Annotated in this window: 85 protein-coding genes and 2 pseudogenes (1 of these 87 cut by a window edge); 46 read left to right on the top strand and 41 right to left on the bottom strand. The window is 72.1% G+C overall.

Annotated elements, in window-relative coordinates; genetic code table 11:
* Positions 1-118: 118 nt before the first annotated feature.
* The 3 genes from ACFYZR_RS27715 to ACFYZR_RS27705 form a co-directional block, all read right to left on the bottom strand.
* Entirely contained in the window at positions 119-586 is a 468-nt protein-coding gene (locus ACFYZR_RS27715; protein ID WP_391914930.1) for a GNAT family N-acetyltransferase, read from the bottom strand.
* A gap of 105 nt (positions 587-691) precedes the next feature.
* On the bottom strand, positions 692-1,348 hold the full coding sequence (locus tag ACFYZR_RS27710) for a class I SAM-dependent methyltransferase (protein WP_391914928.1): 657 nt from the start codon (positions 1,346-1,348) through the stop codon (positions 692-694).
* Positions 1,349-1,515: 167 nt separating this feature from the next.
* Positions 1,516-1,950 (bottom strand): hypothetical protein, encoded by a 435-nt coding sequence (locus ACFYZR_RS27705; protein ID WP_391914926.1) that lies wholly within the window; start codon positions 1,948-1,950, stop codon positions 1,516-1,518.
* 1,071 nt (positions 1,951-3,021) lie between these two features.
* On the opposite strand from ACFYZR_RS27705, the gene ACFYZR_RS27700 reads away from it, so the two are divergent.
* From ACFYZR_RS27700 to ACFYZR_RS27690, 3 genes are read left to right on the top strand one after another with little or no spacing between them, the layout of a single operon-like run.
* On the top strand, positions 3,022-3,453 hold the full coding sequence (locus ACFYZR_RS27700) for a hypothetical protein (RefSeq protein WP_391914924.1): 432 nt from the start codon (positions 3,022-3,024) through the stop codon (positions 3,451-3,453).
* Positions 3,437-3,961 (top strand): DUF6879 family protein, encoded by a 525-nt coding sequence (locus ACFYZR_RS27695; RefSeq protein WP_391914922.1) that lies wholly within the window; start codon positions 3,437-3,439, stop codon positions 3,959-3,961. Before ACFYZR_RS27700 ends, ACFYZR_RS27695 begins: the two co-directional genes overlap by 17 nt.
* 7 nt (positions 3,962-3,968) lie before the next feature.
* Complete coding sequence (locus ACFYZR_RS27690; RefSeq protein WP_391914920.1) at positions 3,969-4,808, top strand: helix-turn-helix domain-containing protein; 840 nt, start codon at positions 3,969-3,971, stop codon at positions 4,806-4,808.
* 179 nt (positions 4,809-4,987) lie between these two features.
* Here the strand turns inward: ACFYZR_RS27690 and ACFYZR_RS27685 are convergent.
* Positions 4,988-5,458 (bottom strand): annotated as a pseudogene (locus ACFYZR_RS27685) (helix-hairpin-helix domain-containing protein); the annotation flags it as partial.
* Positions 5,442-5,630, bottom strand: a complete 189-nt coding sequence (locus ACFYZR_RS27680) for a hypothetical protein (protein WP_391914918.1) — start codon at positions 5,628-5,630, stop codon at positions 5,442-5,444. The pseudogene ACFYZR_RS27685 and the gene ACFYZR_RS27680, both read right to left, overlap by 17 nt.
* 180 nt (positions 5,631-5,810) lie before the next feature.
* Between ACFYZR_RS27680 and ACFYZR_RS27675 the strand changes: the two genes are divergently transcribed.
* On the top strand, positions 5,811-6,569 hold the full coding sequence (locus ACFYZR_RS27675; protein ID WP_391914916.1) for a polysaccharide deacetylase family protein: 759 nt from the start codon (positions 5,811-5,813) through the stop codon (positions 6,567-6,569).
* Positions 6,570-6,691: 122 nt separating this feature from the next.
* Complete coding sequence (locus ACFYZR_RS27670) at positions 6,692-7,276, top strand: hypothetical protein (protein ID WP_391914914.1); 585 nt, start codon at positions 6,692-6,694, stop codon at positions 7,274-7,276.
* 29 nt (positions 7,277-7,305) lie between these two features.
* On the opposite strand, the gene ACFYZR_RS27665 is transcribed toward ACFYZR_RS27670, so the two are convergent.
* The gene (locus tag ACFYZR_RS27665; RefSeq protein WP_391914912.1) at positions 7,306-8,520 is read right to left on the bottom strand and encodes a serine hydrolase domain-containing protein; all 1,215 of its coding nucleotides are present in this window, start codon (positions 8,518-8,520) and stop codon (positions 7,306-7,308) included.
* A gap of 185 nt (positions 8,521-8,705) precedes the next feature.
* On the opposite strand from ACFYZR_RS27665, the gene ACFYZR_RS27660 reads away from it, so the two are divergent.
* The 4 genes from ACFYZR_RS27660 (at position 8,706) to ACFYZR_RS27645 (ending at position 11,648) form a co-directional block, all read left to right on the top strand.
* Positions 8,706-9,854 (top strand): hypothetical protein, encoded by a 1,149-nt coding sequence (locus tag ACFYZR_RS27660; protein ID WP_391914910.1) that lies wholly within the window; start codon positions 8,706-8,708, stop codon positions 9,852-9,854.
* A gap of 70 nt (positions 9,855-9,924) precedes the next feature.
* Positions 9,925-10,695, top strand: a complete 771-nt coding sequence (locus tag ACFYZR_RS27655; protein WP_391914908.1) for a MerR family transcriptional regulator — start codon at positions 9,925-9,927, stop codon at positions 10,693-10,695.
* Positions 10,696-10,789: 94 nt separating this feature from the next.
* Positions 10,790-10,981 carry a hypothetical protein gene (locus tag ACFYZR_RS27650; protein WP_391914906.1) on the top strand — a complete coding sequence of 64 codons (192 nt, stop codon included), beginning with the start codon at positions 10,790-10,792 and terminating at the stop codon, positions 10,979-10,981.
* 190 nt (positions 10,982-11,171) lie between these two features.
* Positions 11,172-11,648, top strand: a complete 477-nt coding sequence (locus ACFYZR_RS27645) for a hypothetical protein (RefSeq protein ID WP_391914904.1) — start codon at positions 11,172-11,174, stop codon at positions 11,646-11,648.
* 112 nt (positions 11,649-11,760) lie between these two features.
* On the opposite strand, the gene ACFYZR_RS27640 is transcribed toward ACFYZR_RS27645, so the two are convergent.
* Positions 11,761-12,573, bottom strand: coding sequence for a hypothetical protein (locus ACFYZR_RS27640; RefSeq protein ID WP_391914902.1), 813 nt, complete (start codon positions 12,571-12,573; stop codon positions 11,761-11,763).
* Between the two features lie 186 nt (positions 12,574-12,759).
* Here ACFYZR_RS27640 and ACFYZR_RS27635 point away from each other — a divergent pair, with 186 nt between their 5' ends.
* The gene (locus tag ACFYZR_RS27635) at positions 12,760-13,473 is read left to right on the top strand and encodes a VIT family protein (RefSeq protein WP_391914900.1); all 714 of its coding nucleotides are present in this window, start codon (positions 12,760-12,762) and stop codon (positions 13,471-13,473) included.
* 69 nt (positions 13,474-13,542) lie between these two features.
* Here ACFYZR_RS27635 and ACFYZR_RS27630 read toward each other — a convergent pair whose 3' ends face one another.
* Positions 13,543-14,412: an LLM class flavin-dependent oxidoreductase gene (locus ACFYZR_RS27630; RefSeq protein WP_391914898.1), complete on the bottom strand. Its 870-nt coding sequence runs from the start codon at positions 14,410-14,412 to the stop codon at positions 13,543-13,545.
* Positions 14,413-14,612: 200 nt separating this feature from the next.
* Between ACFYZR_RS27630 and ACFYZR_RS27625 the strand changes: the two genes are divergently transcribed.
* Positions 14,613-15,638 (top strand): methyltransferase, encoded by a 1,026-nt coding sequence (locus tag ACFYZR_RS27625; protein WP_391914896.1) that lies wholly within the window; start codon positions 14,613-14,615, stop codon positions 15,636-15,638.
* A 64-nt stretch (positions 15,639-15,702) separates the two neighbouring features.
* Here ACFYZR_RS27625 and ACFYZR_RS27620 read toward each other — a convergent pair whose 3' ends face one another.
* Positions 15,703-17,283 carry an FAD-binding oxidoreductase gene (locus ACFYZR_RS27620; protein ID WP_391914942.1) on the bottom strand — a complete coding sequence of 527 codons (1,581 nt, stop codon included), beginning with the start codon at positions 17,281-17,283 and terminating at the stop codon, positions 15,703-15,705.
* A 146-nt stretch (positions 17,284-17,429) separates the two neighbouring features.
* Between ACFYZR_RS27620 and ACFYZR_RS27615 the strand changes: the two genes are divergently transcribed.
* Positions 17,430-18,137 (top strand): ribonuclease H, encoded by a 708-nt coding sequence (locus tag ACFYZR_RS27615; protein ID WP_391914894.1) that lies wholly within the window; start codon positions 17,430-17,432, stop codon positions 18,135-18,137.
* A 56-nt stretch (positions 18,138-18,193) separates the two neighbouring features.
* Here the strand turns inward: ACFYZR_RS27615 and ACFYZR_RS27610 are convergent, their stop codons facing one another.
* Positions 18,194-19,816, bottom strand: coding sequence for an ADP-ribosyltransferase domain-containing protein (locus ACFYZR_RS27610; protein ID WP_391914892.1), 1,623 nt, complete (start codon positions 19,814-19,816; stop codon positions 18,194-18,196).
* Positions 19,817-20,018: 202 nt separating this feature from the next.
* Here ACFYZR_RS27610 and ACFYZR_RS27605 point away from each other — a divergent pair, with 202 nt between their 5' ends.
* The gene (locus tag ACFYZR_RS27605; protein ID WP_391914890.1) at positions 20,019-20,696 is read left to right on the top strand and encodes a macro domain-containing protein; all 678 of its coding nucleotides are present in this window, start codon (positions 20,019-20,021) and stop codon (positions 20,694-20,696) included.
* Positions 20,697-20,712: 16 nt separating this feature from the next.
* On the opposite strand, the gene ACFYZR_RS27600 is transcribed toward ACFYZR_RS27605, so the two are convergent.
* Entirely contained in the window at positions 20,713-21,072 is a 360-nt protein-coding gene (locus tag ACFYZR_RS27600; RefSeq protein WP_391914888.1) for a winged helix-turn-helix transcriptional regulator, read from the bottom strand.
* A 140-nt stretch (positions 21,073-21,212) separates the two neighbouring features.
* On the opposite strand from ACFYZR_RS27600, the gene ACFYZR_RS27595 reads away from it, so the two are divergent.
* Positions 21,213-22,121: an NAD(P)-dependent oxidoreductase gene (locus tag ACFYZR_RS27595; protein WP_391914886.1), complete on the top strand. Its 909-nt coding sequence runs from the start codon at positions 21,213-21,215 to the stop codon at positions 22,119-22,121.
* Positions 22,122-22,161: 40 nt separating this feature from the next.
* On the opposite strand, the gene ACFYZR_RS27590 is transcribed toward ACFYZR_RS27595, so the two are convergent.
* On the bottom strand, positions 22,162-22,692 hold the full coding sequence (locus ACFYZR_RS27590; RefSeq protein ID WP_391914884.1) for a GNAT family N-acetyltransferase: 531 nt from the start codon (positions 22,690-22,692) through the stop codon (positions 22,162-22,164).
* A gap of 159 nt (positions 22,693-22,851) precedes the next feature.
* Between ACFYZR_RS27590 and ACFYZR_RS27585 the strand changes: the two genes are divergently transcribed.
* The 3 genes from ACFYZR_RS27585 to ACFYZR_RS27575 all read left to right on the top strand — a co-directional run bounded on the left by ACFYZR_RS27585 (position 22,852) and on the right by ACFYZR_RS27575 (position 25,686).
* Positions 22,852-24,027: a serine hydrolase domain-containing protein gene (locus tag ACFYZR_RS27585; RefSeq protein ID WP_391914882.1), complete on the top strand. Its 1,176-nt coding sequence runs from the start codon at positions 22,852-22,854 to the stop codon at positions 24,025-24,027.
* 83 nt (positions 24,028-24,110) lie between these two features.
* On the top strand, positions 24,111-25,370 hold the full coding sequence (locus ACFYZR_RS27580) for a hypothetical protein (RefSeq protein WP_391914880.1): 1,260 nt from the start codon (positions 24,111-24,113) through the stop codon (positions 25,368-25,370).
* A gap of 82 nt (positions 25,371-25,452) precedes the next feature.
* Complete coding sequence (locus ACFYZR_RS27575; RefSeq protein ID WP_391914878.1) at positions 25,453-25,686, top strand: hypothetical protein; 234 nt, start codon at positions 25,453-25,455, stop codon at positions 25,684-25,686.
* A gap of 84 nt (positions 25,687-25,770) precedes the next feature.
* On the opposite strand, the gene ACFYZR_RS27570 is transcribed toward ACFYZR_RS27575, so the two are convergent.
* From ACFYZR_RS27570 to ACFYZR_RS27560, 3 genes are all read right to left on the bottom strand, one after another.
* Positions 25,771-26,268 carry a hypothetical protein gene (locus tag ACFYZR_RS27570; RefSeq protein ID WP_391914876.1) on the bottom strand — a complete coding sequence of 166 codons (498 nt, stop codon included), beginning with the start codon at positions 26,266-26,268 and terminating at the stop codon, positions 25,771-25,773.
* Positions 26,269-26,505: 237 nt separating this feature from the next.
* A complete protein-coding gene (locus ACFYZR_RS27565; RefSeq protein WP_391914874.1) occupies positions 26,506-28,119 on the bottom strand; it encodes a serine/threonine-protein kinase in 1,614 nt (537 codons plus the stop codon).
* Between the two features lie 102 nt (positions 28,120-28,221).
* Positions 28,222-28,863: a class I SAM-dependent DNA methyltransferase gene (locus tag ACFYZR_RS27560; RefSeq protein WP_391914940.1), complete on the bottom strand. Its 642-nt coding sequence runs from the start codon at positions 28,861-28,863 to the stop codon at positions 28,222-28,224.
* Between the two features lie 236 nt (positions 28,864-29,099).
* Between ACFYZR_RS27560 and ACFYZR_RS27555 the strand changes: the two genes are divergently transcribed.
* From ACFYZR_RS27555 to ACFYZR_RS27545, 3 genes are all read left to right on the top strand, one after another.
* The gene (locus tag ACFYZR_RS27555) at positions 29,100-31,979 is read left to right on the top strand and encodes a LuxR C-terminal-related transcriptional regulator (RefSeq protein WP_391914872.1); all 2,880 of its coding nucleotides are present in this window, start codon (positions 29,100-29,102) and stop codon (positions 31,977-31,979) included.
* 254 nt (positions 31,980-32,233) lie between these two features.
* Complete coding sequence (locus tag ACFYZR_RS27550) at positions 32,234-32,863, top strand: RICIN domain-containing protein (protein ID WP_391914870.1); 630 nt, start codon at positions 32,234-32,236, stop codon at positions 32,861-32,863.
* Positions 32,864-32,947: 84 nt separating this feature from the next.
* A complete protein-coding gene (locus ACFYZR_RS27545) occupies positions 32,948-33,811 on the top strand; it encodes a ribosome-inactivating family protein (RefSeq protein ID WP_391914868.1) in 864 nt (287 codons plus the stop codon).
* 56 nt (positions 33,812-33,867) lie between these two features.
* On the opposite strand, the gene ACFYZR_RS27540 is transcribed toward ACFYZR_RS27545, so the two are convergent.
* Positions 33,868-35,148 (bottom strand): MFS transporter, encoded by a 1,281-nt coding sequence (locus ACFYZR_RS27540; protein ID WP_391914866.1) that lies wholly within the window; start codon positions 35,146-35,148, stop codon positions 33,868-33,870.
* A 101-nt stretch (positions 35,149-35,249) separates the two neighbouring features.
* Here ACFYZR_RS27540 and ACFYZR_RS27535 point away from each other — a divergent pair, with 101 nt between their 5' ends.
* The 3 genes from ACFYZR_RS27535 to ACFYZR_RS27525 all read left to right on the top strand — a co-directional run bounded on the left by ACFYZR_RS27535 (position 35,250) and on the right by ACFYZR_RS27525 (position 38,399).
* Positions 35,250-35,714 carry a winged helix-turn-helix transcriptional regulator gene (locus ACFYZR_RS27535; protein ID WP_391914864.1) on the top strand — a complete coding sequence of 155 codons (465 nt, stop codon included), beginning with the start codon at positions 35,250-35,252 and terminating at the stop codon, positions 35,712-35,714.
* 157 nt (positions 35,715-35,871) lie between these two features.
* The gene (locus ACFYZR_RS27530) at positions 35,872-36,333 is read left to right on the top strand and encodes a hypothetical protein (RefSeq protein WP_391914862.1); all 462 of its coding nucleotides are present in this window, start codon (positions 35,872-35,874) and stop codon (positions 36,331-36,333) included.
* Positions 36,334-36,395: 62 nt separating this feature from the next.
* Positions 36,396-38,399, top strand: coding sequence for an NACHT domain-containing protein (locus ACFYZR_RS27525; protein WP_391914860.1), 2,004 nt, complete (start codon positions 36,396-36,398; stop codon positions 38,397-38,399).
* Positions 38,400-38,475: 76 nt separating this feature from the next.
* On the opposite strand, the gene ACFYZR_RS27520 is transcribed toward ACFYZR_RS27525, so the two are convergent.
* Positions 38,476-39,411, bottom strand: coding sequence for a hypothetical protein (locus ACFYZR_RS27520; RefSeq protein WP_391914858.1), 936 nt, complete (start codon positions 39,409-39,411; stop codon positions 38,476-38,478).
* A gap of 311 nt (positions 39,412-39,722) precedes the next feature.
* On the opposite strand from ACFYZR_RS27520, the gene ACFYZR_RS27515 reads away from it, so the two are divergent.
* Positions 39,723-40,097, top strand: coding sequence for an RICIN domain-containing protein (locus ACFYZR_RS27515; RefSeq protein WP_391914856.1), 375 nt, complete (start codon positions 39,723-39,725; stop codon positions 40,095-40,097).
* A gap of 594 nt (positions 40,098-40,691) precedes the next feature.
* Here the strand turns inward: ACFYZR_RS27515 and ACFYZR_RS27510 are convergent.
* The 5 genes from ACFYZR_RS27510 to ACFYZR_RS27490 form a co-directional block, all read right to left on the bottom strand.
* Positions 40,692-41,084 carry a nuclear transport factor 2 family protein gene (locus tag ACFYZR_RS27510; RefSeq protein ID WP_391914854.1) on the bottom strand — a complete coding sequence of 131 codons (393 nt, stop codon included), beginning with the start codon at positions 41,082-41,084 and terminating at the stop codon, positions 40,692-40,694.
* A 527-nt stretch (positions 41,085-41,611) separates the two neighbouring features.
* Positions 41,612-42,070 carry a lasso peptide biosynthesis B2 protein gene (locus ACFYZR_RS27505; protein WP_391914852.1) on the bottom strand — a complete coding sequence of 153 codons (459 nt, stop codon included), beginning with the start codon at positions 42,068-42,070 and terminating at the stop codon, positions 41,612-41,614.
* A complete protein-coding gene (locus ACFYZR_RS27500) occupies positions 42,067-42,333 on the bottom strand; it encodes a lasso peptide biosynthesis PqqD family chaperone (RefSeq protein WP_391914850.1) in 267 nt (88 codons plus the stop codon). Before ACFYZR_RS27500 ends, ACFYZR_RS27505 begins: the two co-directional genes overlap by 4 nt.
* Positions 42,330-44,162: an asparagine synthase-related protein gene (locus ACFYZR_RS27495; protein WP_391914848.1), complete on the bottom strand. Its 1,833-nt coding sequence runs from the start codon at positions 44,160-44,162 to the stop codon at positions 42,330-42,332. The genes ACFYZR_RS27500 and ACFYZR_RS27495 overlap by 4 nt, the downstream gene beginning before the upstream one ends.
* Complete coding sequence (locus ACFYZR_RS27490; protein WP_391914846.1) at positions 44,159-44,302, bottom strand: lasso RiPP family leader peptide-containing protein; 144 nt, start codon at positions 44,300-44,302, stop codon at positions 44,159-44,161. Before ACFYZR_RS27490 ends, ACFYZR_RS27495 begins: the two co-directional genes overlap by 4 nt.
* Before the next feature lie 432 nt (positions 44,303-44,734).
* On the opposite strand from ACFYZR_RS27490, the gene ACFYZR_RS27485 reads away from it, so the two are divergent.
* From ACFYZR_RS27485 to ACFYZR_RS27470, 4 genes are all read left to right on the top strand, one after another.
* The gene (locus ACFYZR_RS27485; RefSeq protein WP_391914844.1) at positions 44,735-45,298 is read left to right on the top strand and encodes an RICIN domain-containing protein; all 564 of its coding nucleotides are present in this window, start codon (positions 44,735-44,737) and stop codon (positions 45,296-45,298) included.
* A 262-nt stretch (positions 45,299-45,560) separates the two neighbouring features.
* Positions 45,561-46,448, top strand: coding sequence for an MBL fold metallo-hydrolase (locus ACFYZR_RS27480; RefSeq protein WP_391914842.1), 888 nt, complete (start codon positions 45,561-45,563; stop codon positions 46,446-46,448).
* A gap of 135 nt (positions 46,449-46,583) precedes the next feature.
* Positions 46,584-46,967, top strand: a complete 384-nt coding sequence (locus ACFYZR_RS27475) for a hypothetical protein (RefSeq protein WP_391914840.1) — start codon at positions 46,584-46,586, stop codon at positions 46,965-46,967.
* Positions 46,968-47,050: 83 nt separating this feature from the next.
* Entirely contained in the window at positions 47,051-47,212 is a 162-nt protein-coding gene (locus ACFYZR_RS27470) for a hypothetical protein (RefSeq protein ID WP_391914838.1), read from the top strand.
* A 381-nt stretch (positions 47,213-47,593) separates the two neighbouring features.
* Here the strand turns inward: ACFYZR_RS27470 and ACFYZR_RS27465 are convergent, their stop codons facing one another.
* The 6 genes from ACFYZR_RS27465 to ACFYZR_RS27440 form a co-directional block, all read right to left on the bottom strand.
* A complete protein-coding gene (locus tag ACFYZR_RS27465) occupies positions 47,594-47,722 on the bottom strand; it encodes a hypothetical protein (protein ID WP_391914836.1) in 129 nt (42 codons plus the stop codon).
* Positions 47,723-47,727: 5 nt separating this feature from the next.
* Positions 47,728-50,370, bottom strand: a complete 2,643-nt coding sequence (lanL, locus tag ACFYZR_RS27460; RefSeq protein WP_391914834.1) for a class IV lanthionine synthetase LanL — start codon at positions 50,368-50,370, stop codon at positions 47,728-47,730.
* Positions 50,371-50,911: 541 nt separating this feature from the next.
* A complete protein-coding gene (lanL, locus tag ACFYZR_RS27455; protein WP_391914832.1) occupies positions 50,912-53,707 on the bottom strand; it encodes a class IV lanthionine synthetase LanL in 2,796 nt (931 codons plus the stop codon).
* Between the two features lie 167 nt (positions 53,708-53,874).
* On the bottom strand, positions 53,875-54,195 hold the full coding sequence (locus ACFYZR_RS27450; RefSeq protein WP_391914830.1) for a hypothetical protein: 321 nt from the start codon (positions 54,193-54,195) through the stop codon (positions 53,875-53,877).
* Positions 54,196-54,472: 277 nt separating this feature from the next.
* The gene (locus tag ACFYZR_RS27445; protein WP_391914828.1) at positions 54,473-54,886 is read right to left on the bottom strand and encodes a hypothetical protein; all 414 of its coding nucleotides are present in this window, start codon (positions 54,884-54,886) and stop codon (positions 54,473-54,475) included.
* A 501-nt stretch (positions 54,887-55,387) separates the two neighbouring features.
* Positions 55,388-55,573 (bottom strand): hypothetical protein, encoded by a 186-nt coding sequence (locus ACFYZR_RS27440; protein WP_391914826.1) that lies wholly within the window; start codon positions 55,571-55,573, stop codon positions 55,388-55,390.
* Positions 55,574-55,776: 203 nt separating this feature from the next.
* On the opposite strand from ACFYZR_RS27440, the gene ACFYZR_RS27435 reads away from it, so the two are divergent.
* Complete coding sequence (locus tag ACFYZR_RS27435) at positions 55,777-56,358, top strand: hypothetical protein (protein ID WP_391914824.1); 582 nt, start codon at positions 55,777-55,779, stop codon at positions 56,356-56,358.
* A gap of 77 nt (positions 56,359-56,435) precedes the next feature.
* On the opposite strand, the gene ACFYZR_RS27430 is transcribed toward ACFYZR_RS27435, so the two are convergent.
* The 3 genes from ACFYZR_RS27430 to ACFYZR_RS27420 all read right to left on the bottom strand — a co-directional run bounded on the left by ACFYZR_RS27430 (position 56,436) and on the right by ACFYZR_RS27420 (position 58,091).
* On the bottom strand, positions 56,436-57,161 hold the full coding sequence (locus ACFYZR_RS27430; RefSeq protein ID WP_391914822.1) for an alpha/beta fold hydrolase: 726 nt from the start codon (positions 57,159-57,161) through the stop codon (positions 56,436-56,438).
* 202 nt (positions 57,162-57,363) lie between these two features.
* Positions 57,364-57,513 carry a hypothetical protein gene (locus ACFYZR_RS27425; RefSeq protein ID WP_391914820.1) on the bottom strand — a complete coding sequence of 50 codons (150 nt, stop codon included), beginning with the start codon at positions 57,511-57,513 and terminating at the stop codon, positions 57,364-57,366.
* 92 nt (positions 57,514-57,605) lie between these two features.
* A complete protein-coding gene (locus ACFYZR_RS27420; protein ID WP_391914818.1) occupies positions 57,606-58,091 on the bottom strand; it encodes a GNAT family N-acetyltransferase in 486 nt (161 codons plus the stop codon).
* Between the two features lie 200 nt (positions 58,092-58,291).
* Between ACFYZR_RS27420 and ACFYZR_RS27415 the strand changes: the two are divergent.
* A pseudogene (locus tag ACFYZR_RS27415) lies at positions 58,292-58,432 on the top strand (transposase); the annotation flags it as partial.
* Between the two features lie 43 nt (positions 58,433-58,475).
* Here ACFYZR_RS27415 and ACFYZR_RS27410 read toward each other — a convergent pair.
* The 3 genes from ACFYZR_RS27410 to ACFYZR_RS27400 all read right to left on the bottom strand — a co-directional run bounded on the left by ACFYZR_RS27410 (position 58,476) and on the right by ACFYZR_RS27400 (position 61,716).
* On the bottom strand, positions 58,476-60,011 hold the full coding sequence (locus tag ACFYZR_RS27410; protein WP_391914816.1) for an alpha/beta fold hydrolase: 1,536 nt from the start codon (positions 60,009-60,011) through the stop codon (positions 58,476-58,478).
* 175 nt (positions 60,012-60,186) lie between these two features.
* Positions 60,187-60,924, bottom strand: a complete 738-nt coding sequence (locus ACFYZR_RS27405; protein WP_391914814.1) for a hypothetical protein — start codon at positions 60,922-60,924, stop codon at positions 60,187-60,189.
* Positions 60,925-61,047: 123 nt separating this feature from the next.
* Positions 61,048-61,716, bottom strand: coding sequence for a hypothetical protein (locus ACFYZR_RS27400; RefSeq protein ID WP_391914812.1), 669 nt, complete (start codon positions 61,714-61,716; stop codon positions 61,048-61,050).
* Positions 61,717-61,852: 136 nt separating this feature from the next.
* Between ACFYZR_RS27400 and ACFYZR_RS27395 the strand changes: the two genes are divergently transcribed.
* The 4 genes from ACFYZR_RS27395 to ACFYZR_RS27380 all read left to right on the top strand — a co-directional run bounded on the left by ACFYZR_RS27395 (position 61,853) and on the right by ACFYZR_RS27380 (position 65,584).
* Complete coding sequence (locus ACFYZR_RS27395; protein ID WP_391914810.1) at positions 61,853-62,530, top strand: response regulator transcription factor; 678 nt, start codon at positions 61,853-61,855, stop codon at positions 62,528-62,530.
* Positions 62,523-64,097, top strand: coding sequence for an ATP-binding protein (locus tag ACFYZR_RS27390; RefSeq protein ID WP_391914808.1), 1,575 nt, complete (start codon positions 62,523-62,525; stop codon positions 64,095-64,097). The genes ACFYZR_RS27395 and ACFYZR_RS27390 overlap by 8 nt, the downstream gene beginning before the upstream one ends.
* A 99-nt stretch (positions 64,098-64,196) precedes the next feature.
* The gene (locus tag ACFYZR_RS27385) at positions 64,197-64,496 is read left to right on the top strand and encodes a hypothetical protein (protein ID WP_391914806.1); all 300 of its coding nucleotides are present in this window, start codon (positions 64,197-64,199) and stop codon (positions 64,494-64,496) included.
* 11 nt (positions 64,497-64,507) lie between these two features.
* Positions 64,508-65,584 carry a UbiA prenyltransferase family protein gene (locus ACFYZR_RS27380; RefSeq protein WP_391914804.1) on the top strand — a complete coding sequence of 359 codons (1,077 nt, stop codon included), beginning with the start codon at positions 64,508-64,510 and terminating at the stop codon, positions 65,582-65,584.
* Positions 65,585-66,550: 966 nt separating this feature from the next.
* On the opposite strand, the gene ACFYZR_RS27375 is transcribed toward ACFYZR_RS27380, so the two are convergent.
* Positions 66,551-67,210, bottom strand: a complete 660-nt coding sequence (locus ACFYZR_RS27375) for a rhomboid family intramembrane serine protease (RefSeq protein WP_391914802.1) — start codon at positions 67,208-67,210, stop codon at positions 66,551-66,553.
* Between the two features lie 214 nt (positions 67,211-67,424).
* On the opposite strand from ACFYZR_RS27375, the gene ACFYZR_RS27370 reads away from it, so the two are divergent.
* Together ACFYZR_RS27370 and ACFYZR_RS27365 are read left to right on the top strand one after the other, a co-directional pair.
* Complete coding sequence (locus ACFYZR_RS27370; protein WP_391914938.1) at positions 67,425-68,372, top strand: ISL3 family transposase; 948 nt, start codon at positions 67,425-67,427, stop codon at positions 68,370-68,372.
* Complete coding sequence (locus tag ACFYZR_RS27365; protein WP_391914800.1) at positions 68,308-68,973, top strand: transposase; 666 nt, start codon at positions 68,308-68,310, stop codon at positions 68,971-68,973. Before ACFYZR_RS27370 ends, ACFYZR_RS27365 begins: the two co-directional genes overlap by 65 nt.
* 159 nt (positions 68,974-69,132) lie before the next feature.
* Here ACFYZR_RS27365 and ACFYZR_RS27360 read toward each other — a convergent pair whose 3' ends face one another.
* From ACFYZR_RS27360 to ACFYZR_RS27350, 3 genes are all read right to left on the bottom strand, one after another.
* Positions 69,133-69,990, bottom strand: a complete 858-nt coding sequence (locus ACFYZR_RS27360) for a maleylpyruvate isomerase family mycothiol-dependent enzyme (RefSeq protein WP_391914798.1) — start codon at positions 69,988-69,990, stop codon at positions 69,133-69,135.
* 127 nt (positions 69,991-70,117) lie between these two features.
* The gene (locus ACFYZR_RS27355; RefSeq protein ID WP_391914936.1) at positions 70,118-70,873 is read right to left on the bottom strand and encodes an ArsR/SmtB family transcription factor; all 756 of its coding nucleotides are present in this window, start codon (positions 70,871-70,873) and stop codon (positions 70,118-70,120) included.
* A 178-nt stretch (positions 70,874-71,051) separates the two neighbouring features.
* On the bottom strand, positions 71,052-71,606 hold the full coding sequence (locus ACFYZR_RS27350) for a hypothetical protein (RefSeq protein ID WP_391914796.1): 555 nt from the start codon (positions 71,604-71,606) through the stop codon (positions 71,052-71,054).
* Positions 71,607-72,410: 804 nt separating this feature from the next.
* Here ACFYZR_RS27350 and ACFYZR_RS27345 point away from each other — a divergent pair.
* Positions 72,411-72,818 carry a hypothetical protein gene (locus tag ACFYZR_RS27345; protein ID WP_391914794.1) on the top strand — a complete coding sequence of 136 codons (408 nt, stop codon included), beginning with the start codon at positions 72,411-72,413 and terminating at the stop codon, positions 72,816-72,818.
* An 897-nt stretch (positions 72,819-73,715) separates the two neighbouring features.
* On the opposite strand, the gene ACFYZR_RS27340 is transcribed toward ACFYZR_RS27345, so the two are convergent.
* Positions 73,716-74,171: a hypothetical protein gene (locus ACFYZR_RS27340; protein ID WP_391914792.1), complete on the bottom strand. Its 456-nt coding sequence runs from the start codon at positions 74,169-74,171 to the stop codon at positions 73,716-73,718.
* Between the two features lie 313 nt (positions 74,172-74,484).
* Here ACFYZR_RS27340 and ACFYZR_RS27335 point away from each other — a divergent pair, with 313 nt between their 5' ends.
* Positions 74,485-75,216, top strand: a complete 732-nt coding sequence (locus ACFYZR_RS27335; protein ID WP_391914790.1) for a DJ-1/PfpI family protein — start codon at positions 74,485-74,487, stop codon at positions 75,214-75,216.
* Positions 75,217-75,363: 147 nt separating this feature from the next.
* Here the strand turns inward: ACFYZR_RS27335 and ACFYZR_RS27330 are convergent, their stop codons facing one another.
* On the bottom strand, positions 75,364-75,762 hold the full coding sequence (locus ACFYZR_RS27330) for a hypothetical protein (protein WP_391914788.1): 399 nt from the start codon (positions 75,760-75,762) through the stop codon (positions 75,364-75,366).
* A 263-nt stretch (positions 75,763-76,025) separates the two neighbouring features.
* Between ACFYZR_RS27330 and pqqA the strand changes: the two genes are divergently transcribed.
* From pqqA to pqqB, 5 genes are read left to right on the top strand one after another with little or no spacing between them, the layout of a single operon-like run.
* Entirely contained in the window at positions 76,026-76,196 is a 171-nt protein-coding gene (pqqA, locus tag ACFYZR_RS27325) for a pyrroloquinoline quinone precursor peptide PqqA (protein ID WP_391914786.1), read from the top strand.
* 40 nt (positions 76,197-76,236) lie between these two features.
* Positions 76,237-76,950, top strand: coding sequence for a pyrroloquinoline-quinone synthase PqqC (gene pqqC, locus ACFYZR_RS27320; protein ID WP_391914784.1), 714 nt, complete (start codon positions 76,237-76,239; stop codon positions 76,948-76,950).
* Positions 76,947-77,219, top strand: a complete 273-nt coding sequence (gene pqqD / locus ACFYZR_RS27315) for a pyrroloquinoline quinone biosynthesis peptide chaperone PqqD (protein WP_391914782.1) — start codon at positions 76,947-76,949, stop codon at positions 77,217-77,219. Before pqqC ends, pqqD begins: the two co-directional genes overlap by 4 nt.
* Positions 77,212-78,273 carry a pyrroloquinoline quinone biosynthesis protein PqqE gene (gene pqqE, locus ACFYZR_RS27310; protein ID WP_391914780.1) on the top strand — a complete coding sequence of 354 codons (1,062 nt, stop codon included), beginning with the start codon at positions 77,212-77,214 and terminating at the stop codon, positions 78,271-78,273. The genes pqqD and pqqE overlap by 8 nt, the downstream gene beginning before the upstream one ends.
* On the top strand, positions 78,270-79,181 hold the full coding sequence (gene pqqB / locus ACFYZR_RS27305) for a pyrroloquinoline quinone biosynthesis protein PqqB (RefSeq protein WP_391914778.1): 912 nt from the start codon (positions 78,270-78,272) through the stop codon (positions 79,179-79,181). Before pqqE ends, pqqB begins: the two co-directional genes overlap by 4 nt.
* Before the next feature lie 19 nt (positions 79,182-79,200).
* Here pqqB and ACFYZR_RS27300 read toward each other — a convergent pair whose 3' ends face one another.
* The gene (locus ACFYZR_RS27300) at positions 79,201-79,947 is read right to left on the bottom strand and encodes an AAA family ATPase (RefSeq protein WP_391914776.1); all 747 of its coding nucleotides are present in this window, start codon (positions 79,945-79,947) and stop codon (positions 79,201-79,203) included.
* A gap of 236 nt (positions 79,948-80,183) precedes the next feature.
* On the opposite strand from ACFYZR_RS27300, the gene ACFYZR_RS27295 reads away from it, so the two are divergent.
* The 3 genes from ACFYZR_RS27295 to ACFYZR_RS27285 form a co-directional block, all read left to right on the top strand.
* Positions 80,184-81,221 carry a GDP-mannose 4,6-dehydratase gene (locus ACFYZR_RS27295; RefSeq protein WP_391914774.1) on the top strand — a complete coding sequence of 346 codons (1,038 nt, stop codon included), beginning with the start codon at positions 80,184-80,186 and terminating at the stop codon, positions 81,219-81,221.
* 284 nt (positions 81,222-81,505) lie between these two features.
* Positions 81,506-110,131, top strand: coding sequence for a type I polyketide synthase (locus ACFYZR_RS27290; RefSeq protein WP_391914772.1), 28,626 nt, complete (start codon positions 81,506-81,508; stop codon positions 110,129-110,131).
* Positions 110,128-114,087, top strand: partial view of an SDR family NAD(P)-dependent oxidoreductase gene (locus ACFYZR_RS27285; protein ID WP_391914934.1) — the 5' end (the start) only. It continues 6,555 nt past the right edge of the window; only the first 3,960 of its 10,515 coding nucleotides appear in the window; its start codon is at positions 110,128-110,130; its stop codon lies beyond the right edge, outside the window. The genes ACFYZR_RS27290 and ACFYZR_RS27285 overlap by 4 nt, the downstream gene beginning before the upstream one ends.

Below are 114,087 nucleotides of genomic sequence, written 5' to 3'. Positions count from 1 at the left end.
CTGCTCCGACGAACAACTCCCCTGGTCCTTCCTCACCCACACCGGACTGACCATCCACCCCCAACAACCACAGAACTAACGAAAACCTCAGTAGGGACCATGCTCCGCACCCCCTTCCCTATGCGTGCCGTGACCCGGCGGCGTCGTTCCTTTCATGCAGCAGTTCGAACCCTTGCGTCTCGTTGTACCTCACGAGTCCGGGGAAGTGGCAGCCGCGCCGAACCCACTGCTTACCCTGTTGCGCGGCTCGGTCCACGGCCCACAACCCCATCACGGTGCCGGGCTTCTTCTCCCGGTACGCCGGGTCGGTGACCGACGTGTACAGGTAGTGGGCCGGCTCGCTCAGCTCGACCTCAATCCATCCCCACGGCGGGGTGTGCTCCTGCACGGTGGTGCACCCAATGACCTTTCCGCCCTCAGCGAGGACCCATACGTCCCCGTCGCGATTCTCCGCTTGTCGTGCGAGGTCGGCGGCGTTCTCCCGCCAGCTCGGCAGGCCGCGTTCCTCCAGCCAGGCTGAGCGGGCGAGGATCGTCGTCTCGACGGCGGGGACGTCGGCGGCGGTGGCCGGGCGCATGGCGAACATGTCTCTCCTGTTCTTGGCGTCACGGGAGAAAGGCTTGGGCAGCGGGAAGTGGCCCGTAGGCCGCTCCGGGCCCTTGCTACCGGAGACGGAGCGGCCTGAGGAAGGTCAGACGATCCTCGCCGTCACGATCAGAGTCCCTAGGTTCTCAGGGTCGGGGGCCTCCAGAACCCGGGCCTCCACGTCCAGGAAGCCATGATGCATGAGGATGCCCTTCCACATCTCTGCGGAGTACGCCCACCGCTGCACCGGAAGGATCTTGCCGTTGAAGCCGTTGCCGTACATCCCTTGCGCGCCGTAGCAGCCGTCGACGGCCGGTGCTTGGGAGAAGACGAGGACGCCGTGCGGACTGAGTCGTTCACGGATGGCGGGCAGGAGCCGGCGGGGGTCGGTGAACCAGAAGGCTCCCCAGATCGAGTAGATCGCGTCGTACGTCTCGTCCGTGGTCCTGAGGTGGTCCACGGCCTCCCGAAGGAGGAAGCGGGCACCGGTGAGGTCACCCCAGCGCTCGCCGGCGGTCCTGATCTGCACAGGCGACAGGTCCAGGCCCGTTGCGTCGATGCCCTTACGCGCCAGGTAGGCCACGGTGTCACCGCACCCGCAGCCCAGCTCCAGCGTCTTCTCCGGCTGGCAGAGCAGTTCCTCGGCGGGGCCGTGGTGGTCGTACTGCGTCCAGCCGAACCCCTTCTCGATGGAGACCTCCACCGGGCCGATCTTCTCGACGGCTCCGGCCGCGTAGCGGTCCCAGTAACTCTCAACGCTCATGCAGCAACGTTCCTTGGTGGCTTGTTGGTGAGCATCCGTACCGTCAGGCTCCGACGGTCACACGCTACTCCCGGGCCTTACCGAGGGGTGGGGGTTCTGCGGCCTTCCCTCGAACGAGAACCGGCGACACCCTCAGGGTGCCGCCGGTCTTCACGCGGTCGTACTACTCAGTGGCAGCTCGTCCCCTGCGTGCAAGGCGAGCAGGTGGAGGCGTCGCGCTCCCACAGCGGCCAGTCCACCTCGAATCCGTGCCGCTCGACCACGGCCGCCGTCCTCATGACGGTGCCGTCGGCTTTGCGCTCGATCTCGGGGATGTGGTGGAGGAACTGCCCCTTGTTGTACTTGTTGCAGAATTCGGCGTAGTTCGCCGTGCCGAGGATGAGCGCGTGGACTGCCGTGTCCACCAGCTCTCCGCAGCCGAGCTCCAGACCCTCGCCCATGGTCTCCATGGCGGTGATCAGGTAGGCGACAGCCTGGCCGAGGAGACGGCCGGCCATCACGGTGTCCATGAGGTTGTCGCGGACCAGGAGCTTGATCTCGCGGTCCCAGACGTCCTCACCCAGCAGTTCCTTCGGATCGCGTACCGCTACTGCTGTACCCATGCGGGCACCTCCAGCTAGAACCGATCTTGCGGAACCCTCCCCGTCCGACGGATGCGGCGTTGTCGGAACCGACGACGAACGGGGAGGGGCCTTGCCCCGCTCCCGGCCTGCTCGACCTGGCCAGGGTGCGCCGACCGGGGCGGGAGTCACGGGGCCGGCGCAGGCGCGCCGACGAGATGGCGGTGCAGGGTGGATGCCCCGGCAGCCGGCTGAGTGGCTGTCGACGAAGCAGGGCGGCCGCCGATGTCGAGGGCAGCTACACCGAGCGCGTGGTGGTCGGGGAACCGACGGGCACCGCAGCGGCAGATGATGAGGCCGTCCGTGGTCGTGCAACGCTCGGGCGGGTGCGGGCAGCGCACGGTGCCGTGCGGCGCCCTTTGGGGTACCGGAGGACTCGGCGGAAGGCCGCCGGGGACCTCGGCGGTAGTGCGGGGGGTGCGGGGATCGCCGAGTGGTGGTTCGTGGGGCTCTCGCAAGGGGGGCCGCTGTCAGGGAAACGAATGGGGCCGACGCCCGCAACGTGTAAGCGCGACCGGCACGGAGCTCGGCCAACACGTGTTCGTGGTGGTCATGGTCGGCTACCCAAGCCCTTAACGACTGGGTGACGTCCGGCCACGCCGCGGGAAGGCCGACGCGGAGCGCCGCGAGCCGGTGAGGATCCCCGGTGCGGGGTCGAGCTCCTGGGCGGCTCGACCAGCGTGCCACTGTAACCAGCGCAGCGTCAGGCGCGGCGTCGTCGTGGGTTCGGCTGCGAGCGTCATGGCCTCGGGCTCGTCGAACCTGGCGGCCTGCAACTCGCACCAGCATGAGGACCCCGTCGCATCCCGATGCCGCGTCGTGGACAAGTGACCGGACGGGCGGCAACCCCAGACTCTTGATGCTGTCCGGAGTAGCCGACTCCAGCGACACCCTTCTGTGCACCAGCAGCCACCCCGCAACCTGCTGTCTCTGTTAGCCTCCGCCACCCGTGCACTCATCCGCGCCTCGGCAGGTGCCGGTTGAATGTGCTGCGGCTCCGCTTCCCACTCCCGTCCGCCGGCCGGCGGACGGAGCTGGTAGCGGGGGCCGACGTTGTCCATCGCGATGCCGATGCGCTCGGCCCGGACGTCGAGCACCACGTTCCTCGGCAAGAACAGCACCCCTGGGGACAGCCCCACCCTGTACGCCACCGACCAGGACAGCTACGTCGTCCAGGGATGGAAGATCTATGGGAACGACCTGCTGATGCAGCTCGACGTGCCCACCGGCCACACGGCCGTGGAGGTTCCGCCCGAGTTGTTCGAGCACCTGGTCAACGACGGCCTGCCATCAGGCAAGATCAAGCGCTTCGAGGCACCCATCATGCTGGTGACCGAGCAGGGGACGTGCGTCCTTGAGGGACCTGCTATGACGGACGCCGAAGCTCTCGGCCAGATGCGCATGCCCGACTACGAGACCTGCATCGAGGTCCCCAAGTCCTCGATCACGGCCCTACTGGAGGAGAACAGTGGACCTGATCACTAGCGCCGAGCGCGACAAGCTCTTCGAGAGCTTCGAGCGCGACGCCTTCCACCTCGAACTACGGGACGACTACGGCTCTCCGGTCGAGGACACCCCGTACACGCGCTGGCAGCGCGGGGAATCCGACGACTACGCATGGCTCGACCCGTGGATGACGCTCATGAAGCGGGTGACGGGCGGGGGCAGGACGGTGCGCCGGGTCCGGGTCATCAGCGAGCCGCACTCGCAGTACGTCCGGTGGGAGCATTCTTTGACCCGGCTGAACATCGAGGCCGGCGAGGACATCCGGTGGCTGCCCCGGCACCGGGTGCCCGACGGGATCACGTTCCCGGTGGCCGGCAACGACTGGTGGCTGTACGACGACCGCTTGTTGGCGGTCGGCCACTTCAGCGAGGACGGCCGCGTCCTCGGTTCCGAACTCATCGACGCCCCAGCCACGGTCTCTGAGTGCATCAAGATCCGCGATGCTCTCTGGTCCGTGGCCATCCCGCACGGCGAGTACCAGCCCTGATCCACCAGTGAGTAACAGAGCACAGGAAGCGCGGGAGGCCCTGGGTGCCCGGCTGCGAGGATTCCGTAAGGACGCGGGGTTCGCCAGCGGCCGGGCATTCGCCGCGGTAACCGGGTGGCAGGAGTCCAAGGTCTCCCGCATCGAGAACGGGCGGCAGAACGCCAGCGAAGACGACATCCGGCTCTGGTGCCAGAAGACCCACACCGAAGACCAGGTCGACGATCTCATCGCCACAGTTCGGCATATCGAGGAACTATGGCTTGAGTGGCGGCGTCAGCTACAGGGTGGCGCGGAGCAACGACAGCGCAAGGCGCTCCCTGTATATGCGAAGACCAGGGTTTTTCGGATCTTCCACCCCACGGTGGTCTGGGGCACCCTCCAGACGGCCGAGTACGCCGCCGCCACCTTCCAACAGGTTATCAACTACTATGAGATCCCTGACGACACGGACGCTGCGGTGGCAAAGAGGATGGAACGCCAGCAATACCTCTACCAGGGCGACCGTATATTCAACGTTCTTCTCTCCGAGCAAGCGCTTTACACCAACATCGGCGGGAGAGACGTAATGCGGGGCCAGCTTGATCGCCTTCTTGTCGTCATGAGGCTGCCCCGCCTCAGCCTGGGGTTCATCCCTCGTGACGCAGTGATGCACCTCTGGCCTGGTAACTCCTTCTCGATGTTCGACGACAAGCTTGTACTCATCGAGACCTACTCGGCAGAGTTCTCCGTAACCCAGCCCCGAGAAGTCGCCTTGTACGCAAAAGCCTTCGACCTCCTGAAGCAATCCGCGGTGTACGGCGAGCGCGCCAAGGCACTCATCACCAGGGCTCTTGGCCACTTGGACTAGCCCCCGAGGTAGTGCCGCAAGACGGGCCGACGATGGGCGAGCACAGCGCTACCTCGGGACGGGGGGCAGTGCCGACGGGTCGCCGGTCACCCACTCCGACGTGAATGGTCTGTAGCGGTTGTCCTCGCCCTGGAGCCGGTGAAGTACAGCAGCCCGGCCCCCCAGGAGCCGGGCGGCAGGACGGAGCCGCCGGCCTTCTGCATGAGGGCGATGCCGTGGAGGATGTTCTCCTCGGTCCGGGGCCCGAAGCCCTTGAGGTCGCGCAGCTTCTCGTCGTGGATGGCGTCGAGGAGTTGCTCCACGGAGGAGACGCCCAGCTCCTCGTAGAGCGTCATGGCCTTCCTGGGGCCCAGCGTCGGGACGGCGATGAGCTCGCGGACCCCGGGCAGGATCGCCGCCCTGGTCTCCTCCAGCGCCGGGATGCGGCCGGTGTTCAGGTACTCCAGGACCTTGTCGGCGATGGACTTGCCCACGTTCGGGATCTCCCGCGGGCCCTCGGCGTCAAGGGTGGAGATGTCGGTGGGGAAACCGCCGATCGCACGGGCGGCCTTCTCGTAGGCACGTGCCTTGAAGGCGTCGCCACCGGTGATCGAGACGAGATCGGCGTACTCCTGGAGCAGTGCCTCGACCTCGTCATTGGGCCGGGCCATAGGTCAAGCGTGCCACCGGGGCGGTGCCGCGCAACCGGGTCCCCGGCCGCGCGGGCGCGGGGAGCCGGCACGCGGTGGTGGTGGGGGTGCCGCTGTCGGTGACCCCGGGCGAGCCGGGCAGGAGGCCGAGCACGGCGGCGGTGCCAAGGGTCATGACAGGGGTGCGGCGCATGAAGTACCTCTTATCCGGTCATCGGCTTGGACGTACGGGGTCTGCCCCCGGGGCTGTGACGGCACGCGCCGTATCGCCCGTACGGGGGAAGGAGAAACGATCTCTCGGCACGGCGTACGAGCGGATTCCACCGGATCGCATGAGATCGTCCCGGGTTTCCCGCGCGGGAGGAGTACGTGGATGTCCAGGTCCCGTCGTCGGCTGCTGCCGCTCGCGGCCGCGGTGCTGCTGCTGGCCCCGTCGGCGCCGGGGGCGGCAAGGGAGCCCGGTCCCGGTTCCGTCTCCGGGCGGCCGGGGTGTGGCGGGACGGCGCTCCGGCGCGTCCCCACGGAGCGGAAGGTCATCGCGCTGACCTTCAACGCGGCGTGGAACGAGGACGGCATCGTCCGGGTCCTGGCCGTGCTCCGGAAGGAGCGGGTACCGGCCATGTTCTTCCTGACGGGGGACTTCGCCGACCGCCACCCGAGGGCGGCCCGCGCGCTGGCCGCCCACCACCCCGTGGGCAGCCACTCCTACAGCCACCCGCGCTTCCCCGGGCTGTCCTTCCGCGAGGAGCGCCGGGAGGCCGACCTGGCCGCGCGGGCCATCCGCCGGGCCACGGGCCGTACGCCCGTGGCCTTCCGTTTCCCGTACGGCGAGTTCACCGGGCAGAACGTCCGTGACGTCAACGCCCTGGGATATCCCGTCGTCGAGTGGGTGGACGACACGGCGGGCTGGCGCGGCCCGGACGGGGGCGTGACGGTGGACATGGTCGTCCGGCGGGCGGAGCGGGCGTTCTCACCGGGGGCGATCATCCAGATGCACGTGGGCTCCACGGACGCGCGCCACTCCGTGCTGGACGCCGACGCCCTGCCGCGGATCATCGCCTCCGCCCGCGCCCACGGCTACGGCTTCGCCGGCCTGGGACGGCTCGTACGGCGATGCCGCGTGCGCGGCTGAGACGCCGGGCTGAGACGCCGGGCTGAGACGCCTGGCTATGACGTCCGGCCCGGGCAGGCCCACCGGTGGCCCGGCCGCATGCGCGGGATGAGACTTGAAGCACTCGACGGAAGGAGCGGACCATGGCCGAGATACGGATGCCGCAGGCCATCAACATGGACCTCGGCGACCACGCTCCTTACGACCCGGGTTTCCCGCCGAAGGCCATCGCGCACATCACGGCGGACATCAAGACCACGGCGGACAATCCGAAGGACCTTGTTCCCTTCACCAGTCTCCAAGGTTTCTTCACCCACGACGGGAAGGAAAAGGCGCCGCACATCCTCTGGGACCCGTTCGCCGGCGCCTTCGCCCAGTTCTTCCCCGCGACGTCCCGGAGCAGGGCGGTGCACGACCTGGCGGGCGGTACGCGGACCGACCGCGCGGGAAAGGTCGTCATCCAGATCGAGGCGCTGTTCTTCCCGTTCTGTCGCGTCAACGGCAAGGTCTTCCGGCGACTGGTCGACACCCCGTGCAAAGGGTGGCGGGAACTGAACGCATGGGTGCGTTCCTGGGAGGTTCCGGATACCTGGCCCATGGGGCACCCCGTGGATTTCACCTCCAATCGCTCCGAGACCGTGTGGGAGACCCAGGGCGGCTGGTACGCGCACGCGCAGGTACCCGAGAACACCCATGTGGATCCCGGGTCCTGGCCGGACTTCGCGTAACAGCCGCGCCGCGCCTCGTACGCGGAGCGCTAGCTCGTCCTCCCGCAGAACTCGGCCTCCGCCAGGGCGAGCGTGTCGAAGGGCACCCCGAGGGCGTTGCCGCCGAACGCGGCCGTGTGCGAGGCGTCCCGGACGCTGCTCACCTGGGAGACCGCCCCCTGGATCCCGCCGTCGTGCCCCCACACCGTCACCCCGCAGGACAGCTGCCGCGCGGCGATGCCCAGGCCGTACCGCGCCGCCGGGCGCAGCCCGGTGTCCACCGTCGTCAGCATCTCCGCGAGCTGGCGGGCGGGCAGGAGCCGGCCGCGCAGCAGCGCCCGGTAGAAGGTGTTGAGGTCGCCGACGGTGGAGATCATCTCGCCGGCGGCCCAGGCCTCCGTCGGGTTGATGTCGGTGACGTCGTGGAACGGTGTCCCCGGCTCGTCCGGGAAGCGGATGTAGCCGCGTCCGCCGGGCCGGGGGAGGGCGGCCGACCGGCCGGGTACGGAGGTGGCGCGCAGGCCCAGGGGCCGCAGGACGCGGTCGCGGATCTCCCGGCCGTAGGGGTGGCCGGTGACCTTCTCGATGACCATTCCGGCCAGCACGTAGTTGGTGTTGGAGTAGCTCCAGCCCTTGCCGGGGGCGAAGACCGGCGGATGGGACACGGCCGTGCGCACCAACTGCCGGGGCGTGTAGGTGTCGAAGCGGTGGTGGAGGAAGTCCCGTTCGAAGAGCCGTTTGTGGAGGGCGGGGTCCGCCGCGTAGTCGAAGATCCCGCTGGTGTGGTCGAGGAGCTCGCGGAGGGTGATGGCGCGCCCGTCGTTGCCGTGGCCGCGCACCACGCCCGGGAGCCGGCGCTCCACGGTGTCCGTGAGCCGGAGCCGGTGCTCGGCCTCCAGTTGCAGCATCACGGTGGCGACGAACGTCTTGGTGTTGCTGCCGATCCGGAACCGGTCGCGCGCCCGCGGCGCCCGTGGCCGCCCGAGGTCGGCCGTCCCCGCGGCCCCGTCCCAGACGCGGCGCCCGTCGAGCCCCTCGCGCGCCTGGCCGACGACGCCGGGCATCCCGGCCCGTACGAGCGTCTCCATGGCCGCCCGGGTCCGCTCGTGCGCACGGCCGTCCGGCGGCACGGACGACGGCGTGGAGGGCGGCGTGGAGGACGGGGTGCCGGCCGACAGGGCACCGGACGCGCCGGACGCGCCGCCGAGCAGCGCCACGGCGGTGAGCAGGGACAGCAGAACGCTGCGGACGGTGCGCTTCGTCATGACTCTTCGCTACCGCAGAGCACGATCCGCTCATCGGACGAGCGGAGCAAGTCATCCGTACGGGTAGGAAGCCTCCGCACGGGTAGGCGCACGGCACCCGTGCACCGGGTGGACCCGCTCGATTGGCCGTTCGGCCATGCCTCTGGTGAGCTGGAAGACACCCCGCAGGCCCGAGGAGGACCTTGATGGACATCGGCGAGCTGACCGACGAGACGCTCCGCGACCTGCGCCGTGAGCGCCCGTACCCGGCCGTTTCAGTGCTCCTGCCGACCACGCGGCGCGCCGGCACCAGCACCCAGGACCAGGTCCGGCTGCGCAACACGGTCACGGAGGCCAAACGACGACTCGCCGAGGACCCGAGGGTCACCCGGAACGCCCGGGTGGACGTCGAGGCGCAGATCGACGCCGCCGTCAAGGAGGTGGACCTCGCCCACGCCGACGAGGGCCTGCTCATCCTGGCCGCCCCGGGCGAGCACCAGGTGTGGTACCTGCCCCGCGCCGTGCCGCAGCGCGTGGTGGTCTCGGACACCTTCCTCACCCGCAACCTGGTCGCGGCCCGGCTCACCGAGGAGCCGTACTGGGTGCTGGTGCTCTCCGAGGCCGAGACCCGGCTGTGGGACGGCGCGGGGGACCACCTCGTCGAGACCATCGGGAGCGGCTTCCCCGTCCGCCCCTCCCTCCCCGACCACGAGGACGCCCTGCCCGGCGCGAACTTCGACAAGGTCGGCAACCACTCCCTGACCGCGCGCGGGGAGGCCCACGTGGAGCGCGAACGCCAGTACGCGCGTACGGTCGTCGGCGCTCTCATGCCCGTACTGGACCGCGAACCCCGGCCGTTGTACGTCGTCGGGCTGCGCGAGCAGATCGCCCTCCTCGAGAAGCTCTGCCCCAGGCCCGACGCGATCACCGCCCGCATCGAGCAGGGCGGCGCGATCGGCCTGTCCGCGCACGCGCTGGCCGAGGTGCTGCGCCCGGCGTTCGAGGAGCGCCGCGCCGCACGGCAGGGGGAGGTGCTGCGCCGCCTCAGCGACGCGCGGGGCCAGAAGCGCTTCACCTCCGGGCTGGACGAGATCTGGCAGACCGTCCGCCAGGGCCGGGTGGCGCTCCTCGCGGTCGAGGACCACTACCAGATCACCGCCCGCGTCGACGGCAACGGCGGCCACCCGGTGCGCCTGGAGGAGCCCACCGAGCCGCTGACGGCGGATCCCGCCATCCGCGAGGACGTCGTCGACGAGATCGTCGAGGCGGCACTGAACAACGGCGCGGACGTCGAGTTCGTCCGGGACGACACGCTCGCGGAGGAGGACCGGCTGGCCGCGGTGCTGCGGTACTGAGCGTTCTGCCTTCGGGGCGCCGGCCGTTCCGACTTGAACCTCACGTCGCGTGAGGATGCATCGTTGTCCCATGACCGCTTCCACGACCTGGAAGGTCGGTCCGCTCGCCGAGGCCAGCGGACTGACCGTCCGGACACTGCACCACTGGGACACCATCGGCCTGCTCAGCCCCTCCCGGCGCACCGCCGGAGGGCACAGGGAGTACACCGAGGACGACCTCGTCCGGCTCTACCAGGTGCTCGCCCTGCGCGGTCTGGGGCTGGGCCTGGAGACCATCGCCGTCTGCCTCGACGCCGGGGTGGACCCCGCGCGACTGGTCCGGGACCACCTGGCCGGGGTGGAGGCGTCCATCGCCGCGCTCGACGTCCTGCGGCAGCGGCTGCGCGGCCTCGGCGACAGACTGGCGGCCGACCAGTACCCGACGACCGGCATGCTGCTCGACGCCCTCCACGCCATCGGCGGCACCGGCCCGGAGGGCGAGCGCACGCTGCGCCGTCACCTGGACGACGATCAGATGCGGGTTCTGCAGACGCGCGCCGCCGCCCTGGGGCCTGCGACGCACTACCTGCTGGAGGTCGAATGGCCGGAGCTCTACCGCCGTGCCGATCGGCTCCGTAGGGCCGGGACCCTTCCCACCGATCCGAAGGTCCGGCGCCTGGTGGCGCGGATGGACGAGCTGAGCACGCTGTTCTCCGGCGGCGACGCGGGGATCTCCACCGGTGTGCGGGACGCGTGGCGTGACGACCCGGCCGCGATGTCCGGCGCCCCGGACGCCCCGGCCGACGACTGGCGGGAACTGGCCGACTACCTGGACGCGGCCCGCCGCGACCCGGCCACGTGAAGGGTCCCGTCATCGGCTGCACGCCGTCCGTCACCCCGCTGATTCCCCCATCGCTGTCCTCTCCCGCTGTCCCCTCCGCCGAAGGAGCCCGGCCATGAGCCACCGCCGTACCCGTATCCGCCTCGCGCTGTTCGCGATATTCCCCACCGCGCTGACCGTTGCGCTCCTCGCCCTCCTGGCGGCGTTCGGCGCGGTTCCCGGCGAGGTCCTCCTGGCCTTGCCGGTGGCGCTCGCCGTGCAGGCGGTTGTGAACTATGTGCGCTCGGGCTCGCTGTACCGAGGCTGATTCCGCCGCCGCGCCTGGTTTTCGCCGGGTGACGGCTCGTTAAACACTCAATCCTTGGCCAAAGACCAGTGCGAACTCGTCATGGGCGAACGGAGTGGTTCTGCGCGGCCGGGGAAGCTGCGAGAGTCCGTCTTCGGCCCCCTCACCTGGGGGCATCGGTGGAAGAACGACTCGACGAAGGGACCCTTTCGTGGGGAAGAAGACCGCCACAACACTCGCGGCCGCCGCACTGATGGCCATCACTCTCACGGGCCAGGCGAGCGCGGCCGCTCCCGGCCACACCTCCTCGGCGAACGGCACGACCGGCGCGACCGCGGCGAGCGGCGCTAGAACCATGGCGAGCCAGGTTCTCTACGCTCCGTTCGTCCTTGAGAGAGGCCAGTCGGTGACGTCCGACACCGCCCAGCTGGTCATGCAGTCCGACGGCAACCTCGTCGTCTACGACGAGTTCGGCCGGGCCCGCTGGGACTCCAAGACCGTCAACAGCGGCTGGCGGGCGGTGTTCCAGGAGGACGGCAACTTCGTGGTCTACACCCGCTCGGGCAAGGCCGTCTGGAACTCGGGCACCGCCGGTCACCCCGGGTCCCGCCTGGCCGTCCAGGACGACGGGAATGTCGTGATCTACGACGGCAGCCAGGCGATCTGGAACACCCGCACGGCTCACTGACGACAGCGGTCGACGACATCGGTGGGTGATGTCGATCGACGGCATCGATCGACGGCATCGATCGACGGCATGGATCCGGCGTCCGGCGGTCGCCTCGCGGCCGCCGGACGTGTCACACCGCCCGACGCAGATGGTTCCGGGCGAGCACGGTCATGACCGTCTGGGTCTTCGACGCCTGCCGCGGGGCGGGCCGCAGACCCCGCTCCAGCACGGTGCGTTCCAGCAGTTCCTGGGCGCTCGGGGCATCGGCGTGCGGGGCGCGCAGGGACAGTTCGAGGAAGCACGGGCCGTCGTCGCCGACACTCCAGAACTCGGCGGTGAGCGGCCGGTCCAGGTCCGGGCGGGAGGGCTTCCACCGGACGGCGCCGACCGGGCCGAGGGCCACGGCGTCCCGCAGCCCGTCGTCGGTGACCCCGGCGTACGCCAGCAGATCGCGCTGGTCGGGGGTGAGCGGCGGCGGCCAGGGGACGGCCCCGTTCCTCTCGCCGGCGACGGGCGCCTCGAAGTTCCCGTCGACCTTGAGCGAGGCCGACCAGACGCGGTCGCTGCCGCTCCAGTCCTCCTCCACCTTGAACTCCCATCCCTTCCCGCCGCGGTTCTCGCGCCATTTCGCGGGCAGCGCGGCAGGGTCGCACGGCCGGAGTTTCGCCGTGAGGTCGCTCTTGTTGCCCTTGCCGTTCTTGTCGTCCTTGCCGTCCCTGTCCGGGCCGTCCCTGTCCGGAGTGCGCAGCCGGATGATGGCCCCGGCCTCCGCCAGCGGAAGGCGGATGCCGTCGCCGTCCTCCCGCGGGGCATCCCAGAAGTAGATGCTGAGGTGTTTCCCGTTCCCGGGTTCCAGCCCCAGGGACCGGAGCGCGTCCTCCGCCGTCCCACCGGCAAGAATGATCTTGATTTCGGCCTCGGCGTTCCTGAACGTATCCGCCATGTCACCTTTTATGACACAGAGGGAGTGTGCGCGCCAACTGGCTGACATCCATGGGTCATTAGGGGTTCATCATTGCCGCCGAACGGCCGAACGGCCGATCGGCCGCCTTCCGGCGCGCCGCGCACCGGCCCGGCCGGGCCCGGCGGGATCCTTGCCCCGTGAGTGATGTCCGGTGAGTGATGCCCCGTGAGCGATCAGGACTCGCCGCACCACGGAGGGCCCGTCCAGGCCACCGAGGGGCGGCTCAACTGGCTGCGCGCCGCGGTCCTCGGCGCCAACGACGGGGTGGTGTCCACCGCCGGCCTCGTCGTCGGCATCGCCGGCGCGACCGAGGAGCGGGGCACCCTGCTGACCGCCGGAATGGCGGGACTGCTGGCCGGTTCGCTCTCGATGGCCGCGGGCGAGTACGTGTCGGTCTGCGCCCAGCGCGACGCGCAGCGGGCCGCGCTGGAGCTGGAGGAGAAGGAGCTGCGCGAGCACCCCCGGGCCGGGTTCGCGGCACTGACCGCCGCGCTGGAGCGGCGCGGCCTGAGCCATGGCGTGGCCGACGCCGCCGCCCGGGAACTCAGCAGGAACGACGCGTTGCGGGCGCACGCGCGCGTGGAGCTCGGCATCGACCCGGACGACCTCACCAACCCCTGGGCCGCGGCCGTGGCCAGCTTCCTCTCCTTCACCGCCGGTGCTCTGCTGCCCCTGCTGCTGATCGTCCTGCCGCCGGCCGACCGGCGGCTGCCGGTGACGGTCGTCTCCGTCCTCGCCGCGCTCGTCGCCACCGGCTGGGCCGGCGCCCGGCTCGGCGGCGCCACCGTCCGCCCGGCAGTGCTGCGCAATGTGATCGGTGGGGCGCTGGCCATGGCGGTGACCTATGGGGTCGGCACACTGCTGGGTTCGACCGTCTGACGCGGCAGGCAGCAGAACGCGTCAGGCGGCTGTCGGGTCGGAGCCGGGAAGGGTCAGAGTCGGGAAGGGTCAGAGTCGGGGCGGTCCCTGTTCGGTGCGGCGGAGGACCGTGTCGAGGTGGGAGAGGCGCGGGTCGCGGATGGGGAGCCGTTCGTCCCACCAGGTGGCGCCCGCGTCGAGGAGGGGCCCGATGACGTCCCGCGCGGCGGCCGTGTCGTTCGCGGGGGACACACCTCCGACGACCACCTCGAAGGGCGCGTCACGGCGCTCGTCGGGCCGGTGCCGGCGGACGTAGGCCACCAGGTCGCGCAGCTCGTCCACCGGAGGGGTGCTGCCGTGCCCCGCCGAATCGAACAGGGGCACCGCGCCGTCCCAGCGGGCCGCGCGCCGCATGGGCCTGCGGTGCGGCCAGTACCCGGCGATCCACACCGGCGGGCGCGGGCGTTGCACGGGCGGTGGCAGCAGCGCCACGTCGTCCGCGTGGAAGTGCCGGCCGTGGTGGGTGACCGGCTCACCGGTCCAGTACCGCTCCAGGAGGCCCAGCCCCTCGTCCAGGCGCTCGGCGAGCAGGACTTCGTCGGTGGGCTCGCCGAAGCTGCCGTACTCGTCCTCCACCGGCCCGCCCAGGCCCGCCGCGAAGATCACCCGGCCGCCGCTGATCCGGTCCAGCGTGGCGACCTGCCGTGCCAGTTGGTGCGGCCGCCGCCGGGGCACCGGCGTGACCAGCGTGCCCAGCCCGATACGCGTGGTGGCCAGCGCCGCCGCCGTGAGCAGCATCCACGGGTCGCCGACGGGGCGGGGGGAGCCCTTGTGATGGACGATGTGATCCCACAGGAACACTCCGTCCCACCCCGCCTCCTCGGCGGCCACGGCCAGGGTCGCGACATTCCTGGCGTCGGCGAAGTCGCCGAAGTTGGGTACGTTCACCGAGAACCGCATCCTGGCATCGTGGGCCCGGTCCAGGTCTCCCCGCAACACGGGCGTCCCGAAGTCGTCGGCCGGACCTCGTCGTTGAAATGGGCACGAAGTGGCGTGAGATGCCCTGGCGGCCGAGCGGGCGGCACGGCCATCGTGGTGTCGTACGGCCCGGCATATGCCGACCGGCCGGCACTTCGGAACCGTTTCTGGAGGCAGCCCCGATGGATCACACCACCCCATCCGCCCCCGATCCGCACGTCGCACACCTCACCGACTACGCGCTGAGCTATCTCCACTCCGCCGCGCTGCGCACGGCGGCAAGCATCGGCGTGGCCGACCACCTCGCCGACGGCCCCCGCGGCGCGGGCGAGCTCGCCGCGCTCACGGGCGCCTCCGAAGGGCATCTGCGCCGGATCCTGCGGCTGCTCGCCACCAGGGACGTCTTCCGCGAGGACGACAAGGGCGCCTTCCACCTCACGCCCCTGGCCGAACGCCTGCGCTCCGACACCCCGTCCTCGTTACGCGAGGCCGTTCTCATGGCCACGGACGATTCCTTCACGCGGCCCGCCGCGCGGCTCGAGGACACCGTGCGCACCGGACGCTCCGTCTTCGACGAGATCTACGGCGCCCCCTTCTTCGAGTACCTGTCCCGCGATCCCGGTGCGGGCGAGGCGTTCGACCGGGGCATGGCCAGCGTCTCCAGCGGCGAGGACGACGGGGTCGCCGCCGCGTACGCCTTCCCCGCGAAGGGCACCGTCGTCGACGTCGGCGGCGGACGCGGCGGGCTGCTCCGCCGGGCGCTGGTGCGCAACCCGGGGCTCACGGGCGTCCTGTACGACCGGGACGCCGTGCTGCGCGGGCACTCGCTCGACGTGCCCGAGCTGGCCGGGCGCTGGGAGGTCCGGCCCGGTGACTTCTTCACCTCGGTCCCGGCCGGTGCCGACGTCTACCTCCTCAAGCGGATCCTGCACGACTGGCCCGACGAGGACTGTGTCCGCATCCTGCGCACGTGCCGCGCCGGGATGACCGCCGACAGCCGGCTGCTCGCCGTCGACGCCGTCATCCCGCAGGACAACGCCCCGCACCCGGGGAAGATCCTCGACGTGCTGATGATGACCACGCTGAACGGTCAGGAGCGCGGTGAGGAGGAGTTCCGCCGGCTGTTCGCCGAGGCGGGGCTGCGGCTGGTACGCGTAGTGCCGACGGGGACGGCGGTGTCGATCGTCGAGGCGGCCGTGGCGGCCTGACGCGACGCGCCGGCCGGGCCCCGCGGTGTGTGCGCCGATGTGCGCCGCGGGGCCCGGCCGGGAGTCACAGCGCCTGAGGGAAGTCGAAGACGCGCCGCGGGTCGTACTGCCGCTTCAGCTTCGCCAGCCGGTCCGCCGCGTCCCCGTAGTAGGCCTTGCGCCAGTCCGTCAGGCTCGGGTCGGTGTAGTTCTGGTAGGCGGCGCCCGAGGCGTGGCGGCGCATCGCCGTGTGCGCCTCTTCCAGCCAGGTGGTCTGCGCGGTGCCGGGACCGCCCGCCGCCCATGACGTCAGGTACTGGGCCAGCATGCGCGAGCGCCGGTGCACGAAGGCCGTGTCCAGAGGATCGACGCGGTTGACCGCGCCGCCCAGGGCCGTCAGCTGCACCGAGGCACCGCCGCCCTTGACCCCGCGCCCGAAGCGCTCCAGCTGGTCGAGCAGCGTCCGGACGCCCGCGTCGTCGAGCGAGCGGTCGAAGAAGTCCGAGCGCGCCGCGTACGTCTCGCGCTCCAGCTGCCCGGAGGACGCACGGCCGGGCGTGGCGCCCGGGAGGTGACACTGCTCGGTGGACTTGTCGCCGCAGCCGGCGTACGCGCGGACCGTGTCGAGATAGGAGTGGCGGCGCAGCCGGACGGTACCGATGCCGTCACTGCCACCGCTCGCCTTGGCCACCTTGCCGATCAGCTCGTCGTAGGCGTTCTCCAGGTCCCCGTACGAGCCGATCGAGAACGCGGCGACGGATATCCGGGGAGTGCCGCCCGCCGCGGCCGACAGATCGCAGGCGGACCAGATCTCGTCCGGCCTGCTCGGTCCCCACTCCTGCCACGCCCGCACGACGGCCGCGGCCTTGGACCACGGGAAGGAGACATATCCCGTCACTCCCTCGCCGACGGCACGGGTGCGGAAGCGGAGCTCGGTGACGACGCCGAAGTTGCCGTTGCCCGCGCCGCGCAGGGCCCAGAACAGGTCGGCGTCGCGGGTGGCGTCGCAGTCGACGGTCTTGCCGTCGGCGGTGACGAGAGTGGCGCCGGTGAGGTTGTCGCAGGTCAGACCGTACGCACGGGAGAGGACGCCATGTCCGCCGCCCAGGGTGAGCCCGGAGATCCCGACGGTGGGGCAGGACCCCGCCGGGATGGTCACGCCGTGCGCGGCCAGGTCCGTATAGACGTCGATGAGCTTGGCTCCGGCGCCGATGACGGCGCTGGACGCGGACGGCGTGCGGACGCTCTTGAGCCGTGAGACGTCGATGACGAGCCGGCCGTTGCCGCTGGACCAGCCCGCGTAGCTGTGGCCGCCGTTGCGGATGGAGACGGGTATGGAGAAACGGCGCGCGAAGGCCAGGGCCTCGGTGATGTCCGGGGTGCCGGCGACGTAGACGATCGCGGCCGGGCGCAGGGCGTCGAAGCGGGTGTTGTAGAGCTGACGGGCAGCGGTGTAGTCGGCGTCGCCGGGGCGTACGAGGCCGCCGGTGAGGCCCTTGCCGAGGGCGGTCCAGTCGCTTTCCGCAACCCTGGCCGCTTTGGACGCGCCCCACGCCTCGCTGGCCCTCTTCGTGTCGGCGCTCGCCGCGCCGGTCGCCGCCGTGGCGCCCCAGGCGGCTGCCGCCGCCAGTCCGGTACCCGATGCCAGGAGTGTGCGCCTGTTGATGGCCATGCCGATCCCTGCCCCTTTGGTGCGTGTGCGTGTGCTTTGACGCGCATTGCCGAGTCCCCGTTGATCAAACAGATGTGTCAGTGGGGGCAGGTGGTTCCGGCCGTGAGCGACCGATGGCGAACGGCTGGCACCATGGTGGGATGCACGAACAGATCACCGCCGCGTGTGACGGCGCGTCGAAGGGAAACCCCGGCCCCGCCGCCTGGGCATGGGTCGTCGGGGACGCCACCGGCGAGGTACACCGCTGGCAGGCCGGACCGCTGGGCACCGCGACGAACAACGTCGCCGAACTCACCGCGCTTCAGGAACTGTTGGAGTCCACCGACCCGGCCGTCCCTCTGCAGGTGAGGATGGACTCCCAGTACGCGATGAAAGCCGTGACGACGTGGCTGCCGGGCTGGAAGAGAAAGGGGTGGAAGACGGCGTCCGGCACCCCGGTGGCCAACCAGGCGCTCGTGATGCGGATCGACGAGCTGCTGACCGGCCGCACCGTCGAGTTCGTGTACGTACCGGCCCACCAGGTCGACGGCGACCCCCTCAACGCCGTCGCCGACGCGGCCGCGAGCCACACCGCCCGTACCCAGCGGGAGGCGGGCACCTCCTTCGGCTCCGCCCTGCCGGAACCGGAGGCCGGGGCCGTGGCCGGGCCCCGGGCCGGCGGCCGCGCCCGGAAGCCCGCTTCGGAGCCGGGGACGCGGCGACCGTCGGGCGGGGGGACGAGGGGATCGCTCAAGGCGAGGTTCCCCGGGCGCTGCCGCTGCGGGAAGCCGTACGCGAAGGGCGAGACGATCGCGAAGAACCCCGACGGCTGGGGGCACCTCGCCTGCGCCACGACCGCGACCGGCTGACGGAGCCGGCTGACGGGGCCGGCTGATGCGACCGGCTGGCGGGGCCGGCCCCCTGGTCAGGACACGAGGGTCTGCTCCTCCAGCTCGGTCAGCCTCACGGTGCACAGGCCGCCGCGCTCCGTCTTCACGTCCGTCACCTTGAGCTGCGTGCCCGGCGCGAGGATGAATTCCTCCTCGCCCGTGAACGCGGAGAAGTTCTGGATGCCCACGGCCCGGGCGGGGGTCACCTCGAAGAGCGTCCGCTTGCCGCTGCTCCCGAGGAACGCCCGCGCCACACCGAGCTCGGACGTGCACGAGGAGACGCCCCACCAGGTGACGGTCCGGCCGACCGGGTACTGCGCGCGCAGGTCCAGCGACACCCCGCGCCACAGCGGTTCCGTGCGGGCGGGAAGCCCCGACACCGCGGAGAACAGCAGTCGCAAGTACGGGAGGTAAGGGATGAGCCTGCTCCGGTCCGGGGCGCGCAGAATGGCGTTGATCTCCCGGTAGAACGCGGACTCGCAGGTGTAGAGGTAGAGAGCGGCGATCGCGTCGGCGGACAGACCGCCGGCGCCCGCCGCTTCGTCCGCCCGCCTCTTGCCGAAGTCGTGCGACAGCTCGACATGCCGGCCGAGACCGGACAGCAGCTCGGCGACCGGGGCGACGGCCTCCCGGAACCCCATCAGCGGGGTGTCGAAGACACCGGTGATCGCGGGGAGGGCCAGACCCTCGTCCTTGACGCCGGCGAGCCGCTCCAGATACAGCTGGTGCAGCTCCATGGTGGACGCGATGAACGCCCCCATGCGTTCGGCGACGCCGCCGTCCGCCCCGCCGGCCTCCACCGCGGCGTCGTTCCACCCCTTGCCCGGCAACCAGTCGATCTGATCCATGCCCAGCGACGCGAGGGCGTCGTTCACCACTCCGAAGTGGTCGCCTTCGCAGAAGATGTCGCCCTGTGCCGCGGGGTTGGCGTGGTCGATGTGCCGGACCTCGACCTCGGGGTACTTCTCCTGGAGCTTGAGGACGATCTTCTTCAGGTTGCGCGCGTGCGCGCCCCACCACGCGAAGACGACACCTCGGTCCTCCTCGTCGGCGTTCTGCTTGGCCTTGAGGATCTCCTCGACGATCCGCTCGGCGACCGGACGCCAGAACACGGTGTGCCGGTCGGCTCCCCGCGCCTCGGCGCTGCTGGCGGTGAGCGCCGCGTTCAGCAACAGCACACCCTGGGTGAGCATCGCCTGGAACCACTCCGGCGGCTGGACGGTGTCCTGCTCCTTCAAAAGCGCGCGGATATCGGCGATCGGGGTCTTCTTGGGTATGCCGTGCTTCCACATCGCCGCCGCCTTGATGATGCAGCGGATACTGACGACCCGTCCGAACTGACTGTCCTTCCAGTCGTGGAAGGTGTTGTCGAACATGGCGATGCCGGTGGCGCTCTCCGGCCGCGGATAGGGGTTCTGGCCGAAGACGACGACCTTCCATTTGTGCGGCGGATTGGGCTTGAGTGCCTGGAAGGTCAATTCACGGACGGGGACGACCTCCGGGCCACGGCCCGGGCCGATGAAGGCGGCCGCGTCCGGCTGTGCCTCGATCACCGGCCTCAGCAGCGGAAGCCACGGTTCACCGCCGCCCTCGAAGAGCTCGGCGAGGGCCAGCGGGTCGTTCGGGCCGGGCGTGGCGGGGGAGGGGGCATCGCTCATGGTGCTGGGACTCCGGTGTTCGTGGGAGTCCGACGGATGGCAGGCGGACCCCACAGCTGTGCGGGACACCACTGTTATACCGAGGGGGTCCGACAACGGCGCCCGAGACGGAACGGCCTTGTCAGTGGGGCGCGGTAGCGTCGTGAACGACCGAGGCCCGCGTCACCGAGGGCCGATTCCCCGATCGGAGTGGAGCATGACCATGGACCGTACGCAGTCGCCGCTGAAGGTGGTGCTGACCGACATCAACGCGTCGGTGGTGGAAGCGTGGCGGGCGGCCTTCGCCGACACCCCCGGCATCGAGATCCGCGAGGGCTCGATCCTTGACGAGAAGGTCGACGCCTGGGTGACCCCGACCAACTCCCGGGGCCGGATGGACGGCGGGGTCGACGCGGCCATCAAGCGATACCTCGGCGCGGGCATCCAGCTGCGCGTGCAGCGGGCGATCCGCGACCGGTTCGCGGGAAGCCTGCCGGTGGGGAGCGCGGTGTGCGTGCCATCCGGGGCGGTCGACCCGAAGTTCCTGATATCGACGCCGACGATGGAGCATTCGGAACAGAATGTGAGCGAGACCCTGAACGTGGCCCTGGCGTGCGCCGCCGCGTTCCAGGCGATACACCGGCAGAACACGGAGGCGCCGGGCAGTATCGCGTCGGTGGCGCTGGTCGGCATGGGCGCCCAGACCGGCCGCGTGCCGGCGCGGGTCTGCGCGAACCTCATGTGGACGGGCCACACGCTGTTCCACGACTACCACTTCGAGGACTACGACGAGCTGCGCGCCACGATCCTCGCGCAGCTCGACGACATCGAGAACGCCCCCGTCGAGGAGCGCGTACGCATCACGCCGCCCGCTGACCGGCGCCCCCGCTCCCGCGGCTGACCGGGCTCCCGGCGCCCTACGTCTCCGGCTCGGACCGGGCCGTGCCGAGCCGCGAGGCTATACGTTCCATGTTGGCCGATCCCCAGTCGCCCAGTGGCATGAGGGCGTCGAGAAGCGACGAACCGAACTCGGTCAAGGAGTACTCCACCTTCGGCGGCACCTGGTGGAATTCCTCGCGGTGCACCAACTGACTCGCTTCCATCTCCTTGAGCTGGCTGATCAGGACGCGCTCGCTGATGCCGTCGATCGCGCGCCGCAGCTGTCCGAAGCGCAGTGGGCCGTCGCTGTGGAGCGCCCAAAGGATCAGCATTTTCCACTTGCCGCCGACGACGGCGAGGGCGGCGTCGAACCCGCAGGTGAAGGTCCGCTTCTTCATCAGCACTCCCACTCCCACTGACCTGGATGTATGTACCCGTCAAAATAGTCGGTACTTGAGGAAATGTCTGCGTGGGCCGGAGCATGGAGGGGCAACGGGCCGCAGGTCCGTAACCGTCCATGAGCAGACTGGAGTTGAGCATGCTTGCGAACGACCGCCGTACGCCGGTGACCGTCATCGGCCTGGGCGCGATGGGTACGGCACTGGCCGAGGCGTTCATCGGGGCGGGGCACCCGACGACCGTGTGGAACCGGAGCGCGGAGAAGGCCGCACCGCTGGTCGCCAGGGGAGCGCGCCACGCTGTCACGGTGGAGGAGGCGGTGGCCGCCGGCCCGCTGGTCATCGCCTGTCTGACCACGTACGACGCCACGCGCGAGGCCCTGGAACCGGCCTCAGCCGCCCTGGCCGGGCGCGCGTTGGTCACCCTCAACTCCGGGGCACCGGAAGACGCTCGCCGCATGGCGACCTGGGCGGGGACACGAGGAGCACGGTTCCTGGACGGCGCGGTCAAGAATGTGCCTCCGGCCGTCGGCAGACCCGACACCCTTCTGTACTACGGCGGCGACAGGACCGTGTTCGACACGTACGAGGCCACACTGCGGGTGCTGGGCGGGGACACCGTCCACCTCGGCGACGAGCCGGACCTCGCCGCCCTCTACGAGCAGGCCGTGGGTGGGCTCCTGCTGCCGGCGCTCCTCGGCTTCTTCCAAGGAGCCGCGCTGGTCACCGCACGCGGTCTGAAGGCCGGCACGTTGGTGCGGTACACCGTCAAGTGGCTGGAGATGATCGCCGCCGAACTCCCGGCCATGGCAGATGAGATCGACAGCGCCGACTACACCCGGCCCCGCGCGACGGTCGGGATATTCCACCAGGGAGCCGGCAACGTACCCCGGCTCGGTCAGGAGGCCGGCATCGATGTGTCCTGGCACACGCCGATGCGCGCGCTGCTCGAACGGGCCGTCGCCGCCGGCCACCGCGACCACAGCATCTCGGCACTCGTCGAGGTCCTCCGGAGGCCGGAGCAAGAGCTCGCCCAGGCCGGAGGGTGATCGAGGCCGCTCCCGGAACCGGGGTGCCTTGCCCGCGCCGTCAGCCGACCTGCCGGGCCAGGACCTGTCCCAGCCAGGAGTCGGACAGAAAACGGACGGTGGGAGTGAAACCGTTGCGCTCGTAGAACGCGACCAGCTCGCCCCCGCCGCCCGCCCAGCAGTCGACCCGCAGCAACGCGACACCGGCCCGCCGGGTCTCCTCGACGGCATGGGCCAGCAGCGCCGCCCCGATGCCCAGGCCGGCGTACCGCCGGTCGGAGACCAGCAGCCGGACGTACCGCTCGGGCTCCCCGGCCGGTGCGATCGGCATCTGCGGGCTGGGCCCGGAGTCCAGCACCATGGCTCCGACGGGTGTTCCGTCCAGCTCCGCGATGTAGGGGGCGTTCTCGGTCACGTACCGCTCGACCCGCGCCACCCCGCCGGGCTTGCGCGAATACGGTGTCGTGCCCCACTGCTCGGTGTTGCCGCGATCGTTCATCCAGGCCACCGCGGAGTCGAGCATGTCCAGAATGGCCGCCGCGTCGGTCGGGCCACCCGGTCTGATCCGTATGTCATGTGTGGTGTCGTTCACGGCGAAAGCTTAAGCAGCGCGTGGTGCGCGCTGAGCCGTGCCGGGGGTTAGCCCTACTCGGGCCGGGAGGGTAGCAGGATCGTCGTGGGCCGCCGCGTCCGGAAGTGTGGGGTCCGGCGCGTATCGCCGGTTTCCCCATCATTCCGTAGGAGTCGACTCATGCGTGAGCAGGCATGGAACACGTCACTTTCGTCCAGGCGGCGGGGCGGTGGTGGCCGGCGCAGAGCCGTGCCGGCCGCGGTCGCGGCCGCGGTGGCCGTCGGCGTGATGGCGACGGGTGCCCTGGCCCCGTCCGCGGCATCCGCCGCCACCAGGCCGGACACCGTCCAGCAGAGCCTCAACGCGCTGGTGAAGGCCGACGGCCTGCCCGCCGCGCTGGCGGGCGTCAAGGACCGCGACGGCCGCACCCGCAACTACACCGCCGGAGTCGGTGACCTGGCCACCGGCGCGAAGGTGCCCGTCGACGGTCAGGTGCGGATCGGCAGCAACACCAAGACGTTCACCGCCGTGGTCGTGCTGCAACTGATCGGCGAAGGAAAGATCGGCCTCGACGAGCCGGTCGACACCTACCTCCCCGGCCTCGTACGCGGAGAGGGAATCGACGGACGGCACATCACCGTCCGCCAGCTCCTCCAGCAGACCAGCGGACTCCCCAACTACACCAAGTACGACCTCCAGCCCCGCTACTACGAGCCCCGCGACCTCCTCGACATCGCTCTCCAGCACAAGGCCGACTTCGCCCCCGGGACGAAATGGGCGTACAGCAACACGAACTACCTGCTGGCCGGCCTGATCATCCAGAAGGTCACCGGCCACACCCTCGCGACGGAGCTGGACCAGCGCATCGTCAAGCGCGTCGGGCTGCGCCACACCTACCTCCCCGCCCCCGGTGACGCGACCATCCGCGAACCCCATCCCAAGGGGTACTACCGGGAGTCGGCGGGCGGACCACTGCGCGACGTCACGGAAACGGAACCCTCCTGGGCCTGGGCGGCGGGCGGGATGATCTCCACCAACTCCGACCTCAACCGGTTCTTCACCGCGCTCCTGGGCGGGCGTCTCCTCCCGGACGCCCAGCTCGCCCAGATGCGCACCACCGTCCCCGCCGAAAGCCTCTTCGGCGACGGCGCCCGGTACGGACTGGGAATCGTGAGCAGGCCGCTGTCGTGCGGCGGCGTCTACTGGGGGCACGGCGGCGATCTCCCCGGATACGAGACCCGAGGCGGTGCCACCGACGGCGGCCGCGCCGCCAACGTCGCGGTGACCGGCAAGCCGTCCGACGAGGCGGCCATGCGGCGCGTGGAGAAGGTCGTGGACACGGCCCTGTGCCGCTGAGCCCGACCGCGCCGACCGGCCGACTGCTAGAATGATCGCGTCGGCCTTCGGCGCCCCAAGAGGTGCGCTCGGAGGCTTTTTTCATGCCTTCCGACACATCCACACCCCTCATCCCTCCCACCACCGGCTACCGCGCCCTGCTGCGCAACCGTGAGTTCGCCGGCTTGTACGCCGGCCTCACCCTGACGGTCGCCGCGAGCACCCTGTCGGGCTTCGCGCTCGGCACGCTGGTCGACCGTCAGACCCGGTCCCCGTTCCTGACGGCCGTGAGCATGTACGGCGCCACGTTCGCCACGGTGCTCGGCGCGCTGACACTGATGTCGGTCGCGGACGGGAGCCGCCCCCGCCGTACCCTCCTCTCGCTCCAGTGCGTCGCGCTGGCGGGCGCCGCCGCCCAGGCGGTTCCGGGGCTGCCGCTCGCCGCCCGGTTCGGGCTGCTCCTGGTCGTGGGCTTCTTCCAGTCCCTGGAGACCGGTACGCGGATGGGGCTGCTCGCCGAAGTGATACCGAACTCCGCGTACGCTCCGGCACGGTCGCTGATGAACATCACCTCGGGTGGCACGGCGGTTCTCGGCTACGCCGTCGGCGCCGTGCTGCTGCGGCACCTGAGCCCGCGAGAGGTGTTCGTCGTCGCCACAGCCCTGACCGGAGCCGGGCTGGTCGTGGTGGCGGCGACCATCCGGGAACGCTCGATCCGTCTGACCCGTCGCCCCGGACTGCGACAGACCTGGACGACGAACATCGCCCTCTTCTCCCGCTCCGGCCGGCGGGCACTGCTGCTGAACCTGTGGGTTCCCAATGGACTGATCGTGGGTTGCGAGGCGCTGTTCATCTCCTACGACCCGGATCTCGCCAGCGTCCTTCTGGCTGCCGGATCGGCCGGCATGCTCCTCGGCGACCTGACCGTGGGGCGGCTGCTCACCGCCGACCGGCGACGCCGCTGCGCGTTCGCCCTGCGGTTGCTGCTCGCTGTCCCGTACCTGCTGTTCGCCGTCCACCCGCCCGTGCCGGTGGTGACGGCCGCGGTGTTCGTCGCGGGTGCCGGGTTCGCGGCCACACTGCCGCTCCAGGAACAGCTCCTCGCGTTGACCCCGGATCCGGTGCGGGGCCAGGTCCAAGGTGTCGAGTCCGCCGGCCGGATGACATGGCAGGGCATCGGAGCCGCCGTCGCCGGTGGTGTCGCGCAGTACCTCACTCCCGGGACCGCGATCGCCGCTCTGGCCGCGACATCCGTCGCCGTCACCGTCTTCTCCCGCCCTTTCGTGGCCCGAGCCCGCCACGACGACTTCATGAGCGGCGGCTTTATGAGTGGCGGTCGCGCGGAGCCCGGGCCAGGAGTGTGACGCCGTATCCGATGCTGGTTCTCACGTCCGCCGAACGGGGAAGGACAGACAACGTTCACCGCACACCGACATGGAGGTAGACATGGCCGGATTCCTGGACAGGGCCAAGGAGCAGGCCCAGCAGGCCCTCGCGCAGGGGAAGGAGAAAGTGGAAGAGGTGCAGGCGCAACGGGCAGGAGGTGACCTGCTGAAGAAGCTCGGCGCGGCCTACTACGCGGAGAAGCGCGGATCGGGCACGCCCGACGCGACCCAGGAGGCCCTCACCGCCCTGGAAGCCCACATCGCCACGCATGGGGATGGATTCCTGCGCGGATAGCCACCCGCCATCCCCGGCCCGATTCGGCGGGCCTGCCCGGACCGGTGACGACCGGCACCGGTCCGGGAGAATGCCTCGGATTCCTCAGTGTTTGACGAACAATTCAAGGTCGTTGCGGCCGTCGCAGAAGATGTATTCGAACTGCTCGTTGACCAGCTCGTGCCAGTAGTTGTTCGTGTCCAGCGCCCAGATGCCGAATTTATTGACGCTCACACACTTCTGTCGCCCCGGCGGGGTGTTCGGAGTGGTCACGGTCAGCGTCAGGCTCGTGAGGTCCTTCCAGAACAGGTGCTGTCCCGGCTTCGGCCCGCCCAGCAGGTTGACCCGGCTCCAGGTGTTCTGGAAGTCGCCGAACTTCTGGAGACGCTCCGGGTCGGTCTCGCAGCCGTTGTTGTTGGTCCGTACGAGCTTGGTCCATGTGTCGCTGCCGGACGCCGGGTCCCGGTAGCGTGCCGTGACCCACGAGGGAATGCATTCATTGGTGTTGGACAGCGCGGTGACGTCGAACCACATGTTGAACGCCTTGAACTCCTCGGCGCCGGCAGCCGAAGCGGGTGACACGTTGGCCAGAAGGGCGCTCAACGTGACTCCCGGCAGCATTGCCAACGCTCTTCGGCGCGCCCGAGACCTGGGTCTGCTCATAAACGAGCCCTTCCCTTCCCACCGCCCCAAAAGACCTCGACCTTGATGATCACCGCTGCCTCGGCAGAGGTGATCGCGGATTACTCTCCTGCTCCCCATGAGTTCCGGCAAGCACACGATCTGGACAGATGCGGCGGGACGCCGGGCCGTTCGGGTGAACTCGCCCGAAGCCGGGAGCTATTTCGGCTCCGCGCACACGTAGGTGTTTGTGTCGATCAAGATTCTTTCCATTCGGTACGGGCAGGCGGCCGTCGAGGAGAGCACGTCGACCGGCGTGGTGCGTACCGCGTACTTGTCGGCACCGGACCAGCACGGCACCTTCACCCAGTCCTGTTTGTCGCGGTGGACGCAGTCGCCGACCTTGGCCGACGCCGCGGAGCCGTGCAGGTAGTGGCTGACCCAGCCGGAGAAGCCCGGGCTGAAGGCGTACAACAGGAGGGCGGCGGCCAGTGCGGCGGCCGCATAGGCCCAGTTCCGGGCGGTGGACGGGTCCGCCGGGGGAGCCGGCGGAGGAGTCGGCGGCGTTTCGGGCGCCGGGCGCGTGCGGTTGGACGTTCCGGGCCGCGGAGGCGGAGGTGTCGTCGTGGGCGGCCGACGCTTGGGCGGCCGCTGCAATATCCCGTCGCCGGTCAGGAGCAGTTCGCCGCCCTCCCGGCGGACGGTGAGGTGCACGGGATGGCGGGTCTCGAGCTGTAGCACGCGGGACACGGTGCCCAGCTTTCCGGTGTTCACCCGTAGTGTGCGGGCGGCGGCGGGTCCGGTCTCGAAAATGGTGGTCCGGCCGTCGGCGACCCAGCCGAGGTGATCCACTCCGAGGTGGAGGCGGGCAGGTTCTCCGCATTGGTTGGTCACCGTGAGCGTCACCTTGCCGGGGGTGGTCTCTTTGGTGACCACTGGTGGCGCGACGACCTCCGTGGGTGTCCACGGTTTCGGCTTCGGCTGCTCCTGCTCCGGCTGCTCCTGTTGCGGCCTTTCGTCGCCTGTGAGCAGGGCCATCGCCACGGCGATCTTCGGGCGGGCCGCCGGGTCCTTGGACAGCAGGGCGGATATCAGGGGCCCGAGGCGGCCGGCGCGGCGCATCGGCGGGGCCGCGTCGTAGCGGACGGCATGCGCGGATGCCACCCAGGAGTCCCGTAGGAACGGTGAGACACCCTCCACCGCCTCGTACAGCGTCACCCCGAGCGAGAACAGATCGCTGCTCGCCTTGCCGGGCCGGCCGGCGGCGCGCTCCGGGGCGAGGTAGGGCGCCGAGCCGATGACGACCCCGGTCGAGGTGATGCCGGTGCCGGTCTCGGGGGCGGCGATGCCGAAGTCGCCGAGCAGGATCTGGTCGTCATCGGTGATCATGACGTTCGCGGGCTTGACGTCGCGGTGCACGATGCCCTGTTTGTGTGCGGCGTCGAGCGCGCCGAGAAGGGCCGCGGCGATTCGCGCGACATCGGGAATCTCCAACGGGCCGCTGCTCAGGCGCTGTTGCAGCGTGCCGCCGGAGACCAGCTGCATCACGATCCAGGGGATGTCGTGCTCGACGACGACGTCGTGGACGGTGACGATGTTCGGGTGGTCGCGCAGCCGGACCGCGCTGAGCGCCTCCAACTCGGCGCGCTTGAGGAGCGCGGCCCGCTGCTCGGGGGCCATGGGCCCGGTCAGCCAGAGCTCCTTGACCGCCACATCGGTCTGGAGACGAGCGTCGTACGCCTTCCAGACGCGGCCCATACCGCCCGAGGCGATCGACTGGACCAACTGGTAGCGGCCTCCGACAACATCGCCCGCCCGTGCCCCCTCTGTCACTGTGCCCCCGCTCAGCGCGAATATGTGTCCGAGAGCATATAGCGGGACGCTCTGCGGCAGATGCCGGTGGAGGTGCTCGCTTCCTCGGCGTACGCGCGGGAGTTACCGCTCGTTCAGGCGCATCAGCAGATGACCCCGCCGGAACCGTTCCTCCTCAAGCGGTTCACGAAGCATCCGGCCGACTTCGACGAACCCGGCTTCGCCGGCCAGCCCCGCCATCTCGTCGATCGGCCACCGATAGGCTGTCGTCACCTTGTGGTCGAACGCCGTGACCGGCTCGCCCTCCGACTCGAAGAAAGCGAGCAGGAGATGGCCACCGGGCGCCAGCACCCGCCGGAACTCCGCGAAGTACGAGAGAATGTCCAGAGGCGGGGTGTGGATGACCGAATACCAGGAGACGACGCCGTTCAGCCCGCCGTCGGCCAGGTCCAGGTCATCCATGGAACCGACCTCGAACCGCAGATCCGGGTGTGCCTCACGGGCGAGGTCGATCATCACCGGCGAGAGGTCGATGCCGAAGGCGTCCAGCCCGAGGTCCCGCAGATGCGCGGTCATATGGCCGGGACCGCACCCCAGCTCGGCGACGGGCCCGGCGGCGGAGGTCCGCACGAGCTCGGCGAACGCGGCGAGTACCGCGCGGTCCAGCGGAAGGGCGTCGAGGGCACCACTGACGAATTCGGCATAGCGGACGGCGACTGCGTCGTAGGCGTCCGCCGTCGTACGGAGATACGGGGAAAGTTCCATCACGAGCGAGCACCCTACCGGCGGAGATCACGTCCGGGACGAGGCCGGCGACCGGCCGAGGGCGCGGGCAGCGCGGGCGGCGGGCTCGTAAAAGGCCACGTCAGCGTGGCCGGAATCGCACATTTCCCTTGCAAGTGTGACCGGTACATATCCTTCCTGGCCATCCATACCCGTCCATTATTCATGGGAGGGGGTACGTCGAACGACGTCGTACAAACCTAGGCGAAGGGTTGAGCGTGGGGAACGTGCTTCTCGAACGGGATGAGGCGTTGGCGGAGGCGGCGAGGGCCGCGGAGTCCGCACGCTCCGGCCATGGGCGCTGGCTGATGTTCGGCGCGACGACAGGCATGGGCCGCACCGCCCTGCTGGAAGAAGTGGTACGACGGGAGACGGCGGGTGGCGGCATGCGCGTCCTGCACGCGCGTTGCTCCTCGGAGGAATCGGCGTTCCCCTTCGGCCTCGTACGCCTGATCTTCTCCGAGGCCGGAATCGAAGCCGAGGACATTCCCTTCACGGACCCGCCTGCCGCCGAGGAACAGCGGACCTTCCACCGCCTCGTGACCTCCCTGGCCCGGACCGCCGCCCGACGGCCCGTGCTCCTGGCCGTCGACGACCTGCACGACGCCGACACGGTGTCGCGCCGCTGGATCGGTTACCTGGCCCGGCGGCTGACGGGCCTGCCCGTGCTGCTGGTCCTCACCGAGTGCCTTGAGGAGGGTGCCGACGCGAGGGGTGTCATCGCGAAGAGTGCCACCGTGAAGAGTGGCACAGCGAAGGGGGCCACCGCGTTACCCGGCGCGACGGGTACGTCCGTGACGCTCCGCCCGCTCGGCCCCGCGGCCGTCACCCGCCTCGCGCTCGCCGGCCCGGCACCCACCCGGAAGCACGACGCCGACCGGGCCGAGCTGTGCGTCCGGGCGTGCGCCGGCAATCCCGCACTGGTGCACGCCCTCCTCGCCGACCTCCGTGAGGGCCCGCCGCCCAGCCGGTTGGCCGACCTGGCCGGACGCCGCTACCGGGACGCGATCGGCCACTGGTTGCGGGCCCGGGCCACCCCGCGGTCGCGCCGGGTCGCCCTGGCGCTCGCCGTCGCCGGGGACGGGCCCGCGGTACTCGGTGGAAGACTGCTCCACGAGGCCGCCGGCCTCGGCCCGGACAGCCACGACGCGCTCGCGGACGTGCCTGCGGACGTGCCCGGCCTCGGCCGTCTCTTCTCCCACCCCTTGGCACGCGAAGCCGCCCTCGCGGCCGCCGAACCAGCCGAACTGGACGCGCTGCGCCGCCGTATCGCCCGTCTGCTCGACGAACAGGGCGCGCCCGCGTCCCATGTCGCCGCTCACCTGCTCCACGTCGACCTCCACGTCGACCTCCACACCGACGTCCGCACTGACCTTCATGTCGACCGGCCCGGTGAGGAGTGGATGACGCAGTCCTTGGAGGACGCGGCCGAGGACGCCGTACGCGACGGCCGCACCGACGAGGCCACCACCCTCCTCCGCCATGCCCTCACCGCTCCGCTCGCCCCCGGCCGCCGCGCCGGGCTCGCCCTGCGCCTCGCCGCCCTGGAGCTGCCCCACAGCGTCGACGCCGGCATCCGCAGGTTGCGCGCGGCCCTGGAGCTTCACGCGGACGGCCATGAGCGCGCGGCCGTCGCACCCGCTCTCGGCGCGGCGCTCGTGGCCCGGGGCCGTACGGACACCGCCATGCACGTCATGCGCCAAGCGGGCAGTGCCGTGGAGGACGACGAACTCGTCCGCGTGCTGCAGAGCACCGCCGCCCTCATGGCCTCCCATGACGCGATCGCCTGGCGCAACGCCGTCGCCCGCATGCGGGAGTTGGCGGCGACGGCCCCCGCCACCATCGAACCGCTCGCCTGCGGCCTGGTCACCGAGTACGAGGTGGGGGCCGGCGAACTGTCGGCGGCCGAGGCCATGACCCGTGTGCTGCCAAGGCTGAAGGCGCCGGTGGACCCCCGGCTCCGCACCGGCTGGCTGGGCAGCGCGGCCACCTTGTTGCAGTGGGCCGACCGGCTGGACGACGCACGCGCGCTCGCCGACGAGTGCCTCCCCGCGCCGCCCGTGCTCCCGGACCTGACGGACATCGGCCAGCAGTGCCTGATCAGCGTACGGGCGGAGGCGGCCCTGTGGACCGGCGACTTCCGGCGGGTGGTCACGGAGAACACCCCGCTCCTCGACGCCTGCACCGGGCAGGGACTCCACATGCCCCACCTGGTGTCCATGGTGGCACTCGCCCACTACGAGCTCGGTCACCGCGCTCATGCCCGGCTGCTGGTGGCCGCCCTCGACGAGGCGAGCGCCGACAGTTCCTGGGAATGGAACGAGCTGCGCTACGCCAGGGCCCATATGCACATGGCCGAAGGGAGTTGGCAGGCCGCACTCGACGACTACCTGTCCTGCGGTCGCGGGCAGAGCGCCCGCGACTTCGTCAGCCCTGTGGCCACGCCGTGGCGGTCCGGCGCGGCCCTCGCCCTGGTCGGGCTCGGACAGCCGGTGCGGGCCCTGGACCTCGCCGAGGAGGAGCTGCGCCACGCGCGGACCTGGGGGACTCCCCGTACGGTCGGCCGGGCGCTACGGGCCCACGGCGCGGCCATGGGCGGCCGCCGGGGACTGGACTCGTTGCAGGAGGCGGTGGCCGTGCTGAGACAGGCACCCGCGCCCGTGGAACTCATCGAAACCCTGCTCGACCTGGGACACGCGCGGATCGGCGCCGGGAACGGCCGCAAGGGCCGGGACGATCTGTACGAGGCCCATGCCCTGGCGGTGCGGCTCCTCGGCCCCGACCCGGTGGACGGACGTCTGGTCCGCGCCACCGAGGACGCCCTGCGCACCGGGGGCGCCCGTAGGACCAACCGCGCCACGATGGGCAGCGCCGCGCTCACCGTCGCGGAACGGCGCATCGTCGAGCTCGCGGCCACGGGACGGACGAACGCCGAGATCGGTGCCGCGCTCCACCTGGCCCGCCGCACCGTGGAGACCCACCTCACCAACGCCTACCGCAAGCTCGGCGTGACGCGCCGCACCCAGCTCGCGTCCCGCTTGGAGAGGACGGGCGCGGAGGCATTCTCCGTCGAGCGGGACATGACCGCGCCGGCCTGACCCTGTTGCCGTTGCCGTTCCTGCTGCTGTTCCTGATCCCGATCCCGATGCCGTCGTTGTGGGTGGGGTGTGTGTTCGCTGTGTTCGTGGTCTTCCACGATGGCCCGGGAATCCGGCTGCCGGGCATCGTGGGAGCCACGCCGGGCAGCACCGTCAAGGCCCGCCGCACCGAACGGGGTTCGAGTGCGGGGCCCCGGCGTTTCCCACCGGACACAGGCGGGCCACCGACGGCTCGCGGGAGAGGGGTAACCACCATGAGGACGACTGCGCGCAGGCCCGTCCGGCGCTCCGCGGCCGTGTTGTTCGCCGCCGCGGGCATCACCGCGGGGCTCGCCCTGCCCGCCACCGCCGCCGGCACGGCCGTGCCGGACGCACCGGCCTCGGTGGCCCAGCAGGCGCAGCCGAAGGCTGCCGCCGCCCAGCAGCTGGCCGGGTTGCAGGGGAACCAGCTGTGGAAGCTGCGCAAGAAGGGCGACAAGTACGAGATCGCCAACGTCCACAGCGACATGTGCCTGAAGGCGAAGGGCGGCTCTCCCGACAACGGGGCCCCCATCGTCCAGGATGACTGCGGCACGGCCGCCGAGAAGTTGTGGAAGGCCGAGGCGACGGACAACGGAACGTACATCCAGCTCCGTAACGCCTACTCCAACAAGTGTCTGAGCATCGAGGGCGGCAGGGCGGTCAAGGGCGCCAAGATCGTCCAGTGGGACTGCCTCGGCGGCGCCAATCAGAAGTGGTGGGACACGGACAACATCGACGCCAACGCGGGCTGGTGGATCAGCGGTAACACGCCGAGCGGCTCCCCGGTCTGGATGTGCCTCGACATGCCGGGGAAGAGCACCGGTTCCGGCACGCAGGCGATTGTGTGGGAGTGCACCAGCTGACGCCTTCTCCGGCTGACGTCTTCTCCGGCTGACGCCGGGTCACCTGGAAATTTCCGCTCAGAACCCGTCCCGTAGGAGTCCAGCATGCGCGTGTCGCACCGCCCCTTGAACGCCGCCGTCCTCGCCGCCACGACCGTGGCCGCCGCCGTCATGACCACCGGAGCCGCCTTCGCCGCCCCCGGGCCGGCCGGGCCGGCGGTCGTGGCGCCCCCGGCCGCCCAGGCCGCCGCCTACCCGAACCCGGTTCTGGACACGGAGAAGGCAACTGCCAAGGACTACCGCAAGTTCGTCCAGGACCTGCGGCTGAGGGCCACCAACGGCAAGATCTTCAAGGACAGGATGTATGTGCTCGACCCGAAGGCCACCAAGGACCTCTTCCCCGTACGGCTGACCACGGCCAAGGGCTCCGTGGACCTCGTCGTCCGCGCCGGTGACCTGTACGTCGTGGGCTGGTACACCGAGCAGAACAACACCTTCCACTCCCTCAAGGAAGACAAGACCAACCCCGTCTACATGCCGAAGAAGGACACGAAGCAGGACCCGCTCAAATACGACGGGGCCTACGGCACCCTCGAAGGCCGCGCGAGCGGGAAGGCCACGCGCATCAATGTCGTTCTCGGCAAGGAGAACACCAAGCAGAGTGCCATCAACCTGATGTCCACGCCGGCCGATGGCGGGGATGCCGCCAAGGCCCTCCTCGTCCTCATCCATGAGACCAGCGAAGCCGCTCGGTTCACCAAGATCGACGCATTGATCGCCGCCGGCTGGACCGGAGGATCCGTCGGTGAGCGCGCGTTGATGAACGACCTGGAGAACGACTGGGGAAACTTCTCCGCCTGGGCCGGTAAGAAGCTCAAGAACCAGCCCGCGGATCCCCACACGATCGGTGGCAAGACGTTCGCGACCCTTGATGCGGCCCAGGAGTACCTCACGATAGTCAAGCCGTAGCAAGCAGGCCTGTACGGGAGGCCGCCGCCTCGTGGTGAGGCGGCGGCCTTGTCGTGTCAGCCAGTTCGGTCACGGACTGCGGGAACGTTCCGCGTGGTCGCCCACAGCACGAGGGCGGCGCAGCTGAAGGCCGCCCCCAGGACGGACACCCCCGTCCATCCGGCCGTCGCGTACGCCAGCGATGAGCCGGCGGCGCCGAGGGCGCTGCCGGCCGAGTAGAAGACCATGTAGCCGCCGATGATCCTGCTTCCCGCGTCCGGGCGCACCGCGTAGATGAGCGACTGGTTGGTGACGTGCACGGCTTGGACGGCGAAGTCCAGGAGGACCGCCCCGATCGCCAGCGCCCACAGCGACTGCCGGGTGAGCGCCAGGGGGAGCCACGACACCGCGAGCAGCACCAGGGCGGTACCAGTGGTCCGTTGGGCGAGGCCGCGGTCGTTCCAGCGGCCGGCCGTTCCCGCGGCCAGCGCCCCGGCCGCTCCGGCGAGCCCGAACGCGCCGATGGCGGTGTGCGTCAGCGACCACGGCGGGCTGCTGAGGGGCTGGACGACGCTGCTCCACAGGGTGCTGAAGGCCGCGAAGACCAGGAATGCCAGCGTGCCGCGTATCCGGAGCAGGGGATGCCGGGCGAACAGGGTGACGGTGGACACGAGCAGGCGCCGGTACGGCAGATCGGCCGTCGGCGGCCGGCTTGCCGGCAGGGTGCGGTGGAGGAGCACGGCGAGGGTGGCGGTCACCGCGGCCGAGCAGAGATAGACGGCGCGCCATCCGGCCAGGTCGGCCAGTATGCCCGCCACCGTGCGGGCCAGCAGAATGCCGGTGATCACTCCGCTGGTGACCGCTCCGACGACTCGCCCCCGAAAGGCCGGAGCGGCGAGGGAGGCCGCTGCGGCGACCATCGTCTGGGCGACGACGGCGAGCGCGCCGACCGCCGCGAGGGCGGCGAACAGGACGGCGGTCCCGGGCGCCGACGCGACGGCCAGCAGCGCGGCGGCGAGCAGGCCGAGCTGGAGCGTGATCAGTCTCCGCCGGTCGACCAGGTCGCCGAGCGGAACGAGTAGTAACAGGCCTGCCGCGTACCCGAGTTGGGTGACCGTGACGATGGCGCCGAGTAAGCCGGGGCCGAGCGAGAATCGCTCGCCGAGCGTGACGAGTAGTGGCTGGGCGAAGTAGACGTTGGCCACCGCGCTGCCGCAGGCGATGGCGAAGAGCAGGACCAGCCGGGTGGGCGGTGGTCCGGCCGGTGCGAGTGCGGTGTGCGCGGGCGCCCGGCCTTTCGCCTCATTCGTCTTATTCACCTCTTTCGCCTCTTTCGCTGTCGAGCAGTCATTTGGCATGCGGCATCCTCCCGATGGTGGTTGCAACTTGCTACCTGTCGAGACTCTAAGGTCGCTGGTAGCATGTTGCAACCAAGTGTGTGGTGAAGGAGGCAGGCCCGATGGTTGCCCGTACGCGATTCGACGCCGATCCCTGTCCCGTCGCCCGGTCGGTCGACGCCATCGGTGACTGGTGGTCGCTGCTGATCGTGCGCGACGCCTTCGACGGCAGCCGCCGCTTCGGGGAATTCCAGCGCAGCCTGGGCGTCGCCAAGAACATCCTCACCACCCGGCTGCGCGTTCTGGAGCAGGCCGGGGTGATGAGAACGGCGCCCGCCTCCGACGGCAGCTCCTACCGGGAGTACGTGCTCACGGAGAAGGGGCGCGCCCTCTTCCCCGTCATCGTCGCGCTGCGCCAGTGGGGCGAGAGCCACTGCTTCGAGCCCGGTGAGGCGCACTCGCGGCTCCTCGACCGCCGGACCGGGGGTCCGTTGAGCCCGCTGGAGATCCGCGCCGGCGACGGGCGCCCGGTCGGCCCGGACGAGACGGTGGTCGAGAAGCTCGGAACCGTCGAGGGCGCCGATTGACCGGCACGTGTGGTGCGGCACGGTGCCGTGTCGTGCAGAAACCTTTCTCGATCTCGTCTTCTCCCCGGATTCGGCCAAACCCCCGCGCTGCCGCCCCACAAGCCGCTTGAATGCGTCTCCATCTACGGTTCCCGGCTCTGGGGGTTCGATGACGGGTGTGGAGATAGCGGTCGGGTACTTCGCCGCGTGGGCGTTCCGCAAGGCACGGCGGGTGGCCGGCGCGGCGGACGCGGAAGTCGACCGGGTGCTGGACGCCGGCATGGCTCGGGTGCACGACCTGGTCAGCGTCCGGCTGGGAGAGGACTCCTCCGTCCGGCAGATGGCGGCGGAGATCGAAGTGGGTCGCGAGGAACCCACCGAGCGGACCCGTCGGCGCGTGGAAATGGCTCTGGAAGAGGCCATGGAGGCCGACGAGGACTTCGCCGACCGGCTGAGCCGCGTCGTCGACGAGCTCGAACGTCACCGGAAGGCCGTGGGAGGCGCCCCGGCGGGCGACGGCTTCATCACGGCGGGCGGGAACGTCGAGGTGCGCGCGGACAACTCCTCGCTCATCGCCCGGGACATCTCCGGCACGGTGAACCTGGGAAACCCTACGGACCCGGGGCCGGCCCTGCGCTGACCGACCCCGGGGAGGAACCGGAGCATTCCGCCGCTCACGCCGTTCACCTGCAAGGCTCTGTGATGGCCAGGGCGATCGGCAAGGTCATCCAGTACGTGACGATTCCACGTGACCCGCTCCGGGAACGGCTGGCCACCCTGGCGAGCGCGGTGCACGCCAGCGAGTGCGCACAGTGGGGCCGGCTGGTCGGCGGTGACGTCAAGCGCATCGACCTCTCCTACACTCGGCACCCCGCGGACGGCCGGATGGACGTCGGCGCGGCGACCTCCGGACGGCTGCTCGGATCGGGCCCCGACAGCGGCGTCGATGGCATGGAGACACCCGACGTCGTCGGCTACTTCCGCGGTATCGGCCCCCGCCGGCTGCTGATCACCGGGCTGCCGGGCGCGGGCAAGACCACGCTGGCCCTCGGGCTCGTCACCGAACTCCTCGAACGGCCCGAGGCGAACGAACCGGTGCCCGTGCGTCTCTCGCTCTCCCGCTGGAACGCGGACACCGACCTGGACGCGTACCTGACGGAGCAACTCTCCGAGACCTACGACATGGCGCCGAAGGAGGCCGCTCAACTGGTCCGTCGAAGACTGGTGCTGCCGGTGCTCGACGGCCTGGACGAGCTCGACCCGCTTCGGGAGGACGGCACCCCCGATCCCGGAGCGCCCAGGGCCCGGTCCGTCCTGGCCGCGCTGAACACGTGCCGGGGCAAGAAGGGAAGCCGGCTCGGCCCGGTCGTCCTGACCTGCCGCACCGACCACTACGAGGCGTTCGGCACGCGTCCCGGCGCGGACGGCGGCCAGTTGCTGGACGCGGCCCGCATCGAGATCGACCCCGTATCCGCGGCCGACGCCCACGCGTATCTGAGGGACCGCACCGTGGGTCCCGGCCGCTTCCGGGGCCTGCTGGAGGTCCTGGAGCGGGAACCGGACGGGGCCCTGGCCCGGATCCTCTCGACGCCCTGGCGGCTCTGCCTGGTCGCGACCGTCTACCGTACGTCCGGGAACCCGTCGGAGCTGCTCGACCACCCCACCCCCGAAGAACTCGACGCGGACCTGCTCGCCCGCTTCGTGCCGGCGTCGGCGCTTCTCCACCTGGAGCACTTGCAGCACCCGGAGCTCCAAGAGCATCCGGAGCGCCTGGAGCACCCGGAGTATGCGGAGTACACGCCCGAGCGGGTCCACCACTGGCTCCACCGGCTCGCGCGACACCTGGAGAACCCGGAGGACGAGGCGGGCCGCGAACGGACCGCGCGCGACAGGACGGACATCGCCCTCCACCGGCTGTGGCCCATGGGCGGCGTCGAACGGGTCCGCCGACTCGACGGCTTCCTGACCGCGGGCTTCTACACACTCTTCGTTCCCCTGATCCTGAGCCTGTCGTGCCGGGCGGACAACCCCGGGGCCGTGGCCGGCGGGGCGTGCCTCGTGTGGTCCGCGGCGACGCGCAGGAACGTCGGCGCGCCGAACCGGCTGCATCTACGGGGCCTGCGCGGCCGGTCCGGAAGGCGTAACCTCGCCTGGGTCCTCGGACTGAGCCTCGTCTGCGGGCTCGGGTCGGGGACCTTCTTCACGATCTACTACGGACTTCCGGCCGGCCTCGCGTCCGGGGGGTCACTGGTCGTCCTGTACTTGCTGTCGGGCGCGATGACACGTACGCCCTCAAGGGCCGCGCGCCCCGGTGACCTCGTCTTCGGGGACCTGGCCGCACGGTCTGTGCAGGGGGTCGCTTACGGGCTGATGCTGGGGATCCCGTTCGGGACGATGTTCGGCGCACCGGTGGGCCTGTCCATGGGCCTCTTGGGCGCCTTGGCGCTGAGCGGCGGAGCGGGCCGGAGGTACCTCGCCTTCCTCCTCTGCGCCCGCTGGGAGAAGATCCTGCCCTCGCGGCCGGGTGTCTTCCTCGACTGGGCCTGCGAGGCGGGACTGATGCGGCTGTCCGGCCCCGCCTACCAGTTCCGCCACCAGGAACTCCAGCACTGGCTGGCCGCCCACCCGGAACCCGCGGGGAGAGCCGTGGCACCTGCGGCCATGCCTCCCCCCGCCGGCGCGGACGGTCGAAGCCGTAGCCTTTGAGCCTGCCGGGGCCCCGACCGTGCGCGCCGGACCGCCCGGACCGCCCGGGCTCGTCGCTCGTCGTCCTTCGCCGAGGTCAGACCCGTCCGTCGAACGCCGGCCCCAGCAGTACCTGGGCCCAGCGCGCCGGCCCCTGGCCGGGGTCGCTGACGCAGAACCAGAGCGTGCATTTCCCGGACGGGTCCTCAAGCGTGGTGAGTTCGCCGGCGCGGCCGTACTTGGGAAGTCCGGGCCCGCGCCTCAGCTCGCTGACGACGACAGCGTCGGGCGTTGTCGGCGTGGACGGGCCGAGGTGGCCGGTCTTGCGGGGAAGGAGCCGCAGTTGGGCTCCCTTCTCCGACTCGAACACCCCGCCGTTGCCGGTTTCGGCGCCGATGCCGGCCACGCCGGGAGACCCTTCCCCGTGGACGCCGGTGGACTGCTCGCTCATACCGCGAACGCCGGAGTTCAGGACGCTCTTCCCCTCGACCCCGAAATTGTTCTCGCTCTCTCCCCGTACCCCACCGTCGTCGCCCTTGCCACGGACGCCGATGCCCGTGGCGCGTCCGCACACGGCCGACGGGTCCTCCGCCTCCCAGGTGGTGTCCCTGGCCGCGTCCTGCGAGTAGCCGACCACGCCGGGAGCGCCGCGCCCGAAGACACCGGGGGAGGCCGCGGTGCCCACACCCAGGACGCCCGCGTGCGCCTGCTGCTCCTGCGGTTTGTCGCGGGGCGCGTCGTGCACGTAGCCGACCGTGCCGTTCGCTCCGGTCGCGACAAGGCCGTTGCCCGGCGGGATGGTGCCTATGGCTCCGCCGGTGGGCAGGGCGACGGTGCCTGTCGCGTGAATCGCGTCGACGCCCTCCGGCACATCCCTGAGGACCTTGTCGTCCTCGATGGCCACCCACAGGACGAAGTCCTCGCCGTAGCCGCTGTCGTCGCCCCCCTTGGCGACGAGGATCGTCCGCTGCTGGCTCTCGTTCGTCCGGCCCACGACCATGTCGTCACCGGCGTTGTCGGCTCCCGCACCCATGGGGTTCCCCCTCCTCAGGATGGCCTGGACTCAGATGGTCCCACTCATCGGCCGGCAGGGCGGGGTCATTGGGCAATCGGGTCAATCGGCCCATGTCGCTCCGGAAGCGGCCCGGGACGCGTCGATCAGTCGACGTTCCGGCCGCCGTCTCCTCCCGAACCGTTCACCGACGATGTGCAGAACCGCTCGCGACTCTGGCGCCGCTGGCGGCCCTGGTGCTGGTCGCGAGTGGCCTGTTCACGACCTCGGCCGCGTCCGCCACTGCGGAGAGCACGGCCGCTGCCGCCAAGCCGCCGGTCAAAGTCGGTTTCATGATCGCGTCGAAGATGAACAACAGATGCCTGGAAGTGCGGGCCGGCAACACCGGCATCGGGGCGCTGGTGAACATGTGGGACTGTCAGGGATCGCCGCAGGAACGCTGGTACTGGGACGGCCGCACGATCCGCAGCGACGTCAGCAACCGGTGCCTCGACGTCTTCGCGGGCAACGCCGAGAACGGTGCCGCCCTGAACATGTGGGACTGCTACGGCGGGCCCCCGCAGCAGCGGGAGTGGTACGGCGACAGGCTGCGCAACCCCAACTACAACAGGTGCCTGACCATCGCCAACGGCAACTGGTGGGTGGGCGCTTCCGTCATCCTCTGGGACTGCAACCAGGGGACCAACCAGTCCTGGTACACGACCTGAGAGAACTCGTGGTCCGGGGCCCGACGACGGCGGGCCGGTCCGGCCCGTGCCGGCATGGGCCGGACCAGCTGACAGCGACGACGGACCAGAACATCCGAGGCCCGCGCCAGCACGAGCGGTGTGAGCCGGAGAACAGTGAGGTCTCCCCGGGGGGACGCGTGAACGTCGTACGGCATAAGGAATGCCGCTCCTCGTCGATGGACGATGCCGCACTGCCCTTGAGTACGCTTCTGCCTCTACGGCTTCCGTGTCGCTGATCGGTCGATGAAGCCTGACGTGAAGAAGTATCACACCGGTCGTTAAATCCTGCTGAAACGGCCCGTCTCCTGGGCGCGGTCGAGGGTCACACCCGCGTGTGGGGCGGTGTGCGGATCACTGGAGCGCGGGTGCGGTGGTGCGGGGCCGCCCCGGAAGCATCGAGTGGGCCTCCGGGGCGGTGTCGGTCTCGACGGTGACGAGTTGCTGGTGCACGCTAAGAACTCCGTGCTTGTGTGATCACCGCGTCGGACAACGCTCGGTCCCTCCCTCGCCGAAGGGGAGTTCACGCCCGCTCAGTGGAAACCCAGCGAACTCGCTCGGTGCAACAACGCCTTCTCAGACAAGCCCGCTGGGCGCGATCGCGGCCTGCATTGCCACTCCGTCGACGTAGGAGTGCTTCTCCTTCACCGCCCCGTTCTCGACCAGGACGAAGTCCGCGAGGTCGACGTTGAACGCGGCACCGGACACAGACGTTCCGGTCAGCTTGAACTGGACGACCCAGAAGTCCTCTCCGACCCGCAGCGAGACAAGGTCGAACGTCAGGTCCGGGACAAGGTCGAACATGCCGGCCGCCTCCTCGCGGATGGCTGCCTGCCCGCGCGCGGGGGCTTGGCCCGAGTGGAGATGGAACACCGAGTTGGGCGTGTGGAGTTCGGCAATCCGATCAGGGTCACGGGCTTCCCAGCAAGCGTGGTAGCGCTCGAACAGTTCGCGGGTGGTGGCGCTCATCGTCTGGCCTCCGATCCTTAGACAAACAGATGGGCTGATGCAACCTTCCGCTCAGTCGAGCGTCAAGATCTATCGCCACATCGGATCGGTCGCAGAGGTACGGCTCCCTCTGGCGATCTCTGTACAGAGGCCGTGCGGGCGTGTGCCGTCAGGGCTATGGCCTGGGGGCCGGATCGTTTGAGACGGGACAGTTGGACGGCAAGTTCGTCGGCCTTACCGAGGTGCCGGCCCGCCCGGCGCTTGGTGGATGTCGGCGGCCTCGGCTTGTTCGAGCTGCTCCAGCGCCCAGCGGCCATCACGAACGGCTCGTCCGTGAACGCCTCGCCAGCGCATTTCGAGCCTGCGTCGTCCGCGAACCGATCACCCGAAGCCGACAACGATCATCCCGAACCCGACAACCACCGCGGTGGGCGTTCCGCGCCGCCGGCGATGTCGTACGCCAGTTCCAGAGCGGCGGTGGAGCGGCGCAGGCGTAGCCCGATCCCGAGCCGGTGTACAGGCGGTCGACCGATCGCTCCGCGGCGGCGCTACGACTCGGCCGCGACTTTGATGAGGGTGCGGTAGTAGTCGGCCGGGAAAGGTTCTCCGACCGGGCGGCCTTCCGCTTCGACCCACGCGTGGGCGCGGAACGGCGCGGTACGAACACCGGTGCACCAGTCGGGCCAGGTGCCGCGCATCCTGCACAGCAGGGCGGTCGCCACCGACCGCTGCAGGCATGCTTCTCCGGCACACCGCGCGCTCAGGGCGACGACCGCCCGGCGGGCGGTGAGAGCCTGCTCGCCGGTGGCGGGGGCAGCGCCCCGGCGGGCCAGTGAGAGCACTTGGCGGATACGGCGCGGGGGGAGCACGGCGATCAGCCGGGCGGCGGTGACGGCCAGCAGGACGGCTGGGCGCTGGACGAAAGGGGCGGCTTGCCGATCGGGCGGGATGTCTTGCCGATCGGGTGGGATGTCTTGCCGGTCGGGTGGGACGGGGCGGCGGCTCACGCGACCGCTGCCACGAGGCGAGCGGTCGAGAGCGCACGGATGACGGACGCCACGTCGTCGGCCGCCTGCTCGGCGGGGAGGGCGGGGTGGCGTTCGCGGAGCCGGTGGGCGGCCTCCTGGGCGGTGGCGCCATCGACGAGGGCGTTCAGAATGAAGGCCGCCGTGGTGTTCAGTTGCCAGTAGCGGCCGGTGGTCTCATCGAGCAGGACGGTTCCGTTCTCGGTCCGGGCGGTGGAGACGTCGGGTCGAAGGGTGAAGGTCACGGTGCTCCTTTGGCGGCGGAACAGCCGCGCAGCCACATCTCGCACGCCACGGTGTTGTCCAGGGCGCGCATCGCCTCGGGAAGGAGTTCGGGCTTTGCGAGATGGGCCCGCAGGGTGGCGGTGTCCACGAGTCCGGCGCGGGCGAGGTGGGAGTCGTCGACGAGGCGGTTGAGGGCGGCCTTGTTGCGGCGGAGCGCCTGATGGAAATCGTCGGTGTACTCGCCTTTCGTGGTCCGGGCGAGGAGCTCGCCGGGCACGTCGGGGTGCACCGCCGTGGTGAGCAGGGGTTTGCAGCGGTCGAGTGCGCCGCGCTCGGTGATGCGCACCGACAGTGCCGCTTCGAGTACGTCGTCATCGAGGTAGGGGACGGCCGAGGGCAGTCCCAGAGCGGCGGTCACCTGCTCTGTCACACGGAAGGCGCGGCCGCAGGCGCGGGCCGCGGACAGTGCGGCGTGCTGGCCGCGTTGGGCGGCGAGCGGCTCGTGCGTGGCGGAGGACGCCTCCCGCAAGAGGGTTCGTGCGGCGGCCACGGCTTCCGGGCGGGCCCATGGGGGCACCTGGGGAATCGCGTCCCACGCCATGGACGGCACCCGGCCGGCTCGGGGGTGCTCCGGGGGCGGGGGGTCGGTGACGCGGCGCGCCGTGGTGGCCAGCCAGGCGGGGAACGTGGTGCGGTCGGACAGCTCGGCCAGTAGTGGCCGCAGCGGCCAGCGTCGCATGGTCCGTGTCCTGTTCACCTGGCGCAGGGCCGAGAGCGAACGGCTGCGGACGTGAGCGTGGAGGTACGGGGGCAGGAAGCCGAACAGCTCGTCTGCGCCGCCGCCTGACAGATGCAGTCGTGAGCCGCGCCGGGTCATGAGGCGGGCGAGAAGGAGCAGTCGCGCGCTGTCGCGGGCCCACAGGCCCGGTTCGTCGGTCGTCGTCGGTACGTCGCCCAGGCCGCTGAACCACAGTGCCGCGTCGGAGGCTTCAGGTACCACGTGCTCGGCGTGGGGCAGCAGGGCGGCCGCTTTCCCGGCCCAGGCGGTGTCGTCGTTCCCGGGATCCAGGCTCTCCCAGTGGAAGGTGATCAGCCGGGCCGGGCCGCGGGCGGCGAGGAAACACAGGCTGGTGGAGTCCAGGCCGCCGGAGAGGTCCGCGCTGATGACCGTGCGGTCGGCTGTACATGAGGACACCGCCAGTGACAGCGCCCGTCGCACGTTTTCCGCTCCTTCGGCGAGGGGCAGGGCGGGCTCGGGGGGTTTCCACCAGGGCCGGACGGTCGCCCTGCCGTCCGGACCGATCAGCAGGGCGTGTCCGGGCCGGACGGCCTGGACACCGCGCCACAACGAACGGTGCTCACCGAACGGGTACGTGGGAGGCGAGGACAGCAGATGAAGCGCCAACTGCTCCTCGTCCACCGCAGCGCCGACGGCGTGCGCCAACGCATCGGCACGGCTTGCCGCCACCGTCACGCCCTCCGACTCGGCGTGGAACACCCGCCGTACGGCGGAAGCGGTGCCGCGCACCCGGAGCCGGCCGCCGGCGGAGACCACTACGTGGAAACTCCCCGGTAGCCCCGCGACCGCCTGTTCGGTATCGCCGATTTCCCGCATCCGCCGCAGCCGGACGGCGAGTTCCCCGGCGTTGACCGGACAGCGTCCGATCAACGCCAGTAGCGAACTCCCCGCCTCCGCGACGACCACCTCGCCGGCCGGCCATTCACCCAGCAGCCACGGACGACCGGAGGGATACCTCACCACGTCGACCGGCCGGGGGCAGACCCTCCGCGCGACACCGGCGGCCGCTTCGGAATCGGGGAAGACCGCGAACCATGGCCCGCCGGTCAAGAAGAGTCGGCCTGCGGCCGGACATACCAGGGAGCGTAGCCCCCCTCGAAGTAGGTGCCCTCACGCCCGCCCCGCGTCAGCTCGGCGAAGGCTCCCACCTCCTCCACGACGGGCGGCTCGTAAGTCTCCTGCTGCTCCATGAGCTTTCCCCTCCCCTTCCTGCGATACCTGGGGTGCGCCTGGCCGAGCTGGTGATCGGGCACCGGTAACAGGCCCCTATGAGGAGGTGCTCCTCTTTTGCTCCGTTATGCATGAGAGGTGCGTCATTCACTCGAACGGGGAGGTAGGGGAGGTAAGGGGCAGGGATACGCGGGCCCGCCGTGTACTGGCAGCCGGCTTCTACCGAAACCGTGTCGTATCCCGCCCGGCCAGACGGGAGGTGCCTTCGCGCCAACCTGCCCGGCCGGGGGTCGTGCATCTGCCGTCCGCTGTGCCGTGGCGGTAGCCTGCGCTCGCCTCGCGCCCCGGCAACGGGACGCGCCGGTTCGGCACGCACTCCTGCTTCACGCACTTCAGGTCCGTGCACTTCAGGTCCATGTACTTCCGTCCGTCGACGAAGACAAAGGGGACACATGAAGTCGCATTTCCGCTTGCCCGGAATCCTGGCGGCCGCCGCGGCACTGCTCCTCACCTCGGGCGTGACCACGGCCTCCGCGACCACACAGCAGGACACCGGGAAGTCAGAGAGACGCGCGCAGAAGGGCGCCGAGATCTACAGCTGGGTCCGCAACGCCAACAGCGGTCAGTGTCTGGCCGTCCCGGGTGGCAGCACGGAGAACGGCAAGGGGCTCATCCAGTGGGGTTGCGGCACCTGGAATGACCACTACTGGTACTTCGAGAGGGCCTTCTCCAGCGGCGACCTCGTCTATTACCGCGTGCGCAACCTCAACAGCGGACAGTGCCTGGCGGTCCCGGGCGCCAGCACCACAGCCGGCACACAGGTCATCCAGTGGCCTTGCAGCACGTGGCCCGACCACTACTGGGGCATCGAGTACACGAGCCGAGGCGCGCGGCTCGTGAACTGGAACAGCAAGCAGTGCCTGGCCATCCCCGGCGCGAGTACCGCCCAGGGCGAGAAGGTCATCCAGTGGCCCTGCGGCACATGGCCCGACCACTACTGGAACTTCACCCTCTGAGAAACGGCCCGGAAGCGCACGTGGGCATGCTCTGCGGTCGGTCACCGCAGAGCATGCCCGGCACGCCCGCGGCCGCTCCGACCGCACGGACGGAGCGCTGTAGGGCTACCGAGAAATGCGGATAAAACCTCTAAAAGCTCCCCTCAGAACAGGGCAGTGCCACAAGTACAAGATCCGGACCCTCTTCCGCTGTCCGCACGGGGCGGGATACCCCTGAGCACGAGCGGCCGGTCGGCGGGCGCGGTGCGAGAGGGAGTGGGTCATGGGCGACGAGGGGTTCGAGGGCGGCTGGCAGGTGGACGGGCGTTGCATGAATTGCGATGTCGCCCGGCAACTCGCCCCCGGTCTGATCGGCGAGGCCGGCGGTCGCGCGGTCGTCCTGCGCCAGCCGCGCGGCCGGGCCGAGGTCCGGCAGCTCCACGCCGCTGCGCACGCCTGTCCCACGCGGTCTGTCCGTCCCCCGACCGGCCGGCTGGACGCGGCACTGGACCCCTTCCCGATGGCACTGGACGACACCGTGCACCTGTGCGGGCACAACTCCCCGCACACCGCGGGCGCCAACTCCTACCTGCTACGACGCCCCGACGGCACCGTGATGATGGTGGACACGCCGCGCTGGAGCACGTCGCTGGCCACGCGCTACGAGGCGCTGGGCCCGGTCACCGACGTCCTGCTCACCCACCGCGACCACGCCGCGCACGGCCGCCGCTACGCCGACCGCTTCGGCGCCCGGCTGTGGATCCACGAGGGTGACCTCGACGCCGCCCCGGACGCCGATCGCGTGCTCCGAGGCACCGACCCGGCGGAGATCGCCGAAGGCGTGACCGCCTTCCCCCTGCCCGGACACACGCGGGGCAGCGTGCTCTACCTCGCGGACGAGCGGTACTGCTTCAGCGGCGACAGCTTCTACTGGTCGCGCACGACAGCGGACATCGAGGTGGCCGACAGTGTCACCTGGTACTCCATCGAGGAACTGGCCGCCTCCCTGGCCCGGACCGCCCACCGGCTGCGCTTCGAGTGGCTGCTGCCGGGCCACGGCGACCGCCGGCACCTCCCCGCCGACGACCTGGCCCAGCGGCTGCGACGGCTGACGGCACGTACCCAAGAGCTCCGGCCCCGGCCCGTCGACTTCACCGCGATGCGCTGGTAGCGGACCGCCCCTCGGCTTCCCCGTCAACGACCGGCTCGCCCCCGTCCTCGCGTACGTCTTCCTCTTCCTCGGCGTCTACGCCCAGGCCCGGTCACCGCCGGCCCGCGCCGCTTCGGGCAGGCCGGGGCGCCGGCCGTGCTCGCGTCCCTCGTGGTCAACATCGCCACCATCCGAGTCCGTCCCATGAGCGGTGCGACACGCCACGCGCATTGCTATGTTGCCTCCTCAACGTCCAGCCGGACGGGGACTCGATCCATTTCACAGCCGCTGCAGTTCGCGCACGCCGCCGCCGAGGAACTGCTCACCTGGCTCGGCTTCACCCATGTGCAGCGCAACCCGGACGAGACGGTCACTTCCGCGACTCCCTCCGAGGTGCCCGGGTTCATCCTCACCCGAGACGCCGACATGCACGGCCGCTGCATTGCCCTGGTCGGCAAGGGCAAGCCATCTCAGGCGAGCGGCACCCAGGTCAATGTGGATGTGCAGCTGCTGAGGGCCACGGCCTCCGCGACGAGCTGACAGCCACCGCTCAGCAGGCTCGGGCAGCCGGCAAAGCACTGTGGCCACACGATGTGACCACCACCGGCGCGAAGGTAACCGGTTTGACCTCGATCACCGACGACGTGGTGATCCTCCCCAAGCTGTTCCGCATCCTGTCCACCGGTCACTTCTCCACCGGCCTCGACCTCATCGTCGAGGTGCCCAATGGCCAGAGCATTCGGATGACGCACCCCGTGGAGGATCTGGTCTTCGACGAAGGGTAGGGGTGAGGAAGAGATCGCCCATGGCCATTGCCGAGGTACCCCACTGACCCGACAGACGGTCGCGGTGCTGTCCTCCACCGCCGACTTCGAAACCGTAGCCTCACGGGCGCGTGTCCTGCTCCGGGCGAAAGTGTGACGCTGAGCCGCGGAGTGGTGGCCCGTCAGTCCCTCGCCTGGAGGTTCCGCGCGGTCGCGAGGGCGGCCGCGCGGAACCGGAGAACGGTTTACGGCGCGTCCGCCAGCTGGCCGCTCGTGCGTAAGGTGTCACAGCACATGGCCGGTTCCAGTGCGTGCTCGCCCGTCTCGGGCAGCTCCTGCAACTCCAAGACGATGTCTTCCATGCTCTCACCTCCCTTCCCTGGCCCGGGCGCGGTCAGGGCTTCACGCACCGCTGCGGGGCAGATCCACGATGCCCCAGCTGGTCTCCGCGGTATCGCAGCACATCCACGGCTCCTGTGCCTTTTCGTTCGCTGCCGGCAGCTCCTGCAGCTGCAGGACTGTTTCGTCCACGGTTTCTACGCTCCTTCCGGACTTGCCGTCGGTGGCTCCGTCTGGTCCACCATCCAGGGGCGGGCGCCGCTGTGCTTGATGCGCAGCAGCAGGTCCAAGGCGCCTGCCAGGCCCACCTGGTAGCTCACGCAGAACTCTCGCAGCGTGTCGTCGGGGACGACCAGCCGCCCGTCCTGTCGTGCGGCGCGCGCGTAAAGGCAATAGGCGGATTCGGCGGCCCGGGCGCGATAGGTCACGTCGCCGGTGATGTCGGCGAGGTCCACCAGCAACTGGGCATTTCCGGCCACGCCGTGGCACGTGCCGGGACCTACCCGCCAGCGGTCCAGGTGGGCCGCGTGCGCCGCCCGCTCCGCGTACTCGCGGAACAGCGGCTCCCTCGTGGCCTGCCACAACCTGACCAGTGCTGTCCCGATGCCGGAAGCGCCGTTGCACCAGAAGTCGAGGCCCATCCGCTCTGTACGGCCCGGTCCCTTGGGCCAGACCGCGATGTCACCCCGGCGCTCGGCCACGGCGCACAGGGCGTGTCCGCCGCCGATCGCGATGTCGACGAGTTCCGGGCGGCCGAGATCGCGTCCGGCGGCGAGCAAGAAGGCGACGTGGCCCGCGACGCCGTGCGCGAAGCCATAGGAGGCGGAGCCCGAGAGCTCACGGCGGTGTGCCGCGCCCGGTGGCCAGTCCACTCCGGAGCCGGCTTCCGCGGTGCGGCGGAGCACGCCGTCCGCATACTGCGAAGCCCGTTCGGCGAAACGCGGGTCGCCTGTGGTGCGCCACAGGTGCAGCTGGGCCAGACCGGCACCGGCGAGACCATGGCAGATATCGGGGTTGGCCCACTCCAGTGGAATGCGCAGGGCATAACTCCTGGCCAGGCCCGCGAGTTCGGAGTCGCCAAGTGTCAGTGCCGCGTCGTGCAGCGCCCAGACCGTACCCGAGCGGCCGAAGTGGAGCCCGGGCAGGATGCGGCCGGGCAGGGTGAGCTGTGCGCCGACCCAGTGGGCCGCCACGCGCAGCAGAGGCTCGAGGGACGGCGCCTCGCCCGTCCGCACCGCTCTGTCGAGAACGGCCAGTACGCCTGCCGCGCCTTGCTGGAGGTTGCAGGGATCGCCCTCCGGCAGGGACCGGGGCCGGGGCCACAGGTGTGGGGCACTCGGGTCGGCGGTCGCGGCGATGTGCGCGAGCCCGTCGTGCAACAGCCGGTCGAGCGCGGCACCTTCCAGGGCAGGAGCGGGCGACGCCGGTGGGGTCGTGGGCTCGGCCCGGAGGAACGCGGCAGCCTTCTCCAGTGGCCAGCGATCCGGTACGTCGGCTGTGAGGCCCATGATGAGAGGTGTGAGGACGCCAAGGGCGGGGCAGTCGCCGGCGGCGGCTTCCACCACCTCCGAGATGCGGTCTCCTGCGGACCGCGCGGGTGCGGTGTCCTGGGCGAGCAGCGGGTTGATGCCGGCGGTGGCGTGGAGCAGGGTGGCACCCAGGCCGAAACAGTCCACCTCAGGGCCGGGCACGGACCTCGTACCCGTGCGGGAGAGGTACTCGGGCGCGGTGAAGCCTTCGGTACCCGCCACATGGGCCGTAGCGCCGGCGCGTACCGCGCATTCCAGGTCGACGAGAACGGGGGTGCCGTCGCGCCTCATGACGACGTTGGTCGGTTTGAGGTCGCGCAGTACGAAGCCGGCGTCGTGCACTTCTCCGACCAGGCGGACGAGGTCACGCGCAAGGCGCCAGGCCACCGGGGCCGGCAGCAGACCTCCCCTGCGCGAGGCCTCTTCCGCCGACCACTGTTGCAGGTCCTCGCCGTCAATGAGGTCCTCGGCCAAAAAGAGGTGCCCGCCGGCCTCGAAGACCTCGCGGGGAGCGGGAGCCGCGCCGCTCGGTGCCAGGCGGGCCAGCACACCGGCTTCGTAGCGCAACCAGTCCCGGGCGTCCGTCCCACCGGGCTGCGCACCGACATGCGCGCGTGCCTCCTTCAACAGGACGTCCTCGCCGGTGTGCTGGTGCCGTGCGCGGTAGACACCGCCGCGGTTGGAGTGGCGGATCGCCTCACGGACGAGGTAACGGCCGGCCAAGAGCACCGGATCGCCCCGTTCCCGGCAGCCGTCCGCAGGGACGGGCGGGTCGAAGGGCAGTGGTGCCCAGGCAGGAGGTGAGAACCAGGGGTTGCGTTCGTCGGCGGCCAGACTTCCGTCCGGAGCCTGGAGCCGGCCCCGGTAGAAGCCCTCGTCGTCGAGTTCGCGCGGCGGCGCGAAGCACCCGTAGCGGTAATGCACCAGACTCTCCGGCCGGTACCGCCGGTCGGACAGGATCTTCGGCCCGGCCAGCCCGAGCGTGGCCCGGTGCAGCTCCTCGGCGAGCGCGCGCAGCTGGTCGTCGTCGGCGGGGTAGATCGTGAGGAACTTACCCGCATGCTCGCGCCGGGCCCGGACCGAGGTGAGGGCGGCGGTGACATGGGGCGAGACCGCGAACTTGAACGCGCACCGGTGAGCCACGAGAACGGGTGCCGCTCGCTCCAGCACCCGGTGAGCGGAATCGACGGTCGCCGACAGATGCAGCTTCCACCCCTGCCTCCGCCCCCGGTGCCCAAGCGGTGTGACCATGCACCAGGTCTCACTGTCCCGCAGCGTCCACGCGGACTGCTCGGCTCCGAGAATCCGCACGACAACGTCCTGGTAGCTCCCCTGAGGGCTCGCCGTCACGCAGCCAGCGTGGCATGGCTACCGGCGCCAGTCGAGCCTTCGGCGGAACGATTCGGCTGTGCACCGCATCGAGACCGGTTCGGGAGAACTCACCGTCACCCGGACCGACATCGACAGCGACAGCGACGAGCACCGCTGGCCCGGCAGCGCCGTTGCCGACGGGACAACCTTCTGCAGAGGCGTGGCGCACAACGGAAGGCAAGGCTCCCGCCCCCACGGCGCAGAGGTGACACACCTGCGGCTCACCGGAACCGGACGGGCATCAACAACGGCGAGCTGGTCCGTCCCGTGCTTGCCCGGGACGGACCAGCGTTGGTCACCGGCTTACACGTTGGTCCATGAACAGCTCCATGAACAGCTCCACGAGCAGCTCGACGGGCAGTCGGTGCTCTCCTCGAGCTCCTCCTCCATCGGCAGGAGCTGCAGTGTGTTGACGTCGTTCGCCATGTCCGGTCACCTCCTCTCGGATCCGGCGGGCCCCCGCACAGGCGGGGAAGCGCGTTCACCGGTCGCGGTGCGGTCCGGTGAGAGTGGCGGGCAGCCACAGCCGCGGGCCGCCGTCCCGCAGGCGCAGCAGGAAGGCCAGTACGCCGGCGAGCCCCGTGTTGTAGTCGAGGGACACGGAGGCGCCGGTCTCGTCCGGGGCGAGGACACGGCCGTCGTGCACGGCGTGGCGGGCGTATACGCCGACGGCGAGTTCACCGGCCCACACGCGGTACCGGTCCTCTCCGGACGCCTCGGCGAGGTCGAGCAGGAACTCGCCGTCTCCGGCGAGGCCGTGGCATTGTGCGGTGCCGGCGTGCCAACGGGATCGACGCACGGCGAGGGCCGCCTGATGGCAGGCCGTGCGCAGCCTGTCGTCCGAGGTCTCCTGCCAGAGACGTACAAGGAAAGTGGCGACTCCCGAGGAGCCGCTGCACCAGTGGGACTTGAGGGAGCGGCTGGTGGGACCGCTGGGCCAGTAGGCGGCACCGTCCTTGAGCCGAGCCGTCGCGAGAAGGGTTTCCGCGGCGTCCGCGGCCAGGTCGAGGTGGGCGCTGTCGTGGGTGGCCCGGCCGACGGCGAGCAGGAACGCCCCGACCCCGGCGACGCCGTGGGCGAAGCCGTAGTGCACGAGACCGGCCAGGCGGGAGGGCCAGTCGCGTGCGATCGGCCAGGCGGAGAGGTTCTCACGGCGTTCACGTGCCGCCGAGACCGCCTCGGCGGCCTCATGGGCCCTGCTCAGGAAATGGTCGAGGCCCGTGCCTTCCCAGAATCGCAGCTGGGTCATGCCCGCTCCGGACATGCCGTGACAGATGTCGGGGTTGGGCCAGCGCAACGGTACGCGCTCGGCGAGTTCCCGTGCGTGGGCGACCAGTGCCTCGTCACCAAGGGCCTGGCCGGCGTCCAGCAGCGCCCATGCCGTGCCGGAGCGGCCGAAGTGGAGCCCGGGCAACGCCCGTGGTTCGCGTCCCACGGTGCGGCTGATCCATTGGGCCGCGGTGGCGATGGTGTCCCGCAGAGCCGGGTCCGGGGCGGTCCCGTACGCGCGGGTCAGTACGCCCAGGATTCCCGCTGCCCCGTGCTGGACGTTGAGGGGATCGCTCGTGGCGCCGAACGGCGTCGTCCGCCAGAGACGGTGCGCGGAAGCCGGGTTCATCGAGCTGATGAGGTGGGCCAGCGCGTCACTGATCAGCTGCTTCAGGCCTGCGTCGCCCAGGCGGCCGGGTTCCTGGGATGCCGACTCCTGGGGCGCCGACTCGTGGGGCGGCAGCCCCTGGGGTGCGGGTGCGGGCGCGCCGCTGCGGAGGAGGTCCCGTACGGTGTCGAGGCCGGGGCGTCGAGCGGGGTCGTCGTGCATCAAGGCGATCACGGCGGGTGCGAGACGGCGGGCTGCGGGATTGCCCGCGCCCAGAATGGTGAGCCACTCCTGTATCCGCCGGCGAGGGGGACGTAGGGCGGGCTTGTCGGCAGGCAGTACGGGATCGATGCCAGTGGCGGTGAAGAAGAGGGTGGCGCCCAGGCTGAAGAGGTCCGCCGAGGGCTCGGGGGCCACGCCGACCAATGGCGCGTCGGTCTGTTCCGGGGCCGCGTAGCCCGGCGTCCAGGCACGGGTGACCCGGGCCTTTTGGCGGGTGAGGAACTCCAGGTCGATCAGGCGTAGTTCTTCGTCCGGCATCACCATGATGTTGCTGGGGTTGAAGTCCCGCAGGACGAGGCCCTCGTCGTGGATCCGCTCCATGAGGGTCAGCAGTCGCCGGGCGATCCGCTCCACCGTCGCGGTCGGCGGGCCCCAGATGCCGTCGTCGTCGGGCGTGCTGTTCTCGGTCGCCCATCTGCGCAGAGTGACTCCCGGCAATTCCTCCTGGACCAGGAAGAGGTCGTCCTGTTGCTCGAAGAGGTCGACCAGGGAGGGGACGAGGCCCGTCGGTTCCAGTAACTCGAGCATCGCTGCTTCGTGACGCCGTACGTCCCGCACGTCCATGCCCGTGAGGGTGGCACCGGTGTGCGGGCGCGCCTGCTTGATGACGACGGGGAGGCCGGTGCGGTCGTCCGCCGCCCGGTATACCCCACCGGTGAACGCGTGGCGGATGACCTGGCGCACGGTGTACCGGTTGTTGAGCCGGACGGCCCCGGCCCCGGCCTCGGCCCCGGCGCCTGTGCTGCCGGCAACGGGGGAGGGGAATGTGGTGTGCGGCGGGGTGAACGGATCGCGCGGTGCCCAATGCGGCGGGGAGTACCAAGCGTTGCGCTCGTCCCGCGCCAGAGTGCCGTCCGGGGCCATCAGCATGGCTTCGTAGGATCCGTCATTGCCGAGCACGGGAACCCCGTCATGGACGCCGTAGCGATAGTGCACCAGACTGCCGGGGAGATACGGACGATCGGAGAGAATTCCGGGCCCGGGCAGCCCCAGGGTCACCTGGTGAAGCTCTTCGGCGAGTTCCTGCAGCCGGTCCTCGTCGCCCTCGGGATAGGCAGTGATGAACTTTCCGCCGGAGCCCCGGTCGTATTGCCGCGAAACGAGTTCGGTCGCTCGTCCCAGAGACCCGGCGAACTTGAACTGGCAACGACGGCGGACCAGAACGTCCGCGGCCCGCGCCAGCACGAGGGGTGCGGAGAGAGGAGTCGCGGCGAGGTGCAGTTTCCAGCCCTGAATCCTGTGGCGCCTGTTGTGCGGTGCGACGTGACACCAGAAGTCTCCGGCGCTGATGTGCCAGTCCACGGCTCCGTGACGGGAAAGGGCCGCCTGGACGCATCCGGAAAGCAGTGAGGACTCCCCGGGGAACGCGTGGACGTCGTACGTCATGTCGTGCGTCATAGGGAATGCCGCTCCTCGTCGACGGGACGGTGCCGCACGCTCTTTTCTCGCGGCTTCCGCGTTGCCGATCGGCCGAAGAAGCCTGATGTGAGGAAGTATCACACCTGCGATGAAATCCTGGTGAAACAGGCGATTTGATGATGAGGGCCTCTCGTCGAACCGGACCGTCACGGCGCGTCGGCCCGCGCCCGTTCAGGTGCGTGCCAGGGAGCCGACCGGTTCCATGCCGGGGCTACGGGGGTGTTGACCCATTGCTCGTGATAGGCGAACAGCAGCACCGTGCCGTCCACGTTCATCGATAGCGAGCGGACCTTCGGGCCACCGTCCGGGTGGCCCGGCCGTGCCGTCACGCTGCCGTCCTCGTCCCAGAGGACCGGGTCCTTTCCTCCGGGCCCTTTCCTCCGGCTGGGACCCACGACCCGGCTGCCGTCCGTGATGTCGCTCGGTGTGCCCGCGGCCTCCAGGGGACGGGTTCTGCCCGTGGTCAACGACGGATCAAGGACTCAGGGCATTGGGCCGTCGTGGGGACACTGATGACTCCGAGTCCGAAACGCGCGATCGGACCGGCGATCGTGAGCCGTGCTCTCTATATCCTGCGATTGCCCAAACTTCACGACGGGCACGATGGCAATGACAGCCATGATGACCACGACAGCCATCATGGGCCGGGCGGCGACGGTGATCACCACGGGTGGGGCGACAGGGTGTCGGGTCACTGGGCGGGTGGCTGTGGCCGGTCGGGGAGCGAAAGCTGTTCCCCGCCATCTACAGCTTTGCCGAGGCCGCTCGGGCAGCTTCGGAGGGTGAGGCCGTCCGCAGCGCCGTGGCAAGCTGCGGGTCCGCCGGAGTGATCGCCGCGTTGGCGCCCGCGCTTCTCAGATACCGCTTGTCCACCTCGGCGGTAACGACCCTCGCACCGCCGACTCCCGTCAGAGCCGCGCCCACCAGGGCAGTGACGGTCATGCTCACCGGAAGCTCGCCCACCGGACGCGATCCCAGGAGCACGGCCTCCTTGAGGGGGCCGTACAGACCCCAGGTGACCACCGCCGCAAAGGAACCCAGCAGTGCGTTTCCCAGGAAACCCGGCTGCAGAACCCCCGCTTTCTCCCTGGGGAGGACCAGTTCATTGTCACTCAGCAGTGCATTGACAACTCCTCCTACCGCGCCCGCCGCGGCCACGCATCCGAGGATCGCCCAAACGGATGGCGACGTCATCCCCGGGGATGCCAGCGAAGCGAGATGCCCAGACATGCGAACCCCAATCGATCAGGCACGGGTCATGGAGATCTCATCTTCGATGTGAAATCCCGGCTTTTCCAGCTGGGTGCGCCACACGGATCAGGATGCGTCTGGATCGAGTGTCGATCGACTGAGAAAGGGATGCACGATGCGGGATTCAGCGCGTCGAATCGCCTCAAGCCGCCCGACGACCCCGACATACTGCTCGCGCCGATCCCGGGTGGTCGCCCCCAACTCCCATCGGGCTCCGCCGGCTTTTTCCCGGCCGGGGTCGTCGCCGAGCTCACCTGGGCGGCTCTGGGTGAGGGGGCCGCTGGCTTGACCTCGACGAATGCCCGCGCACGGGTTGATGGTCGCGCAGGCGGAGGCCGCAGGCCAGGGAGACAGGGAAGACATTCCATGTCGTTCATCGCGGTACGCCGGGTGCTGGTGTGATGGCGTTCACCAGTCGAGCAGATCCATGGAACTCCGGCCGAGCCAGTCCCCGAACGAAATGGGGTGACCGTCGAGGTTCAGGGGCAGGATCTGGTCACAGGTGGCGCGGGCATCGAACCACATCGTGCCTCGGTGCGGACCAGTGACAACGAGCAGAGTCGAGAAGCCGCAGCCGTTCTCCTGGATGAACACGGCACCGGACGTCTTGCGCTCGCGGCCTTGGCCTCCGGCCGGGCCGCTCGGCGCCGACCCTGACCGCCTCGCCGCAGAGTCCGACGTGCTCCCACACCAGCAGGAGCGGCATTGTCCATTCAGCGGCAGGATGTGGAAATTACGCGAGGGTAGACGCTTTGATGCGCTGGCGGCGGAGGCGGTGGCGCGACGCCGTCGGCGGGATGGAACGGAACCTGGCGGAACATGCCTGCCACCTGCATCGGAGCATGAATGGTGCGGCCGTCACAGAGGCCGGTGACCTCCTGGTCGCTGACAGCGGCCTGGACGACGACACTTTCAACGTCGTTGCCGCGGCCCGCTTCACCGTCACCAACGCTACGGCACGTATCACCGAGACCGCTCGGACGCCGGCCCGCACCGGTCGCCGTCGTTTCTCCTGGTGGGTGGGGCCTGCCTCGACACCACCGGACCTCACCACCCTCCTGACGGCGGCCGGTCTGCCGGCGTCCGAACGCGAGACGGCGATGTGGGCCGAGCTGGACGACACCCTGCCACTGCCCGCCCTCCAAGGACTGGACATCCATAGGGTGGCCACGCCCGGACAGCTTGCCGACTACGCCACGGTTCTCGCCGCGAACTGGGAGCCGCCCGCTGGCACCGTCCGCGCGGCACTCCGCACGGCCCGCGACCGGGACCACCGCATCGCGGTCCTGCAGGCGTCAGCCGAAGGCGAGCCCGTCCACCGCCGCCTGGGGTTCCGCTCCTGCGGCCAGTTCACCGGACACACCACAGTCACTCGTTGATGGCCGCTACGAGGACAGTGGCCTCGTAGCGGACCGCGAGCGCCGCCCTGCCCTGGTCCTGGCTGGGACGGGGCGAGTCAATGTCGCGGGGTGGGGAGAGTGGAGGTGGCGATCCGGCCCAGGAGAGTGGCGAGTTGCCGGGGCATGGAGAGGAACGGCGAGTGGCTGCTCGGCAGCTGGTGGACGGAGTCGGCGCGTGTCGCGAGCTCGCGTTGCCGGGACGGTTCGAGCGCCTGGTCGCGGTCGCAGACGACGTAGGCGGAGGGCACGGTGCGCCATCCCGCCGCGGTCACCCGCTCCGTGGAGGAGCGGACGCTCTGCGGGCGCAGCCGGGCCACGGCGCGGCGGGCCTCGGCCTCGGGCACGTCGTCGAAGAGTATCCGCCGGGCGTCCTCGTACGGCGGGGTGTGACCCGTGCCGTCGTCCGGCGCGGGTGTTCCAAGGATCGTGAGCATGCTTTCACCCACGTCCGCTTGGAATGCGGCGAGGTACACCGCCCCTACCACGTTCGTGGCATCCGCGATGGCCTCCGTGGTGGGGACGCCGCCGTAGGAGTGGGCGATGACCACCACCGGGCCGTCGATGCGCCGGAGGCTGTCCCGGATGGCGTTCGCGTCGTCCAGCATGCCCGCCGGGCGGGCACTGTGGTGCAGGCCGGCCGGGGGATTGGCACTGGGTAGGTCGACGGTTTCGGACCGCCAACCGTCGGCGTCGAGCGCGGCGCGTACGAGGTCCCAGCACCAGGCGCCGTGCCAGGCTCCGTGGACCAACAGTAAGGTCGGCCGGTCGGTGTCTGCGTTCATGTGCGGTACCTCCGTTGTCCGAGCCGCGGATGGCGGGAGACTGTGGCGCGCAGCGGGCCGCCAGGCAGACGTCATCGCGTTGTCGCCCTGACAGTAGCCGGTCCAGCAGCCGTCGGAGTGAGCCGGTGCCCGCCTCCCCGAGCTCACGCCGGGCCACCTCGGCGAAGCGGGCAAAGCCCTCGTCCAGGTGATCGCGGGGGCGCTAGATCAGCACGGCCGCGGCGGCTGCGAGGCGTTCCAGCCGCTCCTTGTCGGACCGCAGCTTGGTCACCACTTTGCCCAGGGCGACCACGGCAGGCAGTGTGGCGGGGGCATCGTCGCGTACAGACTCGGTCGTCACGCCCTTGGACACGGCACATCCCTCGCCTCGACGGACCGTCTGGTTTCCGACTTGGCCGGACCTGTGGCAGAAGCGGGGTACGGGGGTATGTGCCCCCGGCTCTCTCAGAGCCGACGGTGCATCACATGCAGGCCGACCAGACCGTGCTCGGGGTGGTCGAAGGCGTCCGGCACGGTGCCGATCACCTCGAAGCCCAGGGACTTCCACAGGTGCACCGCCGGGCCGTTGGTCTCGACGACCGCGTTGAACTGGATTCCGCGGAAGCTCTCCGCGCGGCTCCAGTCGATGACGTACTCGCCGAGTGCCCGCCCGACGCCCTTGCCCTGATGCCCCGGGTCGACCAGGAACGAGGCCGTGCCGATGTGGGAACCGCGTCCGGGCCGGTTCGGCCCCATCTTCGCCGAGCCCACGATCTCGCCCTCCTCCACGGCGACCACCGTGCGCCCCGGCAGCAGCTCCATCCACCATGGCCTCGCCTCTTCGAGGGTTTGTCCCTCGGGAAACGCGTACGTCCTGCCCTCGGCCATGATCACCGAGTAGAACCGGTAAATGCCCGGCCAGTCCTCGTCGGAAGCAATGCGGATCTCCATCCGCCGCAGCATACGCGCGGCGTCCCTGAGGAAGAGCTACACCCCCACCAGGTCACGTGTTTGAGAGGGGGAGGGAATCAAATGGGGCTAGTTGAGTGGCTGGTGCCGGACGGGTTGTGGGAGTTGTTCCAGGACTTGGCGCCGGAGCCGCTGCGGCGTCGGCAGGGTGGTGGCCGTCGGCAGATCGTGCCGCGTACCCCCGGCGCGGAGTGGATGCCTCTGACCGACTCGGTCGGCATCGTTGGGTGGTGGAGCGCACGTTGTCGTGGCTGGGCGGTTGCCGCCGCCTGCACCGCTGCTACGAGCGCAAGGCACCCGTCGATGGGTCGGTCAGGAACTGATCGCCGTGGAGTCCATGCGTCCATGCGTCCATGCGCCCATGCGTTACGGGCGGGCGGCAGCGCATTGCAGGTCGGCCGGTGGGAGGTCGCCACTCGCCAAGTAGGCGTTGACGGCGTCGTTCACGCAGGCGTTGCCGTAATCGGTGCCGTAGACCGCGTGGCGGAACGAGTCCGACACCGTGATCATCCGGGACGAGGGCCATCGCGTGCGCATGGCCTGAGCCTCGTCGTACGGCACTCGTGGGTCGCCGGTGGCGTTGACCATCAGTGCGGCGGTGTCGCCGCCGATGACGGTGGGCCGCTCGCGTGGTGGGGCCCAGAAGGCGCACGGGGTGGTGTTGTTGAGCAGCGGGCCGAACAGAGGGTGGCGCTGCCGTGAGTGTTGCACCGCGTGCCAGAACGCTTCCGCGTCATGCGGTCCGGGTGTGTCGGCGCACAGGAACGCCGTCTGCGCGCTCGCGTACGCCGAGTCCTGGGCGGACAGCAGGGACGGCAGCAACTCGGCGAGCCCGGGGTCGGGTTCGGCCTGTCCCGTGGTGGCGGCTGTCCTGAGGGTGCCGGTCATCACCGCGATCTGTGCGTCGGTCGCCTCGGTGTCGGAGCCGAGCACCCCGTAGAAGAGCACGGGCACCACGTGCTCGTCCAGCAGGTAGTCGCCGACGCGCAGTGGTCGGTGGGTGGCCGCCGCGGTGATCCGGGCGACGGTGGCGAGTACGGCGTCGGCGCTCGTTCCGAGCCCGTACGTGCCGTTCCGGGCGGCGGCCCAGGTGGCCCAGTGCCGCAGTGCGGCCTCGTTGGCGCTCTCGGTGCCGTACTCGGGCCAGGGGGCGAGGTGGCCCGGTTCGTGCACGCCGTCCAGGACCATCCGGCCGGTGCGGCCGGGGAACATCGCCGTGTACACCTCGCCCAGGTACGTCCCGTAGGAGATCCCCAGGTACGAAAGCTGTCGCTCGCCCAGGGCCGCGCGGACCAGGTCCATGTCGCGGGCCACGTTCCGGGTCGACGCGTAGGGCAACAACTCCCGGGCGTCGGCGCGGGTGCGGCAGCGTCGCGCGAGGTCCTGTTCGAAGGCGGCCGCGCGCCGGAAGCCGGCCCGGTCGTGGCCCGCCGAGCGGAAGTAACTGCCGGTGTCCCAGCCGCAGTCCAGCGGGGTGCTCCGGCCGGTGAACCGCGGATCGACACCCACCAGGTCGAACCGGGCACCTGTGGCACCCAACGCCGTGCGACGGGCGGGGAGGAAGTCGATGACCGGATCCCCGGGACCACCCTCGTTGACCACCAGAGTGCCGACGCGGTGGGCCGCGTCCGTCGCCGGGATCCGGGCGAGGGCGATCGTCACGGTCCGGCCGCCGGGTCGCGCGTGGTCCAGCGGGACGGCGAGTCGCGCGCACCGGGCGCCCGCCGCCTCCAGTTCCCTGCCCGCGCTGTCGTCGGGGCCGCGCACGCAGCTTTCCCACGTCGGCTGTTGGGCCCCCGGGGCGGCGGCGACCGAGCTCGGCGCGGCGATCAGGGCGAGGACGGTGGCGAGCGCGGCGGCAACTGCCCGGCCACGCGAGTGGCCACGCCAGTGACGTGTCATGCCGCCGACGGTAGTGCGTACGGGCCCGGCCCGCCGGAGCGCGTTCCCGGCGGGCCGGACGCGCCCCCGGCGCGCGGAAGCACGACCGGCGACAAGGGCGATCCCACACGCGAGACCCTCGCCGTCAGGCGCCACATGTCCCGACGCCCGCGACGACGAGGAGTGCCGGGGAACGTCAGGCCATCGCCCGCGCGACGCGTCGCTCCATGGTGCTCAGCCACGCCACGCCCGCCGCGATGACCACCGCGAGGGCGAGGCTGACCGACCCGGTGCCGAGGTCCAGGCCACCGCGCTCGTGACTGACGCCGGCCCAGTCGGCGAAGCACGCGCCGAGCGGCCGGGTGAGCACATAGGCCCACCAGAACGTCAGGACCGAGGACAGGCCGAAGAGACGGCGGGCGAGTGCGGGCAGGGCGATCAGGGCAGCGAACAGCAGGCCGGAGGGCAGGTAGCCCCAGCCCAGGGTGGCCGCGGTCAGGTCCCCGACCGCCGTGCCGAGCGCGAAGGTGGCCATGACCGCGCACCAGTAGAAGACCTCCCGGCGACCGCCCGCGACCGTCTCCACGGCAAGCGTGCCCTCCACCCGGCGCCACAGGGCGAACACCAGGGCGAGGGCCACGGCGAATGCCGTCGCGGAGGCGGCGTAGGGCACGCCGAGGGCGACGTGTGCGACGTCGGCGGCCATGGTGCCGAACACGCTCACCATGATCACCGCCGCCCAGTACACGGCCGGGACGTAGCGGCGGGTGCGGGCCTGCGCGATCAGCGCGGCGGCCAGCAGCAGGGCGGCCGAGCCGACCGCGGGGACAGGCCCGAGCGTTTGGGCGAGGTAGTCCGAGGCGGTCTCGCCCATGCCGGTGGTGAGGATCTTGACGATCCAGAACACCGCTGTCACCTGCGGGACCTTGCTCATGACCGGCCGCGCCGGCACAGTTCGGCGGCGGTGGGCCGCTCGGGTGGGTGTCGTGGCGCCCAAGGCGACGGCGCTCCCTTCTGTACGGCGCGGCCGGGCCGCACCCGGTCGGTGGTGAGTGGGTCAGCCGCCCAGGACGGTGTTGCCCGTGATCGTGTCGCCGGCTCCGTCGATGGTCACCGCGTGCCGCACACCGTCGGGGCCCAGGACCACGATCCGCCAGCTACGGCCACCTCCCTGCTCGGCGACCGGGCTGAGCGACTCCACCTTGCCGCCGGCCACCGCCGACGCGGCCTTGGTCGCCGCGTCGGCCGCGTTGGTCGAGGGCAGCGGTGCCGGCGCCGCGTGCGGGGCCCGCCCGTCCTCCTGGCGGCCGTCACCGCCGTCCCGGTCGTCCCAGCCGCCCTGGTCGCCCTGCCCGCCTCGGCCACCCCGGCTACCCCAGCCATCCCGGCCGTCGTGCGGTCCCCGGTCGTCCGCGGCCGTCCTGCGGTCGTGGCCGTGGCCGTGGCCCTCCTCGCCCTCGTGGTGGTGGGCCACCGCCGCCGCACCGCCGCCGATCACCAGCACGGCGGCCCCGGCCGCGACCCAGCGCACCGACCGGCGGCGCACCCACCGGCCGGCACGGCCCGCACCCGTACGGGCCTTGTCTTTGCCCGTGCCCATGCCCATGGCCATGCCCGTGGCCGCGCCCGTGCCCGTGGCCGTGGCCGCGCCCGTGCCTATGCCCGTGCCCGCGGCCTTCGACTCCTCCTGCGGCGACGTTTCACCCGTCCCCATGGACTCGCTCATGACGCACCCCGATCCTCGGCAGGCCCGGGCCGTCCCCGGGCGAGGGCGTCAGGATGTCCGGGCGTTGCTGAAGATCAGCTGAAGAACGACGGACACCGTGAACAGCCCGGCGCGGCGACCTGCGACCCTGTTGGGCATGCGCGTACTGGTGGTGGAGGACGAACGCCGGCTGGCCCTGGCGCTGCGGCACGGGCTGACCGCCCAGGGATTCAAGGTCGACGTCGCCCACGACGGCCCCTCCGGCCTGGCCCGGGCCATGGACCACGCCTACGACGTGGTCGTGCTCGACGTCATGCTGCCCGGTCTCAACGGCTACCGGGTGTGCTCACGCCTGCGGGCGTGCGGCAGCGACGTCGGCATCCTGATGCTCACCGCCAAGGACGGCGAATGGGACGAGGCCGAGGCACTCGACACCGGCGCCGACGACTACCTGTCCAAGCCGTTCTCCTTCGTCGTGCTCGTCGCCCGCCTCAAGGCGCTGGCCCGCCGCATAGGCAGCCGGGCGCCCCGGCGCACCGTCCTCGGCGACCTCGTGATCGACTCCGCCGCGCGCACCTGCGCGCGCGCCGGCACCACCATCCCCCTCACGCCCCGCGAATTCGCCATCCTCGACCACCTCGCCCGCCGGGCCGGCGAGGCCGTCTCCAAGCGGGAGATCCTCGACGCCGTCTGGGACAACGCCCTCGACAGCGACCCCAACACCGTCGAGGTCCACGTCAGCGCCCTACGGCGCAAGATCGACGCCCCTTTCGGGCGGGCCGCGGTCCAGACCGTCCGCGGCGCCGGCTACCGTCTGGCGGCCGACGGTGGCTGACCGGGCACCCGCCGACGCACCCGCCGGCACCGTACGCAGCCGCCCGCGTACGCCCGCACCCCACCGCTCGCGCACAGCCGCGTACCGCCGCCTGCGCGCGGTCGCGCCCGGCCGCCTGCGCACAGCCGCGCACCGCCGGCTGGCACGGCACCCCCGCGTCGCAGCCCTCGTCGACGGTCTGACACCACGCTCGGTCCGCGCCCGCACCACCCTCGCCGCCTGCGCCAGCGTCGCCGTCGTCCTCGCCATCGCCTCGGCCGCGGTCGTCCTCCTGCTGCGCGTCAATCTGGAACGCACCGTCGAGGCCGACACCCGCGAGCAGGCCCAGGCCGTGGCCCGTCTCGCCACCGACGGTCACCTCGCCGGTCCGCTTCCCCTCGACCACGGCACCGACTTCATCCAGGTCGTCGACGTGAAGGGGACGGTGGTGGCAGCCAGCCAGAATCTCGCCGGCCGCCCTCCGCTCGCCCCCGTCGCCCACTCCGGCGGCCGTCACAGAACCTTCAACCTCGACGCCCGGGGCCACGCACACCACCAGCGCGTCACCAGCATCGCCGCCACCACGCCCACCGGCCCCGTCACCATTTACGTGGGCGCGTCCCTGCGTACCGCCGATGCCGCCGAGGACCTCACCACCGCCGCCCTCGTCGTACTGAGCACGGTCCTGCTGTTCACCGTCGGTGCCCTCACCTGGCGCGCGACCGGCCGCGCCCTGCGGCCGGTCGAGGCCATCCGCGCCGAGGTCGCCGCCATCGGGGACCGGGACCTGAACCGCCGCGTCCCCGAACCCCGCAGCGACGACGAGATCGCCCGCCTCGCCGACACCATGAACGCCATGCTCCAACGCCTCGAAGCCGCGGGCACACGACAGCGCCGCTTCATCGCCGACGCCTCCCACGAGTTGCGCAGCCCCCTGACCGTCCTGCGCACGCAGCTCGAGGTCGCCCTCACCCACACCGACCCCGACGTCCACACCGACCTGGTGGCCGGTGCCCTGGAGGACACCGAACGCCTCCAGACACTCGCCACCGACCTCCTGCTGCTCGCGCGCCTGGATTCCACCGACCACGACTGGCCCGACGAGCCGGTCGACTTCACCGACCTCGTCCACACGACGGTCGCGACCCGCGGCCCCGAACCCCACCCCGTCACCGTCCACGCTCCGACAGCGGTCACCATCCACGGCAATCCCCTGTGGCTGCGACGACTGCTGACGAACCTGCTCGACAACGCCCAACGTCACGCCCGCGAGCACATCACCGTCCGCGTCACCACCGACCGGGCTGCCAGCCATGGTCCCGGCCAGGTCGTCCTGGACGTGGCCAACGACGGCCCGCCGATCGAGCCCGCTGACCGCGAGAAGATCTTCGAACGGTTTGCCCGCCTCGACGACGCCCGTAGCCGCGACGACGGCGGCACCGGCCTCGGCCTCCCCATCGCCCGAGACATCGCGGCCATCCACAAAGGCACCCTCACCGTCCTCGACACCCCGGGGGCGACCACCTTCCGCACCCGACTGCCCATCCGGCCCGAACCACCCCACGAGGCGCAGGCGGGCCCTCGCTGAGGACGGGCCGGGCACATTGACGACCGGGCACATTGACGATGGGCCCACGGATGCCCGGCGGGGTGGCCTCGGACCGGCGGGCCTCGCACATCGTGCGGCGTGGCACCTGAGTACGCGTACTCAGGTGCTGAGGCGACGTCGAGTGGACACTGGCTGACGGTCCGTCAAGTCTCCATGGAAAGGGAAAAGCTCGTGCAGGATCCGTCGTCACCGCCGCCTCTCCCGTCGCATCCGCCCACGTCAGATGTCCCCGGGACCGGGGAGCGGTCGCTCCTGGCGAAGATCGGCGTCGCTTTCGGCTGCGTGCTCGCGGCCGTCCTGATACTCGGCGGCCTGGGGGTCCTCGGAGTGATGGTGCTGCTCGCGACCGGCTCGATCCAGTTGTTTCCGAACAAGTGAGGCGGTCGCAGATGCTCGATCGACAGATAACCGACCGCATCCGTGTGCTGGTCGTGCTCAGCCGTCCCGCCGTCGCCGTGCTCTTCGCCCTCTACGTCGCGCTCGGCCTCGCCCAGGCCGGACACGCGGAGGACCGCCTGCTCCTGGCAGGGTGCCTCATCCCCGTCATGGCCTTCCTGCTCTGCTCGGTCTGTGTCAACGACCTGTCCGACCGGGCCATCGACCAGGTCAACCTTCCCGGCGACCGGAACCGGCCGCTGGTCACCGCCGCCGCCGGCAGCCGGGAACTCGTCGTCACGGCGGTGGTGTCCGCCACCGTCGCACTCGGCTCGGCGTTCGTGCTCGGACCGCGCCCCGGACTGCTGATGCTCGCCGCTCTCGCGGTGAGCGCTGGGTACTCGCTGCGCCCGATCCGCCTCGCCGACCGGGGAGCCGTGGCGGCCCTGGCGCTGCCGGCCTGCTACGTCGCGCTGCCCTACCTGCTCGCCCTCACCGCGGCCCGTTCCGCCGTCCACCCGCGCGACCTGCTGATGCTCTTCGGGCTCTACACGGGTTTCATCGGCCGGATCCTGCTCAAGGACTTCCGTGACGTGCGTGGCGACGCCCTCTTCGGCAAGCGGACGTTCCTGGTCCGGCACGGACGACGCGCGACCTGCCTCTTCAGTGCCTGCGGCTGGACCATCGGCACCTGCGTCATCCTGGCCGCGACACCTCGGCGCACACCGGCGCTCGTATGCTCCTACCTCCTCTGCCTCGCCCTCGCGCTGGTGATCCTTCGCATCCTGGCGGGCGAGGTCGGGCACCGGCGGGAGGAGGCGCTCATCACCGGCGCGGCGGCCATCGGCCGGGGGATGCTCATCCTGCAGCTGGCGCACCTGGCGATGAGCCAGGCCGGATGGGGCGCGCTCGCGTACTCGACGGTCATGGGCGCGCTGCTGGCGCTCACGCTCGTTCAGGCCGCCGGCATGCTGCGGCATGGCCCGACGACCGGTCTCACCATCGCCTCCCTGCGGGAGGGGGCAACCGCGTCGCCCGGCGGGGTGGCCTCGGACCGGCGGGCTTCGCACATCGTGCGGCGTGGCACCTGAGACCAGGTCGACCTTCCCGGCGACCGGAACCGGCTGCTGGTCACCGCCGCCGCCGGCAGCCGGGAACTCGTCGTCAAACTGTGTATGGGCTCTCGAATCGGCGGAGCCGAGGCGCTCCGCAATTTCACCAATAGCGTCCCTCGGCGATCGTGCAGGCCGTATCGTCGCAACCGGCGAGTGAATTGCGCGCCGCAAGTGAGTCCTCTGGCTGCTGACACATCAACCGATGCGAGCATCTATGGAGGGTTCATGCGCGGCAAACAGCGCACTTCCAAGGAGAAGGGCCCGGGTTGGGCGAAGCTCTCGTTCTTGGTCGGTCTGGCTCGGCTCTTAGTCGAGCTCATGCGACCGTGGAACTGAGCTACCCCCTAACCGGACCCTGGAACTCCGCTTAACGCGTCGTTGCAGCGACGCGGGGGTCGCGTCCACTGGGCGCGGCCCCATTTTGCTGTCGACACAGCACCCTTCGCCACAAGTGCGCGGTCAGCGCCCTGAGCAGCTCGAGACACGTCGTCGAGTCACAACCTTCGCCTTACCGTATCCGCTACTCGGGCCGCCTTCAGGAGAACGACCAAAACTTAGGATAAGGCTAGGCACTGTTGATGATGAGACGCAGGCGCCCCGCCGCTCCCACACCGACTCCAGACGACTTCCACACCTGTGGTGAGCCGCAGCATGGACACTGGGCAACGGAGAACTCTGGCCCGTGGTCACCTGGTCACGTGACCAGGTGACCACCTACTACCTTGAGTAGGTGGTCCTACTGCCGTCAGTAGGACCCCAAGCTCGCGCGAGCAACCACTCCGGCACCCCCGCCTGCCGCAGCGACCTAGGGACGTTCCTAGGCTGCCGGCACGGCTAAAGGGTCGAATGCGAGCGCGCCCTCCCCATCCGACTGATGGCTGCCGCTGGAACCTTTACCCTCTTCGCGCAACTCGCCCGGCTTGCGCCAGCCGTCACGCCGAGTCAGGCCGCCAGGGGCGGGCGAGCAGGGATTGCCAGTCCGGCCCCCAGCACGCAGCCGACAAGGAGGCCCATGCCGTGGTTGTTGGTGACAAAGCAAAGAACAAGACCTGCGGCGGGGATGAGGGGAGCCACTCGCCGCAGGGCGACGACGCTGCCACGCACCGCGTACCAGGTGGCGAGTGCGCCCACGAGGCCGCAGATCGCTACCGAGTCGCCGCCTCCTTGGAGGCTCCAGCCGGCCATGCTGACCGCTTGCGCCGTCACACCGCTCGCCGCAAAGACCAGCAACATCCGCCAGGGGCCAAAGTGCCGCTCGGCGACCGGAGCGACAACCGCGAGCGCGGCCAGGTTGAACAGGAGTTGGGACCATCCTGACGACTGCACCATCAAGGCGGTCACGGCTCGCCACCATGCACCATGAGGGTGTCGCTCCAACGCATCGATCATGGCGGGGACAACCTCCTGAGCCACGCCGAGCACCGCCATGGTGGCCACCAGCCCCACGGCGGCTCTGGGGACCGGCCGCCGCCACGTCCGCAGCAAGGCCAGCGGAGAAGGCGTCTCGTCGCAGTCCTTCGCGGCGAGCGTCACCAAGAGCCGGCTTCCCAACACGACGACGACCGCCGCGCACCCATAGAGCAACACACTGTGCATGTTCATGACCGAAGCCTGCCAGACGGTGCAGCTACCCCGACACGTGCAGCCACGAGCGTGGCGACACACTGCCGCGGCCCGGACAGGGGCAACGACACGAAGAGTGACAAGCCAACCGGCCGTACGTGGGGAATTTGCGGGGTCTTGCAAGATTTTCGTGACGGGGTGACAGGCCGTCACGATGGTGCCATCGTCCGCAGTGTGTGCGGACGTGCTCGGGATGGTGTTCCCGCACCTGGAGAAGGTGCTGGTGGAGCAGGTGGTTGTGGAGAGCGGAGTGTTACGCATCACGGCGCGTACCCGCAATGAGGTCCTATTTCGGTGTCCGGACTGCGGAACCGAGTCGCGCCGGGTACACAGCCGGTACCAGCGGCACCTCGCGGATGCGGCGGTCGGCGGGAGACCGGTGGTGATCGAGCTGACCGTGCGGCGTCTGTTCTGCGATGCGGAGGGCTGCCCGCGCCGTACTTTCGCCGAGCAGGTAGAGGGCCTGACCACCCGCTATTGCCGCTATACCCCGCTGTTGCTGGACGTGCTGCGGTCGGTGGGGCTGGCGCTGGCGGGCAGCGCCGGGGCCCGTCTGCTGGACGTGCTGCAGGTGGTGGTCAGCCGGGTGACGCTGTTGTCCCTGGTCCTCGCCCTGCCCGAGCCGGCCGTGGTCTGTCCGCGGATCCTGGGTGTTGACGAGTTCGCGCTCAAGCGGTCCTACCGCTACAGCACCGTGCTCGTCGACGTCGAGAACCACACGGTCGTCGACATCCTGTCCGACTACTCGGCCGACGCCCTGGCCGCCTGGCTCACTGCCCACCCGGGAGCCGAAGTGATCTGCCGTGACCGCGCGAACTGTTTCAGCGACGGCGCCCGGCGGGGTGCTCCGCAGGCCCGGCAGTGTGCGGACAGGTGGCATTTGTGGAACAACCTGGGCGGTGCGGTCGAGCGGTCCGTGGCCCGGCTCAAGCCCGGCTGGCTCCCGCCGGAACGGGAACCTGCCCCGGTAGGAAGTGCTGCCGGACAAGGCGGAGGGACCGCGCAACCGCCGGACCCGGGAGCGTCATGCCGCTGTCCACGCCCTGATGGACCGGGGCGTGAACCTCACAGGGATCATGCGCGAGCTGAGGGTGGACCCGAAGACGGTCCGCAAGTTCATGCGCGCGGCTACCGCCGATGAACTGCTGGTCCGTGGGCCGACCGGCCGCGGCGGGGTGCTCGACGCGCACGCCGACTATCTGGCCCGACGGTGGGACGAGGGCTGCACCGGTGCCCACGTCCTGCACGCCGAACTCGCCGCCCAGGGCGTCCATGTCAGCAAACGTACCGTCCGCCGGTTCGTCCACCGGATGCGCGAACACGGCACCCCCTCGCCCCGGTCGCTGGCCCCCAAACCCCGGGAGGTCGCCAAACTGATCCTCACGCATCCCGACGCCCTGGCCGAACCGGACCAGGCCCTGCTCAAGGACCTCACCTCCCGCTGCCCGGACCTGGGCACCGTCCGCACACTGGTGCAGGACTTCGCCGAGATGCTCGTGAACCGCCTGGGCAGCGAGAAGCTCGAAGGCTGGCTGAACTCCGCCAAGACCAGCGGCATCCCGGAGATGCGGGGCTTCGCCGAAAGTCTCCGCCGTGACCTCGACGCGGTCCGCAACGGCCTCACCCTGACCTGGAACTCCGGTGCTGTCGAAGGCCACGTCAACCGGATCAAGATGCTGAAGCGCCAGATGTTCGGACGGGCCGGCCACCGGCTCCTCCGCCACCGCGTCCTGCTCGCATGACGACCACACCCGCGGTTATCCCGTCACGAAATCTTGCCAGACTCCAGATCCCCCAATGGCGGCCAGTTATTGGGGGAGACAACTGGCCGCCGATGTCACCGCGTGTGACCGCTGTCGACCTGGTTGGCGGTTCCGCTTCGGCGAGCAGATCCGTTGGCGTCAGTAGACGATTGACACGATCTGGCAGGCCGCTTCGGCCAGTTCACGGTCGCCATCGATACGGGCGCGGGCCAGGGCCGTGTCCGGCTGGACGCCGCGGGTGCACAGGCGCCATGCGGTCTCCGAATCCAGGCCGATGAGCGCGGCGGGACGCTCGGTGTCCGGCTCGGCGAGTGACCAGACGTCCCCGGTGGCTGTCGCCGTCCACGTGCCACCGGCCGGGCCGTCGATCCGCACCTGGACCTGAGTGCCGACCGGCGCGGTGACCTCACGCAGGGTGTGGGGCAGGGCGCGCATGAAGGTGTCCAGGACCACGGACAGCAGGCGCGGATCGGGATCGGTGTCCTGGCCGATGGTGTGGCGGATGTGCTGGCGATGAGTCCAGAACTCGGTGAAGTCGCGGGCGCTGTCCAGCCACATCGGCGCCGGGTCAATGCCGGCCCAGGACACTCCCAAGGACGGGGCGTCGGGGTCGGCGGCCTCGAAGAACCGGACGACCTGACCGCCGATCAGGTCGAGGGTGTCGGTGAGGGCGGCCGGGCTCACCCGGCGGTGGGCGTCGACCCATTCCTGGTTGATGCGGTGGATGAACGCCTCCAGAGTTTCACCCGGCGCGAAGGCGGGGCCGCCCTGGTGACCGTCGCGGTCCCGGGCGAGCCGCCCGTAGAAGTCGCCCAGGACGTGGGCGGCAAGATCGCGCACGGTCCAGCCCGGCAGCGCTTCCTTGGCCCAGTCGGCGGGCGCCAGGCCGCGCAGCGTGGTCATCAGCGCGGCCTGCTCCGAGGCGAACAGGGGGCGGGCATCGATCGGGGCGCCAAGCCAGGGATGGCTGGGCACGTCATTGATCTGGGCGTTCATGGCTCAAGCCTGTCAACGAGATGGCTGCTTTGCTACTGAATATCCCATAACGGCGACACCTCTCGGTTACCTTGCGTAACCGCGCTAACTGGCCGTACGTGGGGGAATCCTGGGCCCGGTTCGCGGGTCAGGGCCACAGAGGCGAGGACAGCGGCTTGCCCGTCTCGAGGTAGGTCTTGAGGTTGGACAGCACTGTCGACCAGCCGCCGGCGGCCTGGCGGTGCTCGGCCTCGTCGCGCAGGTTCTCGTGGGTGACGGTGAGCTGGACGACGCTGTCGCCGAGCGGCTTGAGGTCGAAGGCGACCGTGGAAGGGCCGTCCGGGCGGTCTTCGCCGGGGACGGCCCAGGTGATGACGAGGCGCTCGGCCGGGACGGCTTCGACGACGGTGCCCGCCACGTCGGCGATGCCGGAGCCGTCGGTGCGGCGGTGCTCCCAGGAGGAACCCGGCTGCCAGTCCGAGACGTTGCTGTGGCCCCAGTAGGCGGCCGTCATCCCGGGGTCGGTCAGGGCCTCCCAGACCTTATCGGGGGTGGCCTCGATGTAGGTGGTGTAGACGAACTGCGGCTTGGTGGACATGGCGTGCTCGGCTTTCCGTTTCAGTGCGCTCAGAGCCCGCAGGTGCGGGCGCTCGAACTTGTCGATCCACCGCTCTTGGATCTCATGGAGCGGTACGGGGTTGAGGTAGTGGAGTTTCTCCCGGCCTCTTCTGGCCGTGCTGACGAGGTTCGCGGCCTCCAGCAGGCCCAGGTGCTGGGTGATCGCCTGGCGGGACATCGCCAGGCCTTCGCACAGCTCGCTGAGGGTCTGGCCGTTGTTCTCGTGCAGCCGGTCCAGCAGGCGCCGGCGGGTCGCATCGGACAGGGCCTTGAAGACCTTGTCCATCTCATCGCTCACACCAACCATCATGCAAGCATTTACCTGCATGTCAACTCGGGAGTCGTCCAGCCCAGCCCCGTATCACCGGGCAAAAGGGGCGCCGACCTGGGGAAACACTGCCTTCCCGGACCGCCCGACCAACCTCGTCACCCTGTGCGGGTGCCCCGACACTGGACTTGATCATCTAGGCCCAGCGGATACTCGCGCCGATGGCGGAGGCGACGTCCGGGGGCGACAAGCGGGTGGTGTCGACGGTGAGGTCTGCGATGTCGGCCCGGTCGAGGATCTCGTGGAGCTGGCCGGCGCGTTCCAGGTGCCAGGGCAGGGACTCGGGGTCGCTGTCGGCCTCATGGCGGCGCTTGAGCCGATCGTGCACGACAGGAAGGTCCGCCGTCAGGCGGCACACTGTCAGCGGCATGCCGAGGGCGGCCCGGTAGCGGTCGCGCTCGACCGCAGTCTCCGCCACCCCGGCCAGGACGAACCGCTGTATTCCGGCGTCGAGGTAGTTGGCGGTCAGAGCGCGCAGGTTGCGCAGCAGGAGGGCGAAGTTGAACGGATCGCCCTCGGGGGCGGGCCATGACTGACACAAGCGGTCCAGATCCATCACCGCGTGCGGCACACCGGCATCGCAGAGAAAGTCGCCGAAAAGGTCGGCGGCCAATGTCTTGCCGACGCCGACGGTGCCGGTAATCAGCAGCGCCTGTGACCCCGCCCCGTTCAGATGACTGTACTGGTTCATTCCTGCTCGCCCTACTCCTTCCGCGTTTGACCGGTCTGTGCAGTATGACCGCATCAAGAGGCACGGGCACCAGGTTTTCCGTGCGCCCATTCAGAAGAAGACCCGGCATACAGGCCGAAGTACGGCAACACAGTGACAGCTGGTAGCCGTTGACGGCCAGCCGCTTCCCCGGCAACTGGTCGCCCGCGGGGAATTCCACGGGTCTTGCGAGATCTTCGTGACGGCCTGTCACCCCGTCACGAAAATCTTGCAAGACCCAATTTGCGCTGGCCGCTGTCACGTGAGCACCTGCTCGAGGACGTAGCCGAGGACAAGAAAGCTTCCGCCAGGCCATAGCCGCAGTAGCCCAACCAACCGTTTCCATCCGAACCGATTCGCCTTCCCTCTCGGGATGGTCGGTTCGGGGGTAGGCAGCCTCACCGCGTGGCGGCGACAAGGACAGCACCGACTCGAAGAAGGGCCGTGCCGCTGGCGGCGACCTCGAGCGCGCCCGCCGCGCCTGCCACACCGTAGAAGCCGCTCGCCGAGGCCGAAGACCGCAACGGCATCCAGTGCATGAACCGGGCGAAGGTGCCCATGCCCGCTGGAACGGCTGTGCCCGTATCCCGTGGCCCACGCACGGCACACCGCTACGGGACCCTCAAACGGCAGGAAGCCGAGCGATACGGCTACCACAGCCCGCCGCCAGTGCCTCCACCCACGCCGTCACTGACGGCTGAGCAGCTCACATCTCTTGCCGGGACAAAAAACGGCCAACGGGGCCCCGCAGGGACACCGCCCGAGGGGTGCAACGGTTGGGCAGCCGTGCAGATCACCGGAACCACCAGCTATCCGGTCGACGCCGAGCTGCTGCGCAGCCTGGACTTCGAGTCCTTCGAGCTAAGCCGTAAGGACCCCCGCACCATCCGCGTGATCGATGCCTGGGCAGCCTGCATGGAGGCTTCAGGAGCCACACACGCGGCCAGTCCCGACGAGAACCCCCCCCCGGCACTGCACGGTTCACAAGCGGACGTCGAGGAGATCCGCACCGCCCGCGCCGATATGGCATGCAAGGAGAGGACCCAACTCGTCGGGATATGGGCTGGAGTGGAGACCGCATATCAGCAAGACCTACTGCGTCAGCACGCTGTTGAGATAGAGGGTATCGAGCGCCAGCGCCAGCGCCAACTGGCCAAAGCCGCGGAGACCAGCAGGGTGGCGGAACCTCCATGACGATTGCCACGCGACCCGCGCACGCCACCCGGCGCGTTCAGGGAGCCATGCGCCAGTACGCTGCCCGCATGTCCAGATCACGCCTGGCAGCTGTCATACCCGCCGTAGTCACAGGCGGCGTACTCCTCACTCTGACAGCCATCGCCAGGGGGATTGCGGGATCGCTCTCCGCAGGACGCGACAGAGCCCCGGATGATCTTCATGACGATGTCGGGACCCTCCTCGGGCACGAGATCGCGCGGAGCGCGGAAACCGTGCACCGTGCGACAGGCCCCGCAGCCGTCACGATCACCGTCATCTGCGCCCTGTGGGCCGTTGCGGCCTTCCGGCGCTCTGCCCTGTCACCGGCGGGCATCAAGAATCCGGCGTGGCAGTAGGAGAACGGGGATGACTGAACCGGACCGGCGGAGCCCCTCGGAAACGGCCATTGGACGCGTCCAGGGGGCCGGAGCCGCACTGGACGCTCGGGCCACACAGCTGGATTCGGCGGCGGGATCCGTGCAGTCAAAGTCGTCGACGCCGCCTGCAACGTGCTCATAGCCGGACTCGACAGCCCCACATTGAGGACCCTGGCCGCTTGCACACGAGCCGAGGTGGACTTCGGCGTTTTTTCGTGCCCCGGCCCGGACTTGCCCTGGCCGCCTGTTGCGAGGAGTGCCCATGCCGGACAGTTCCGTGCGCTCGGCCGATGCTGGGGACGGGGACCGGCCTGGACGCTGTTCAACAGGTGATGGCCCGGCACCAGGGCGTCGCGTCGCCAGGAAGATCGCCGGTGACGCGTGGACCGAGGAGCGCAGGCCGGTGCGTCATCGGCCGGATCCGCCGCCCGACGTCTGGATCTCGTTGGACCCGCCACGAAACCGCTCACGAGCCTGACCAGCAGATACGGGACATGTCTCAGTCCACGCCGGGCCAGTGGTCCGCCACCACCGACTTGTCGAACCCAGAGGTGTTCTCGTATTGCTTGGCGATGGCGCCGTCCGGGATCGAGGGCACGCCGTCGAACTGCGCCACCCAGTAGTTCGGCTCGGTGACTCCGTGCTTGTGGAACGCCGCGCGCACCTCGGGCAAGGTGGAGGCGTTGCAGTAGACGGTCAGGTTCTTGTTGGACGTGGTGGCCATGGTCTGGGTGCACCACTGGACCGCGCCTTCCGGATCGGCAGCGCCGTCCTCCACGTCCAGCACCTGCGCCTTGGTCTTGTGGCTGATCGCGATCGACACGCGGGTCGCGTGCGGGAACCTCGTCGCCATCTCTCCCAGGTTGGCGAATTGGCCGTCGACGTACCCGGCCACCATCTTGGCATCCCGCGGAATCTTGCTGGGCGTCACCGCGTCGTACATGGTCCGTGTCATGGTCGCCTCCTCTGCCGAGGCAGGCCGGACGGGACGCCGCGCGCACCGGATACCGCGGCTCGGCGGCGCCTCCAGCTCTCGGGCCCGCGCCCTACCACAGCTAATCCCATCAAACCACTCCCGGGGATTCCCGCAATCCGAGGCCTGCCGCATTTCAGACGGCGGCATGGCCACCCGGGCTCGGCGACGCGGGCCTGGGTGCGGCCTGGGCGTGGCCCGGCCCGGCCGTCCTGCGGGGGTGCGGGTTCCTGGAACTGATCCGGCCCGCCGCACGACTCCCTTGAAGTCCGCACCCATGCAAGGGAGATGTGTCATGAGAAGCACCCGCCGCGCTCTGTTGGGCACCGCCGTGGCCGGCGCCTTGGCCGTCGGTCTCGGGGAGGCCGCCCCCGCGCGAGCCGCGGAGAGGCGCGTCCAGGTCGCTGTCCTGCTCTATGACGGTTTCACCGCGCTGGACGCCGTCGGGCCCTACGAGACCCTGTGCCGCCTGCCCGGCGTCCGGGTCTTCACCGTGGCCCGCCGGACCGGACCCGTCCGTACCGACACCGGTCAACTCGCCCTCGTCGCCGAGAAGAACCTGTCCGAGGTCCACCGCGCCGATGTCCTCCTCGTCCCCGGCGGCGGCAACCGCGGCATCATCGCCGCCATGAACGATGAGGCCCTCCTGGACTGGATACGGCGTCTCCACCGGCACACGACCTGGACGACGTCCGTGTGCACCGGGTCGCTTCTCCTCGCCTCCGCCGGGCTCCTCACGGGCCTCCCGGCCACGACGTACTGGGCCTCTCGGCCGTACCTGGAGAAGCTCGGGGCCGTCCCGGCCCAGGGCCGGTTCGTCGAGACCGGGAAGATCATCACCGCCGCGGGCGTCTCCGCCGGCCTGGACATGGGGCTGCACCTGGCCGCTCGCCTCTCCGACGAGGCCACCGCCCGGGCGATGCAGCTCGCCATCGAGTACGACCCCCACCCTCCCTTCGACTCCGGCAGCCCCGAGAAGGCGGACGAAGCGACGCGCCGGCTTGCGTTGAAGCTGGTCGAGGGGTGACCCGGATGACCCTGATGTCCATCACACGCGGGGTCGGGTGACTGGTACTCGCCATGGCGGGCGTAGGCGTCGCTGAAGCGCGGATGAGCCAGGAACCGCTGTACGGCTTTGCCGGGAGCGGGGGTGACTGGCGTGGTGCGGGGTGGGTCAGTGCAGCGGGCAGCCCTTGGGCATCTTGGCGCGTCGAGGAACGCGTACCCAGCGGGACCACCCTCTGTCTTCGACTTCAGTCGAGGGTTCCAGCTGATGGGCCCCCACGATCTCCTCGTAGATCCCGGCGGAGTCGGGAAGCTTGGGGTGAACGCGGTCGAGTGTGCCCAGGCGGGTGATCCGGCTGCCGTCGGCCCAGTCGTAGAACTCCACCGACGGGCCCTGGGGGCTCATCGTCATCCGGATGCCGGTGCCCGCGCCGACGTGGTCATTCTTGACCACCGTGCACTGGTCGGCCGAGGGATCGGCCGGCGAAGCGGTGCGGGCGCCGTGGGAGCCGGCCGCGAACGCGGCGGTCGGGGCGAGGGCGGAACCGGCGAGGACGGCGACGGCCAAGCCGGTACGGAGGGCGTGACGAAAGTCAGTTTTGCCAGGCGGGCCCGGAGCGTGGTGCCGGGGTGGTCGTGCCGCACGGGCTTGGTCACCCGGCCGCGGGCTGACGACGGCGCTGCCGGATTGAACGTTTCCTCATCTGCCCGTATTCGGCCGCCCCCGCCCGGCCCATCACTCGTTCCGGCGATTGCGGTCCATGCTCCCGTTGACCGAACCTGGAATACCGGCCGGGTGCGTCGCCCCGGCCCGGATCAGGGGGAGATGTCATGCCGGAGACCGTCGTGCCGTCGATCGTCGCCGAGACCGTCACGGGCGTACGAGGTGACCCGCACCAGGATGCGGGTGGTCCTGCCGTCGGCTCGCGCCCCTGGACGCCGCCCGCGTTCACCGATGTCGAGCTCGCCGCCGAGGTCACCGCCTACGCCGGACGGTGGTAGCCCCCACCCGGAACGGAAACCCGCGACCGGGAGGAACCCCATGACCGACCCGGAGGCCCGCAGCACGGCCGAGTTCACCGCCGCCCTCCACGCCCACGAGGACCGGTACTGGCACAAACACCCTCTGCACCTCCGGCTCCACGAGGGGCGTCTCGCGCCGGGCGAGTTGCGGCAGTGGATCGCCAACCGCTGGTACTACCAGAAATGGCTGCCCCAGAAGGACGCCGCCATCATCGCCAACTGCCCCCTCGCCGACGTGCGCCGCCGCTGGGTGCGGCGCATCGCCGACCAGGACGGCAGCGGCGGCAGCGACGGCCGGGCCGGCGGGCACGCCCAGTGGCTCGACCTCGCCGAAGCCGCCGGGCTCACCCGGGCCGAGGTGCTGGACGAACGCCATGTCCTGCCCGGGGTGCGCTTCGCCACCGACGCGTACGTGTCCTTCGCCCGCACCCGGCCCTGGACCGAGACCGTCGCCGCCTCCCTCACCGAGCTCTTCTCGCCCGCCCTCATGCGCACCCGCCTCACCGCCCTGCGCACCCACTACCCCTGGATCGCGCCCACCGGCCACCGCTACCACCAGACCCGCCCCGACACCGCCACCGACGACGCCGGCCACGCCCTCGCCCTCGTCACCACCCACTGCGTCACCCGCGCACAACAGGACGCCGCCCTCGCCGCCCTCGGCTTCAAATGCGAGGTGTTGTGGAGCATCCTCGATTCCCTCGAACACGACCACGCGGGTCGGGGCAGGTGACTCACTGGCGCCTGCGGCCGGGCGTGCGGCTGGCCCACGACCCCGTCCGGGACACCGGTGTACTGCTGCACCCCGAGGGAGTGTTGCTCCTCAACGAGACGGGTGCTCGCGTGCTCGCCCTCTGCGACGGGAAGACGGACTTCGACGCGATCGTCGCCACGCTGTCCCGGACGTACGCCGTCGTTCCCGTGCACGATCTTGAGGGTTTTCTTGACGCACTCGCCCAGCGGCGGCTGATCGAGCCCGCCGAAGGGGTCCGCCATGGATAGGCCGCTCGGCATGCTCGCCGAACTCACCTACCGCTGCCCCCTCCGCTGCGGCTACTGCTCCAACCCCACCGGCCCCCACTCACGCTCCAGCGAGCTCACCACCGAACAGTGGCGCCGCGTACTCGACGAAGCCCGCGCGCTGGGAGTGCTCCAGGTCCATCTCTCCGGAGGCGAGCCCCTGCTACGCCGCGACCTGCCCGGCCTCGTCGCCCACGCGCACCGCACCGGGCTCTACACCAGTCTCATCACCGGCGGCCAGAGCCTGACCACCGACCGACTGGCCGCCCTTGTCGCTTCCGGCCTCGACCACATCCAGATCAGCTTCCAGGACGCCGACGCCACAGCCGCCGACACCATCGCCGGCCGCCCCGCCCACCTGCGCAAACTCGCCGCCGCCCGGCTGGTCAAGGAAGCCGGTCTCCCACTCACCCTCAATGCCGTTCTGCACCGCGCCAACATCCATCACACCGGCGAACTCATCGACCTGGCCCGACGACTGCGCGCCGACCGGCTCGAACTCGCCAACGCGCAGTACTACGGCTCCGCCCTGCTCAACCTCCGCTCCCTGCTGCCCACCCGGGCGCAGCTCGACGCGGCGGAACACCTCGTCCGCGAAGCCCGCCCGAGCGGCCCACCGGAGATCGTCTACGTCCGGTCCGACCTCCACGACGGCGTCCCCAAACCCTGTATGCACGGCTGGGGCAGCCGCCAGTTCACCGTCACGCCCTGCGGTGACGTCCTGCCCTGCCCCGCCGCCGCGCGCATCCCCGGCCTTGACGTGCCCAACGTCCGGCAGCTGTCCCTCCCCGACATCTGGTTCCACTCCCGTGCGTTCAACCGCTTCCGGGGGACGGAATGGATGCCCGAGCCCTGCCGCGGCTGCCCGTTCAAGGAGACCGACCACGGCGGCTGCCGCTGCCAGACCTTCCAGCTGACCGGCGATCCCGCCGCCACCGACCCGGCCTGCCGGCTCTCCCCGCACCACGCGCTCGTACGCGCACTCGTCGACGACGCCGGGACGACTGCCCCCGACGTGATCCGGTACCGGGCATGAGGCTGCGGATCCTGGGCACCGCGGCCGGCGGCGGGCTGCCGCAGTGGAACTGCGCCTGCCCCGGCTGCGCCCGGGCCCGCGCCGCCGGGCCCCGCGCCTGGCGCACCCAGGAATGCCTGGCCGTCTCCGTCTCCCCGGGCGCCTGGTACCTCGTCAACGCCTCACCCGACGTCCGCACCCAGATCCTCGCCGCCCCCGGCCTCGCCCCGCCCGACGGCACCCGGCACACCCCGCTGCGCGGCGTCCTCCTCACCGACGGCGAGCTCGACCACACCACCGGCCTGCTGGCCCTGCGCGAGGGCGCCGCCCTCGACCTGTACGCCCCGCCCGCCGTCCTGGCCGCGCTGGACGGCCCGTTCCCGCTCCGTACCCTGCTCGCGCCCTACGGCTCCGCCCGCTGGCACGCGCTGCGCTCCGGGCCGGGCGAGGACGCCCTGCTTCTCGATGGCGGGCGGCTGCGGGTGACCCCCGTCCCCGTCAGCGACAAACGGCCCCGGTACGCCGCCGGATCCGACGCCCCCGGCCCGTGGGCCGTCGCCTACCGCTTCGACGACGTCGCCACTGGCGCCGCCGCCCTCTACGCGCCCTCCCTCGCCCGCTGGCCGGACGGCCTCGACGCCGCCCTCGCCGGGGTGAGCTGCCTGATCCTCGACGGCACGTTCTGGAGCGAGGACGAGATGGACCGGGCGACCGGCGGCCGGGGGAGCGGTGCCCGCACGATGGGGCACCTGCCCGTCGACGGGCCCGAGGGCACGCTGGTACGGCTTCGTGGGCGTAGTGGCGTGCGTTGTTTTTACACACACCTCAACAACACCAACCCGCTTGCGGACCCTTCGTCCGCTGAGCGCGCCGTCCTGGCCGGGACGCCGGTGGAGGTTCCCTCCGACGGGACCGAGATCGAGTTGTGAGTGCCTTCTAGGCGCTTCGCTAGGAGTCCGGTATGTCATCTGCTGGTACGTCGTGGCTGGTCGCGCAGTTCCCCGCGCCCCTTCGGGGCACCACCGCCCGCAGCACCGCGGGCAGTTCCCGCGCGGTCGGACCGGGGCCGCCGCCCGGTGCGAACTCCACCGCCGCCACCCGCTCCCGCGACACCCGGTCCAGCAGCACCACCGACGCCGCCTCCGGCAGCGAGCCCCCGGACAGCTCGGCCGACAAGCGGTCCAGCCCCCTGCGGTGCCTGTCGAAGACGCGCCGGGGCGCCCACCGGCCACGGGCCTCCTGCCCGGCCAGGGCCTCCGTCGCGGTCACGTCCAGCAGGATCAGATGCAGCTCGTGCCCCTGCCGTGCCGCCTCCCGCGCCAGCCACCGGCGCATCCACGCCCGGCTGCCGCAGTCGTGCACCAGGAACGGCCGGCCGCCGCGCACCTCCGCGCGCAGCCACCGGAAGTGCTCCACACGGGCCCAGGGCCGGTAGACGGCGTACGGCAGCCAGGCGGGCATCACGGCCTCGCACGCCTCGTGGACGATGCGTGGGTCCACAGCGGGAGCATCTGGGGAGAGGCGCCGCAGCAAGGTGCTCTTGCCGCTGCCGGGCAGGCCGGAGACGACCAGTACGGAGCCTGCCGGGTAGGACAGGGTGAGTGGGGGGCCGTTCTGGCCCCGTAGGTCCGTCAGGCCGTGTGGCGCCGTCGCCGTCGCCGTTGCTGCGGCGGCCGAGCCGCGTATGTCGTCCACGTCCTGTCCCTTGCCCGTTGTCCGAAGCCCAGTCGTGGAGACGGTTCTCGTGGTCGGCTGGTTGCCCCGTACCGGGGGCGCCCTGTTCGGGTGCGGCCCGGTGGTCCGGTTGTGCCCACCCGTCCCGCCCTGCGGGACGATTGCCCACAACCAGCGACCGCTCCCCGAAGTCTCGGAAATTCCTTAGCCCCATGCGTGATTCGGTGACCCTGCCGAGCACTGCGAAAGGGGACTGTATGTCCAAGCGCGCGCTGATAACCGGAATCACCGGGCAGGACGGTTCGTACCTGGCCCAGCACCTGCTCTCCGAGGGGTACCAGGTCTGGGGGCTCAACCGGGGGCAGGCCAATCCCCGGAAGGACCGGGTGAGCAAGCTGATCCCGGACCTCCAGTTCGTCCACGGGGACCTGATGGACCAGGCCAGCCTGGTGGCCGCCGTGGACCTCGTCCAGCCCGACGAGGTCTACAACCTCGGCGCGATCTCCTTCGTGCCCATGTCCTGGCAGCAGGCCGAGCTCGTCACCGAGGTCAACGGCACCGGGGTGCTGCGGATGCTCGAGGCCATCAGGATGGTCAGCGGGCTGAGCGGGTCGTCCGCGCGGGCCGACCGGTCCGGGCAGATCCGGTTCTACCAGGCGTCCTCCTCGGAGATGTTCGGCAAGGTCGTCGAGAGCCCGCAGAACGAGCGGACCTCATTCCACCCCCGCAGCCCCTACGGCGTCGCCAAGACCTACGGGCACTACATCACCCAGAACTACCGCGAGTCCTTCGGGATGTACGGCGTCTCCGGCATCCTCTTCAACCACGAATCGCCGCGCCGTGGTGCCGAGTTCGTCACCCGGAAGATCTCGCTGGCCGTCGCCCAGATCAAGCTCGGGCTCCAGGAGAAGCTGTCGCTCGGCAACCTCGACGCCGTGCGCGACTGGGGATTCGCCGGGGACTATGTGCGCGCCATGCACCTGATGCTCCAGCAGGACGAGCCCGGCGACTACGTCATCGGCACAGGGCAGATGCACTCCGTGCGCGAGGCGGCGCGGATCGCCTTCGAGTGCGTGGGACTGGACTGGGAGGAGCACGTCGTCGTCGACCCGGCCCTCGTGCGGCCCGCCGAGGTGGAGACGCTCTGCGCCGACCACAGCAACGCCCGTGAACGGCTGGGCTGGGAGCCCTCGGTGGACTTCCCCGAGCTGATGCGGATGATGGTCGAGTCCGACGTCCGTCAGGCCGGCCGCGAGCGCGAATACGGCGAGCTGCTCACCGTGGCGAACTGGTAGGCCCACGGCCCGCCCGCCGGGGCTCGTCGCCGACGGCCCCTGCTCACACCCCTGCTCAATCCCGTCGCACTGCCCGGAGCGGACCGAGTCGGCCGACTCTAGGGAATTCCATGGCCACGCCCGCCGACACTGAGCGCGTGGCGTGCGGGAAGTCGAGCAGGCGCCCCGTCGAACGCGGGGCGCCCAGATGACTCACGTCGACTGTGGATCAGCCATCCCGAGTGCCGGATGCCCACAGCGAATTCCTCTGCTGTCCGCCGGTCTCGAGATGGGTTGAGTTGACAATGGACAAGGAACAGAAGCTCCGGGACTACCTCAAGCGGGCGAGCGCGGATCTCAAGCGCACGCGGCAGCGGGTGGGCGAGCTGGAGACGGCCGCCCGGGAGCCCATCGCGATCGTGGGCATGAGCTGCCGCTTCCCCGGGGGCGTGAGCAGCCCCGAGGAGCTCTGGTCCATGCTCGTGGCCGGCGAGGACGGCATCACCGGCTTCCCCGGCGACCGCGGCTGGGAGCTGATGACCGACGGCACCGAGGAGTTCTTCGGCGGCTTCCTCCACGACGCGGCCCGGTTCGACGCCGGTTTCTTCGGCATCTCGCCGCGCGAGGCGCTTTCCATGGACCCCCAGCAGCGGGTGCTGCTGGAGTCCTCCTGGGAGGCCTTCGAACGGGCGGGCATCGACCCGGCGTCGGTCCGGGGCACCCGGACCGGTGTGTTCGTCGGGTCCATGCCCCAGGACTACCGCGTCGGCCCCGACGACGACGTCCAGGGCTTCACCCTCACGGGCAACGCCACCAGCATCCTCTCGGGCCGGCTGTCCTACTTCTTCGGGGCCGTCGGGCCCGCGGTGACCGTGGACACCGCCTGCTCGTCGTCCCTGGTGGCACTGCACCTCGCCGCCCACTCCCTGCGCCAGGGCGAGTGCTCCCTGGCACTGGCCGCGGGCGTCACGGTGATGTCCAGCCCCACCACCTTCGTGGAGTTCAGCCGCCAGGGCGGGCTCGCCGCCGACGGCCGCTGCCGCTCCTTCGCCGACTCCGCCGCCGGCACCGGCTGGTCCGAGGGCGTCGGCGTCCTCGTCCTGGAGCGGCTGTCCGAGGCCCGCCGCAACGGCCACCAGGTCCTCGCCGTCATCCGGGGCTCAGCCGTCAACCAGGACGGCGCCTCCAACGGCCTCACCGCCCCCAACGGGCCCTCCCAGCAGCGCGTCATCGAACAGGCCCTGACCAGCGCCCGGCTCTCGGCCGACGAGATCGACGTCGTCGAGGCCCACGGCACGGGCACCACCCTCGGCGACCCCGTCGAGGCCCAGGCCCTCCTGGCCACCTACGGGCAGGGCCGTCCCGAGGACCGCCCGCTGCTGCTCGGATCGGTCAAGTCCAACATCAGCCACACCCAGGCGGCCGCCGGCATGGCCGGCGTCATCAAGATGGTCATGGCGATGCGCCACGGCCTGCTGCCCAAGACCCTCCACGTCGACGCCCCGTCCTCGCACGTCGACTGGACGGAGGGCGCCGTACGGCTCCTCACCGAGGCCACCCCCTGGCCCAAGGGCGACCAGCCGCGCCGCGCGGGCGTCTCCTCCTTCGGCCTCAGCGGCACCAACGCCCACACGATCCTCGAAGAGGCACCGGAGTACGCCGAGGAAGCCCCGGAGGGGCGCCTCGATCTCGACGTCCTGCCCTGGCTCGTCTCCGGACGGACCCGCGAGGCCCTGCGCGCCCAGGCCGACCGTCTCCTCGCCTTCCTCACCACCGCCCCCGCCTCAGGCCTCGACCCCGCCGACATCGCCTACTCCCTCGCCACCTCCCGCTCCGGCTTCGAGCACCGCGCCGTGGTGACCGCCGCCAACCGCGACGAGGCCATCGCCGCGCTCACCGCGCTCGCCGCCGACGAACCGGCCGCCGCCACCCTCACCCAAGGCGCCACCCAGGGCGGCCGCGGCAAGCTGGCCTTCCTCTTCACCGGCCAGGGCTCCCAGCGCCCCGGCATGGGCCGCGAGCTCTACACCCGCTTCCCCGTCTTCGCCCAGGCCCTCGACGAGGTCCTCACCCACCTCGACCCCGGCCTCGACCGGCCCCTGCGCGAGCTGCTGTTCGCCGCCGAGGGCACCCCCGAGGCCGAGCTCCTCCACGAGACCGGCTACGCGCAGCCCGCCCTCTTCGCCCTCGAGGTCGCCCTGTTCCGGCTGGCCGAATCGTGGGGCGTCAAGCCCGACTTCCTCGCCGGGCACTCCGTCGGCGAGATCGCCGCCGCCCATGTGGCCGGAGTGTTCTCCCTGGCCGACGCCGCGACGCTGGTCCTCGCGCGCGGCCGGCTGATGCAGGCCCTGCCCGCCGGCGGCGCGATGGTCTCCCTCCAGGCGAGCGAGGACGAGGTCCTGCCGCTGCTGGCCGACCGCGCCGAGAGCGTCTCCCTCGCCGCCGTCAACGGCCCCCGCGCCGTCGTCGTCGCGGGCGAGGCGGGCGCCGTCGCCGCCGTCGCCGAGCACTTCACCGCTCAGGGCCGCAAGGCCAAGGAACTGCGCGTCTCGCACGCCTTCCACTCGCCGCTGATGCGGCCGATGCTGGAGGAGTTCCGCACCGTCGTCGCCGGCCTCGACCCGCAGGCGCCGGTGATCCCCCTCGTCTCCTCCGTCACCGGCGCCCTCGCCACCGTCGAGCAGCTCACCTCGCCCGAGTACTGGGCCGGCCACGCGCGCGACACCGTCCGCTTCGCCGACACGATCGCCTGGCTCGACACCCACGGCACCGGCACCTACCTCGAACTCGGCCCCGACGGCGTCCTGTCCGCCATGGCCCGCGACTGCCTCGACACCGACGAGCGGGCCGAGGGCACCGCCCCCGCCACCGTCGCCCTGCTGCGCGCCGGCCGCCCCGAGACCCGCGCTGTGACCGCGGCCGCCGCCGAACTCCACGTCCGGGGCGTGCCCCTGCGCTGGGAGGGCTACTTCACCGGCACCGGCGCCCGCCGCGTCGACCTGCCCACGTACGCCTTCCAGCGCCGCCGCTACTGGCCCAAGGGCGTCACCCAGAGCGGGGACGTCCGCGCCGCCGGGCTCGGCGCCGCCCACCACCCGCTGCTCGCGGCGGCCGTGACCATCGCCAACTCCGACGGACTGCTGCTCACCGGCCGGCTCTCCCTCCAGTCCCACCCCTGGCTGACCGAACACGCCGTGCGCGGCACCGTGCTGCTGCCCGGCACCGCCTTCCTGGAACTGGCCGTCCGCGCGGGCGACGAGGTCGGCTGCGCACGCGTCGAGGAACTCACCCTCGCCGCACCCCTGGTCCTGCCCGAGCAGGGCGGCGTCCAGGTCCAGGTGTGGGTCGGCAGCCCCGACGCGACCGGCCGCCGCGAACTGAGCCTCCACTCGCGCCCCGACGGCGCCGAGGAACTGCCCTGGACCCAGCACGCGAGTGGCGTCCTCGCCCCCGACGAGCACCGGGCCGGCCCCGACGCCGCCGCCTGGCCGCCCGCCGGCGCCCAGCCGGTGGACCTCGACGGCTTCTACGACGAACTCGCCGCCACCGGCTTCGGCTACGGCCCGCTGTTCCAGGGCCTGCGCGCCGCGTGGCGCGCGGGCGACGACATCTGCGCCGAGGTGGCCCTGCCCGAGGACTCCGGAGCCGACGCCGGCTCCTTCGGCATCCACCCCGCGCTGCTCGACGCCGCCCTCCACGCCTCCGTCTTCCTCGGCCTCGGCGAGCACGGGCGCGGCGGCCTGCCCTTCTCCTGGCAGGACGTGTCCCTCCACGCCTCCGGCGCGACCACCGTCCGCGTCCGGCTGTCCCGGGCCGGGGACGACGCCGTCTCCATCGCCGTCGCCGACACCACGGGCGCCCCCGTCGCCTCCGTCGGCTCGCTCGTCCTGCGCGCCCTGCCCGACGAGCAGTCGGCCGCCGCCGCGCCCATCGTCCGCGACGCGCTGTTCGAGCTGCGCTGGTCCCCGCTGCGGGACCGGGCGGCCGCCGCGCCCGCGTCCGTCGCCGTCCTCGGGACCGACACCTTCGGCCTCGCCGAGGCCGCGGGCGCCACGCCCCTCGCCTCGGTGGACGCCGCCGCCGACCTCCCCGCGCTCGTCCTCGTGCCCGTCGTGGGCGACCCCGACGACGCGGCCGCCAGCGCCCACGCCCTCACCGCGACCGCCCTGAAGCTGCTTCAGACGTGGCTCGCGGACGAGCGGTACGAGCAGTCCCGGCTGGTGTTCGTCACCCGGGGCGCGGTCGCCACCGACGGGCAGGAGGCCATCGACCCGGCGGCCGCCGCCGTCTGGGGCCTGGTGCGCTCCGCGCAGACCGAGCACCCGGGCCGCTTCGGTCTCCTCGACCTCGACCCGGCCGGGGCCGCGGGTTCCACCGGGGCCGGTGTTCCGGCCGAGACCGGCATCCCTGCCGGGGCTGCCGTGTCCGCCGAGGCCGGTGTCCCCGGCGGGACCGATGTCCCCGCCGAGGCCGGCGAACCGGCCCGGGCCACCGACTCCGCGCAGGCCCCTGCCCCCGCCGCCCTCCTCCCCGACGGCGCCCTCGCCGTCACCGAGCCCCAGGCCGCCGTCCGCGCCGGTACGCTCCTCGGCGCCCGGCTCGCCCGGGCCCAGGCACCCCGCGCGCGGGAGAACGCCTGGCGCCCCGACGGCACCGTCCTCCTCACCGGCGCCACCGGCGGCCTGGGCCGCGTCCTCGCCCGGCACCTGGTCGCCGAACGCGGCGCCACCCGGCTGCTGCTCGTCAGCCGCCGGGGCACAGGCGCCCCCGGCGCCGAGGAACTCCGCGCCGAACTGACGGAACTCGGCGCCCACGTCACCCTGGAGGCCTGCGACCTCGCCGACGCGGCCGCCGTCGCCCGCCTGCTGGCCGCCGTCCCCGCCGAACACCCCGTCACCGCCGTCGTGCACAGCGCCGGCGCCCTCGACGACGGCGTCATCGAGTCGCTGACCCCCGAGCGCCTCGCCACGGTCCTGCGGCCCAAGGCCGACGCCGTCTGGAACCTCCACGAGGCGACCAAGGACCTCGGCCTCGACGCCTTCGTCGTCTTCTCCTCCCTCTCCGGCACCGTCGGCGCGCCCGGCCAGGGCAACTACGCCGCCGCCAACGCCTTCCTCGACGCCGTCGCCCGGCTCCGCCACGCCCAGGGCCTGCCCGCCCTGTCCCTGGCCTGGGGCCCCTGGGCGCCCGCCGCCGGCATGACCGGCGGCCTGACCGGCGCCGAACTGGAGCGGATGGCCCGCCGGGGCACCCCCGCGCTCACCGAGGAACAGGGCGTCGCGCTCTTCGACGCCGCGCTCTCCTCCCGTACGCCCGTCCTCCTGCCCGTCCGCCTCGACCTGTCCGTGCTCCGCCTCCAGGGCGACGTACCGCCCCTGCTGCGCGGCCTGATCCGCACCCCCGTGCGCCGCTCCGCGGTCTCCGGCGCGGAGACCGCCGTGGGCCTCGTCCAGCGGCTGTCCGTCCTCGACGAGGAGGGCCGCGTCGCGTTGGTGCGCGACCTCGTCCGGACCCAGGTGGCCGCCGTGCTCGGGCACGACGGCGCCCAGGACGTCGATGTGGACCGCCCGTTCCAGGAACTGGGCTTCGACTCGCTCACCGCCGTCGAGATGCGCAACCGCCTCGGCGCCGTCACCGGGCTGCGCACCGCCGCCACCGTCGTCTTCGACTACCCGACCGTCACCGCGCTGGCCGGGCACGTCCTCGCCGAGCTCATGGGCGCGGACACCGCCGCCCCGGAGGCCGCCCCCAAGGCCGCCGCCGACCACGACCCCATCGTCATCGTGGGCATGAGCTGCCGCTACCCCGGCGGCGTCGCCTCGCCCGAGGACCTGTGGCGGCTGGTGCGCGAGGGCACCGACGCGATCTCGGGCCTGCCCACCGACCGCGGCTGGGACCTCGACGCCCTCTACCACCCGGACCCCGACCACCTCGGCACCACCTACACCCGCTTCGGCGGCTTCCTCCACGACGCCGCCGAATTCGACCCCGCGTTCTTCGGCATGAGCCCCCGCGAGGCGCTGGCCACCGACTCCCAGCAGCGGCTGCTCCTGGAAGCCTCCTGGGAGGCGATCGAGCGCGCCGGCATCGACCCGGTGGCGCTGCGCGGCAGCCGCACCGGCGTGTTCGCGGGCGTCATGTACAACGACTACGCGGCCCACCTCGCCGACGAGCGGTTCGAGGGCTTCCAGGGCAGCGGCACCTCGCCCAGCATCGCCTCCGGCCGCGTCTCCTACGTCCTGGGCCTGGAGGGCCCGGCCGTCACCGTCGACACGGCCTGCTCGTCCTCGCTGGTGGCCATGCACTGGGCCATGCAGGCGCTGCGCGCGGGGGAGTGCTCGCTGGCGCTGGCCGGCGGTGTGACGGTGATGTCCACGCCGACGTCCCTCATCGAGTTCTCCCGCCAGCGCGGCCTGTCCCCGGACGGCCGCTCCAAGGCCTACTCGGAGGCGGCCGACGGCGTCGGCTGGTCCGAGGGTGTGGGCATGCTCGTCCTGGAGCGGCTCTCCGACGCCCGCCGCAACGGCCACCGCGTCCTCGCGGTCGTCCGCGGCTCGGCCGTCAACCAGGACGGCGCCTCCAACGGCCTGACCGCCCCCAACGGGCCGTCCCAGCAGCGCGTCATCCACCAGGCCCTGGCCGGCGCCGGCCTGACCACCGCCGACGTCGACGCCGTCGAGGGCCACGGCACCGGCACCACCCTCGGCGACCCCATCGAGGCGCAGGCGCTGCTCGCCACCTACGGCCAGGACCGCCCGGAGGACCTGCCGCTGCTCCTCGGCTCGGTGAAGTCCAACATCGGCCACACCCAGGCCGCCGCGGGCGTGGCCGGCATCATCAAGATGGTGATGGCCATGCGCCACGGCGTGCTGCCGCGCACCCTGTACGCCGACACGCCGTCCACGCACGTCGACTGGGAGGCCGGCGCCGTCCGGCTGCTCGCCGAGGAGACGCCGTGGCCCGACGCGGGCCGGGCCCGCCGCGCCGGCGTGTCGTCCTTCGGCATCAGCGGCACCAACGCCCACGTCATCCTCGAGGAGCCGCCCGCCGCACCGGGCATCGCGTCGGGCGACCCCGCCCTCGCCCCGGCCGTGGTGCCGTGGACGCTGTCCGCCAAGAGCCGCGCCGCGCTGCGCGAACAGGCCGCGCGCCTGTACGCCTTCGCCGAGGCCGACCCCGCCCTGGACCCGGCCGCGACCGCCCTCGCCCTCACCACGACCCGCTCCGCCTTCGACCGGCGCGCCGTCGTCGTCGGCGACCGGGACGAGCTGCTGCGCGCGCTGGCCGCGCTCGCCGCCGACCGGCCCGACGCCGCCCTCGTCGAGGGCGAGACCGGCTCCGCCGGTGAACTCGCCCTGCTGTTCTCCGGACAGGGCAGCCAGCGCCCCGGCGCCGGCCGCGAGCTGTACGCCCGTTTCCCCGCCTTCGCCGCCGCCCTGGACGAGGTCACCGCCGCCCTGGATCCGTACCTGGACCGCCCGCTGCGGGACGTCCTCTTCGCCGAGGAGGGCAGCCCCGAGGCGGAGCTGCTGGAGCGCACGGGCTGGACCCAGCCCGCCCTGTTCGCCCTCGAGGTCGCCCTCCACCGGCTGCTGCGCTCCTGGGGAGTGCGCCCGCAGGTCCTGCTCGGCCACTCGGTCGGCGAGATCGCGGCGGCGCACGCCGCCGGGGTGTTCTCCCTGGAGGACGCCTGCAAGCTCGTCGCCGCCCGCGCCCGCCTGATGGAGGCGCTGCCGGAGGGCGGCGCGATGCTCTCGCTGCGGGCGGGCGAGGACGAGGTCGCCGCGCTGCTCACCGGGCGCGAGCACGAGCTGTCCCTCGCCGCCGTCAACGGCCCCGAGGCCGTCGTCATCGCCGGTGACACCGACGCGGTCCACTCGGTCGAGCGGCATTTCGCCGCGCTGGGGCGCAAGACCCGGCGACTGCGGGTGAGCCATGCCTTCCACTCGCCGCTCATGGAGCCGATGCTGGAGGACTTCCGGCGGGTCGCCGAGGAGATCGCCTACAGCGCCCCGGCCGTCACCGTCGTCTCCAACCTCACCGGCCGTGCCGCGACCGCCGAGGAGCTGTGCTCCCCGGACCACTGGGTCCGTCACGTCCGCGAGACCGTCCGCTTCGCCGACGGCGTCCGCGCCGCCCGCGCCCTGGGCGCGGCCACCTTCCTGGAGGTCGGCCCCGACGGGGTGCTGGCCGCCCTCGCCCAGGACGTCCTGGGCGACGAGACGGACACCGGCGTCGATGTCGTACCGCTGCTGCGCGCCGGCCGGGACGAGGAGCGGGCCGCCACGACCGCCCTGGCCCGCCTCCACGTCCGCGGCGTCGCCGTGGACTTCACCGCCGTCCTCGCCGGCACCACCGCGCCCGCCGCCCAGGCCGTGGACCTGCCCACGTACGCCTTCCAGCGCGAGCGCTACTGGCCCGAGCCGCTGCCCGACGCCCTCGCGGACGCCCCGGTCGCCGACCCGGCCGACGCCGAGCTGTGGGGCGCCGTCGAACGCGGCGACGCCGCCGGGATCGCCGGGCTCCTCGGCCTGCGCGACGAACAGCACGCCTCCGTCTACGCCCTGCTGCCCGCCCTGTCGTCCTGGCGCCAGCAGCGCCAGGAGAAGGCGCTGCTCGACGCCACGCGCTACCGCGTCCAGTGGCGGCCCGTCCAGGCGGCCGCCGCCCCCGTCCTGGACGGCATCTGGCTGGTCGTCACCACCGACGGCGTGGACACCGACGAGATCGTGGACGCGCTGCGCGGCCACGGCGCCCAGTTCGAGCGCCTCGACCTCGACCCGGCGGGGGAGGAGCGCGACGCCCTCGCCGAGCGCCTGAGGTCGTCCGGTGACGTCGCCGGAGTGCTTTCCCTCCTGCCGCTGGCCGACCGGCCCGGCCGCCCCCTCGGCGACCGGCTGCCCACGGGCCTCGCCCTGGGCGTCGTCCTCACCCAGGCGCTGGGCGACGCGGGCCTGACCGCGCCCGTGTGGACCCTCACCCGGGGCGCCGTCACCACCGGCCCCGACGACCCGCTCGCCGCCCCCCTCCAGGCCGCCTCCTGGGGCCTGGGCCGGGTGGCCGCCCTGGAGGACCCGCGCCGCTGGAGCGGCACGATCGACCTGCCGCCCGTCCTGGACGCGCCCGTCGTCCAGCACCTCGTCAGCGCGCTCGCCGCGCGCGGTGGCGAGGACCAGCTGGCCCTGCGCGCCGGCGGCACCCTCGGCCGGCGGCTCGCCCGCCGCCCGGCGGCCGACCTGCCCACCGCCGACGCCTTCACCGCCGAGGGCACCGTCCTCGTCACCGGCGGCACCGGCGCGCTCGGCGCCGACGTCGCCCGCTGGCTCGCCCGCAGCGGCGCCGAGCACCTCCTGCTCACCAGCCGCCGCGGCCCCGACGCCCCCGGCGCCGACGCGCTGCGCGCCGAACTGGAGGAGCTGGGCGCCCGCGTCACCCTCGCCGCCTGCGACATCGCCGACCGCGACGCGCTCGCCGACCTGCTCGGACGCGTCCCGGACGAGCACCCCCTGACCGGCGTCGTCCACGCCGCCGGCGTCGGCCAGGCCGCGCCCCTGGCGGCCACCTCCCTGGCCGACGCCACCGCCCTCATGGCCGCCAAACTCCTGGGCGCCGCCCACCTGGACGCCCTGCTCGCCGACGAGGACCTGGACTTCTTCGTCCTCTTCTCCTCCGTCGCCGGAGTGTGGGGCAGCGCCGGGCAGAGCGCCTACGGCGCCGCCAACGCCTACCTCGACGCCCTCGCCGAGAACCGCTGGGCCCGCGGCCTGCCCGCCACCTCCATCGCCTGGGGCCCCTGGGCCGAGGCCGGCATGGCCACCCACGAGGCCGTCGCCGACCGCCTCCGGCAGAGCGGCCTGCGCTTCCTGGACCCCGCCGCCGCCCTCGCCGAGCTGCGCCGCGCCGTCGTCCAGCAGGACGTCACCGTCACCGTCGCCGACATCGACTGGGAGCGTTACCACCCCGTCTTCACCTCCGTCCGCCCCAGCGTCCTCTTCGACGAACTCCCGGACGTGCGCGCCCTGTCCGCCCCTTCCGGAGCCACCGGTGAAGGCGCCGCCCCCGAGTTCGCCGGGCGGCTGCGCGGCCTGGACGAGGCCGCGCAGGAGCGGCTGCTCACCGACCTGGTGCGCGCCGAGGCCGCCGTCGTCCTCGGCCACGCCTCCGCCGAGGCCGTCGACGGGCGCCGGGCCTTCCGCGACGCCGGCTTCGACTCGCTGACCGCCGTCGAGCTGCGCAAGCGCCTGGCCGGCGTCACCGGCCTCGCCCTGCCCGCGACCATGGCCTTCGACTACCCGACCCCCCTCGCCCTCGCCCGCTTCCTGCGCGGCGAACTCCTGGGCGCCGGGCAGGCGGCGGCCGTCCCGGCCGCCGCACCCGCCGGGGGCTTCGACGAGCCCGTCGCCATCGTCGGCATGAGCTGCCGCTTCCCCGGCGGCGTCCGCTCCGCCCAGCAGTTCTGGGAGCTGATCGAGGGCGGCGTCGACGCCGTCTCCGACTTCCCCGTCAACCGCGGCTGGGACACCGGACTCCACCACCCCGACCCCGACCACCCCGGCACCACCTACTCCACCCAGGGCGGCTTCCTCCACGAAGCGGGCGAGTTCGACGCCGCGTTCTTCGGCATCTCGCCGCGCGAGGCCGTGTCCATGGACCCGCAGCAGCGCCTGCTGCTGGAGACCACCTGGGAGGCCTTCGAACAGGCCGGCATCGACCCCGCCACCGTCCACGGCAGCGCCACCGGCACGTTCATCGGCTCCACCTACCAGGAGTACGGCCTCGGTCTCGACGACGGCGCCGCCGCCGGACACGCCGTCACCGGCACCAGCCCCAGCGTCCTCTCCGGCCGCCTCGCCTACCTCTTCGGCCTCGAAGGCCCCGCCGTCACCGTCGACACCGCCTGCTCCTCCTCGCTGGTGGCCCTCCACCTGGCCTGCCAGTCGCTGCGCAACGGCGAGAGCAGCCTCGCCCTCGCGGGCGGCGCGACCGTCATGACCACCCCCGCCCCCTTCATCGCCTTCAGCAAGCAGCGCGCCCTCGCGGGCGACGGCCGCTGCAAGGCCTTCTCGGAGGCCGCCGACGGCATGACCCTCGCCGAGGGCGTCGGCGTGCTCGTCCTGGAACGGCTCTCCGACGCCCGGAAGAACGGCCACGAGATCCTCGCCGTCATCCGCGGCTCGGCCATCAACCAGGACGGCGCCTCCAACGGCCTGACCGCCCCCAACGGCCCGTCCCAGCAGCGCGTCATCCGCCAGGCACTGGCCAACGCGGGCCTGAAGGCCGCCGACGTCGACGCCGTCGAGGCGCACGGCACCGGCACCGCCCTCGGCGACCCCATCGAGGCCCAGGCCCTCCACGCCGCCTACGGTCAGGACCGGCCCGAGGACCGGCCGCTGCGCCTCGGCTCGGTGAAGTCCAACATCGGCCACACCCAGTCGGCCGCCGGCGTCGCCGGCGTCATCAAGATGGTCATGGCGCTGCGCAACGGCGTTCTGCCCCGCACCCTCCACGCCGACGAGCCGACCACCCACGTCGACTGGAGCCCCGGCACGGTCTCCCTGCTCCGTGAGGGCGCCGACTGGCCGCGCGGCGAGCGCGTCCGCCGCGCCGCCGTGTCCTCCTTCGGCATCAGCGGCACCAACGCTCACACGATCCTCGAAGAGGCGCCCCGCACCGAGGTGCCGGAGGAGACCCCCGGGACCCCGGCCGTCGTGCCGTGGGTGCTCTCCGCCCGTACCCCGGGCGCGCTGCGCGGCCAGGCCGCCCGGCTCGCCGAGCACCCGGACCTCGCCCAGGCCCGTCCCGCCGACGTCGCCCACAGCCTGCTGGCCTCCCGCGCCCTGTTCGACCACCGCGCGGTCGTCCTCGCCGGCCCCGGCCAGGACCCGGCGGCCGCGCTGCGCGCCCTCGCCGAGGGCCAGTCGGCGCCCGGCGCCGTCTCGGGCGTCGCCGACGCCGACGGCAGGACCGTGTTCGTCTTCCCCGGCCAGGGCTCCCAGTGGGCCGGCATGGGCGCCCGGCTGCTGGAGGAGTCCCCGGTCTTCGCCGAGCGCCTCGCCGAGTGCGCCGCCGCCCTGTCGGAGTTCACCGACTGGTCGCTGCTCGACGTCCTCCGGCAGACCGAGGGCGCCCCGTCACTGGACCGCGTCGACGTCGTCCAGCCCGCCTCCTGGGCCGTGATGGTCTCCCTCGCCGAGCTGTGGCGCGCCCACGGCGTCGTGCCCGACGCCGTCGTCGGCCACTCGCAGGGCGAGATCGCCGCGGCCGCCGTCTCCGGCGCGCTCTCCCTGACCGACGCCGCCCGCGTCGTGGCCCTGCGCAGCCAGGCCATCGGCCGGATCCTCGCGGGCACCGGCGGCATGGTCTCCGTGCCGCTGCCCGCCGCCGACGTCGAGGAGCGCCTGGCCGCCCTCGGCGGCGAGCTGTCCATAGCCGCCGTCAACGGCCCGCGCTCCGTCGTGGTCGCCGGCCCCGCCGCGCCGCTCGACGCCCTCATGGAGGGCCTCCTCGCCGAGGACGTCCGCGCCAAGCGCATCGCCGTCGACTACGGCTCCCACTCCGCGCAGGTGGAGCTGCTGGAGGACGAGCTCCTCGACGTGCTCGCCCCCGTGCGCCCGGGCGCCCCCCAGGTGCCGTTCCTCTCCACCGTCACCGGCGACTGGCTGACCGGGGACACCCCCCTCGACGCCGCCTACTGGTACCGCAACCTGCGCCGGACCGTGCGCTTCGACCCCGCCGTCCGCACCCTCCTGGGCACCGGGCACGGCGTGTTCGTCGAGGTCAGCTCCCACCCCGTGCTGGCCATGGCCGTCCAGGAGACCGCCGAGGACACCGGCGACCGCGCCACCGTCCTCGGCACCCTCCGCCGCGACCAGGGCGGCACCGACCGGTTCCTGACCTCCCTCGCCGAGGCGTACGTCCGGGGCGTCCGCGCCGACTGGTCGCCCGTCCTCGCCGGCAGCGGCGCCCGCCGCGTCGAGCTGCCCACGTACGCCTTCCAGCGCGAACACCTGTGGGCGATCCGCGAGCAGCAGCGCGCGGGCGACGGGGCGGACCCGGCGGACAGCGCCTTCTGGGCGGCCGTCGAGGACGAGGACGTCGACGCCCTCGCCGCCGGGCTGCGCCTGGACGGGGCCGCCCTGGCCCCGGTGCTGCCCGCCCTCGCGACCTGGCGCAAGCGCCGCCGCGAGGAGTCCACCGTCGACTCCTGGCGCTACCGCGCCACCTGGAAGCCGCTGACCGGCCTGCCCACGGCCGCGCTCACCGGCACCTGGCTCGTCGTCACCGCCGAGGAGCTGCCGGGCGCCGACGTCACCGACGCGCTCGCCGCGCAGGGCGCCGACGTCCGCACGCTCGTCCTCGACGACGCCTGCCTGGAGCGCACCACCCTCACCGAGCGCCTGGCCGCGCTCGGGGACGCCACCGGTCTGACGGGTGTGGTGTCCCTGCTCGCCGCCGCCGAGGAGCCCGCCCCCGGCCACCCCGCGCTCACGTCCGGCCTCGCCCTGACCGTCACCCTCGTCCAGGCCCTCGGCGACGCCGGAATCGACGCGCCCCTGTGGTGCCTGACCCGGGGCGCGGTCGCCACCGGCCGCTCCGACCGGCTCACCCACCCCGTCCAGGCCCAGATCCTGGGCCTGGGCTGGACCGCCGCCCTCGAACACCCCCAGCGCTGGGGCGGTCTCGTCGACCTGCCCGAGACCCTCGACCGGCGCGCCGGCGAACGGCTCGCCGCCGTCCTCACCGGCCGTACCGGCGAGGACCAGCTGGCCGTCCGCGCCTCCGGCGTCCTCGTGCGCCGCGTCGCGCGCGCCACGACCGGGGCGGCCCCCGCCCGCACCTGGACGCCGCGCGGCACCACCCTCGTCACCGGCGGCACCGGCACCCTCGCCCCGCACCTGGCCCGCTGGCTGGCCGAGCAGGGCGCCGAACGCGTCGTCCTCACCAGCCGCCGGGGCCCGGAGGCGCCCGGCGCCGCCGAACTCGTCCAGGAGCTCACCGACGCGGGCTGCGACGCCTCCGTCGTCGCCTGCGACCTGACGGACCGCGACGCCGTCGCCGCGATGCTCGACGGCCTCAAGGCCGACGGCCACACCGTGCGCACCGTCGTCCACACCGCCGTCACCATCGAGCTCGCCTCCATCGAGGAGACGAGCCTGGAGGCCTTCGCCAAGGTCGTCGACGCCAAGGTGTCCGGCGCCCGCCACCTCGACGAACTCCTCGACGACGACGAGCTCGACGCGTTCGTCTTGTACTCCTCCACCGCCGGCATGTGGGGCAGCGGCCGGCACGCCGCCTACGTCGCGGGCAACGCCTACCTCAACGCGCTCGCCGAGCACCGCCGCGCCCGGGGCGCCACCGCCACCGCGGTCTCCTGGGGCATCTGGGCCGACGACCTCAAGCTCGGCCGCGTCGACCCCGGCGCCATCCGCCGCAGCGGCCTGGAGTTCATGGACCCGCGCGCTGCCCTCACCGGCCTGCGCCGGGCCCTGGACGACGACGAGTCCGTCCTGTGCGTCGCCGACGTCGACTGGGAGCGCTACCACCCCGTCTTCACCTCCGGCCGGCCCACCGCCCTCTTCGAGGACGTGCCCGAGGTCCGGAAGCTGACGGAGGAGAGCACCACCGTCTCCACCGGGGACAGCGAGTTCACCGCCCGGCTCCTCGCCCTGCCCGCCGTCGAGCAGGACCGGGTGCTGCTCGACCTGGTGCGCGGCGAGGCCGCCACCGTCCTCGGCCACGCCTCGCCCGACGTCCTCTCCGAGCAGCGCGCCTTCCGCGAGGTCGGCTTCGACTCGCTGACCGCCGTCGACCTGCGCAACCGGCTGTCGAACGTCACCGGGCTCACCCTGCCCAGCACCATGGTCTTCGACTACCCGACCCCGCTCGCGCTCGTGGAGTTCCTCCGCACCCGCGTCGCCGGCGCCCGCACCGAGACGGCCGCCGTCGTCCGGGCGGCCACCGACGACGAGCCCATCGCCATCGTCGGCATGAGCTGCCGCTACCCCGGCGGCATCGGCACCCCGGAACAGCTGTGGGACCTCGTCGCCGCGGGCGGCGACGCCATCACCGAGTTCCCCGTCGACCGCGGCTGGGACGCCGAGGGCCTCTACGACCCCGACCCCGACCGGCCCGGCCGCACCTACTCCACGCGCGGCGGCTTCCTCCACGACGTCGCCGACTTCGACGCCTCCTTCTTCGGCATCTCCCCGCGCGAGGCCATCGCGATGGACCCGCAGCAGCGCCTGCTGCTGGAGACCGCCTGGGAGGCCATGGAGCGCTCCGGCATCGACCCCGCCACCCTGCGCGGCAGCAGCACCGGCACCTTCATCGGCGCCAGCTACCAGGACTACAGCAGCCCGGCGTCCCCCGAGGGCAACGAGGGCCACCTGATCACCGGCACCATCTCCAGCGTCCTGTCCGGCCGGCTGTCCTACACCTTCGGCTTCGAGGGCCCGGCCGTCACCCTCGACACCGCCTGCTCCTCCTCCCTCGTCGCCCTGCACCTGGCCTGCCAGTCGCTGCGCAACGGCGAGAGCACCCTCGCGCTGGCCGGCGGCGTCAGCGTCATGGCCACCCCCAGCGCCTTCGTCGGCTTCAGCCGCCAGCGCGCCATGGCCGCCGACGGCCGCTGCAAGGCCTACGCGGAGGCGGCCGACGGCATGAGCCTCGCCGAGGGCGTCGGCCTCGTCCTCGTCGAGCGGCTCTCCGACGCCCGCAAGAACGGCCACCAGGTCCTGGCCGTCATCCGGGGCTCGGCCGTCAACCAGGACGGCGCCTCCAACGGCCTGACCGCGCCCAACGGCCCGTCCCAGCAGCGCGTCATCGCCCAGGCCCTGGCCAACGCGGGCGTGTCCGCCGCCGACGTCGACGTCGTCGACGGGCACGGCACCGGCACCAAGCTCGGCGACCCCATCGAGGCCCAGGCGCTGCTGGCCACCTACGGCCACGACCGCCCGGCCGACCGGCCCCTGCTGCTCGGCTCCGTGAAGTCCAACATCGGCCACACCCAGATGGCGTCCGGCGTCGCCAGCGTCATCAAGATGGTCATGGCCATGCGCCACGGCACCGTCCCCCGCACCCTCCACATCGACCGGCCCTCCACCCACGTCGACTGGACCTCGGGCGGCATCCAGCTGCTCACCGAGGAGCGGGAGTGGCCCACGACCGGCCGCCCGCGCCGCGCCGGCGTCTCCTCCTTCGGCCTCAGCGGCACCAACGTCCACACCGTCCTCGAACTGCCCGTCGAGGACGAGCCGCAGGAGCCGGCCGAGGTAGCCGAGGCCGGTCCCACGACCGTGCCGCTGGTGCTCTCCGGCCGTACGGAGGAGGGCCTGCGCGCCCAGGCCGGGCGCCTGCTGTCCCACCTGGACGAGCAGCCCGCCCTGCCGCTCGCCGACCTCGCCCACGCGCTCGCCACCGCACGGACCGCCCTCGACCACCGCGCCGCGATCGTCGCCGACGACCGCGACACGCTCCACCGGGCCCTGACCGCCCTCCGGGACGGCACGCCCGACGGCGCCCTGCTCACCGGCCGGTCCGGGCGCGGCCGCCTCGCGTTCCTCTTCACCGGCCAGGGCAGCCAGCGCCCCGGCACCGGACGCGAGCTCCACGACCGCCACCCGGTCTTCGCCGAGGCCCTCGACGCCGTCCTCGCCCGCTTCGACCTCGAACTCGACCGGCCCCTGCGCGACGTCCTGTTCGCCGAACCGGGCACCGACGAGGCCGCCCTGCTGGACGACACGGCCTACACCCAGCCCGCCCTCTTCGCCCTCGAAGTCGCCCTCTTCCGGCTGCTGGAGTCCTGGGGCCTGCGCCCCGACTACCTCGCCGGGCACTCCATCGGCGAACTCGCCGCCGCCCACGTCGCGGGCGTGCTCTCCCTGGAGGACGCCTGCACGCTCGTCGCGGCACGCGGCCGGCTGATGGCCGCCCTGCCCGAGGGCGGCGCCATGTGCTCGCTCCAGGCGACCGAGGAGGAGGTGCTGCCGCTGCTCGACGGGCGGGACGACCGCGTCTCCCTCGCCGCCGTCAACACCCCCGCCTCCGTCGTCGTCGCCGGCGACGACGACGCGGTCCGCGCGATCGAGGAGCACTTCGCGGGCCTCGGCCGCAGGACCAAGCGCCTGCGCGTCAGCCACGCCTTCCACTCGCCCCGCATGGACGCGATGCTGGACGACTTCACGCGCGTCGCGGCCGGACTCGACTTCCAGCCGCCCGCCATCCCCCTCGTCTCCACCGTCACCGGCGAACTCCTCACCGCCGACGAGGCCGCCTCGCCCGCCTACTGGGCCGGGCAGGTCCGCCGCACCGTGCGCTTCGCCGACGCCGTACGCCGCCTCGACGCCGCGGGAGTGACCGCCCACCTCGAACTCGGCCCCGACGGCATCCTCTCCGGCGCCGTCCGCGAGACCCTCGACGCCGGCTCGCCCCCCCTCGCCGTGCCCGCGCTGCGCCGCGACCACGCCGAGACCCACGCCCTGACCACGGCCCTCGCCCGGCTCCACGTCCACGGCGTACGCCCCGACTGGGCGGCCGTCCTCGACACCCCCGCCCGGCGCGTCGACCTGCCCACCTACGCCTTCCAGCGGCAGCGCTACTGGCCCGACACCACCGCCCTGCCGGCCGTCCCCGCCCCGGCGGGCACGCCCGACGCGGTGGACGCCGAGTTCTGGTCGGCCGTCGAGCGCGCCGACCTGACGGCCCTGGGCTCCTCCCTGGAGCTCGACGACGCCACCCTCACCGCCGTCGTGCCCGCCCTGTCCTCCTGGCGCCGCAAGCGCCGCGAGCACTCCACGGCCGACGGCCTGCGCTACCGCGTCACCTGGAAGCCCCTCACCAAGGCCCCCACGACACACCCGACGGGCACCTGGCTGCTGCTCACCCCCGGCGACACGCCCGACGCCGCCATGTCCGACGCCGACCGGGCCTGGGCCGACACGCTCGCCAACGGCCTCGGCGCCGGGACCGTACGCGTCGACATCACCAGCCCCGACCGCGCCGAGCTCGCCGAACACCTGCGTGAACTCACCGCCGACGGCACGGAGTTCACCGGCGTCCTGTCCCTGCTCGCCCTCGCCCCCGGCGGACTCGCCGGGCTGCCGCTCACCGCGACCGCCGTCCAGGCGCTCGGCGACGCCCGGATCGACGCCCCCCTGTGGTGCGCCACCCGCGCCGCCGTCGCCGTCACCCGCACCGAACCCGCGGGCGACCCCGCGCAGGCCGCCCTCTGGGGCCTCGGCCGCATCGTCGCCCTCGAACACCCGGAGCGCTGGGGCGGCCTCGTCGACCTGCCCGAAACCCTCGACGACGCCACGCTGCGCCGCCTGGCGGGCGTCCTGTCCGGCGCCGGGCACGAGGACCAGCTCGCCGTACGCCCCACCGCCACCTACGCCCGCCGCCTGGCACACCACCCCCTCGGCGACACCACCGCCCCCCGCCCCTACACCCCCACCGGCACCGTCCTGGTCACCGGCGGCACCGGAGCGCTGGGCGGCCACGTCGCCCGCATGCTCGCCGAAGCGGGCGCGCCCCACCTGCTGCTCGTCAGCCGCCGGGGCGCCGACGCGCCCGGCGCCGAGGACCTGCGGGCCGAACTGGCCGCGCTGGGCGCCGAGGTCACCCTCGCCGCCTGCGACACGGCCGACCGCGACGCCCTCGCCGCGCTGCTCGCGGACGTCCCGGCCGAGCACCCGCTCACGGCGGTGTTCCACACCGCCGGAGTGGTCGACGACGGCGTCGTCGACACGCTCACCACCGAGAAGTTCACGGCCGTCCTGGGCCCCAAGGCCACCGCCGCGGTCCACCTCCACGAGCTCACCCGCGAGATGGACCTGACCGCCTTCGTCCTGTTCTCCTCCACCGCCGGCACCCTCGGCGCGGCCGGACAGGGCAACTACGCCGCCGCCAACGCCCACCTCGACGCCCTCGCCGCCGCCCGCCGCGCCCAGGGCCTGCCCGCGACCTCCATCGCCTGGGGCCCCTGGGCCGGAACCGGCATGGCAGGCGACGGAACACTCGCCGACGGCCGCGTCCGGCGCGGCGGCTTCACCCCCATGGCACCCGCCACCGCCCTCACCGCCCTGCGACACGCCGTCGAACACGACGACACCAACGTGACCGTCGCGGACATCGACTGGGACCGCTACGCCGCGGCCTTCCGCCACAGCACCCTCATCGGCGACCTCCCCGAGCTCCGGGCCGCCACCGTCGTGACCGCCGCGCCCCAGGGCACCGCGCTCCTCGCGGGCGGCCCGGGCGAGGAGGACCTGCGGCAACGCCTCGCCGCACTCGCCGAGTCCGCGCGCCCCCGGTTCGTCCTGGACCTGCTGCGCGGCCACGTCGCCGCCGTCCTCGGCCACGCCGGAGCCGACAGCATCCCCGCCGACCAGGCCTTCGCCGACCTCGGCTTCGACTCCCTGACCATCGTCGAACTGCGCAACGCCCTGTCGGCCACCACCGGGCTGCGCCTGCCCGCCACCCTCGTCTACGACTACCCCACCCCGCAGGAACTGGCCGGGTTCCTCCTCACCGAGCTCCTCGGCGACCTCCCCGAAGGGGACGGGGGCGGCGCGCTCCCGGCCGTACGGGCCGCCGTCGACGACGATCCCGTAGTCATCGTCGGCATGAACTGCCGTTTCCCCGGCGGGATCGCCTCCCCCGAGGACCTGTGGCGGCTCCTGTCCGGCGGCGAGGACGCCATCTCCGGCTTCCCGGCCGACCGCGGCTGGGACCTGGAGCGCCTGGCCCAGGGCGGCTCCGCCACCCTCGAAGGCGGCTTCCTGGAGGGCGTCGGCCTCTTCGACGCCGCGTTCTTCGGCATCTCGCCGCGCGAGGCCCTCGCCATGGACCCGCAGCAGCGCCTGCTGCTGGAGACCACCTGGGAGGCCTTCGAACGCGCGGGCATCGACCCGACGTCCCTGCGCGGCAGCCGGACCGGCGTGTTCGTCGGCACCAACGGCCAGGACTACGTCAACCTGCTGCGCGCCGGCACCGCCGACGTCCGCGGCCACGTCGCCACCGGCAACACCGCCAGCGTCATGTCCGGCCGCCTCTCCTACGCCCTCGGCCTGGAGGGCCCGGCCGTCACCGTCGACACCGCCTGCTCCTCCTCGCTCGTCGCCCTCCACATGGCCGCGAACTCGCTGCGCTCGGGCGAGTCGACGCTGGCCCTGGCCGGCGGCGTGTCGGTGATGTCCAGCCCGGACGCCTTCGCCGAGTTCACCGCGCAGGGCGGGCTCGCCCCCGACGGCCGCTGCAAGGCCTTCTCCGACGCGGCCGACGGCACCAGCTGGTCCGAGGGCGTGGGCGTCCTCGTCCTGGAGCGGCTCTCCGACGCCCGCCGCAACGGGCACGACGTCCTCGCGGTCGTCAGCGGCAGCGCCGTCAACCAGGACGGCGCCTCCAACGGCCTGACCGCCCCCAACGGCCGCGCCCAGCAGCGCGTCATCCGCCAGGCCCTCACCGACGGCGGCCTCGCCCCGGCCGACGTCGACGCCGTGGAGGCCCACGGCACCGGCACCACCCTCGGCGACCCCATCGAGGCGCACGCCCTCATCGCCGCCTACGGCCGGGACCGCCGGCCCGGACAGCCGCTGCTGCTCGGCGCCGTCAAGTCCAACCTGGGCCACACCCAGGCGGCGGCCGGCGTCGCGGGCGTCATCAAGATGGTCCTGGCGATGAGCCACGGCGAACTGCCGCGCACACTGCACGTCAACGCCCCGTCCTCGCACGTCGACTGGTCGGACGGGACCGTGTCGCTGGTGACCGAGCACCGGGCCTGGCCGGAGACCGGCCGCCCGCGCCGGGCGGGCGTGTCCGCCTTCGGCGTCAGCGGCACCAACGCCCACGTCATCGTCGAGCAGGCACCGGACGAGCCCGTGGCTCAGGAGCCGTCGGCGGAGCGGGCTCCCGGCCTCGTGCCGTGGGTGGTCTCGGCCCGCTCCGAGGCCGCGCTGGCCGCGCAGACCGAGCGGATCGCCGCCCTCGCCGGAACGGGCCGGGACGCGACGGACATCGGCTTCTCCCTGGCCACGGGCCGGGCGGCCCTCACCCACCGCGCGGTGCTGCTCGCCGACGGCGAGGGCGCCCGGGAGGTCGCGCGCGGCGCCGCCGGGGACGTGGCGGGCAAGCAGGCGTTCCTCTTCTCGGGCCAGGGCTCGCAGCGCGCGGGCATGGGCCGGGAGCTGTACGAGCGGTTCCCCGTCTTCGCCGAGGCGCTGGACGAGGTGGCGGCGTACTTCGACCGCGAGCTGGAACGGCCGCTGCGGGACGTCATGTTCGGCGACGACGCCGACGTGCTGAACGAGACCGGCTTCACCCAGCCCGCGCTCTTCGCGCTCGAAGTGGCGTTGTTCCGGCTGGTGGAGTCGTGGGGAGTGCGGCCGGACTTCGTCGCCGGTCATTCGATCGGTGAGATCACCGCCGCGCACGTCGCGGGTGTGTTCTCCCTTCAGGACGCGTGTGCCCTCGTGGCGGCGCGTGCGCGGTTGATGAGCGCGCTGCCTTCCGGTGGTGCGATGGTCGCCGTGCAGGCGTCCGAGGACGAGGTCGTGGGGCGGCTGGTCGAGGGCGTCTCGATCGCCGCTGTCAACGGCCCCGACGCCGTCGTCATCGCCGGTGAGGAAACGGCCGTTCTGCGGATCGCCGAGGGCCTCGCCGCCGAGGGCCGCAAGACCCAGCGGCTCTCCGTCAGCCACGCCTTCCACTCGCCGCTCATGGACCCCATGCTGGAGGACTTCCGCCGGGTCGCGGCGGGCCTGTCGTACCGGGCACCGAGCGTTCCCGTCGTGTCCAACGTGACCGGTGGGATCGCGGCGGCGGAGCTGCTGTGCACCGCCGACTACTGGGTGCGGCACGTCCGGGAGACCGTCCGCTTCGCCGACGGCGTCCGTACGCTCGCCGCCGAAGGCACGACGGCCTTCCTGGAGCTCGGCCCCGACGGTGTGCTCACCGCCCTCGCCCAGCACAGCCTCGACGGCACCGGGTCCGTGGTCGCCGCGTCCGCCCTGCGCAAGGACCGCCCCGAGGAGACCGCTCTCCTCACCGCCCTGTCCCGGCTGTACGTGGCCGGGGTCCCCCTGGACTGGGCGGCCTGGTTCGCGGGCACGGGCGCCCGCCGGACGCCGCTGCCGACGTACGCCTTCCAGCGCCAGTGGTACTGGCCGGAGCGCGCGACGGCCGCCGGCCACGGCGAGGCGGGCGACCGGGATCCGGTGGACGCCGCCTTCTGGTCGGCCGTGGAGCGCGAGGACCTCTCGTCGCTGTCGGCCGAGCTGGAGCTGGACGACGCCGCGCTGTCGGCCCTCGTACCGGCCCTGTCGTCCTGGCGCCGCAAGCGCGCCGAGCGGTCGGCCGCCGACGGCCTGCGGTACCGCGTGACCTGGCGCCCGCTGGCGGTCCCGGGCGTGAGCACCCTGACCGGCACCTGGCTGGCACTGGTCCCGGCGGGCCACGCCGACGACCCGTACGTCTCCGCGCTGGCGGACGCGCTCGGCGAGAACGCCGTACGCGTCGAGGCGGGAACGGACGAACACGCGGCCCTGGCCGAGCGCCTCGGCGGGCTCGCCGCGGAAGGCGTCACCGGTGTCGTCTCCCTGCTCACGACGACCACGCCCGACGAACTCCTGCGCGTCCTCGCGGACGCCGGCATCGACGCGCCCCTGTGGTGCGTCACCCGGGGCGCCGTCGCGACCGGCCGCTCCGAGGCGGTCGCCGACGACGCCGGGGCCGCCGTGTGGGGCCTCGGCCGGGTCATGGGCCTGGAGCACCCCGAGCGCTGGGGCGGCATCGTCGACGTCGCCGACGTCCTCGACCGGCGCGGCGCGGACCGCTTCCGCGCCGCCCTGGCGGGCACAGGCGGCGAGGACCAGCTGGCGCTGCGCTCCTCCGGCCTCCTCGGCCGGCGGCTCGTGCGCGTCGCTGCCCACACCGCGTCCGACGCGTGGCGGCCCTCGGGCACGGCGCTGGTCACCGGCGGCCCGGCCGGCTTCGGCGGCCACACCGCCCGCTGGCTCGCCGAGCGCGGGGCCCGGCACGTGCTGCTCGTCGGCGCCACGGCACCGGACGCCTCCGCCGAGGCGGCACTGGAGGCCGAACTCGCCGGGCTGGGCGCCGGGCTGACGGTCGCGACCGGCTCCCTCGCCGACGGCGGGACCCTGGCGGCGGCACTCGCCTCGGTCCCCGCCGGCCGGCCGCTGACCACCGTCGTCCACACGGGCCGGGACACCGGACCCGACCCGGACCCGGCCGCGTACCTCGCCGCGCTCCGCGCCGACGTCGCGGGCCTGGAGACCGCCGTCGAGGCGGCCGCCGGAGACGACGCGGCGAACGTGGCGTTCGTCCTCTTCGCCTCCATCGCCGGCGTCTGGGGCGTCAGCGGCCAGGGCGCCGGAGCCGCCGCGAGCGCCTTCCTCGACACCGTGGCCCACCGCCGCCGGGCGAGCGGTCTGCACGGCCTGTCGGTGTCCTGGGGCGCCTGGGCCGACACCACCCCGGACGGCCTGGCCGCCCACCTGCGCGCCAACGGCCTGCCCGCCATGGACCCGGGCCGCGCGCTCGCCGCGCTCGCCCTGTCCGTGGACGGCGAGGACGTCGCGGTGACGGTCGCCGACGTGGCCTGGGACCGGTTCGCCCCGGTCTTCGGCCGCACCCGGCCCACCGCCCTCTTCACCGAACTGCCCGAGGCCCGCGAGGCCCTGACGGAGCCCAAGGACGGCGCGCAGGACGCCGCGACCGCCCTGCGCGCCGAACTGGCCGCCCTCGCCGAGGGCGACCGGGCCGAGGCGCTGCTCTCCCTGGTCCGCGCCGAGGTCGCCGCGGTGCTCGGCTTCGCCGACCCGGCGGACGTACCCTCCGCGCAGGCCTTCCGCGACCTGGGCTTCGACTCGCTGACCGCCGTCGACCTCCGCAACCAGCTCGCCACGGCCACCGGGCTCACCCTGCCCGCCACCCTGGTCTTCGACTACCCGACGGCCGACGCCCTCGCCGCCCACCTGCTCGCCGAACTCCTCGGCGGGCACGACGAGGACGAGCGCCGCGCCGCCGTGCCGGCCGCGTCCGCCGGCGCCGACGACCCGATCGTCATCGTCGGCATGAGCTGCCGCTACCCGGGCGGGGTCCGCTCGCCCGAGGACCTGTGGGAGCTCGTCGCCGGGGAGGTGGACGCCATCGGCGGCTTCCCCGACGACCGGGGCTGGGACCTGGACCGCATGCTCCACGGCGACCGGGACGGCCGGGGCCGCAGCGTCACCCGCGAGGGAGGCTTCCTCTACGACGTCGCGGACTTCGACCCCGGCTTCTTCGGCATCTCGCCGCGCGAGGCCATGGTCATGGACCCGCAGCAGCGCATCGTGCTGGAGGCCGCCTGGGAGGCCCTGGAGCGCACCGGCATCGACCCGGCCGCCCTGCGCGGCGGCGACACCGGCGTCTTCATCGGCGGCGGCACCGGCGACTACCGCCCCGAGGCGGGCCAGCTCGGCCACGCGCAGACCGCCCAGTCGGCCAGCCTGCTCTCCGGCCGGCTGTCCTACACCTTCGGCCTGGAGGGCCCGTCGGTCAGCGTCGACACGGCCTGCTCCTCGTCCCTGGTCGCGCTGCACCTGGCCGCCCAGTCGCTGCGCAACGGCGAGTGCCCGCTCGCCCTCGCGGGCGGTGTGACGGTCATGTCCACCCCGGTGAACTTCATCGAGTTCGGCGAGATGGGCGCCCTGTCGGCCGACGGCCGCTGCCGCGCCTTCGCGGCGTCCGCCGGCGGCACCGGCTGGTCGGAGGGCGTGGGCGTCCTCGTCCTGGAGCGGCTCTCCGACGCCCGCCGCAACGGCCACGAGGTACTGGCCGTCCTGCGCGGCTCGGCCATCAACCAGGACGGCGCCTCCAACGGCCTGACCGCCCCCAACGGCCCCTCCCAGCGCCGCGTCATCCGCCGTGCCCTGGCGAACGCCGGGCTGACGGCCGCCGACGTGGACGCGGTGGAGGCCCACGGCACGGGCACCACCCTCGGCGACCCGATCGAGGCCCAGGCGCTGCTCGCGACCTACGGCCAGGACCGGCCGGAGGAGCGGCCCCTGCTGCTCGGCTCGGTGAAGTCCAACCTCGGCCACACCCAGGCCGCCGCCGGTGTCGCGGGCGTCATCAAGATGGTCATGGCCATGCGCCACGGCGTCCTGCCCCGGACCCTGCACATCGACGAGCCGTCCACCCACGTGGACTGGTCGGCCGGCGCGGTCGAGCTGCTCGCCGAGCGCGCCGACTGGCCGGAGACGGGCCGCGTACGCCGGGCCGGCATCTCGGCCTTCGGCGCCAGCGGCACCAACTCGCACGTCATCATCGAACAGCCGGAGCCGACCGGCCAGGCCGCGACCGGTGCGCCCGAGGACGGGCCGGTCCTGCTGCCCGTACCCGTCTCGGCGGCGGCACCCGAGGCCCTCAAGGCCCAGGCCGCCCGTCTGGGCGCCCATCTGACGGCCCGCCCGGAGCTGACCGTCGCCGACCTGGCCCGGGCCCTGGCGACGACCCGGTCGTCCTTCGAGCACCGGGCCACGGTCCTGGCCGCGAGCCGCGACGAGCTGCTGGAGGGCCTGACGGCCCTCGCCGACGGCCAGGACGGCCCGCGCGTCGTCCGGGGCCGCACGGCGGGCCGCGCCGGAAAGCTCGCGTTCCTCTTCTCCGGCCAGGGCTCGCAGCGCGCGGGCATGGGCCGGGAGCTGTACGAGCGGTTCCCCGTCTTCGCCGAGGCGCTGGACGCGGTGACCGCCCACTTCGACGCCGAACTGGACCGGCCGCTGCGCGACGTGATGTTCGACGGGGACGGCGACGCGCTGAACGACACGGGCTTCACCCAGCCCGCGCTCTTCGCCCTCGAAGTGGCGCTGTTCCGGCTGGTGGAGTCCTGGGGCATCCGCCCCGACCTCGTCGCCGGCCACTCCATCGGTGAGATCGCCGCCGCGCACATCGCGGGCGTCTTCTCCCTTCAGGACGCGTGTTCCCTCGTCGCGGCCCGCGCCCGGTTGATGAACGCGCTGCCCACCGGCGGTGCCATGGTCGCGGTCCAGGCGACCGAGGCCGAGGTCACCGCGCACCTGACCGGGGTCGACGGAGTGTCCGTCGCCGCCGTCAACGGGCCGCGGGCGGTCGTCCTGTCGGGCGACGAGGCCGCCGTGCTCGCCGTCGCGGAGCAGTTCGCCGCCGACGGCCGCAAGACTAGGCGTTTGCTGGTCAGCCATGCGTTTCACTCCCTGCACATGGACGCCGTACTCGAGGACTTCCGACGGGCCGCCCGCCGCGTGACGTACGCGGCGCCGGCGCTCCCGCTCGTGTCCTGCCTCACCGGCGACCTGGCGACCGGCGAAGAGCTGTGCTCGCCCGAGTACTGGGTGCGGCACGTCCGCGAGGCCGTACGGTTCGGCGACGGCGTCGGCGCCCTGACCGGGCGCGGCGTCACCCGCTTCCTGGAGATCGGCCCCGACGGTGTGCTCTGCGCCATGGCCCAGGACACCCTGGACGCCGCGTCGGCCGAGGCGCTGACCGTACCGGCGCTGCGCAAGGGCCGCGACGAGGAGACGTCCCTGCTCACCGCCCTGGCCCGGCTCCACGCCGACGGCACGGCCCCGCGCTGGACGTCCGTCCTCGGCGCGGGCGACCCGGCCCGGCGCGTGGACCTGCCCACCTACCCCTTCCAGCACCAGCGGTTCTGGCCCGATCACCGGCCCGCGGACGTTGTCGCTCCCGCCCGGGGCGAGGACGAGGCGTTCTGGACCGCCGTGCGCGGCGAGGACTTCGCGGCGCTGGAGTCGGAGCTGGACGTCGACGGCGACGCCCTCGCCAAGGTCCTGCCCGCGCTCGCCGACTGGCGCCGCCGCCGGACCGAACGGTCCACCGTGGACGGCTGGCGCCAGCGCGTCGTCTGGAAGCCCCTGACCGCCACCGCGCCCTCCGGCCGCCCGGCCGGCACCTGGCTCGCCGTCGTACCCGCCGGACGGGCCGACGAGCCGTGGGCCGCCGGCGTCCTCGCCCGCCTCGGCGACGGGGCCGTACGCCTGGACGTCACCGGCGCCGACCGGGACTCCCTGGCCGCGCTGCTGAAGGAACAGGCCGCCGACGGACGCGAGTTCACCGGAGTCCTCTCCCTGCTCGCCCTCGCCGCCGCGGGCGACACCGATGGCGTCCCCGAGGGCACCCTGCTCACCGCCGCCCTCGTCCAGGCACTCGGCGACGCCGGGATCGACGCGCCCCTGTGGTGCGTCACCCGCGGCGCGGTCGCCGTCTCGCCCGCCGAGCCGGTACCGGGCCTCGCCCAGGCCGGCGTCTGGGGCCTGGGACGGGTCGCCGCACTGGAGCACCCGCGCCGCTGGGGCGGCCTGATCGACCTGCCGGAGACCCTCGACGAGCGGTCCGCGGACCGGTTCGCCGCACTCCTCGCCGGCTCCGGCGGCGAGGACCAGCTCGCCGTCCGGCCCTCCGCCGTCTTCGGCCGCCGGCTCGTGCCCGTACCGGCCGACGGGCCCGTACGGGAATGGCAGCCCACCGGCACCGTCCTGATCACCGGCGGCACCGGCGCCCTCGGCGCCCACGTGGCACGCGGCCTCGCCGAAGCGGGCGCGCACCATCTGCTGCTCGTCAGCCGCCGGGGCGCCGAAGCGCCCGGCGCCGAGGACCTGCGGGCCGAACTGGCCGCCCTGGGCGCCGAGGTCACCCTCGCCGCCTGCGACACGGCCGACCGCGCCGCGCTCGCCGCGCTGCTCGCGGACGTCCCGGACAGCGCCCCGCTGACCGGCGTCGTCCACGCGGCGGGCGTCCTCGACGACGGCGTCATCGACGGCCTGACCCCCGAGCGGTTCGCGGCCGTCCACCGCGCCAAGGCCGCCTCGGCCCTGGCCCTCCACGACCTGACCCGGGACCTCGGGCTCACGGTGTTCGCCCTGTTCTCCTCGGCGTCCGCCACCGTCGGCAACCCCGGCCAGGCCAACTACGCCGCCGCCAACGCCCTCCTCGACGCCCTCGCCGAGCGGCGCCGTGCCGAGGGCCTGGCCGCCACCTCCATCTCCTGGGGCGCCTGGGCCGGCGGCGGCATGGCCGCCGACGCCCGCGCGACCGCCGCCGCCCAGCGCACCGGCATCCGGCCGCTGGACCCGCGCCTCGCGGTCGCCGCGCTGCGCCGGGCGGTCATGGAGAACGGGCCGACGGAGGTCGTCGCCGACGTCGAACCCGCCCGGTTCGTACGGGCCTTCACCGCCGTACGGCCCAGCCCCCTCCTCGCGGAGCTCGCCCCCGCCGGCGACCCGGCCCCGGCCGGGACCGGCGGCGACGCCACCGCACCGGGGGCGGACGGCGCCGCCCTGCGCGAGAAGCTCGCGGGCCGGAGCACGGCACAGCGCACCGAGACCGTCCTGAACGTCGTACGGACCCGGGCCGCCGCCGTCCTCGGCCACACCGACGCCGACGCCGTCGGCCCCGACCGGGCCTTCAGGGACCTCGGCTTCGACTCCCTCGCCGCCGTCGAACTGCGCAACCAGCTCACGGCCGCGACCGGGCTGACCCTGGCCGCCACGCTCGTCTTCGACCACCCCACCCCCGTCGACCTGGCCGCCCACATTCTGCGCGAGCTGCTGCCCGACGCCGGCCACGGCGACGGCACGACGGACGGCGGGACCGACGACGGCCTCGACCAGGCCGGCATCCGGGCCCTGCTCGCCTCCGTCTCCGTGGCCCAGCTGCGCGAGATCGGCGTGCTGGAACCCCTGCTGAGGCTCGCCGCCACCACGGCCGCGGCCGACGACGGCACCACCGGGGCGACGGAACCGGACGGCTACGCGGAATCGATCGACGAGATGGACGTCGACGCCCTCGTCCGGGCGGCGCTGGACGGCACCCCGGGCACCCCCGGCACCACTGGCTCCAACGACGACGACACGCCGGACTCACGGACCGAAGGCTGAGAGAGCGGAACATGACCACGCCCAGCGAAAAAGTAGTCGAAGCTCTCCGGGCCTCCCTCAAGGAGACCGAGCACCTGCGCCGCCAGAACCGCGCCCTGGTGGCCGCCGCCAACGAGCCCGTCGCCATCGTCGCGATGAGCTGCCGCTACCCCGGCGGCGTGCGTTCCCCGGAGGATCTCTGGGACCTCGTGGCCGCCGGTGGGGACGCCATCTCCGGCTTCCCCACCGACCGGGGCTGGGACCTGGCGGCCCTGCGCGACGCCGGCGTCGACAAGCGCGGCAACAGCGTCAGCCAGGAGGGCGGGTTCCTCGACAGCGCGGCCGACTTCGACGCCGACTTCTTCGGCATCTCACCGCGCGAGGCCGTCACCATGGACCCCCAGCAGCGCCTGCTGCTGGAGACGTCCTGGGAGGCGATCGAGCGCGCCGGCATCGACCCGGCCACGCTGCGCGGCAGCCGCACCGGCGTGTTCGTCGGCACCAACGGCCAGGACTACGCCTACCTCCTCGTACGGTCCCTCGCCGACGCCACCGGCGACATCGGCACCGGCATCGCCGCCAGCGCCACCTCCGGACGGCTCTCCTACACCCTCGGCCTCGAAGGACCGGCGGTCACCGTCGACACGGCCTGCTCCTCCTCCCTCGTGGCCCTGCACTCCGCCGTCCACGCCCTCCGGGCCGGCGAGTGCTCACTCGCCCTCGTCGGTGGCGTCAACGTCATGTCGTCACCGGGCTCCCTGATGGAGTTCAGCCGCCAGGGCGGCCTCGCCGCCGACGGCCGCTGCAAGGCCTACGCGGACACCGCCGACGGCACCGGCTGGTCCGAGGGCGTCGGCATGCTCCTCGTCGAACGCCTCTCCGACGCCCGCCGCAACGGTCACCCGGTGCTGGCGGTCGTCCGGGGCTCGGCCGTCAACCAGGACGGCGCCTCCAACGGCTTCACCGCCCCCAGCGGCCCCGCCCAGCAGCGCGTCATCCGCCAGGCGCTGGCCGCCGCCGGACTCAACGCCGCGGACGTCGACGCCGTGGAGGGCCACGGCACGGGCACCCCGCTCGGCGACCCCATCGAGGCCCAGGCCCTCCTCGCCACCTACGGCCAGGGCCGGGACACCGGACGGCCGCTGCTCCTGGGCTCGGTGAAGTCCAACATCGGCCACGCGCAGGCGGCCGCCGGCGTCGCCGGAGTCATCAAGATGGTCATGGCCATGCGCCGGGGCGTGCTGCCGCGCACCCTCCACGCGGAACGGCCCTCGACACACGTGGATTGGGCTGTGGGAGCGGTGGAACTCCTCAAGGACGCGAGGCCCTGGCCCGAGGCCGACAGGCCGTGGCGCGCGGGCGTGTCCTCCTTCGGCATCAGCGGGACGAACGCGCACGTGATCCTGGAACAGGCCACCGAGCCGGAGCCGGTCGGGGCCGAGCCCGCCGGGGCACCGGAGGCACCCGTGGTCCGGCCCGGTGTGGTGCCCTGGCCGGTGTCCGCCAAGTCCGAGGAGGCGCTGGCCGCCCAGCTGGAGCGGGTGGCCGCCCTGGCCGGGACCGCCACGCCCGTGGACGTCGGCCACTCGCTCGCCACGGGCCGGTCGGCCTTCGACCACCGCGCGGTCCTCCTGGCCGGCCCGGACGGCTCGCTGTCCGAGGCCGCGCGCGGCCGCGCGGCCGTCGGCGGCCGCCCCCTGGCGGTGCTCTTCACCGGCCAGGGATCGCAACGGGTGGGCATGGGCCGCGAACTGTACGCCCGCTTCCCCGTCTTCGCCGAGGCCCTGGACGCCGTGGCGGCCCGCCTCGACGGCGAACTGGAGCGCCCGCTGCGGGAGGTCATGTTCGACGGCGACGCGGCCGTGCTGGACGGGACCGGTTTCGCCCAGCCCGCGCTCTTCGCACTCGAAGTGGCCCTCTACCGGCTGATCGAGTCCTGGGGAGTGCGCCCCGACTACGTCACGGGCCACTCGATCGGTGAGGTCGCGGCCGCGCACGTCGCGGGCGTGCTGTCCCTCGACGACGCGTGCGCGCTGGTGGCGGCCCGGGCCCGGCTGATGGGCGCGCTGCCCGCCGGCGGGGCGATGGTCGCCGTCCAGGCGTCCGAGGACGAGGTCGCGGCGCGCCTGGTCGACGGCGTGTCCATCGCGGCCGTCAACGGCCCGGACGCCGTCGTCATCGCGGGCGACGAGACAGCGGTGCCCCGCATCGCCGAGAAGTTCGCCGCCGAGGGCCGCAAGACCCAGCGGCTGTCGGTGAGCCACGCCTTCCACTCGCCGCTCATGGACCCCATGCTGGAGGACTTCCGGCAGGCCCTGGCCGGGCTGTCCTTCCAGCCGCCGCGCATCCCGGTCGTGTCGAACGTGACGGGCCGGATCGCGACGGCGGAACTGCTGTGCACGCCCGAGTACTGGGTCCGGCACGTCCGCGAGACCGTCCGCTTTGCAGACGGCGTCCGGACGCTGGCGGCCGAAGGCGCCACCGCTTTCCTGGAACTCGGCCCCGACGGCGTGCTGACGGCCATGGCCCAGCACAGCCTCGACGACACCGGTATCAGCACCCCGGTCGCCCTCACCGCCCTGCGCCGGAACCGGGCGGAGGAGCGCTCCCTGCTCACCGCGCTCGCCCGGCTGCATGTGGCGGGAGTCGCGGTGGACTGGGCCACGTGGTTCGACGGCACGGGCGCCCGCCGCGTGGACGTCCCCACGTACGCCTTCCAGCACCGGCGGTTCTGGCCCAAGCCCGCCGCCGTCGCCGGCGACGTGTCCGCCGCCGGCCTCACCCCCGCCGGCCACCCGCTGCTCGGCGCGGCCGTGTCCCTGGCCGGCCTCGACGGCGTGCTGTTCACCAGCAGGCTCACCGCCCGCACCCACCCCTGGCTCGCCGACGGCACCGCTTTCCCGGCCGCCGCGTACGTGGAGCTCGCCATCCGCGCGGGCGACCAGGTCGGCTACGGCCGCGTCGACGAACTCACCCTGACCGAACCGCTCGCCCTGGACGACGAGCACGCCGTCCTCCTCCAGGTCTGGGTCGGCGCCCCCGACCCGGCGGGCGCCCGGAAGGTGTCCGTCTACTCCCAGCTCGCCGACGCCCCCGACCAGACCTGGACGGAGCACGCGCACGGCGTCCTGAGCCCCGGCGAGCGCGTCGCGGACTTCGGCACCGACGAGTGGCCGCCGCGCGACGCCACCAACGTCGACACCGACGTCCTGGCGGGGTACTACGACAAGGCCGGATGCGCCCCCGCCCTCCGGACCGTCCGCGCGATCTGGACGCGGGACGCCGACATCTTCGTGGAAGCCGCCCTCCCCGCCGACGTCACGGACGACGCCGGGGCGTTCGGGCTCCACCCCGCGCTGCTGACCGCCGTCACCCAGGCCCTCGCGATCACGGCCCCGGACGGCAGCCGGGCCGACGAGCTCGTTCCGCTGCTGTGGTCCGGGGTGTCCCTGCACGCCGGGGGCGCGTCGGCGGTACGGATACGCGTCACCCGGACCGCCGAGGACACCGCCTCCGTGGCCGTCACCGACACCGAGGGGGCGCCGGTCCTGTCGGCGAGCACGCTGGTGCTGCACGACCGGGCCGGGACCGTGGACCGCAGGGGCGGCGCCACGGAGCACGGATCCCTGCTGCGGCTGGACTGGGTCCCGGCACCGGAGGAGCGGTCGGAGCACCGGGAGATCAGCCGCGCGACGCTGGGCGCCGGGACGGCCGCCGAGGCCCTGGCCGCCGTACCGGACGGGACGGAGCTGGTGCTCGCCCCGCTGGGGGCGGGCGAAGCGACCGACGTGCCCGGCGCCGTGCACGAGCTGACGGCCCGGGCGCTCGGCCTGGTGGGGGAGTGGCTGGCGGCGGAGCGGTTCGCGGACGCACGACTGGTGTTCGTGACGCGGGGCGCGACGGCCGGGGACGATCTCGCGGCCGCCGCCGTGTGGGGCCTGGTGCGCTCGGCACAGACCGAACACCCGGACCGCTTG

Origin of the sequence: Streptomyces sp. NPDC001678, assembly GCF_042892945.1 — a bacterium.
Classification (GTDB): Bacteria; Actinomycetota; Actinomycetes; order Streptomycetales; family Streptomycetaceae; genus Streptomyces.
Note: the sequence above shows the minus strand (reverse complement) of the source record. Positions and strands in the feature narration are given on the sequence as shown.

Excerpts from the sequence above, each read along its gene's own strand:
- ACFYZR_RS27715 (WP_391914930.1), bottom strand. The coding sequence starts at position 586 with ATGTTCGCCATGCGCCCGGCCACCGCCGCCGACGTCCCCGCCGTCGAG.
- ACFYZR_RS27710 (WP_391914928.1), bottom strand. The coding sequence starts at position 1,348 with ATGAGCGTTGAGAGTTACTGGGACCGCTACGCGGCCGGAGCCGTCGAG.
- ACFYZR_RS27705 (WP_391914926.1), bottom strand. The coding sequence starts at position 1,950 with ATGGGTACAGCAGTAGCGGTACGCGATCCGAAGGAACTGCTGGGTGAG.
- ACFYZR_RS27680 (WP_391914918.1), bottom strand. The coding sequence starts at position 5,630 with ATGCGCCGCACCCCTGTCATGACCCTTGGCACCGCCGCCGTGCTCGGC.
- ACFYZR_RS27675 (WP_391914916.1), top strand. The coding sequence starts at position 5,811 with ATGTCCAGGTCCCGTCGTCGGCTGCTGCCGCTCGCGGCCGCGGTGCTG.
- ACFYZR_RS27670 (WP_391914914.1), top strand. The coding sequence starts at position 6,692 with ATGGCCGAGATACGGATGCCGCAGGCCATCAACATGGACCTCGGCGAC.
- ACFYZR_RS27665 (WP_391914912.1), bottom strand. The coding sequence starts at position 8,520 with ATGACGAAGCGCACCGTCCGCAGCGTTCTGCTGTCCCTGCTCACCGCC.
- ACFYZR_RS27660 (WP_391914910.1), top strand. The coding sequence starts at position 8,706 with ATGGACATCGGCGAGCTGACCGACGAGACGCTCCGCGACCTGCGCCGT.
- ACFYZR_RS27655 (WP_391914908.1), top strand. The coding sequence starts at position 9,925 with ATGACCGCTTCCACGACCTGGAAGGTCGGTCCGCTCGCCGAGGCCAGC.
- ACFYZR_RS27650 (WP_391914906.1), top strand. The coding sequence starts at position 10,790 with ATGAGCCACCGCCGTACCCGTATCCGCCTCGCGCTGTTCGCGATATTC.
- ACFYZR_RS27640 (WP_391914902.1), bottom strand. The coding sequence starts at position 12,573 with ATGGCGGATACGTTCAGGAACGCCGAGGCCGAAATCAAGATCATTCTT.
- ACFYZR_RS27630 (WP_391914898.1), bottom strand. The coding sequence starts at position 14,412 with ATGCGGTTCTCGGTGAACGTACCCAACTTCGGCGACTTCGCCGACGCC.
- ACFYZR_RS27625 (WP_391914896.1), top strand. The coding sequence starts at position 14,613 with ATGGATCACACCACCCCATCCGCCCCCGATCCGCACGTCGCACACCTC.
- ACFYZR_RS27615 (WP_391914894.1), top strand. The coding sequence starts at position 17,430 with ATGCACGAACAGATCACCGCCGCGTGTGACGGCGCGTCGAAGGGAAAC.
- ACFYZR_RS27610 (WP_391914892.1), bottom strand. The coding sequence starts at position 19,816 with ATGAGCGATGCCCCCTCCCCCGCCACGCCCGGCCCGAACGACCCGCTG.
- ACFYZR_RS27605 (WP_391914890.1), top strand. The coding sequence starts at position 20,019 with ATGGACCGTACGCAGTCGCCGCTGAAGGTGGTGCTGACCGACATCAAC.
- ACFYZR_RS27600 (WP_391914888.1), bottom strand. The coding sequence starts at position 21,072 with ATGAAGAAGCGGACCTTCACCTGCGGGTTCGACGCCGCCCTCGCCGTC.
- ACFYZR_RS27595 (WP_391914886.1), top strand. The coding sequence starts at position 21,213 with ATGCTTGCGAACGACCGCCGTACGCCGGTGACCGTCATCGGCCTGGGC.
- ACFYZR_RS27585 (WP_391914882.1), top strand. The coding sequence starts at position 22,852 with ATGCGTGAGCAGGCATGGAACACGTCACTTTCGTCCAGGCGGCGGGGC.
- ACFYZR_RS27580 (WP_391914880.1), top strand. The coding sequence starts at position 24,111 with ATGCCTTCCGACACATCCACACCCCTCATCCCTCCCACCACCGGCTAC.
- ACFYZR_RS27575 (WP_391914878.1), top strand. The coding sequence starts at position 25,453 with ATGGCCGGATTCCTGGACAGGGCCAAGGAGCAGGCCCAGCAGGCCCTC.
- ACFYZR_RS27560 (WP_391914940.1), bottom strand. The coding sequence starts at position 28,863 with ATGGAACTTTCCCCGTATCTCCGTACGACGGCGGACGCCTACGACGCA.
- ACFYZR_RS27550 (WP_391914870.1), top strand. The coding sequence starts at position 32,234 with ATGAGGACGACTGCGCGCAGGCCCGTCCGGCGCTCCGCGGCCGTGTTG.
- ACFYZR_RS27545 (WP_391914868.1), top strand. The coding sequence starts at position 32,948 with ATGCGCGTGTCGCACCGCCCCTTGAACGCCGCCGTCCTCGCCGCCACG.
- ACFYZR_RS27540 (WP_391914866.1), bottom strand. The coding sequence starts at position 35,148 with ATGCCAAATGACTGCTCGACAGCGAAAGAGGCGAAAGAGGTGAATAAG.
- ACFYZR_RS27535 (WP_391914864.1), top strand. The coding sequence starts at position 35,250 with ATGGTTGCCCGTACGCGATTCGACGCCGATCCCTGTCCCGTCGCCCGG.
- ACFYZR_RS27525 (WP_391914860.1), top strand. The coding sequence starts at position 36,396 with ATGGCCAGGGCGATCGGCAAGGTCATCCAGTACGTGACGATTCCACGT.
- ACFYZR_RS27520 (WP_391914858.1), bottom strand. The coding sequence starts at position 39,411 with ATGGGTGCGGGAGCCGACAACGCCGGTGACGACATGGTCGTGGGCCGG.
- ACFYZR_RS27515 (WP_391914856.1), top strand. The coding sequence starts at position 39,723 with ATGATCGCGTCGAAGATGAACAACAGATGCCTGGAAGTGCGGGCCGGC.
- ACFYZR_RS27510 (WP_391914854.1), bottom strand. The coding sequence starts at position 41,084 with ATGAGCGCCACCACCCGCGAACTGTTCGAGCGCTACCACGCTTGCTGG.
- ACFYZR_RS27490 (WP_391914846.1), bottom strand. The coding sequence starts at position 44,302 with ATGGAGCAGCAGGAGACTTACGAGCCGCCCGTCGTGGAGGAGGTGGGA.
- ACFYZR_RS27485 (WP_391914844.1), top strand. The coding sequence starts at position 44,735 with ATGAAGTCGCATTTCCGCTTGCCCGGAATCCTGGCGGCCGCCGCGGCA.
- ACFYZR_RS27480 (WP_391914842.1), top strand. The coding sequence starts at position 45,561 with ATGGGCGACGAGGGGTTCGAGGGCGGCTGGCAGGTGGACGGGCGTTGC.
- lanL (WP_391914832.1), bottom strand. The coding sequence starts at position 53,707 with ATGACGCACGACATGACGTACGACGTCCACGCGTTCCCCGGGGAGTCC.
- ACFYZR_RS27435 (WP_391914824.1), top strand. The coding sequence starts at position 55,777 with ATGGAACGGAACCTGGCGGAACATGCCTGCCACCTGCATCGGAGCATG.
- ACFYZR_RS27430 (WP_391914822.1), bottom strand. The coding sequence starts at position 57,161 with ATGAACGCAGACACCGACCGGCCGACCTTACTGTTGGTCCACGGAGCC.
- ACFYZR_RS27420 (WP_391914818.1), bottom strand. The coding sequence starts at position 58,091 with ATGGAGATCCGCATTGCTTCCGACGAGGACTGGCCGGGCATTTACCGG.
- ACFYZR_RS27410 (WP_391914816.1), bottom strand. The coding sequence starts at position 60,011 with ATGACACGTCACTGGCGTGGCCACTCGCGTGGCCGGGCAGTTGCCGCC.
- ACFYZR_RS27405 (WP_391914814.1), bottom strand. The coding sequence starts at position 60,924 with ATGAGCAAGGTCCCGCAGGTGACAGCGGTGTTCTGGATCGTCAAGATC.
- ACFYZR_RS27400 (WP_391914812.1), bottom strand. The coding sequence starts at position 61,716 with ATGAGCGAGTCCATGGGGACGGGTGAAACGTCGCCGCAGGAGGAGTCG.
- ACFYZR_RS27395 (WP_391914810.1), top strand. The coding sequence starts at position 61,853 with ATGCGCGTACTGGTGGTGGAGGACGAACGCCGGCTGGCCCTGGCGCTG.
- ACFYZR_RS27380 (WP_391914804.1), top strand. The coding sequence starts at position 64,508 with ATGCTCGATCGACAGATAACCGACCGCATCCGTGTGCTGGTCGTGCTC.
- ACFYZR_RS27375 (WP_391914802.1), bottom strand. The coding sequence starts at position 67,210 with ATGAACATGCACAGTGTGTTGCTCTATGGGTGCGCGGCGGTCGTCGTC.
- ACFYZR_RS27370 (WP_391914938.1), top strand. The coding sequence starts at position 67,425 with ATGGTGTTCCCGCACCTGGAGAAGGTGCTGGTGGAGCAGGTGGTTGTG.
- ACFYZR_RS27365 (WP_391914800.1), top strand. The coding sequence starts at position 68,308 with ATGCGCGAGCTGAGGGTGGACCCGAAGACGGTCCGCAAGTTCATGCGC.
- ACFYZR_RS27360 (WP_391914798.1), bottom strand. The coding sequence starts at position 69,990 with ATGAACGCCCAGATCAATGACGTGCCCAGCCATCCCTGGCTTGGCGCC.
- ACFYZR_RS27355 (WP_391914936.1), bottom strand. The coding sequence starts at position 70,873 with ATGGACAAGGTCTTCAAGGCCCTGTCCGATGCGACCCGCCGGCGCCTG.
- ACFYZR_RS27350 (WP_391914796.1), bottom strand. The coding sequence starts at position 71,606 with ATGAACCAGTACAGTCATCTGAACGGGGCGGGGTCACAGGCGCTGCTG.
- ACFYZR_RS27340 (WP_391914792.1), bottom strand. The coding sequence starts at position 74,171 with ATGACACGGACCATGTACGACGCGGTGACGCCCAGCAAGATTCCGCGG.
- ACFYZR_RS27335 (WP_391914790.1), top strand. The coding sequence starts at position 74,485 with ATGAGAAGCACCCGCCGCGCTCTGTTGGGCACCGCCGTGGCCGGCGCC.
- pqqA (WP_391914786.1), top strand. The coding sequence starts at position 76,026 with ATGCCGGAGACCGTCGTGCCGTCGATCGTCGCCGAGACCGTCACGGGC.
- pqqC (WP_391914784.1), top strand. The coding sequence starts at position 76,237 with ATGACCGACCCGGAGGCCCGCAGCACGGCCGAGTTCACCGCCGCCCTC.
- pqqE (WP_391914780.1), top strand. The coding sequence starts at position 77,212 with ATGGATAGGCCGCTCGGCATGCTCGCCGAACTCACCTACCGCTGCCCC.
- pqqB (WP_391914778.1), top strand. The coding sequence starts at position 78,270 with ATGAGGCTGCGGATCCTGGGCACCGCGGCCGGCGGCGGGCTGCCGCAG.
- ACFYZR_RS27295 (WP_391914774.1), top strand. The coding sequence starts at position 80,184 with ATGTCCAAGCGCGCGCTGATAACCGGAATCACCGGGCAGGACGGTTCG.
- ACFYZR_RS27290 (WP_391914772.1), top strand. The coding sequence starts at position 81,506 with ATGGACAAGGAACAGAAGCTCCGGGACTACCTCAAGCGGGCGAGCGCG.